Annotated in this window: 78 protein-coding genes and 1 pseudogene (1 of these 79 running past the window's edge); 57 read left to right on the plus strand and 22 right to left on the minus strand. The window is 70.0% G+C overall.

Going from position 1 to position 81,604, the window contains the following annotated elements; all coding sequences use genetic code 11:
• From I6A60_RS01925 to I6A60_RS02005, 17 genes are all read left to right on the plus strand, one after another.
• Positions 1–356, plus strand: partial view of a hypothetical protein gene (locus I6A60_RS01925; protein WP_203055541.1) — the 3' portion only. 268 nt of this gene lie to the left of the window's left edge; 356 of the gene's 624 nt are visible here — the last part of the coding sequence; its start codon lies beyond the left edge, outside the window; the stop codon is at positions 354–356.
• Positions 357–366: 10 nt separating this feature from the next.
• Positions 367–1,638, plus strand: coding sequence for a hypothetical protein (locus I6A60_RS01930; RefSeq protein WP_203025228.1), 1,272 nt, complete (start codon positions 367–369; stop codon positions 1,636–1,638).
• A gap of 13 nt (positions 1,639–1,651) precedes the next feature.
• Positions 1,652–2,554, plus strand: a complete 903-nt coding sequence (locus I6A60_RS01935; protein WP_203055542.1) for a phage head-tail connector protein — start codon at positions 1,652–1,654, stop codon at positions 2,552–2,554.
• Positions 2,555–2,885: 331 nt separating this feature from the next.
• Entirely contained in the window at positions 2,886–3,323 is a 438-nt protein-coding gene (locus I6A60_RS01940; protein WP_203042701.1) for a hypothetical protein, read from the plus strand.
• Entirely contained in the window at positions 3,324–4,055 is a 732-nt protein-coding gene (locus tag I6A60_RS01945) for a hypothetical protein (protein WP_203023017.1), read from the plus strand.
• A gap of 20 nt (positions 4,056–4,075) precedes the next feature.
• Entirely contained in the window at positions 4,076–4,480 is a 405-nt protein-coding gene (locus I6A60_RS01950; protein ID WP_203042700.1) for a hypothetical protein, read from the plus strand.
• A 2-nt stretch (positions 4,481–4,482) separates the two neighbouring features.
• A complete protein-coding gene (locus I6A60_RS01955) occupies positions 4,483–4,989 on the plus strand; it encodes a hypothetical protein (RefSeq protein WP_203016964.1) in 507 nt (168 codons plus the stop codon).
• Positions 4,990–5,076: 87 nt separating this feature from the next.
• Positions 5,077–5,418, plus strand: a complete 342-nt coding sequence (locus tag I6A60_RS01960; RefSeq protein WP_203016962.1) for a hypothetical protein — start codon at positions 5,077–5,079, stop codon at positions 5,416–5,418.
• Positions 5,419–5,573: 155 nt separating this feature from the next.
• Positions 5,574–7,394, plus strand: coding sequence for a phage tail tape measure protein (locus tag I6A60_RS01965; RefSeq protein WP_203016960.1), 1,821 nt, complete (start codon positions 5,574–5,576; stop codon positions 7,392–7,394).
• The gene (locus I6A60_RS01970; protein ID WP_203042699.1) at positions 7,394–10,762 is read left to right on the plus strand and encodes a hypothetical protein; all 3,369 of its coding nucleotides are present in this window, start codon (positions 7,394–7,396) and stop codon (positions 10,760–10,762) included. Before I6A60_RS01965 ends, I6A60_RS01970 begins: the two co-directional genes overlap by 1 nt.
• A gap of 8 nt (positions 10,763–10,770) precedes the next feature.
• The gene (locus tag I6A60_RS01975) at positions 10,771–11,208 is read left to right on the plus strand and encodes a hypothetical protein (protein ID WP_203020845.1); all 438 of its coding nucleotides are present in this window, start codon (positions 10,771–10,773) and stop codon (positions 11,206–11,208) included.
• 16 nt (positions 11,209–11,224) lie between these two features.
• A complete protein-coding gene (locus I6A60_RS01980) occupies positions 11,225–11,593 on the plus strand; it encodes a hypothetical protein (protein WP_203020843.1) in 369 nt (122 codons plus the stop codon).
• Entirely contained in the window at positions 11,590–11,727 is a 138-nt protein-coding gene (locus tag I6A60_RS01985) for a hypothetical protein (RefSeq protein WP_203020840.1), read from the plus strand. Before I6A60_RS01980 ends, I6A60_RS01985 begins: the two co-directional genes overlap by 4 nt.
• Positions 11,724–11,918 (plus strand): hypothetical protein, encoded by a 195-nt coding sequence (locus tag I6A60_RS01990; RefSeq protein WP_203020838.1) that lies wholly within the window; start codon positions 11,724–11,726, stop codon positions 11,916–11,918. The genes I6A60_RS01985 and I6A60_RS01990 overlap by 4 nt, the downstream gene beginning before the upstream one ends.
• Positions 11,915–12,688 (plus strand): peptidoglycan-binding protein, encoded by a 774-nt coding sequence (locus I6A60_RS01995; RefSeq protein WP_203020836.1) that lies wholly within the window; start codon positions 11,915–11,917, stop codon positions 12,686–12,688. The genes I6A60_RS01990 and I6A60_RS01995 overlap by 4 nt, the downstream gene beginning before the upstream one ends.
• Before the next feature lie 8 nt (positions 12,689–12,696).
• Positions 12,697–13,068 carry a hypothetical protein gene (locus tag I6A60_RS02000; RefSeq protein WP_203020827.1) on the plus strand — a complete coding sequence of 124 codons (372 nt, stop codon included), beginning with the start codon at positions 12,697–12,699 and terminating at the stop codon, positions 13,066–13,068.
• Positions 13,069–13,705: 637 nt separating this feature from the next.
• Entirely contained in the window at positions 13,706–14,281 is a 576-nt protein-coding gene (locus tag I6A60_RS02005; protein WP_203020825.1) for a hypothetical protein, read from the plus strand.
• A gap of 1,076 nt (positions 14,282–15,357) precedes the next feature.
• On the opposite strand, the gene I6A60_RS02010 is transcribed toward I6A60_RS02005, so the two are convergent.
• A complete protein-coding gene (locus tag I6A60_RS02010) occupies positions 15,358–15,783 on the minus strand; it encodes a hypothetical protein (protein ID WP_203020823.1) in 426 nt (141 codons plus the stop codon).
• A 162-nt stretch (positions 15,784–15,945) separates the two neighbouring features.
• On the opposite strand from I6A60_RS02010, the gene I6A60_RS02015 reads away from it, so the two are divergent.
• The 4 genes from I6A60_RS02015 to I6A60_RS02030 all read left to right on the plus strand — a co-directional run bounded on the left by I6A60_RS02015 (position 15,946) and on the right by I6A60_RS02030 (position 18,777).
• Complete coding sequence (locus tag I6A60_RS02015; RefSeq protein WP_203020821.1) at positions 15,946–16,590, plus strand: hypothetical protein; 645 nt, start codon at positions 15,946–15,948, stop codon at positions 16,588–16,590.
• A gap of 475 nt (positions 16,591–17,065) precedes the next feature.
• Complete coding sequence (locus I6A60_RS02020; protein WP_203020819.1) at positions 17,066–17,395, plus strand: hypothetical protein; 330 nt, start codon at positions 17,066–17,068, stop codon at positions 17,393–17,395.
• 571 nt (positions 17,396–17,966) lie between these two features.
• Positions 17,967–18,116: a hypothetical protein gene (locus tag I6A60_RS02025; RefSeq protein WP_203020816.1), complete on the plus strand. Its 150-nt coding sequence runs from the start codon at positions 17,967–17,969 to the stop codon at positions 18,114–18,116.
• 235 nt (positions 18,117–18,351) lie between these two features.
• Entirely contained in the window at positions 18,352–18,777 is a 426-nt protein-coding gene (locus I6A60_RS02030) for a PPOX class F420-dependent oxidoreductase (RefSeq protein ID WP_203020814.1), read from the plus strand.
• A gap of 167 nt (positions 18,778–18,944) precedes the next feature.
• Here I6A60_RS02030 and I6A60_RS02035 read toward each other — a convergent pair whose 3' ends face one another.
• Complete coding sequence (locus I6A60_RS02035) at positions 18,945–19,484, minus strand: Uma2 family endonuclease (RefSeq protein WP_203020853.1); 540 nt, start codon at positions 19,482–19,484, stop codon at positions 18,945–18,947.
• A gap of 169 nt (positions 19,485–19,653) precedes the next feature.
• The gene (locus I6A60_RS02040) at positions 19,654–20,856 is read right to left on the minus strand and encodes an ABC transporter substrate-binding protein (protein ID WP_203020813.1); all 1,203 of its coding nucleotides are present in this window, start codon (positions 20,854–20,856) and stop codon (positions 19,654–19,656) included.
• A gap of 98 nt (positions 20,857–20,954) precedes the next feature.
• Between I6A60_RS02040 and I6A60_RS02045 the strand changes: the two genes are divergently transcribed.
• On the plus strand, positions 20,955–23,072 hold the full coding sequence (locus I6A60_RS02045; RefSeq protein WP_203020811.1) for an ABC transporter permease: 2,118 nt from the start codon (positions 20,955–20,957) through the stop codon (positions 23,070–23,072).
• Complete coding sequence (locus tag I6A60_RS02050) at positions 23,069–24,850, plus strand: ATP-binding cassette domain-containing protein (protein WP_203055543.1); 1,782 nt, start codon at positions 23,069–23,071, stop codon at positions 24,848–24,850. The genes I6A60_RS02045 and I6A60_RS02050 overlap by 4 nt, the downstream gene beginning before the upstream one ends.
• A 42-nt stretch (positions 24,851–24,892) precedes the next feature.
• On the opposite strand, the gene I6A60_RS02055 is transcribed toward I6A60_RS02050, so the two are convergent.
• The 3 genes from I6A60_RS02055 to I6A60_RS02065 form a co-directional block, all read right to left on the minus strand.
• Positions 24,893–25,888, minus strand: coding sequence for a RimK family alpha-L-glutamate ligase (locus I6A60_RS02055; RefSeq protein ID WP_203042543.1), 996 nt, complete (start codon positions 25,886–25,888; stop codon positions 24,893–24,895).
• Positions 25,889–26,197: 309 nt separating this feature from the next.
• On the minus strand, positions 26,198–27,151 hold the full coding sequence (locus tag I6A60_RS43285; RefSeq protein WP_203020805.1) for a LuxR C-terminal-related transcriptional regulator: 954 nt from the start codon (positions 27,149–27,151) through the stop codon (positions 26,198–26,200).
• A gap of 42 nt (positions 27,152–27,193) precedes the next feature.
• Positions 27,194–28,414, minus strand: a complete 1,221-nt coding sequence (locus tag I6A60_RS02065; protein WP_203020803.1) for a hypothetical protein — start codon at positions 28,412–28,414, stop codon at positions 27,194–27,196.
• 283 nt (positions 28,415–28,697) lie between these two features.
• On the opposite strand from I6A60_RS02065, the gene I6A60_RS02070 reads away from it, so the two are divergent.
• The 4 genes from I6A60_RS02070 to I6A60_RS02085 all read left to right on the plus strand — a co-directional run bounded on the left by I6A60_RS02070 (position 28,698) and on the right by I6A60_RS02085 (position 32,527).
• Complete coding sequence (locus I6A60_RS02070) at positions 28,698–29,234, plus strand: dihydrofolate reductase family protein (protein WP_203020801.1); 537 nt, start codon at positions 28,698–28,700, stop codon at positions 29,232–29,234.
• Positions 29,235–29,371: 137 nt separating this feature from the next.
• Positions 29,372–30,634 carry a cytochrome P450 gene (locus I6A60_RS02075; protein WP_307838657.1) on the plus strand — a complete coding sequence of 421 codons (1,263 nt, stop codon included), beginning with the start codon at positions 29,372–29,374 and terminating at the stop codon, positions 30,632–30,634.
• A 182-nt stretch (positions 30,635–30,816) separates the two neighbouring features.
• Entirely contained in the window at positions 30,817–31,650 is an 834-nt protein-coding gene (locus tag I6A60_RS02080) for an enoyl-CoA hydratase-related protein (RefSeq protein ID WP_307838658.1), read from the plus strand.
• A gap of 157 nt (positions 31,651–31,807) precedes the next feature.
• Positions 31,808–32,527 (plus strand): TetR/AcrR family transcriptional regulator, encoded by a 720-nt coding sequence (locus I6A60_RS02085; RefSeq protein ID WP_307838659.1) that lies wholly within the window; start codon positions 31,808–31,810, stop codon positions 32,525–32,527.
• A gap of 7 nt (positions 32,528–32,534) precedes the next feature.
• Here I6A60_RS02085 and I6A60_RS02090 read toward each other — a convergent pair whose 3' ends face one another.
• Positions 32,535–34,160 carry an MFS transporter gene (locus I6A60_RS02090; protein ID WP_203020799.1) on the minus strand — a complete coding sequence of 542 codons (1,626 nt, stop codon included), beginning with the start codon at positions 34,158–34,160 and terminating at the stop codon, positions 32,535–32,537.
• Positions 34,161–34,383: 223 nt separating this feature from the next.
• On the minus strand, positions 34,384–35,235 hold the full coding sequence (locus I6A60_RS02095) for a DUF72 domain-containing protein (RefSeq protein ID WP_203020797.1): 852 nt from the start codon (positions 35,233–35,235) through the stop codon (positions 34,384–34,386).
• Between the two features lie 540 nt (positions 35,236–35,775).
• On the opposite strand from I6A60_RS02095, the gene I6A60_RS02100 reads away from it, so the two are divergent.
• On the plus strand, positions 35,776–36,543 hold the full coding sequence (locus I6A60_RS02100; RefSeq protein WP_307838660.1) for an SGNH/GDSL hydrolase family protein: 768 nt from the start codon (positions 35,776–35,778) through the stop codon (positions 36,541–36,543).
• A 79-nt stretch (positions 36,544–36,622) separates the two neighbouring features.
• Here the strand turns inward: I6A60_RS02100 and I6A60_RS02105 are convergent, their stop codons facing one another.
• Together I6A60_RS02105 and I6A60_RS02110 are read right to left on the minus strand one after the other, a co-directional pair.
• Entirely contained in the window at positions 36,623–37,234 is a 612-nt protein-coding gene (locus I6A60_RS02105; protein WP_203023019.1) for a GNAT family N-acetyltransferase, read from the minus strand.
• 103 nt (positions 37,235–37,337) lie between these two features.
• Positions 37,338–38,369 carry a zinc-binding dehydrogenase gene (locus I6A60_RS02110; protein ID WP_203023020.1) on the minus strand — a complete coding sequence of 344 codons (1,032 nt, stop codon included), beginning with the start codon at positions 38,367–38,369 and terminating at the stop codon, positions 37,338–37,340.
• 279 nt (positions 38,370–38,648) lie between these two features.
• Here I6A60_RS02110 and I6A60_RS02115 point away from each other — a divergent pair, with 279 nt between their 5' ends.
• Complete coding sequence (locus tag I6A60_RS02115; RefSeq protein WP_238434592.1) at positions 38,649–39,656, plus strand: NAD-dependent epimerase/dehydratase family protein; 1,008 nt, start codon at positions 38,649–38,651, stop codon at positions 39,654–39,656.
• A 101-nt stretch (positions 39,657–39,757) separates the two neighbouring features.
• Positions 39,758–40,438 carry a helix-turn-helix domain-containing protein gene (locus I6A60_RS02120; protein ID WP_307838661.1) on the plus strand — a complete coding sequence of 227 codons (681 nt, stop codon included), beginning with the start codon at positions 39,758–39,760 and terminating at the stop codon, positions 40,436–40,438.
• On the opposite strand, the gene I6A60_RS02125 is transcribed toward I6A60_RS02120, so the two are convergent.
• The gene (locus tag I6A60_RS02125; protein WP_203023023.1) at positions 40,435–41,670 is read right to left on the minus strand and encodes a CaiB/BaiF CoA-transferase family protein; all 1,236 of its coding nucleotides are present in this window, start codon (positions 41,668–41,670) and stop codon (positions 40,435–40,437) included. The genes I6A60_RS02120 and I6A60_RS02125 overlap by 4 nt on opposite strands.
• Complete coding sequence (locus tag I6A60_RS02130) at positions 41,667–42,875, minus strand: CoA transferase (RefSeq protein ID WP_307838662.1); 1,209 nt, start codon at positions 42,873–42,875, stop codon at positions 41,667–41,669. The genes I6A60_RS02125 and I6A60_RS02130 overlap by 4 nt, the downstream gene beginning before the upstream one ends.
• 264 nt (positions 42,876–43,139) lie before the next feature.
• Between I6A60_RS02130 and I6A60_RS02135 the strand changes: the two genes are divergently transcribed.
• A complete protein-coding gene (locus I6A60_RS02135; RefSeq protein ID WP_203023025.1) occupies positions 43,140–44,465 on the plus strand; it encodes an ABC transporter substrate-binding protein in 1,326 nt (441 codons plus the stop codon).
• Positions 44,466–44,659: 194 nt separating this feature from the next.
• On the opposite strand, the gene I6A60_RS02140 is transcribed toward I6A60_RS02135, so the two are convergent.
• Both I6A60_RS02140 and I6A60_RS02145 read right to left on the minus strand, forming a co-directional pair.
• Positions 44,660–45,340 (minus strand): PKD domain-containing protein, encoded by a 681-nt coding sequence (locus I6A60_RS02140; RefSeq protein ID WP_203023026.1) that lies wholly within the window; start codon positions 45,338–45,340, stop codon positions 44,660–44,662.
• 271 nt (positions 45,341–45,611) lie between these two features.
• Positions 45,612–46,403 (minus strand): TetR/AcrR family transcriptional regulator, encoded by a 792-nt coding sequence (locus I6A60_RS02145; RefSeq protein ID WP_307838663.1) that lies wholly within the window; start codon positions 46,401–46,403, stop codon positions 45,612–45,614.
• A 276-nt stretch (positions 46,404–46,679) separates the two neighbouring features.
• On the opposite strand from I6A60_RS02145, the gene I6A60_RS02150 reads away from it, so the two are divergent.
• From I6A60_RS02150 to I6A60_RS02165, 4 genes are all read left to right on the plus strand, one after another.
• Entirely contained in the window at positions 46,680–47,729 is a 1,050-nt protein-coding gene (locus tag I6A60_RS02150; RefSeq protein ID WP_203023027.1) for an aldo/keto reductase, read from the plus strand.
• A gap of 64 nt (positions 47,730–47,793) precedes the next feature.
• The gene (locus I6A60_RS02155; protein ID WP_203023028.1) at positions 47,794–48,657 is read left to right on the plus strand and encodes a mycofactocin-coupled SDR family oxidoreductase; all 864 of its coding nucleotides are present in this window, start codon (positions 47,794–47,796) and stop codon (positions 48,655–48,657) included.
• A gap of 149 nt (positions 48,658–48,806) precedes the next feature.
• Positions 48,807–50,402: a N,N-dimethylformamidase beta subunit family domain-containing protein gene (locus I6A60_RS02160; protein ID WP_203023029.1), complete on the plus strand. Its 1,596-nt coding sequence runs from the start codon at positions 48,807–48,809 to the stop codon at positions 50,400–50,402.
• Positions 50,403–50,488: 86 nt separating this feature from the next.
• Positions 50,489–51,628, plus strand: coding sequence for an esterase family protein (locus tag I6A60_RS02165; protein ID WP_203023030.1), 1,140 nt, complete (start codon positions 50,489–50,491; stop codon positions 51,626–51,628).
• A gap of 53 nt (positions 51,629–51,681) precedes the next feature.
• On the opposite strand, the gene I6A60_RS02170 is transcribed toward I6A60_RS02165, so the two are convergent.
• On the minus strand, positions 51,682–52,752 hold the full coding sequence (locus I6A60_RS02170) for an esterase family protein (protein WP_203023031.1): 1,071 nt from the start codon (positions 52,750–52,752) through the stop codon (positions 51,682–51,684).
• 234 nt (positions 52,753–52,986) lie between these two features.
• Between I6A60_RS02170 and I6A60_RS02175 the strand changes: the two genes are divergently transcribed.
• On the plus strand, positions 52,987–53,184 hold the full coding sequence (locus I6A60_RS02175; RefSeq protein ID WP_203023032.1) for a hypothetical protein: 198 nt from the start codon (positions 52,987–52,989) through the stop codon (positions 53,182–53,184).
• A 203-nt stretch (positions 53,185–53,387) separates the two neighbouring features.
• On the opposite strand, the gene I6A60_RS02180 is transcribed toward I6A60_RS02175, so the two are convergent.
• Positions 53,388–54,068, minus strand: a complete 681-nt coding sequence (locus I6A60_RS02180; protein WP_203023033.1) for a DUF4386 family protein — start codon at positions 54,066–54,068, stop codon at positions 53,388–53,390.
• Between the two features lie 147 nt (positions 54,069–54,215).
• Here I6A60_RS02180 and I6A60_RS02185 point away from each other — a divergent pair, with 147 nt between their 5' ends.
• The 3 genes from I6A60_RS02185 (at position 54,216) to I6A60_RS02195 (ending at position 57,992) form a co-directional block, all read left to right on the plus strand.
• Positions 54,216–56,231 carry a sensor histidine kinase gene (locus I6A60_RS02185; RefSeq protein WP_238434594.1) on the plus strand — a complete coding sequence of 672 codons (2,016 nt, stop codon included), beginning with the start codon at positions 54,216–54,218 and terminating at the stop codon, positions 56,229–56,231.
• The gene (locus tag I6A60_RS02190; RefSeq protein WP_203023035.1) at positions 56,219–56,863 is read left to right on the plus strand and encodes a response regulator transcription factor; all 645 of its coding nucleotides are present in this window, start codon (positions 56,219–56,221) and stop codon (positions 56,861–56,863) included. The genes I6A60_RS02185 and I6A60_RS02190 overlap by 13 nt, the downstream gene beginning before the upstream one ends.
• A 346-nt stretch (positions 56,864–57,209) precedes the next feature.
• On the plus strand, positions 57,210–57,992 hold the full coding sequence (locus tag I6A60_RS02195; RefSeq protein ID WP_203023036.1) for a tetratricopeptide repeat protein: 783 nt from the start codon (positions 57,210–57,212) through the stop codon (positions 57,990–57,992).
• Between the two features lie 74 nt (positions 57,993–58,066).
• Here the strand turns inward: I6A60_RS02195 and I6A60_RS43880 are convergent.
• A pseudogene (locus I6A60_RS43880) lies at positions 58,067–58,780 on the minus strand (tyrosine-protein phosphatase); the annotation flags it as partial.
• A 250-nt stretch (positions 58,781–59,030) separates the two neighbouring features.
• Here I6A60_RS43880 and I6A60_RS02205 point away from each other — a divergent pair.
• Positions 59,031–59,489, plus strand: a complete 459-nt coding sequence (locus tag I6A60_RS02205) for a VOC family protein (protein ID WP_238434578.1) — start codon at positions 59,031–59,033, stop codon at positions 59,487–59,489.
• Positions 59,490–59,581: 92 nt separating this feature from the next.
• Here the strand turns inward: I6A60_RS02205 and I6A60_RS02210 are convergent, their stop codons facing one another.
• Positions 59,582–60,007, minus strand: a complete 426-nt coding sequence (locus I6A60_RS02210; protein ID WP_203023038.1) for a universal stress protein — start codon at positions 60,005–60,007, stop codon at positions 59,582–59,584.
• Between the two features lie 10 nt (positions 60,008–60,017).
• Entirely contained in the window at positions 60,018–60,233 is a 216-nt protein-coding gene (locus I6A60_RS02215; protein WP_203023039.1) for a hypothetical protein, read from the minus strand.
• Positions 60,234–61,195: 962 nt separating this feature from the next.
• Here I6A60_RS02215 and I6A60_RS02220 point away from each other — a divergent pair.
• Entirely contained in the window at positions 61,196–62,503 is a 1,308-nt protein-coding gene (locus I6A60_RS02220) for an RCC1 domain-containing protein (protein WP_203023040.1), read from the plus strand.
• Positions 62,504–62,718: 215 nt separating this feature from the next.
• On the opposite strand, the gene I6A60_RS02225 is transcribed toward I6A60_RS02220, so the two are convergent.
• On the minus strand, positions 62,719–64,161 hold the full coding sequence (locus tag I6A60_RS02225) for an ATP-binding protein (protein ID WP_203023060.1): 1,443 nt from the start codon (positions 64,159–64,161) through the stop codon (positions 62,719–62,721).
• Between the two features lie 495 nt (positions 64,162–64,656).
• Here I6A60_RS02225 and I6A60_RS02230 point away from each other — a divergent pair, with 495 nt between their 5' ends.
• From I6A60_RS02230 to I6A60_RS02255, 6 genes are all read left to right on the plus strand, one after another.
• Complete coding sequence (locus tag I6A60_RS02230; protein WP_203023041.1) at positions 64,657–65,589, plus strand: carboxylesterase; 933 nt, start codon at positions 64,657–64,659, stop codon at positions 65,587–65,589.
• 353 nt (positions 65,590–65,942) lie between these two features.
• On the plus strand, positions 65,943–67,274 hold the full coding sequence (locus tag I6A60_RS02235; RefSeq protein ID WP_203023042.1) for a glycosyltransferase: 1,332 nt from the start codon (positions 65,943–65,945) through the stop codon (positions 67,272–67,274).
• A 576-nt stretch (positions 67,275–67,850) separates the two neighbouring features.
• Complete coding sequence (locus I6A60_RS02240) at positions 67,851–68,126, plus strand: hypothetical protein (protein WP_203023043.1); 276 nt, start codon at positions 67,851–67,853, stop codon at positions 68,124–68,126.
• Between the two features lie 68 nt (positions 68,127–68,194).
• Positions 68,195–68,890, plus strand: a complete 696-nt coding sequence (locus I6A60_RS02245) for a hypothetical protein (RefSeq protein ID WP_307838664.1) — start codon at positions 68,195–68,197, stop codon at positions 68,888–68,890.
• 785 nt (positions 68,891–69,675) lie between these two features.
• Positions 69,676–70,065: a hypothetical protein gene (locus I6A60_RS02250; protein ID WP_203055544.1), complete on the plus strand. Its 390-nt coding sequence runs from the start codon at positions 69,676–69,678 to the stop codon at positions 70,063–70,065.
• A 509-nt stretch (positions 70,066–70,574) separates the two neighbouring features.
• Positions 70,575–71,705: a DUF4238 domain-containing protein gene (locus I6A60_RS02255; protein WP_203023046.1), complete on the plus strand. Its 1,131-nt coding sequence runs from the start codon at positions 70,575–70,577 to the stop codon at positions 71,703–71,705.
• Here I6A60_RS02255 and I6A60_RS02260 read toward each other — a convergent pair.
• A complete protein-coding gene (locus I6A60_RS02260) occupies positions 71,654–72,673 on the minus strand; it encodes a hypothetical protein (RefSeq protein ID WP_203023047.1) in 1,020 nt (339 codons plus the stop codon). The genes I6A60_RS02255 and I6A60_RS02260 overlap by 52 nt on opposite strands.
• 790 nt (positions 72,674–73,463) lie before the next feature.
• Between I6A60_RS02260 and I6A60_RS02265 the strand changes: the two genes are divergently transcribed.
• The 8 genes from I6A60_RS02265 (at position 73,464) to I6A60_RS02300 (ending at position 79,842) form a co-directional block, all read left to right on the plus strand.
• A complete protein-coding gene (locus I6A60_RS02265; RefSeq protein ID WP_203042544.1) occupies positions 73,464–73,856 on the plus strand; it encodes a hypothetical protein in 393 nt (130 codons plus the stop codon).
• The gene (locus I6A60_RS02270; protein WP_203023049.1) at positions 73,853–74,161 is read left to right on the plus strand and encodes a hypothetical protein; all 309 of its coding nucleotides are present in this window, start codon (positions 73,853–73,855) and stop codon (positions 74,159–74,161) included. Before I6A60_RS02265 ends, I6A60_RS02270 begins: the two co-directional genes overlap by 4 nt.
• Positions 74,158–74,850 (plus strand): DUF397 domain-containing protein, encoded by a 693-nt coding sequence (locus I6A60_RS02275; protein ID WP_203023050.1) that lies wholly within the window; start codon positions 74,158–74,160, stop codon positions 74,848–74,850. Before I6A60_RS02270 ends, I6A60_RS02275 begins: the two co-directional genes overlap by 4 nt.
• 123 nt (positions 74,851–74,973) lie before the next feature.
• The gene (locus I6A60_RS02280; RefSeq protein ID WP_203023051.1) at positions 74,974–75,291 is read left to right on the plus strand and encodes a putative quinol monooxygenase; all 318 of its coding nucleotides are present in this window, start codon (positions 74,974–74,976) and stop codon (positions 75,289–75,291) included.
• The gene (locus I6A60_RS02285; protein ID WP_203023052.1) at positions 75,288–76,502 is read left to right on the plus strand and encodes a helix-turn-helix domain-containing protein; all 1,215 of its coding nucleotides are present in this window, start codon (positions 75,288–75,290) and stop codon (positions 76,500–76,502) included. Before I6A60_RS02280 ends, I6A60_RS02285 begins: the two co-directional genes overlap by 4 nt.
• Before the next feature lie 373 nt (positions 76,503–76,875).
• Positions 76,876–77,049 (plus strand): hypothetical protein, encoded by a 174-nt coding sequence (locus tag I6A60_RS02290; RefSeq protein WP_203023053.1) that lies wholly within the window; start codon positions 76,876–76,878, stop codon positions 77,047–77,049.
• Between the two features lie 628 nt (positions 77,050–77,677).
• Positions 77,678–78,619, plus strand: coding sequence for a hypothetical protein (locus tag I6A60_RS02295; RefSeq protein WP_203023054.1), 942 nt, complete (start codon positions 77,678–77,680; stop codon positions 78,617–78,619).
• Positions 78,620–78,801: 182 nt separating this feature from the next.
• Positions 78,802–79,842 (plus strand): replication-relaxation family protein, encoded by a 1,041-nt coding sequence (locus I6A60_RS02300; protein ID WP_203023055.1) that lies wholly within the window; start codon positions 78,802–78,804, stop codon positions 79,840–79,842.
• Positions 79,843–79,898: 56 nt separating this feature from the next.
• On the opposite strand, the gene I6A60_RS02305 is transcribed toward I6A60_RS02300, so the two are convergent.
• Positions 79,899–80,519, minus strand: a complete 621-nt coding sequence (locus I6A60_RS02305; RefSeq protein ID WP_238434597.1) for a DDE-type integrase/transposase/recombinase — start codon at positions 80,517–80,519, stop codon at positions 79,899–79,901.
• Here I6A60_RS02305 and I6A60_RS02310 point away from each other — a divergent pair.
• Positions 80,452–80,805 carry a hypothetical protein gene (locus I6A60_RS02310; protein WP_203023056.1) on the plus strand — a complete coding sequence of 118 codons (354 nt, stop codon included), beginning with the start codon at positions 80,452–80,454 and terminating at the stop codon, positions 80,803–80,805. The genes I6A60_RS02305 and I6A60_RS02310 overlap by 68 nt on opposite strands.
• Positions 80,806–81,087: 282 nt before the next feature.
• On the plus strand, positions 81,088–81,531 hold the full coding sequence (locus I6A60_RS02315) for a hypothetical protein (protein WP_203023057.1): 444 nt from the start codon (positions 81,088–81,090) through the stop codon (positions 81,529–81,531).
• The last annotated feature ends 73 nt before the right edge of the window (positions 81,532–81,604 follow it).

An 81,604-nucleotide genomic window follows, 5' to 3' on the forward strand; every position in this document is an offset into this window, starting at 1 on the left:
CGGACACCTGCTACGCCTGCCAGATCAGGAGTGACACCAGCCCGGACCAGTTCCAGCTGGTCCGGTTCTCCGGTGGGATCTCCAACACGATCACGAGCTTCACCAGTGCCGGCGCGGACTTCAGCGTTCCCTTCACGCTGCGGTTCGAGGTCGCCGGCTCCCAGCTGAGGGTCCTCGTCAACGGCAGCCTGGTCGGCTCGGCGAACGACACGAACCTGGCCGCGGGTACCCGCGGCGGGCTGTGGCTGACCAACCCGAACTCGATCGTGACCGTTGGGGCGTTCGAGTACGGCGACCTGCGCGAAGGCCGGATCGTCACCTCGACGGCCGCGGTGCAGCGAGCGGCGAGCTGGTAGGAGCCGGGCGATGGCGAGGCTAGGACGGTCCCAGCCGCTGCGCGCGGTCGTCGTCCGCAACCCCCAGCCGCCGCCGCAGAACGTCGCCCTGGACGTCGCGGCCGCCACGGATACCGCCCAGCCCGTCCAGGCTACGAAAGGCGGCGGCCTCGGCCTGGGCGGGCAGAGCGAGGCCGCGCAGCCGATCGCCGCGCGCAAGACACGTGCGCTGGGGACCGCCGCGCAGATCGACACGGCGCAGACCGCCGGGCGTACGAAGACTCGCGGCGTCGGGACCGCCGCCGAGGCCGACGCGGCGGGCCTGGGCCCCGGCGGCGAGCGGGACGCCGCCCAACCGTTCGCCGGCCGCAAGGCCAGGGCGCTCGGGCCCGCGTCCACTCTCGACGCCGCCCGAGTCCTGCCGGCGGTCAAGACCCGGCCGGCCGCCGGCGCGGCCGGCGTCGACGCGGCGCGGACACTCGGCCTGACCCGGGGCCGGGTCCTGGCCGACGCCGACGAGACCGACGCCGGCCGGCCGCTCGGGCGGGCCAAGGCCAAGGCCCTCACCGCCGCCGGCGAGAGCGACGCCACCCAGACCGTGCGGGCCGCCAAGACCGCCGGGGTGGGGACCGCCGCCGGCAGCGACGCGGCACAGCCGCTCGGCCTACTCACCGGCCGGGTCCTCACCGCCGCGGACGAGACCGACACTGCGCGGCTTGTCGGCCGGGCCAAGGTCAAGGCGTCCAGTCCCGCCGCCGCCACGGAGACCGCGCAGCCGCTACCCGCCCGCAAGACCCGGCCAGCCGCGCCCGCCCAGGACGTCGAGACCGCGGCGGCGCTCGCGGCGCGCAAGAGCCGCGCGGTCGGGATCGCGGCCGAGACCGACACCGCGCGGCCGCTCGGCCGCTTCCACACCGGCGCGCTCAGCCCGGCGGCCGAGACCGCCACCACCCGCCCCGCTGGCCGGGTCAAAACCCAGGCCGCCGACCCCGCGGACGCGATGGACTCGGCCGAGCCCCTGGTAGGCGGGGAACTGGTCGCGGTCGGCGTCGCGTCGGCGACCGAGACCGCCCGGCGGCTACCCCGCACCAAGGCCCTGGTCCTCACCGTGGCCGCCGCGACCGAGCAGGCACGTCCCCTGACCCGGAGCAGGACAGCGCCGCTCGGGACCGCCGAGGAGCGGGCCGCCGCGATGGCGGTCAACCCGGCGCGCCGCGGCCGGCTCACCGCCACGGCCGCCCCGGCCGCGGTCCAGTCCGCGCACACCATCCTGGCCGCGCGCCTGGCCAGCTCCGCCGACTGATCGGAGGCACCCGATGGCCCGCGTGCCCCTCGGACAGACCGCCACGGTGACCACCACCGTGCGCGAACGCCAACCCGACGGCAGCTACCTGCCCGTCACACCGACCACGCTGGCGCTCACCGTCACCGCGCCGGACGGCACCACCACGACGTTCGCCGACCCGACGCCGATCGGCACGGGCAGCTACCTGCAGGACGTCGGGTCGGCCGTCCTGAACGCCGCCGGCCGGTACACCGCCCGGTGGGTCGCGACCGGGCCCGGCGCGGGCACCACCACAACCCTGGTCACGGTGTACGACGCGGCCGCCGAGGCGCTGCGTTCCTACATCGACCTCGACACGATCAAGACCGCGCTGCACATCACCGACGACGGCCGCGACGAGCTGCTCGCCCAGGCCGTCACCGCCGCCTCACGCTCCATCGACCAGGTGACCGGCCGCCGGTTCTGGCTCGATGAGGCCCCCAGCGCCCGCGTCTACAACCCCCGCAACCGGATCTACGTCGACACCGACGGCGAGCATCTGCTCGTCGCGGATATCGGCGACCACGACGGCCTGACCGTCGAGGTCGGGTCGCGCGCCGGCGGGTGGACCGACATCACCACCACGGTCGAGGCCGAGCCCACCGACGCCCTGGACCGGGGCTGGCCGGTCACCTCGCTGCTGCGCCCCGGCGCGTACTGGCTGGAGTTCGCCACCATCCAGACCCGGATCCGGGTGACCGCCCGCTGGGGCTGGCCCGCGGTGCCCGACGACATCGTCCAGGCCGCCCAGATCCAGGCCACCCGGCTGTTCAAACGCAAGGACAGCCCCGAGGGCGTCGCCGGCAGCGCCGACTGGGGCGTCATCCGGATCGGCCGGACCGACCCCGACGTCGCCGCCCTCACCGGCCCCTACGCCCTCGCCGGTTTCAGCTGAGCCCTCGACGGGCCGGAACGGGACCGGCGGCCGGGAGCGCATCAGCACGTCACGCGGCGCCGCCAGCGCGATCCGCGGCTCCCCGTCCTCACCGGGCTCGAGGTAGCACCTCCCGTCCTCACCGCGGGCGTAGGCGAACGCCCGGACCAGTGGGACGTCGATGACGTGAAGCTCGAGGCGGTAGAGGTCGTCGGCCACCAAGCCGTGGTCCGCCAGCCAGCGCAGCAGCGCCACATGCTGATCACCGGCCGAGACCGGCCGGTAGAAGTCGCGGTCGTTGGCGTCGAGGACCTCGATCACGCGGCCCATGATGCCCGGGAGGTGGCGTGCCGTGGACATCACAGCGATCCGGATGGTGATCGCGAACGCGGCCGGGGCTGTCGTCCTGCCGGCCGGCGCGCTGACGACGTCGTGGTTCCTGCCGGACGCGGTCACCGAGCCGCACTTCTTCGTCGCCGAGTACGAGCAGACGTTCGACCGCACCCACCAGCGCGGCGTTGACGACATCCAGTTCACCTGCCGGGCCCTGATCGGCCATGCGGACGAGCAGTCCGCCCAGTTCCTCATGGACCAGCTGTTCTCCGGATCCGGGCCCGCGTCCCTGAAGACGGCGATCGAGGCGATCCGCGGACCCGGCGGCGCGCTGGCCACCGCCGGCGGCGACAGCCTGCAGGTCCAGCGCACCCAGGCCAACCGGCTCTACGAGCACGCCGGCGCCCAGTACATCGGCGGCGAGCTGATCGTCCGCGTGATCGGCCCGGGAGGCTGAATGCCGCTCCTTCTGATCAACACCCGTCTGTTCACCGGCGGCGCCGACCTCACCGGCGCCTCCAACAAGATCGAGATCTCGGCGGAGGTCGAGGACAAGGACGTCACGACCCACGGCTCCGGCGGCTGGAAAGAGCACCAGGGCGGCCTCGCCGACACCGAGCTCGGCGCGGAGGGCTTCTGGGCGGCCGGCGACCCGGGCAAGGTCGATGACCAGACGTGGGCAGCGCTCGGTGGCGTCGGCGCCTGGACCGTCGGCCCGGACGACGCCGCCGTCGGGAACCTCGCGTACCTCACCCGGGCGCTGCGCGCCCAGTACCAGATGACCGGCTCCGTCGGCGACGTCGCCGGGTGGAACGCCGGCGGCAAGGGCAGCTGGCCGCTGGCCCGCGGTGTGTTCGCGCACCCGCCCGGCACCGCGCGGACCGCGTCCGGCACCGGCACGGGGATCAACCTCGGCGCCGTGGCCGCCGGGAAGCGGCTCTACGCCTCGCTGCACGTCCTGTCCGTGGCCGGCACGACCCCGACCCTCGACGTCGTCGTCGAGTCCGACGCCGACAACACGTTCGCCTCGCCGATCAGCCAGGTCACGTTCACGCAGGCCGTCGACCGCGGCGGCCAGATCGGCCGGACCAGCGCGGCCGGGATCGCCGACAGCTGGGTCCGCGCGAAGTGGACCGTCGGCGGGACCAGCCCATCGTTTCTGTTCGTCGTCGCGGTCGGCACCGCCTAACACAAGGGAGCGATCACCCGATGGCCACCACGATCCTCGTCGCCCAGGTCATCACCATCGCCGGGCACGACTTCTCCGTCTACGCCTCCAAGGGCGAGCTCTCAGCCGAGGCCGAGGACAAGGACGTCACCACGCACGGCTCCGGCGGCTGGAAGGAGCACGCCGGCGGGCTGAAGGACGGCGAGGTCGCGCTGGAGTTCTTCCAGGACTTCGCGAACCTGGACGCGGTCATGTGGCCGCTGCTCGGCACCGTGCAGACGTTCACGATGCGCGCGAACAGCGGCGCGATCTCCGCGACCAACCCGCAGTACAGCGGGAGTCTGTTCATCAAGCAGTGGAACCCGCTGTCCGGGTCGGTCGGCGACGAGGCGACCGTGTCGGTCAGCTTCCCGACCACCGGGGCGATCTCCCGGGCGACGAGCTGACGATGGCCGCGTCCGGATCGGGTGTCGCCCTGGGGGTCCAGCCCGAGAACCTCGAGGCCCTCGTCCAGGCGCTCAAGGACCGGGAGGACGGCAAGGAGCTGCGCAAACAGCTCCTGAAATCCCTGCGCGAAGCCGTGAAACCGGCGGTCGCGGACGCGAAGTCCGGCGCGATGATGATCCCGGCCCGCGGCACCGCGAAACCCGCGCTCCGCGCCGGGATCGCGAAGAAGATCCGCGCCGAGGTGAAGGCCTCCGGCCGCTGGACGGGCATCCGGATCAAGGCCCGCAAGACCCCGAACCTGCGCAGCTTCCCGAACGCGCCGAAACGCACGCAGCGCGCCCAGGGCTGGAAACACAAGGTCTTCGGCCGCGATGAGTGGGTCATCCAGCGCGGCAAACCCGACTGGTTCGACGCAGCGATGGCCGAGCACGCCGGCGACTACCGGGCAGCCGTCGCCCAGGTCCTCGAGGACTTCGCCCGGAGCCTCGCCGAGCAGATCGACAGCTGAGAGAAGGAGACTGCCCTGTACGTCGTCTACGAGGCCGCCGGCGCCGAGGCGCCGACACGCTGGCGCTACGACCCAGCCAAGACGTTTATGTCGGCCGAACGGGAGATCATCGAACGCCGGTTCGGCGGGACCTATGGCGCGTGGGCCAAGGCCGTCGTCGAGGGCTCCTCGCTGGCGCGGCGCATTCTGCTGTGGGTCCTGCTCAAACGCACCCATCCGACGGTCAAATACGACGACGTCGACTTCGCCTGGGACGAGCTCCGTGTCGAGCACAGCCGCCAGGAGCTCGGCGAGATCCGCGACAAGCTGTCCGAGCGGTTCTCCGGCCAGGACCTCCTCGACGCCCAGGCCTTCATCGACGCCGACATCGCGGCCGCGATCGACGACGACGAGTTCGCGGGAAAAGTCCAGCCGCCGATCGTCGGCTAAGGCGGCTCGGCGACGCCGCGCACCTGCTCGGCGTCCGCCCGTGGGAATGGTCCCTGCTCACTGTCGAGGAAGCCGACTACCTCCTCGACTGGCTTGACGCCTACCAGCAGCACGCCGAAAAGGCCCAGGCCCGGATGAAGAGCAGGAGGTGACCGATGGGCGCCTCCGACACAAGCCTGGTCTTCAACCTGGTGTCGAAGGAGAAGGTCGGCGAGGGGCTGAAGTCCGCCCGGGAGAAGTTCGACGCCGCCGCCGAGGGCATCGCCGCCACGATGGGCGTCGGCCTGGCCGAGGGCATCGCCTCCTCCCTCGACGTCTCCGCGGCCAACGCGAAGCTCGCCGCGCAGCTCGGCGCGAACAGCACCCAGGCCGCCCAGCTCGGGAAGATGGCCGGCGACGTGTACGCCGCCGGCTGGGGCGACTCCATGGAGTCCGTCGACGAGGCGATCCGCGGCGCCTTCACCAACGTCCCGGGCATCACCGACTCGATGGCCAAGGACGTCTCCCAGAAGGCGCTGGCGATCGCCTCGACGTTCGACTCGACCGCCAGCGAGGTCGAGACCTCCGTCGGCCAGATGCTCAAGACCGGCATGGCCGGCAGCGCCGATCAGGCCCTCGACCTGATCACCGCCGCCAACCAGAAGTTCGGCGGCGACGCCGGCGAGATCCTCGACGTGCTCAACGAGTACTCGACGCAGTTCCGCAAGATCGGCCTCGACGGCCAGACGTCGCTCGGCCTGGTCAACCAGATGCTCGCCGCTGGCGCCCCGAACGCCGACAAGGCCGCCGACGCCCTGAAGGAGTTCTCGATCAGGGCGATCGACGGCTCGGCGACCACGATCTCCGCCTACCAGTCGATGGGCTTCAACGCCCAGGACATGATGCACAAGATCGCGGCCGGCGGGCCTGGCGCCCGCGACGCCATGCAACAGGTGTTCGACAAGCTCGCCGCGATCCAGGACCCGGTCCAGCGCAACATCGTCGGGACCGAGCTCATGGGCGGCCAGTGGGAGGACCTCGGCGGCGCGATCAAGGGCGTCAACTTCTCGACCGCCGCGGCGTCGCTCGGCGACGTCAACGGCAAGACGAAGCAGATGATGGACACCCTGGCCACCTCGCCGGCGCAGACGATGGAGACCTTCAAGCGCCAGGTGACCACCAAGCTGACCGAGGCCGGCGCCAGCATCGTCTCCTTCGGCACCCAGCACCAGTCCGCCCTCATGCCGATCGCCGGGATCCTCGGCGGCATCGCCCTGGCCGTCGTCGGTGTCTCCCTGGCGATGAAGGTCTGGGAAGCCGCGACCCAGGCCTGGTCGATCGCGCAGAGGATCGCGACCGGCGTGCAGTGGGCCTGGAACGCGGCCATGGACGCCAACCCGATCATGCTGATCATCCTGGCCGTCGTCGCGCTCGTCGCCGGGATCATCCTGCTCTACCAGCACTCCGACACCGCCCGAATGATCATCAATGCGGCGTTCCAGGGGATCTGGTCGGCGATCAAGGCGCCGTTCGACTGGGTCCATGATCACTGGTCGGGGATCGTGGACGTGCTGAGCTGGCCGTTTACCGAGCTGCCGAAGCGGCTGGTCGGCGCGATGTCGACGGTCGGCGGGATCATCGAGGCGCCGTTCAAGGCCGGTTTCAACGGGGTCGCCCGGCTGTGGAACTCCAGCGTCGGGCGGATCGGCTTCTCGGTGCCGTCCTGGGTGCCCGGCGTCGGGGGCAAGAGCTGGCACATCCCCGACATCCCGATGCTCGCCTCCGGTGGCACTGTCACGAGCACCGGTCTCGCGCTCATCCACGAGGGGGAGACCGTCACCCCGGCGGGCACGGCGCCGCTGGCCGGCGGCGGCGGGCCGGCCGCGGTGCTGGAGCTGCGGTCCTCTGGCCAGCGCGTCGATGACCTGCTGCTGGAGATCCTGCGCCTGGCGATCCGGGACCGCGGCGGCAACGTGCAGACCGTGCTGGGGCAGTGATGGCGCCGCTCGTGCAGCTGCGCCTCGGCGAGTCCTATGCCCGCACCGGTGGGACGGGCATGGGCTCGGCGACCCCGGCGTCCGGGTACCTGCGCACCCCGGACGCGGCGGCGATCTCGATCACGGGTGACCTCGACGTCCGGATCGAGGTCTCGGCGCTCGACTGGACCCCGCCCGTTCCGATGATCCTGGCCGCGAAGTGGTACGGCACCAGTAACCAGCGGTCCTGGGCGCTGCTGCTCACGGCCAGCGGCACCCTGCAGCTGCTCACGACCGCGGATGGCAGCACCCAGCTGACCGCGACCAGCACCGCCGCCGTCGCTGCGGCCGACGGCGACCGGGTCGCCGTGCGCGCCACGATCGACGTCAACAACGGCGCCGGTGGCCGCACCGTCGTCTTCTATACGTCGACGAGCCTGGACGGCACCTGGACCCAGCTGGGCTCGGCGGTCACCACGGCCGGCACGACGAGCATCTTCGACTCGAACGCCGACCTGAGCGTCGCCTCGTGCAACGGCGGCGCGGCGATCCTGTCGGGCACCGCCAGCTTCGTCGGGCGGGTACACCGCCTCGAGCTGCGCTCCGGGATCGGCGGGACCCGCGTCGCCGCGCTCGACCTGACCCACCTGGCCCCGGGAACCACCGAGATCACCGATCGCCAGGGCCTCGACTGGACGCTGGGCGGCACGACCGTCATCACCCGCGCCTGGACCAACGCCCCCAGCTACGAGCGCACCGCGATCACCCTCGGCCGCGGCCGGTCCAACGAGGCCGCGGCCCCCGAGCCGACGCGGGCGTCCTGCGAGCTGGACAACCGCGCCGGCGACTACTCGCCCCGCAATCCCGACTCCGCCTACTACGGCACCATCGGCCGCAACACCCCATGCCGGATCTCGGTTCCCGGCGCCGGCGCGCTGCGGCTGCTCGGCGCCGGCGACTACGCGTTCGCCCGCGACACCGCCGGGCTGTCCGTCACTGGCGACCTCGACCTGCGGATCGAGGCCACCCTGGCGAACTGGCGCTCCGGCCCGTTGCTCATCACGAAGTCGTTCGACCAGCTGAGCTGGGCCTGGTACGTACGCCCCGACGGCCGCCCCGAGCTCGTCACGACCGCCGACGGCTCGACCCAGCTCGTCGCGACCTGCGACACCGCGCTGCCCCGCCCCGAGCACGGCCGCCGGGCGCTGCGCGTGACGATCGACGTCAACAACGGCCTGTTCGGGCGGACCGTGACCTTCTACACCTCCGACAGCCTCACCGGCAGCTGGACGCAGCTCGGCTCCGCCGTCGTCGCCCTCGGCACGACGAGCATCTTCGACTCCACCGCCGAGGTCCGCCTCGGCGGCGCGATCTCCGGCTACGAGGGCGCCGCCCACGGCCTCATACACGGTGCGGAGATCCGCTCGGGTATCGGCGGGACCGTCGTCGCCGGCGTCTCCTTCACCGCCGTCACGACCGACACCGAGCAGTTCGTCGACGCCCAGGGCAACCGGTGGACGACCGCCGGGCTCGCCGAGATCGGCGGCCGCGACCTGCGCCATACCGGCGAGGTCGCGACCTGGCCCGTCACCAGTGACCTCGCCGACCTCGACATCTCCGTCGCGATCCAGTCCGCCGGCGTCATGCGCCGCCTCGGCCAGGGCGCGAGCCCCCTGCGCTCGACGCTCTACCGGGCGCTCACCGCCCCGGCCTGGCCGACCGCGGCGTACTGGCCCTGCGAGGACGACCGCGACGCCACGTCGCTGGCCTCCGCGATGCCCGGCGCGTCCGGGATGGCGATCGCCGGCGCGCCCGGTCTCGCGTCCAACAGCGAGTTCCGCTGCTCGCAGCCGCTGCCGACGCTGTCGGGCAGCTCCTGGTCCGGCGCGGTCCCCGAATACTCCAACTCGGGCGAGGCGCAGCTGTGGTTCCTGCTGAAGGTCCCCGGCGCCGGGGTGCCCTCTGAGCAGACCCTGTGCCGGATGTGGATGGCGAACTCGACCGTCCCGATCTGGCAGCTCACCGTCGACCCCGCCGGTGACCTGCGGCTGCTCGGCTTTAACGCCTTGCTCTCCGCGGTCGTCGACACTGGCGCGATCGCGTTCGGCGTCAACGGCCTGCTGCTACGCGTCTCGATCGGCGTCGCCCAGGACGGCACCGGCATCGACTACCTGCTGCACACCCTCGAGGTCGGCGCCACCTCCGGCCTGTTCACCTCCGGCACCCTGGCCAGCAACACCCTCGGCCAGTGCCAGCGCGTCGACGTCGGCCACGAACGTGTCCTGACCGACGTCGTCCTCGGCCACCTCTCCGTGCACAGCCAGATCCAGAACCTGTTCGACGCCTCGGATGAGCTGAACGCCTTCTCCGGGGAGACCGCCTGCGCGCGGATCGCCCGGCTGTGCGACGAGGAGAACATCGACCGGATCATCATCGGCAACCCCGACACCTCCGTCCCGCTCGGCTACCAGCTGCCCAAGACGCTGCTGGAGCTGCTCGCCGAGGCCGCCGCCGCTGACGGCGGGATCCTCACCGAGCCCCGCGACTTCCTCGGCCTGTCCTACCGGGCCCGCACCACCATGAGCGCGCAGACGACCGCCGCGCTCGCCCTGGACTACGCCGGCGGCCAGATCGGCGTGTTCACCCCGGTCGACGACGACTCCCAGACCCGCAACGACATCACCGCCACCCGCGTCGGGGGTACCTCCGCCCGCCGCCAGCAGACCACCGGCCCGCTCTCGACCGCCGCCCCGCCCCTGGGCGTCGGGCGGTACGAGTCCTCCGCCCAGCTCTCCCTGCAGACCGACGCCCAGGCCGAACAGCTCGCGAACTGGCTGCTGCACCTCGGCACCGTCGATGACGCCCGCTACACCGGGATCGGCGTCGACCTCGGCCGGGCGACGTTCCAGACCAACACCACGCTCGCCGCGGACTGCCGCGACGCCGACGTCGGCGACCTGCTCACCGTCGCCAACCCGCCGGCCTGGATGCCCCCCGACCAGATCGCGCAGATCATCCAGGGCTCCACCGAGACGATCAGCGAGACCCAGCACCTGATCTCCTGGAACACCGCCCCGGCCGCTCCCTGGAACATCGCGGTCTACAACGCGACCGACAGCCGCTACAGCACCGACGGCTCGACCCTCGGCGCCGCCGCGACGACCAGCGCCACCACCCTCACCATCAACACGCCGACCGGCCCGGTCTGGGGCACCGCCGACCTGCCCTACGACGTGTTCGTCGGCGGAGAGCGGATGACCGTCACCGCCGTGTCCGGCACGTCCTCACCCCAGACGTTCACCGTGACCCGCGCGGTCAACGGTGTCTCACGCTCCCACCGCGAAGGCGAGGACGTCACCCTCGCCCGACCGGTCTACTACTCCCTGTAGGAGACGCCATGGTCCTGGCCGGCGACCTCGTCCGCGCCTCCGACGGATACAGCGACTGGACCGCCTTCACACCCAGCTGGGTCGGCTTCACCCAAGGCAACGGCACCATCGCCGGCGCCTGGCGCCGGATCGGCAACCACACCATCGACCTCGTCGCGCAGTTCCTCTTCGGCTCGACCAGCTCGATCGCCGGCAGCCTCGGCCTGGTCCTACCCGCGGGCCTGTCCGGCGACGGCTCCGCACACCGCCAAGGCATCCCCGCGTTCGCGCTCGACAGCAGCACGAACACCGGTGTCACCGGCGTCGCCCTTCTCCAGTCCGGCGGCGGCACCACCCTCGACCGGATCTTCGGCGCCGTCACCCAGCAATGGTCGTCCTCACTCCCGTTCACCTGGGCGTCCGGCGACCTGTGCCTTGTCCAGGGCACCGTCCGCATCACGACCTGATCGGCGAGGCATCTCCATGAATGATCTGCTTATAGCGATCATTGGCGGCGGCGGTGCCGCCGTGATGAGCGGCAGCATTGCCGCTGGAATGCGCCACCTCGGCCGCGAGGTCGCCGAGGCCAAGAAACGCGCGACCCGCGCCCTCGCGGCTGTCGAGGGCGACCCGGGCGACCCGATCACCGGCGAGGCCGCCCGCGACCCACTCGCCGTGCAGGTCTCGGCCCTGCGATCGACACAGGAAACCCAGACCGCGCAACTCGTCGCCGTCCAGACCGACGTCACCGAGGTCAAGCTCCGCGTCGCCGAACTCGCCCCAAACGGCGGCGGTTCGCTGGCCGACGCGATCCGCCGGATCGACCGGCACGTCACCGGCGGCCCGCCGTGAAAAAGCCCGCCCCCGGCGACCCGCCGCAGGCGTGGGACGCCTGGCTGCGGGAGGGCGCCGAGTGGCTGCGCGTCATCGGTGCGCTCCTGCTGATCACCGGGCTCTGCGCGCTCGTCCTCGTCTTTTGGCCGTGAGGCGTCGGCGCTCCTGGTGGCGCAAGGCCGACCGGTGGATGACCCGCCGGTCGGACCGCCGCGCCCGCGCCCGCGTCCTGTCTCGTCTCGCCGACGCCGCCCTCGAGGTGGCCGTCGTCAGCGCGCTCGCGCTCGCCCTGACGGCCTGGATCGCCGCCGGGCTCCTGGCCCTCGTCATGGAGGTTCGATGACCGCTGCATCCGCTCTCGCCTGGATGGCCGCCCGCGCCGGCACGACCGAGCAGCCACCCGGCTCCAACAACGTCCCCGGCATCACCGACACGCTGCGGACCGCGGCCGGTACGCCCATGGGCCCGGGCCCATGGTGCGCGGCCGCAGTGTCTCTGGCGATCGACGCGGCGGGCTCCACCGACCTGCTCGGCCTCCAGTTCGCCCAGGGCGCCGCCTACGTCCCCTACATCACCGTGTGGGCGCGCCAGCGGGGCAAGCTGCTACCCCCGAACGCGGGTCGCCCCGGCGACCTGGTGATCTTCGTCTGGCCCGGCGGCGACCCGGCGGGCGACCATATCGGCCTCCTTGAGTCCGTCGACCTCTCCCGGCAGACCGTCGGCAGCTGGGAAGGCAACGCCGATTCGGACGGCGACAAGATCGATGACATCGGCTGGCACCTGAGGCCCTGGTCAGTCGTGCTCGGCGTCGTCCGGGTCACCTACCCAGACCTTGCGACAGTGGCGCCGCCGCCGGCGTCGCCGACCTGGCCGCCGGGCTTCTTCCGGGTTCTCTCGCTGCGCACGCCCCGTCTCGCCGGCGCCGATGTCACCGCCTACCAGCGCCGCATGATCGCCCGCGGCTGGCACGGGATCGGCCGCGTCGATGGCGTCTTCGGCCCGCTCTGCGACAAGACCACCCGGCAGTTCCAGGCCGAGAAGCGCCTGGTCGTCGACGGCCTCGTCGGGCCAGCGACCTTGGCCGAGGTGTTCCGTACCGACAACATCACTTAGGAGGCGTCGTGGCTACCCGTCCCGAAACCGCCGCTCTGCCGTTCCTGCGGCGGGAACCCGCGGCAATCCTCGCCGGCGTCCAGGCCGTGATCACGGTCATCGTCGCCGCGGCCCCGCTATCCGCCGGCTGGCAGGCACTGATCCTCGCCGTCACCGGCGCAATCATCGCCGCCGTGACCTCCTGGCGGACCGCTCCCTCACACATCGCCCTGATCTGGGCGATCGTCCAGGCCGGCTGGCCTGTGTTCGTGCTGCTCGGCATCCATCTGCCCGCGACCGCCGGCGCGGTGCTGATGGCGCTCGGCGCACTCGCCGCCGGCGCCGGCACGCGAGCGCAGGTCTCCCCGGCCGAGGTCGGTCGGCCCTTCCCACGCGGGTAGCCGCACGCCCCACCAAAGCCGCCCCGTCCCCCAACTGGGGGACGGGGCGACTTTTCGCATGCCCGGCGGCGTGCTCGCCCGCTGCTCGCCCCAACGGCGCCGATCTTGCCTCTCGGGGCCAACCTGGACCACACGACGGATAGGCCCTGACCTGCGTGGGCCTATCAGGACCGACCGCCGCCTAAGATCACCTACCGGAATGGAACGGTCTGCTAATGCGGTTTGGGTCTACAGCCCATCCGGGGTTCAAATCCCCGAGCCTCCGCTCTGCCCAGCCGCCCCGCCTTGTGCGGGGCGGCTTTGTTTGCAGGCACTTTGCCGGCCGTCCCCGTCCGCTCGGCGACCACAGCCAGTCTGATGGGGCCCAGGATGGGCACGTGGCGCAGAACGGGGGATCGTGCCGACCACCGTCTTGGCCGCAGCCTGGCCCGCAGAGCGCAGCAGGTGTGGCCGGCCCACTGCTGTCCCGCTCGATCGGCTGGCGATTCGAGAAGGTCGACCTGCGCGAGTTCGTGACCAGGCGCTACCACCGGGCCCGATGAAGGTCGAACCGGTCCGATGGTGATGCTCGACCGCTGCGATTCGCGGATCATGAAGCGGCGAGGGAGCATTTCCTGCCGGTCCTATGATCGGCGCCATGAGCGCTGGGACGATCATCGCGGTCCTCGCCACGATCGCCGCCGTCGGAGCATGGTGGGCGGCTCAGATGTCCGCTCGCGCGGCCGCCACGCTCACGCGTATCGAACAGGCCCGGTGGCACACCGACCTGTACCCGCAGCTCGACATCACCTGTCGGGCGCAGATGAGCGACCGTGCGACCCTTATGGTCGAACTCACCGGGCCGCCAGGCCTGCACCATCTCGACTCGGTGACCGTGGCCATCCGCAACGACGGCCTGGATCACCCGCCTCGCGCCGGCGGGCTCACTGCCGACCAGATCGCCGAACAGATCTGGGGTCCTTACCGCCTCGTGCCTGGCGTCGATGGAACCGAGCACCCCGGCCGCACCGTGACGATCAGACGGGTACTGCTGCCCGGCGACAGTCGGCCCTTCGCCCTCGAACGGACCGGGCCGCCCACGACGGTGGACCGGGCCGGGTGGATCCAGCGGTACGAGAATGACCCGCTTCGACTCACGGTCACCTGCCGCCAGGGCGACCAAGAATGGGACGTCCATCGCAGCGTCGACGTCGCGCCGCTCGCCACGTCGTGAACGGAGTCGACCCCTGACCATTTCGCGGGCGCCCGCAAAGTGATCAGGCCGCCGGGCCGACGGGTTCCTTCCGGTCTCACCCGCGCGGCCGGTGAGGCGGAGCACAGGGGGACGGGCCGTCCCTCTGTGAGGGGATCTGGGCGCACAGCGGGTCGCAACGACCCTCTGTGCCAGACGTTCTGCCGGCGCCGGCAGAACGTCCTGGGAGACTCGACGCGTCCTGTAGCCCCGGCCCGAGCCCGGGTCACATCGCCGAAGGAGCACCCGCCATGGCCCGCTACCGGTGTCCCGCCTGTAAGGCCAGGTCCGAGAAGGTCGCGACGCGGGCCGAGGCCGCTGCCCTGCTGGAGACTCACCGCCGCTACTTCTGCAGTGCCACGAGGGCTGTCCGTACTGGGCGAGTCGGACTGTCACTGCGTCGCCGGCCAAGCCCCGCGAAGCGGTGAGGCCCGCGTGCGATCTCGACATTGGGCCCGAACCTGAGCGCGAGCCCGGGCCCAATCGCGAGCACGAGCCCGAGCCCAACCGCGATCCCGAACCTGAGTGCGGATGAACGGAGCGCGGCTCGGTCTTGACGGAGGACCCGGATCGGACTCGAAGTTTCTGTGAGATCTGCCGCCATGGTTGAGAAGCCGGCTATGAACCAAGCGTGAGCGCGACCCCGAGCCCAACCGTGAGCCCGAGCCGGAGCCCAAACCGGAGCCTTGCAGCGTGGCGGCGGTCTCCGCCCCGTTCCAGCCCTGCCCCGACACCTTCGACGCTAGCCGCGCCTCAACACCTACCCAGGTGCCCGCGTCGCTGGGCAGCCCGATCGAACGCCGTTTGCGCACCGCGGCGCCACGGTCCAACCGAACCCCCAGGGACCGCTCGACCCGCGTCAGGACCTCGTCGTGAGACCCCGACCTGAGATCCAGCCTCGGCATCTGACCCACGGCCGACGCCCATCTCTCACGACCAACGACACCTTGCACCCGTGATCGTAGGCACTGGACGACGATCGCCGCATGGCCCGACTCCCGCCCCGGTTTCGACGTCGGGCGCCGCCGCTAACGCGAGTACCGCCAAGCCTCGACGCATCAGGCACCGATCGCCGTCGCGAACGCCTCCGCCCCTGCGGCCCCAATGGACCCCGCGGCCCACCGGTCCCCAGTCTTCGCGGTCATCCCGAGACCTTCACCGAAGCTCACCCACTGGTCGCGCTTGGCGTTGTCGTCGAAGGTCGCGACGGTGACCTCCTGACCGGCGAGGGTGCAGCGGCCCACCTCGCGCGAGTAGAGCTGCGGATCGATAGCCCCGCCCTGGCAGCCGGCCTTGACCATCAGGTCGGCGACGGAACGCGGCGCAGAGGCGACGCCCTTGAGGGGCACGTAGGCGCCGGAGTAAGACGCGCTTGAGCTGGGAATGGCGCCGACGGCAGTCCCATCGTCACTCCCGCACGCCGTGGTGACCGCGAGTGGGACCAGGACGAGGCCGGCGGCGGCGAGCAGACGGGTTCGACGCATGACAAATCCCCCTTGTGTCGTAGCGGGGACACCCTAGACCGTGCGTCAGAGTTGCGGCGCTGCCCCTTGTCCGAGATCAGCCGTACTGCCACCTTGGTCCGATTAAACGCGCAGAGTTGGCAATCTCCGGCCCTGTGACGTCCCGGGGGACGGGGGAACGCAATGAAGACACGGATCGTGGCTGCGGTCGCGTTAGCGATGACGCTGGCGGCCTGCGGGGGCGGGTCCGCCTCGGGTGGCAAGCCGACAACAGCGGCAACGACAACACTGGCAACGACAGTGAGCGCGATCGTGACGCCGACATCGACCTCCGACATCGCAGCTCTGAGCGTCAAGTCGCAGTACCCGCAGTTCGCATCCGCCGACAACTCGACCATCGACGAGGTGGGAGCGAAAGTCTGCGCCGCCGCGCGCGCTGGCACCTTGGACGCGTTGATCTCTGCCAGTGAGGCGACCCTGCACATGTCCCAGGCCGACACGGTCGACTTCACGCACGTGGTCGCGAACGCGTACTGCTCGGAGGTGCCGCTACCCGCGATCACGCCAGCGAGCACTGCGCCGCCTGTATCCGCGACGGCGATCAACCCAGGTACATGGCTGGTCGGCAAAGAGGTACTGCCCGGTACCTACGAGACCACCGCGGGCACGGATGTGCTGCACTCCTGCTACTGGGCAAGGCTGTCCGGGACATCCGGCGAGTCGAGCGAGATCCTCGCGAACGACAACGTCGAGGGCCACGGCATCGTGACCATCAAGGCAACTGACGTGGCGTTTCAGACCCACTGCACGTGGACGAAGATCGGCTGACCCGGCGTCGCCGCCCCCGCCTCCCGGCCAGAGCGCCGAGGGAGCGGGGCGTTCCGTCGTTCCGTGGGGCGTGACCGTCCACGGACGAACTCACCCCAACCCTGACGACAGCGCGTGCTGGAGACGCCGTTAACCTGCATCCTCCAGATCGCAAGGGGGACGAGGCAATGCCACGCTGCGACACACGGCGTATCGGTGCGGACGGAGCGCGTGTGCGCGAGCATCGAGCGTGACGGGTAGGCATCTCAGTGACGACCTGGCAGAGGCACCCGAAGAAGGACTACCAAGAACTGCTGCAATACGTCCACAGCCATGGATGGAGTGTTGACCGAGGCAAGGGGTACTACATCACCAAGTGCCCCCGCGGGAAGCATGCGACGTCTGTCCCGCTTACGCCATCAGTCGAACGAACGCTACTGAACCTGCGAAAGTGGTTCGAGAGACAGCCGTGCTGGCGAGGAGAGGGGGACTCGGCATGATCTTCCACCTGCACATGCGTCTCGACGTGGCCGCGACGCCACCGGGAGCCGACCTGTTCGAGGCCGCGGACCGTTTCATGGAGGAGCTGCACGCGCTCGGCGATCAGGACGGTCGGCGGGACTGCACTGTGGGAGTCGAGCTGCGTGATCGCAGCTCTGGGTCGATCGAGGTCGACCTCGACGTCGAGGCGGAGAAGGTGGAGACGGCCTTCGCGATCGCGATGTCGTGGCTTCGGGCAGCGCTGCACGCCGCTGGCGTCCCAACTCCAGGATGGGACCTGGGGCCGATACAGATCGACCCACTCGCATCGCTCGCCCGAGCGTGAGGTCCGTCGCCGCCCGCTGAGACATCGTGACGATCAACGCCCCGCCCACCCGGTTCATCCAGGGAGGCGGGGCGTTCGCGTTTGCACCGGACGCTCGGCGAAGCAGCGCGACCCCGGCGACGGCCCGTCACGGAGATCCGGGGGCGACGGCGGCACGCGCTGATGGGCACACGATGGGCGCACCGTGCCCATCCGAAGTCGTTTTCGATCAGTCGTAGCCGGTCGTGCGGGAGTCAAAAGACGCTGTGGCGTAGGCGATTCTGCTCACGGCCGGTCGTTGCCACTCGGCTCCTGGCCGGGTTCAAATCCCCGAGCCTCCGCTCCTGGTCAGGGGCCTGGTCTGCCGGTTCACTCGGAAGAGTGGATCTTCGGATCAGGCCCCTGTGTCGTCCCTGGGCCACCGCCGCCGCGCCCGTCGACAGTCGCGGAGCGAAATCGAGCTGACCACTTAGGTGACGATCATGACGAGAACCACGTTTGTCCGGGTATCCGAGGTCTGAGAGGTCCGAGATGGTGGAATAGCTCTGCCAAGGACGGCCACGCCGGGGATCGACGAGCGAGGAGCAGCGCTATGGCCCACTACTTGTGCCCTGACTGCAAGACCAAGTCCGAGAAGGTCGCGTCGCGCGCCGAGGCCGCCAGCCTGCTGGAGATCCACCGTCGCTACTTCTGCGGCCTCGGGCGGACAGCCCGCGCCGCCCGCCGGGTAGGCCGTCGATAGACGCCGAGCGGCCGCGGGCCCGCCGGACCCGGTCGCAGGCCTCCCGACTGGCCCCATCGCCTCCGCCTGCGAACGGGTAGGCCCTTCGACAGCATCTCGCCAGCGGTGCGCCGAGTTGTCGGTGTCCCAGCCGGCTCGGCTGGTCGGGAACGCGGGCGCCGCGCCCTAGGTTGTGGGGACAGCGGCGCCCGCTGATCCAGACGCCGCGTTCTGTCTGACACCGAGGGGGCTCTGCGTGGCCGCATTGACTGACGAGGCGCGAGCGGTGATCACCGGGGGCAATCTGGGCCACCTGGTCACCCTGAATCCGGATGGCAGCCCGCAGGCAAGCGTGGTGTGGATCGGGTTGGACGGGGACGCCATCGTCACCGCTCACCTGGCCGCGTACCAGAAGATCCGTAACATCCGGCGGGACCCGCGGGTGGTGCTGACGATCCAAACCGGCGTGCTGAACGCCGCCGGCATGACCGAGTACCTGATCGTGCACGGGACGGCCACGGTCAACGACGGCGGAGCGCCCGCCCTGCTCAACCGGCTCGCGAAGGTCTACCTCGGCCCGGACGCCACCTACCCGCCGATGCCGAACCCGCCCGAAGGCTACGTCCTCTCGATCGCCGTCGACCGCGTCGGCGGGATCGGCCCCTGGACCGGCGGCCACTGACCGAGCGCCACGAAAGCGCCCCTAGCGCCGCGACCGCCAGTCTGACAGTCACCTTGATCGCTGTTTTCGCCCTCTGGTGGCTACGAAACAGGCCCGGTAACGACCACCGGAGGGCCGAAACGGCGATCATGGAACGCTGAAACGGGCCAGCCTTGCGGGAAACGCCGCTAGATCCGGGTGAGATCGATGGTCACCGGGAACGGCTCGGTGACGTGGACGACGCCGTTGCAGATGGCCTCCTCGCGGTAGGCCTGGCTTACCGGGTCGAGGACGTAGGTGCAGACGACGGGAACGCCGGTCGCCGACCATTCGATCCGCCAGTAATGGCGAATGCCCGCGCGCACGTAACGGTGCACGCCGACGATCCGGCCGGTGGCCTGCGACGCGCGGGAGACCAGCTCGATGACGCACAACACGTGCTGGGCCCGCATCGGGGTCAGGGCGACCGCGTCGGCCCGGTAGACGACGACGTCCGGGCGGCGCAGCGTCAATGGCGCGTCGGTTAGCCGGACCTCGACGGCGACGTCCGCGTTCCATTCGGTCCCGCCGGCGGTATCGAGCGCGTTGGCGATGATCCTGGCGGTTCGCCGGCGTTGGGTGGAGGCCACGGCGGCCGTGACGACGCGCCCGTCGGCGACCTCGATGTCGGCGCGGCGCTCCTCCGACCAACGGTCGTACTGGAGTGGCGTGACTCTTTCGCTGGTGATGGCGCACCCCCCTGAGACCGGCGATCAGCGTAACGCGGCCGATTAGCTGACCGCGCTGTGTTAGTGCAATGGTCACCACGATCGACCCGTCGGCTGGGTCGGGGCCGCAACGTACGGCGGCGGCCCGGCCCGTTGGGGCCAGACCGCCGCGGGAACGGGTGGGAGTGGGTCAGCCGGTGACCACCGAGGCCAGCGGGCCACCGTCGATCCAGTTGCCGGTGAGGTCGGTGAAGCCCTTGCCGTTCCAGGTCGTCAGGCGGACCGCCGAGTTGCAGATCGACGGCAGGATCGGGACCGCCTTGCTGTCACAGCTGAACGGGTGGGCCATCACGTTGGGGTGGTCCTTGGTGGCCCGCAGCGCCGTGGTGAGCGCGGCCGGCGTCGGGTCGGGAAGGTCCGCGAGCATCTCGCGCACCACCAGCACCGCCGAGAACGAGCCCTCCGAGCCGGACGTCTGCTGGTCGGCCGGCACCCGCTTGGCGAACTCGGCGGCGGCTGGCTCCTGCGTGTCGGCCGCCGGCGGCAGGTAACCAGAGGCGAAGACCAGGTTGTCGGTGTGCCCGCCGGCGGCCTTGGCCACGGCCGGGGTCGCGCAGGAACCGATCAGGTACATCGGCGTCTTGATGGCCAGCGCGCTGGCGGCCTGCACGATCCGGGCGCAGGCCTGGGCCTGGAAGACGATGACGATCGCGTCAGGGTTGCCGGCCGCGACGTGGCTGAGCGCCGGCGCGAAGTCGGCGGCGTCGGACTTCTCCGACAGCAGCTGGATGTCGCTCACGCCCTTGGATTTCAGAATGGTCTTCGAGGAGTTGACCGCGATCGTGAGCAATCCGGGCAGATCGACGTAAAGAGCATGCACGCTGTGCACCTTCTTCACCGCCGTCAGGTAGTCGACGATGCCGAGCAACTCGGCCGCGGAACCACCGGTCAGGGAGAACGAGTTCTTCGAGTTGAGTTCCCCGTTGAGCTGCGGCGACCCGCTGACGTACGGGATCTGTGCCTGTTCGTAGATCGGCATCGCGGTCTCGGCGCCGAGGTCGATGCCGCCGATCACGGCGACCGGGTGCTGTGCCACCAGCTTGTTCGCGCAGTCCTGTGACGACTCCGGCGAGCCGTTCGTCGCGCAGGTGACGAGTTTGATCGGGCGGCCCTTGACCCCGTCGAGGCCGCTGTTCGCGTAGGCCGTCGCTGCCTGCGCCGCCACCCGGGTCTCCGGGAACGAGCCGAGCGCACTGTTTTCTTCGGTCACGTAGCCGAGCACCAACGGTGCTCCGGTTGGCGTGGCGGCCGGCGTCCCGCCGCCTCCACCGGTGCCACCGGAGCTCCCTCCGCGCTGGCTGGTGCATCCGGCGAGGACTATCGCCACCGCCATAGTGCTAGCCGCGAGAACACGCCCAAAACGGATCACGCCAAGGAAGCTACACTCCCGTCGGCAGCCGAGCGCGGTCGTGTCTACCGAGGGACGAGGGCGTGTCCACCTATCTAGCCGCGTTGGTTCTTGGCCTGGGAACCGGTGCCGTCTACGCGGCGCTCGGTCTCGGGCTCGTGCTGACCTACCGGGCCTCGGGCGTGGTCAATGTGGCGCACGGCGCGTTCGCGATGTACGCCACGTACCAGTACGCCGAGCTGCGTGACGTCGGTGACATCGTTTTTCCCGTCGTGGGTCTGCCACCGCGAATTCACCTGACCGACCACCCGACGTTCCTGTTGGCGTTCGTCGTGTCGCTCGTGCTGGCCGGGCTGTTCGGACTGGTCGGCTACCTCTTGGTGTTCCGGCCGCTGCGGTCGGCGCCGCCGATGAACGCGGTGGTCGCCGCCGTCGGGCTGATGCTCGCTCTGCAGGCCATCGCTGTCCATCAGTTCGGCTCGGACAACCGTTTCCTGGACCCGATCCTCCCGCAGAAGCCGCTGAAGGTGCTGGGCGCGACCATCCCCAGCGACCGGCTGCTACTGGCCGCGCTCGCCGTAGCCGCCGGGCTCGCACTCTGGGCGGTCTCGCGCTGGACCCGGTTCGGTCTCGCCACGCGGGCCGTGGCCGCGGACCCGGACACGGTGGCCCTGTGGGGTTTCCGCACCGAGCTCGTCGCCGCGGCGAACTGGGTGATCGCGGCAATGGTCGCCGCCGCCGCCGGCATCCTGATCGCCCCGATCGCGGCGCTGAACCCGCAGACCTACCCGCTGTTCGTGGTGCCCGCGCTGGCGGCCGCGCTGCTCGGCGGGCTTTCCTCGTTCGGGGCGACGGTCGCCGGGGCGCTCGCGCTCGGGATGGCCCAGTCGGCGCTCTACCAGGTGGAGCAGGACGTCAGCTGGCTCAACCAGCCTGGCCTGCGCGAGCTGCTGCCGTTGCTGCTGCTGATCGGGGTCGCGGTGTCGCGCGGGCAGCTGGTGCCCGGCCGGGTGACGTCCGCGACGGCGGCCACCCGGTTGCCACCCGTGGGACCGCCGACCGGCGCGGCACGCGCGGCGGTGGTGACGGCGGCGGGCGTCGCGGTCGGTGTCGGCGCGCTGTTCCTGTTTCAGGGCACGTACCGCCTCGGGCTCGAACGCAGCCTCGCCGGCTCCGTCGTCTGCCTGTCGCTCGTCGTCCTCGTCGGCTTCGTCGGGCAGCTTTCGCTCGCGCAGATGTCGATCGCCGGCGTCGCCGGCTTCCTGCTCGCCCGGCTGCAGCGCAGCCTGCACATCCCGTTCCCGATCGCGCCGCTGCTGGCGACGGCGGTGGCCGCGGGCGTCGGCCTGCTGCTGGGCCTGGTCGCCCGACGGGTGCGGGGCGTCGACCTCGCCGTCATCACGCTCGCGGCCGGCGTGGCGATCCAGGAGGCGGTGTTCGCCAACCCGTTGGTCACCGGCGGTCTGGCCGGTTCGAAGGTGCCAGCGCCGAAGGTGTTCGGCCTGAACTTCGGGCTCAACGGGCCGGGCTTCCCCCGAGTCCAGTACGGGCTGCTCGCGCTCGTCGTGCTGGCTGCCTGCTGTTACGGGGTGGCCAGGCTGCGCGGCTCGCTGTTCGGGCGGCGCATGCTCGCCGTCCGGGCGAACGAGCGGGCGGCGTCCGCGGCCGGGGTGGACGTCCGGCGTACCAGAGTCCTCGCGTTCGGGGTCTCGGCCGGGATCGCCGGGCTTGGCGGCTGCCTGATCGGCTACGGCCAGGGCACCTTGTCGTTCGACTCCTTCGGGGTCAGCGCGTCGCTGTTCTTCCTCGCCGTGATCGCGGTGGGCGGGGTGACGACCGTGTCCGGGGCGTTGTGCGCCGGGCTGCTGGTGCCGGGCGGGCTGGCGTTCACCGCGCTCGACGACCTGGCCGGCCTGGGCAAGTACCAGTCGCTGATCTGCGGCGTCGCGGTCGTCGTCCTCGCGGTGTTGCGCCCTGCGGGCCTGGCCTACCGCCGCCCGGCGATACCGGTGACGGTCGGAGCGCATCGAGCCGGCCGTGGCGGCGGCTCCTCCCGCCCAGCCGCGGGCTGGGTGCGGACCCCGGTCGGTGCGGCCCCGGCGACTGGAGTGGAGTCCCCACCCGGCCAGCAACCACCGCCGGACGCGCGGCCCGAGTCCGGGGTGTCGGGCGGGACCCCGAAGGAGGGTGACGCCCGATGAGCACGGGACCCGCGGTCCGGGGCACCCGGGCGTCCGAGCGCGGCCTCGTGGTTGACGCGCTGACCGTCCGGTACGGGCGCGTCGCCGTCGTCGAGGGCGTCTCGTTCGCCGTGCCGGCCGGCGCCATCATCGGTCTGATCGGCCCGAACGGCGCCGGCAAGACGACCCTCATCGACGCCATCACCGGCTTCATCGCCGGTGCCGACCGCGACGGCACGATCCTGCTCGACGGCGTGGCGATCGAGGACCTGCCACCGCACGAGCGGTTCCGCCACGGGCTGGCTCGGACCTTCCAGTCGCTGGAGCTGTTCGAGGACCTGTCGGTGGCCGAGAACCTGGCTGTCGCCGGCGGCACGACCACCGACGCGATGACGACGCCCGGCGCGGTCTCGCTGGCGGTCACCGCGGCGGCGGGTACCGCGTCGACCGGCCCGATCGTCCTGCCACCCGCGTCGACCGGCCCGATCGCGGTCGGCCAGGCGCTGACCGGCGCCCTCGGCCGCGCCGGAAAGGGACGCCCGGGCGGGGTCGACCTCGCCGCCGTCGCGACCCGGCTGCCCGACACGCTGACCCACGACGAGCGAGCGGCGCTGGCGTTCGGCCGGGCGCTGGCGGGCCGGCCGAAGGTCGTGCTGCTCGACGAGCCCGCCGCCGGCCTCGACGCGCCCGGCCGCGCCGCGCTGTCCGCCCGGCTGCGCGGGCTCGCCGCCGGGGGGACCGGCGTGCTGCTCGTCGACCACGACGTCGAGCTGGTCTTCTCCGTCTGCGACCAGGTCGTCGTGCTTGACGGCGGCCGGGTCGTCGCGCAGGGACCGCCCGAGCAGGTCCGCGCTCATCCAGCTGTCCGCACCGCCTACCTCGGCGCCGGGCTTGACGACACGGCTCCGCCGCGCCAGCGCGAGCCGTCGCCGGGCGGGGACACGACTCCCGCGATGCCCGGGTCCGCGGCCGCTCGGGGGCTGCCACGGCAAGTGCTCGCGGTCGACCGGGTCACCGGCCGGTACGGCGGTCGGCGGCGCGGGGTGCTCGCGCTGGCCGGTGGCGGTGTTCCGGCTGGCGCTCCGGTCGTCCGGGACGTCTCGCTCACCGTCGCGGCCGGAGAGATCGTCGCGCTGCTCGGCCCGAACGGCGCTGGCAAGACGACGCTCATCCGCCTGATCTCGGGCCTGCTGCCGCCGGTCGCGGGCACGATCACCCTGCTCGACGGCCCGACCCACCGCCAGAGCCCGGACCGGCTGGCCCGGCGCGGCCTCGCGGTCGTGCCGCAAGGCCACGGCTCGGTCCCGACCCTCACCGCCAGGGAGAACCTGCGGCTGGCGGCCCGTCACCCCAGCCCCAGCGGGGTCGCGCCGACCGTCACCAGCGGCCTCGGTGCCGCGCGGGCCGGTGACCGGATCGACGCCGTGCTCGACCTCTTCCCGGCGCTGCGGGAGCTGCTCGGCCGGCAGGCCGGGGCGCTCTCCGGCGGCGAGCGCCAGCAGCTCGCGCTGGCTCTCGCGCTGGTCCGCCGCCCGGCGCTGCTGCTGGTCGACGAGTTCTCGTTCGGCCTCGCCCCGGGCATCGTGCCGCCGCTGCTGGACGCGTTGCGCCGGGTCGCGGACGAGACGGGCCTGGGGGTGCTGCTCGTCGAGCAGCACGTCTCGCTCGCACTGCGGGTCGCCGACCGGGCCTACGTGCTCGACCGGGGGCGGATCGCCCTGGAGGACGACGCGGCGCACCTCGTCGCCAACCCGGGGCTCATCGAGGCCAGCTACCTGGGCGTCGGTTCATCCCAGTAGCGTCCGCCGCTTAACGGTTCGCGCCCGGTAACCGGCGCTCGCCTAGCGGCTCGCGTACAGAAGCAGCAGGGCAGCCAGGGCGGCAGCCAGTGGGAGCCCGGTGCGCTCCTCGACGAACGCGAAGGCGCCGCGGGTGTCCAGATCGAGGAAGACCGGTGCGCCCTCGGGGGTCATCCGCAGGTCGGCCGTCGCGTAGGCGAGGCCGAGCCGGCGGCGCATCCCCTGCAGGCCCTCGACGACGTGGTCGTCGAGGGCGCAGGGCCGTGGCCGCAGGCTGGTGTCCAGCCGCCAGTCCAGCGGGCCGTCGCCCGGCCGGTTGTCGACAGCGCACGCGAACGTGTCGTCGCCGATCAGGGTCACCCGGATGTCGTACGCCGCCGGGACCAGCTCCTGCAGCAGCGTGACCCGCGGCGGGGCACCGGCCAGGGCGCACAGGTCCGGTTCCCTGACCCGGCGGGTCGCCAGCGTCACCGGCATCCGCCGGGCCGACGCGCTGTCGACGGCCTTCGTGACGGCCTCACCGTCATGGTCGGACAGGAACGACCGCAACGCGTCGCCGTCGTCGGTGACGATCGTGGCAGGCACCCGCAGACCGAACTCGGCGGCCAGGGCCAGCTGGTGCAGCGTGTACCCGGCGGACGACTCGACGGCCGGCGGGTTGACCCAGCGGGCCGGCCCGCCCGACAGCGCGCCGAGGAGCGCCGCGGCGGCCTCCCGGCGAGCCACCTCAAGGTGCGCGTCGTCCAGACCAGGCGGCGGTAGCAGCAGGTATTCGGTCAGCAGGCCGTCAGGCCCGTGATGGACCGCGGGCCGCACGAAGACGCTGCCGACATCGGCCGGACGCAGCGTCCGCCCGGCCAGCACCAGCCCGCCGAGTCCGGTCCGGTCGAGATGCCAGCGCAGGCCGTCCCCGCGCCGGAGCCAGTCGTCGTCCAGCCACAGGGTGCGCGAGGCCGGCAGGTGTTCCGCGACCGCCGCGGCATCCCGGTCACCGGCCTGGGCCAGCAGGAGGACGACGGGCGCATGCGTGCCGGTCACGGCGTCAGCCTCTCCCGGCGTCGGGTCGAACCCGGTCCGGCTCCTCGGTTCCCCCGAGCTGGAAAGGGCTCACTGTCTCCTCATGCCGTCACGACCGCACCCCGCAGCTGACGGCGGTCGGGTCCGCCCCCCGTCATGGACCCGACCGCCGGCCGGCGCCCCGATGGTGCGTGGAACGACCGACGGGTCCAGCATCGCGGGGCCCGACATCACATTTCTTCACAAAGAACGCGGTGATTCTGGGCCGGCATAACAGCGCGCCGTGACTGGGCCGGCCCTGGTGGACTGCCGGCGGGTCGAGGGGTTGGGTCAGCGGCGCGGCTGCGGGGCCTCGGCGCCGGCGGCCTTCAGGCGGCGCAGCAGGACCTCTGGCCGGCTGTGCCGGGAGCACACGTACATCGCGAAGATCAGCCGCAGGTCGGCGTGCTTGGTCTGGATGCCGAACCGGTCCATCGCGTGCCGGATCTGGGTGACCACCGTGTGATACGAGAGGCCGGTCTCGGTGGCGATCTCGTGTTCGGTGAATCCGTCGGCGCAGTACTCCAGGGTGCGCCGTTCCGCGGTGGTGACCAGCGCGGCCCAGTCCTCGGGGGCCTGCGGCGCGGGCGGTGACGCCTGCGGGCCGGTCAAGGGCAGGCTGATGAAATCCAGCTCGCCCAACCCGGCGTTGGAACACAGTTTCCGGAGTCGTTCCAGCTCCGTGAGATAACGGTCGTCGGATATCGCCAGCTGCTGGCGGACGGCGGCGACGCGGCGCCCCCGCGCGGTGAGCGCGAGCAGCTGGCCGAATTCGGGGGACACCTTGAGGCCGCATTCGCGCACCGCGTCGGTCAGCGCCGACGCGAGATGTGGCTTCAGCTCGAACGGGCGGTGCCGCGCGTCCCACACGGCGTCGGCGAGCGTGACGGGCCCGACCTTCTTGCCATAGACCGCGCGGGCACCCTGAACCCAGGGCGCGACCAACGCCCGCCATTGTTCCGCCGCGGTGCAGACCACGACGTCGGTACGGCGGACCAGCTCCAGGAACTCCGCCTCGGTACCCACCCCGACCAGGTCGGCCAGGCAGACCTCGTACTCGGCCCCCGATTCCAGCAGCTGGCGGACACTGGGCGCGTCGGCGACGACGCGTAGCCGGCGGTCCCGGGCGAGCGCCTGCACGAAACCGAGCCGGGTGACCTCGTGGTCCTCGACGACCGCGACCTGGAGAATCTCGTGGTCACCGTCGAGGCCGCCGTCACCGCCGGCCGTGGCGCTGACTGCCACCTGGGCTCCCTCCACGTCTCTCTCCGACGTCACGCCGGCCGCCTACTCGGATGGGCTGACCGGAAGCCTGAGTGTTACCTGGGTGCAGCCGGGGACCGATTCCAACGCGAGCGTCCCGCCCCACCGGGCGAGTCTTTCGGCGTGGCCCGCGAGGGACCGGGTCGCGGACACGCCCTGTCGGAGAATCTCGGGCGGGAATCCCTTCCCCTCGTCCGTGACCACCAGCTCGACGATATCGGCGCCGGTGCCTGCGCCATCGGTTCCCGAGACCAGGCCGGCGTGCAGCAGGGCCTCGTGGACGCCCGCGTTGCGCGGGACGTTAATCAATATGGCGCGCAGTGCCTCTTCGAGGAGGTTCACCTGCGTGACGTCGACGACGTCGGTGGCCTCGGTCAGCCGACCGGCGAGAATCAGCTCCACCTGCAGGCCGATGAGCTCGGCCTCGCCGACCTGCCGGTGCAGCATCGCGATGAGCGGCACCTTCTCGCTGAACCGGCCGGTCGCCACGAACGTGTTCAGCCGCTCGGCGGCCACGATCACTGCGGACCGTGCGCGCGCGACCCCGGGAAGGTCCGCGGGATCGAGACGTTCGAACATCACGAACGTGTTGCCGAGATGGTTGTGCAGCTCGACCGTGAGCATGCGGCGCTGCTCCTCCTCGGAAAGTCGCTCACCCATGTCGGACAGCTCGCCGGCCAGCGTCAGCAGGAAGCGGGCACCCCGCCGGATCAGATAGGCGAGCGCGACGAAGCCGGAAATCCCGATGAGCACGTCCGCGTGGCCAAGCGCACGTGGGCTGACCAGTCCGACGACGAAGGCGTATGACGCCACGATCGCCGCCGTGCCGCCGACCAGCAGGCGCAGCGGCAGCCCGATCGCGGAACCGATCGCGGCGCCGGTGATCTGCTCGGTGGTCAGTGCGACGACCGGCGCCATCGCGTCAAGGCGAATGCCCGCCGGGAGTGCCAAGGCGCAGGAAAGAAGAATCAGAACCGCGGTCGTCAGCTCGACCTGGGCCGCCCGCAGGTCGTAGACCAACGGACGCCCGGGTCGATGCCGGGGTGCGTCGCCGGTCGCCTGGGATGAACGCCGCCGGTTGCCGACCAGGTGCGCGACGAACCAGCTCGACTCGGCGACCACCAACACGAGCACGACAATCGCCGGTGCCAGGTTCGCCGCGCGCAGACGTGCGGCGGTCCCCGGGACGGTAATGGCCAGCTGGACGGCATGGATGAGGCGGAAGATCAGCAGAATCCTGATCATCTGCCATTCCATGTCGCGGCGCGCGGCGGCATACCGCCGGGGACGTGGGAATGTCGCGGGCAGGTCGCGTGACCGGCGGTGCCACGTCGGCAAACCCGGAATGCTGACCGTGACGCCCCCTGTCGCGTCGAACCGTGTCGCCTGGAACCGTGTCGCCTGGAACCCTGTCGCGTCGAACGTGCCGCCCGTTGCGCCGGACAGTTGCCGCAAGAGTAGCGGTTCATCCGCCTTTCGATGGTCCTGGGTGACGGTGGGCGACGAGTCCTGATGATGGAGGTAGCTCATGGCAAAGCTCCTGTACTCGGCCACGATGTCCCTGGACGGCTTCATCTCCGGCCCGGGCGGCGACATGTCCTGGCTGGCCGAGCACCTCGCGGACGACCCGGTGGTCGACGACCTGATCGGCCAGATCGGCGCCATCCTGGTCGGCCGGCGCACCTTCGACGGCGACGACCCGAACCGTGACACCGAGAAGGAAGGCGCCTTTCAGGGCGCCTGGGACGGTCCGCAGGTCGTGCTCACCCACCGTGTCCCGGACAGCGTGGTTCCGGGCGTCACCTTCGCCGGCGCGCTGGCTGACGCCGTCGCCGCGGCGAAGGATGCGGCGGGCGACCGGTACGTCAACATCCTGGGCGCCGACGTCGCCCGCCAGTGCCTCCAGGCCGGCCTGCTCGACGAGATCCTCGTCTTCGTCGCCCCGGTCCTCCTCGGCGCCGGGACCCGCCTGTTCAGCCAGGCCGACGGCGGCTCCGTCCGGTTGGTGCCGATCAGCCAGAGCATCGGGCCGGTCGGCGCGCGGCTCTGGTTCCGCGTCGCCTGACGGCCGCACATCCCGACGTGGTTGTCAACCGACGTCACCTACGTACTTGCCAACCTGTGTCTCCTACGTACTTGTCAGTCAGTGTTCTGTATGTAAACTGACGACGCCAGGAGCGGCCAGGTCTCGGGAGGTATGCGGTGGCGAGCTGCGACGTGGCTGTCGACGGCGGCACGGGCGACGACGCGCTGACGGAGCTTCCCGACGACAAGCCCGACACCCGGATCGTCAGCGGCGACTTCTGGGGAGGCGACCCGCACGAAGGCCTTACCTGGCTGCGCGAGCACGACCCGGTTCACTGGGACCCCGACGGTGAGATCTGGGGCATCACGAAGTACGCGGACGTCCGCGAGGTCTCCCGGCGGCCCGAGATCTTCTCGAACGCCAGCGGGTTCCGTCCCGAGGTCAACGGCTTCCCGATGATGCTCGAGATGGACGACCCGGCACACTGGCGGCGGCGCAAGCTCCTGAACAAGGGCTTCACGCCGCGCCGGGTGCAGGACCAGCGGGCCCGGATCGAGACCGTCGCCCAGGCCATCGTCGACCGGGTCTGCGAACGCGGCGAATGCGACTTCGTCTGGGACATCGCGGCCTGGCTGCCGCTCATCGTCATCGGCGACCTGATCGGCGCGGTGCCGGCCATGTACCCGGACCTGCTGCGCTGGTCGGACGACATGCTGCGTGGCCAGGGCCAGTTCGACAATCCGGCGGCCGCCGGAAAGATGATGACGGCGGCGGCCGAGTACTCCGAGTATTTCGCAGGCGTGCTGGCGGACCGGCGCTCGTGCCCGCGCGACGACCTGCTCAGCGTGCTCGCGCACGCGGAGGTCGACGGCGACCGGCTCGACGACGAGTCCATGTTGTACGAGTCGCTGCTGCTGTTGATCGGCGGCGACGAGACCACCCGGCACGTGATCACCGGTGGGCTCTACCAGCTGCTGGTCGACCGGGAGAACTGGGACCGGCTGCGCGCGGACCGGTCCCTGCTGCCGGGCGCCATCGAGGAGATGCTGCGCTGGGTGAGCCCGATCCGGAACATGAACCGCACGCTCACGGAGGACACCACCCTGCGCGGCCGCCAGCTGCGCGCCGGCCAGAAGCTGCTGTTGCTCTACCCGTCGGCGAACCGGGACGAGGAGGTCTTCCCCGACCCGTTCCGCTTCGACATCACCCGTAGCCCGAACGACCATCTCGCGTTCGGCCTGGGGACCCATTTCTGCCTGGGTAACTCGTTGGCCCGGCTGGAGCTGAACGTCCTCTTCCAGACGGTGCTCGACCGGCTGCCCGACCTGGACCTCGTCGTGCCCGAGGAGCCGGCGCTGCGGCCGGCGAACTTCGTCAGCGGCTACGAGTCGCTCAAGGTCACCTTCACCCCGACGAAACCGGTCGGCGCGACGCTCTGACCCGTAACCGGGGCATCCCGAGGTGCCTGCCCTGGAGGCGGGGAAGCCCTCGACGCGGGCGGCGCCGTGAGCCGACACTGCATCCCGTGCCCGAGACGACCGCTTCGCCGGAAACCGCCAGAACCGCTGGCGCTGAACCCACCGAACCCGCCTTAGGGGCCGAGCCGCGACCGGAGCCGACCGTGGACGAGGTGCTGCTGACGTCCACCGTCGGACGGGTCCGGCTGCTGACCCTCAACCGGCCCCGGCAGGCCAACGCGTTCAGTTCGGCGCTCTACCTCGCGACGGCTGACGCCCTGATCGAGGCGGCGACCGACGACGGTGTCGGCGCCCTCGTGCTGACCGGCGCCGGCAGGTCGTTCTCCGCTGGCACCGACCTCGTCGAGATGGCCGCCCAGGCCCAGGCCACCGCGGCCGGCCGCCCGACCGAGACCGGCCAGGACCCGGCGACCTCGGCCGGCGGCGCGGGCGCCGGGTCGTTCAACGCGTTCATGGACGCGTTGATCGCCTTCCCCAAGCCGCTGCTTGCCGCGGTCAACGGCGCCGGCGTCGGGCTGGGCCTGACGATGCTCGCCCACTGCGACATCGTCTTCATCGCCGAGGGCGCTCGGCTGCTGGCGCCGTTCACCGCGATGGGCGTCGCGCCCGAGGCGGGGAGCAGCTACCTGCTGCCACGTCGGATGGGTCGCCAGCGGGCGGCCAGGGCGTTGCTCGCCTCCGAGTGGATCTCTGCGGCCGAGGCGGTGGACGTCGGGCTCGCGCTGGCGGCCTACCCGGCGCAGACGCTGCTGGCCGAGACGCTCGCCCTCGCGACGACGATCGCGGACCGTCCGCTCGCGTCGATTCTCGCGACGACGCGACTGATCCGCGCCGCCGAGCGAGCCGGCGTCGAGCAGGCCAGGCAGGCCGAGAACGCGGCCTTCGCGGAGCTGCTGCGCCGGCCGGACCTGGGCGGCGACATCCTGCGCCGGCTCGATCCGACCAGCCGCGACGAAGCCACCGACGGTGAGTCCTGACCTACCCCAGCCGGCGGACCACCGGTACTCTCCGTCGCGCGAGCCGTTCTACGGTCGGCAAGGCGGACTAGGGTGTAGATCTACCTGACAATGCCGAGTCACCCGAGGTCTTCACGGCCCCGGGCGGGTGCGGACGAGTTCGAGGCAGAGGAGCACGGTGGAACCGACCGGCGACGGCGCGGCTGACGCGCAGCCGCGGCAGGTTCGACGCGCTCCCTGGTCCGGGCGGTCCCCGGCGGCGGCGGCCGAGTCGGCCCGCGAGAAGATCATCGACGCCACCGTGACCTGCATTCGTCGGCACGGGCTGGAACGCACCTCGATCAGCGCGATCGCGACGATCGCCGGCGTCTCCAGACCGACCGTCTACGCCTACTTCGACACCCGCGAGGCGCTGGTGTCGGTGGCACTCGAAAAGGCGGGCGCGTCGATCGCCGAACGGGTCGTGGCCGTGGCCCGCCGCCGGTCGAAGACGGCCGGGGACTTCGCCGTCGAGGCGCTGATCGCCGCTCGGCGCGAGTTCCGCGCCGAGCCTGCCCTCCACCCGATCAGCCGGGCCCCGGCTGACGCCTGGGCGGCCAACCAGGCGCTGTCCGAGCAGTCGCTGCAGATCGCCCGCGTCATCCTCGAACCGATCACCAGCTATGACCCGTCGCTGGTGGCGCGGCTCGACGAGATCACCGAGACGCTGATCCGCTGGCTGCTGTCACTGCTCATCTTCGACAGCGACCGCACGTCCAGCGACACCAAGCTGCGCGCCTACCTGCGCCGCAGCGTCGTCCCGGCGATCCTTCCCGCGGAGCCGGCCGCCGCGGGCGCCGACGGCCCGGATGGCGAGGAGGCCGGGCCCGAGCCCGTCCACGCCAACCGGGCCTCCTAGCCTCGGATCAGGACCCGGACTCGACCGTCGCGCGTTCCTCGGCCTGCTCGGGCGTCGTGGCCCGCTCGGTTTCCTCGGCCCGCTCGGATGCCTCGGCCGGGAGCGGCAGATCGGGCCGCTCGGGCGGCGGGGACTCCTCGGCCGGCGTCGCGGTGGCGGGCTTCGCCGGGCGCATCAGGATCACGACGAGGACCGCGGCGAGAATCCCGACGACGCCGGCCACCAGGAAGGTCGCCTGCACGCCGGCGACCCCGGCCGTGTGGACGGCGCTGTCGAGCGCCGGCCGCGCCGGAGCCGGCGTCGCCCCCAGTACTCCGGGGGCCTGACCGCCGGCGATCGCGTGCGCGACCTTGCTGTGCGCCGCGACCCCCTGACCGGACAGCTCGTGTTCCGCCCTGGCGACGAACACGCTGCCCAGCGCGGCGATACCGAAGGCGTAGCCGAGCTGGCGGGTGGTGTTCACCGCGCCCGCCGCCATCCCGGTCCGCTCGACCGGCACCAGCGACATCGAGACCGAACCGAGCATCGGCGTCGAGATGCCGACCCCGATTCCGATGATCGCGAACCCCGCGACCAGCTGCGGCCAGTGTGCCGGGCCGTGCACCATCAACGCGCCGACCAGGCCGCCGAGGCCGATGAGCGCCAGGCCGGTACCGAGCACCAGGTCGGCCCGGCGCTCGTGCAGGAAGCGCCCGAGCAGGGCCGACGCGAAGAACGCCGTGATCGACAGGGGGATACCGGTCAGCCCGGACTGCAACGGCGTCATCCGGATCACCGACTGCAGCCAGATCGACGTGTACGTGAACGCGGAGAAGGCGGCGAACGTCATCAGCAACCCGGCCACCAGCACGCCGACGAACCGCCGGTTGCGCAGCAGCGCCAGGTCGAACATCGGGTGCTTGGAGCGGGCCTCCAGCGCCACGAACACCGCCAGCAGCACGACGGCCGCCGCCAGCAGCAGCCAGACCCCGGGGTTCGACCAGCCGTCGTCGTTGGCCCGGATCAGCGCGTAGGTCACGCTGGCGGCCGACGCGCTGAACGCGACGATGCCCGGGACGTCCACCGGGACCCGCCGCGGCGAGCGGGAGTCGGTCAGCACGACCACGGCCAGCACGATCGCTATCGCGCTGACCGGCAGGTTCACGAAGAAGATCCAACGCCACGACACGTACTGGGTGAGCACGCCGCCGACGATTGGCCCGATCGCGGACGACGCCCCGGCGACCGCGCCCCAGACCCCGTACGCGGTGCCCCGGTCGCGTCCGGCGTAGGAGGCGTTGAGCAGCGGGAAGTTCGTCGCGAACATCGCGGCCGCGCCGACCCCCTGGACGGCCCGCGCCGCGACCAGCACCCCCGGGTTGGGCGACAGGCCGCACATCAACGAGCTCAGCGCGAACAGGGCGAGACCGCCGATGTACGCGCGCCGGTGGCCCGCGATGTCCGCGACCGAGCCGGCGCCGAGCACCAACGCCGCCAGCGCAAGGGCGTACGCGTCGACGACCCACTGCAACGCTCCGAACGAGGCGTGCAGATCGACAACCATGCTCGGCAGCGCGACGTTCACGATCGTGACGTCGATCAACAGCATGAACGTGCCCAGGCAGACTGTCAGTAGCGGCAACCATTTGCGCATCGTCGGACACCTGCATTCCTAGCGAGACTGCTTCGGACGCCCGGCGAGGGTCGGGCGGCGGTTGGCGGAGGCGGCGCAGACCGCCCCGCTCGGTTCCCCAGCATGCGCCGGAGGTCCGACAGTCTGGCCAGACCGGCCGACCGGCGATCAGGTTAGCGGCTGGTCGTGGCGGCCAGGCGCCGACTGACCTGGACGGTTACGCCTGGCCCTGGCGGTCGCGGCGCTAGAAGAGGGTGAGTGGCGCGGCCGGGATCGGCGTGGGAAGCGGCTCCAGCGCGGGCACCCGGGCGCGGACCTCGGCGTGGAAGCGCCGGGCCAAGTCGGGCGCGTCGGCGTTGTCGGGAGTGTGGACGAAGACGGTGGGGGACCGGCCCTCGCGCAGCCAGCCCGCGACGATGTCGACCCACCGCTGCCAGCCGTCGACCGTTCGCGCGGCGTCGTCGCGGCCGAGGTAGCGGACGATCGGCCGCTCGGTCAGCGCCACCAGGCGCGCCGGCACCCGCGGCTTCTTGACCCAGGCGTCGCGCTCGGCCGCGCTGGCCGGCGGGCTCTGGAAGAACACGGTGGTGTCGAACGGAATCCACTCGGCGCCGGCGGCCGCGAGGGTCTCCTCCAGCAGGCGGGCCGCCCGCGGGTCCTCGAAGAACGCCGGGTGGCGGACCTCGACGGCGTACCGGTAGGACGAGCTGAGCCGGCGCAGGAAGCCGGCGAGCAGCGGAACGTCGGCCGGGCCGAACGCCGGCGGCAGCTGAACCCAGAGCGCGTCGGCCCGCGGGCCGAGCGGCTCGATCGCGTCCAGGAACAGTCGCAGCGGCTCGTCGACGTCGGTGAGGCAGCGCTCGTGCGTGATGATCTTCGGTAGCTTGGCGACGAACCGGAAGGCCGGATCGGTCTGCGCGGACCACGAGGTGACGGTGTCCCTGGTCGGCGTCGCGTAGAACGTGGTGTTCCCCTCGACCGCGGTGCACCAGCTGGCGTAGTGCCGCAGCCGCTCGTGCGCCGGCAGCGGGTGCTGGAGAAAGCGGCCCTGCCACGACCTGTGTGACCACATCGCGCAGCCCACGTGCAGGCGCATGCCCCGAGCCCTCCGTCGACCGGCCGCCGGAGGTGGCCCCCCGGACCGCGCCGCCGGGCCGCGGGCGCGATGATCGCACCGTATACGGCGATCGCCGGGATACGTCCTGCCTGGTGCCGCCACGGTTGTGCCCAGGTGGGACGCGAAGGCGCGGTTGGCCGGGCCCGGCGGGCTCGTCCCGCGTGTGCGTTATACACACTCTCGGCGCTCGTATCAATTGTTTGTAAAAAACGGCTGTTGTAGGATCAGCCGGCGCGGGTGACACCCGCGACGGCGACCCTGATGTCGATTCTGGGTGCCATCGCGCGAACTACCCCGTGACCTGGTCGATTGGCGCGCATGTTGACTATCTGGTGCGCCTCATGGAAATGGCGCCCAGTCAGAGAGCGCTCAGTGAAAGGTGCATGGATGCACTCCCGACGGCCCCGCCGGTCACTGGTCATTGTTCTTGCCGGCCTCGCTGGAGCGGTCGCGATGGCTGGTTGTGGCACGACCGGGATCCCGGGCGGCGGGACGACCAGCTCGCCGAGCAGTTCACCCGTGCCGTTGACCGGTCGCTACGTCGCCATGGGCAGCTCCTTCGCCGCCGGTTCCGGTACCGGTCCTGACATCGGCGCGGGCTGCCAGCGCGCGGCGGACAACTATCCGCATGTCGTGGCCAAGCGCTTCGGGCTCAACCTGGTCGACGTCACCTGCGCCGGCGCCACTATCGCGAACCTGTTCGACACGCCGCAGGACGGCCGTCCCGCGCAGCTCGACGCGGTCACCCCCGACACCCGCCTGGTGACGATCACAGCCGGTGGGAACGACCTCGACTACAGCTCCGCCATCCAGCGCTGCATGGAGGCCGCCCGGGCGAGCAAGCCGTGCCCCGGGCTGCCCGCCGCGGCCGATCTGGGCCAGGCCGCGGTGAAGCTGCATTCCGATCTCGTTCGGCTCATCGGTGCACTGAGGGCGGATGCGCCAGATGCGCGCATCTACCTCCTCGGCTATCCGCGCATATTTCCGGACCCGCCTGCAACTTGCACTGACAATAATATTTCCGCGGCCGACACCGGTCGGCTGACATCGATCGGGCTGGTGCTCGACGCAACCCTGCGGCGGTCGGCCGCGGACGCCGACGTCTCCTTTGTCGACGTCTACACCGCGAGCATCGGCCATGACGTTTGCGCCAGCTCCACCGACCGCTGGCTCAATGGTTCCGACACCTACGGCATCTACTACCACCCGAATGCGACAGGCGTGGCGCGGGTGGCGGACCTGCTCGCCGAGGCGCTGGAGCACCGCGAGAGCGGCCAGCCCAGCTGATCCGGATGACCCGTGTCGGGCGGGTCGGGCTCCTGCCGACGGTCCGGGGTGGATGGGCAGCGGGTGGTCCGGCGCCAGGTCACGAATCGGAGCCGAGGTCGGCCCGCCCGCGCCATTCCCGATCGAGGATCGCGAAGTCGATCTCGGTGCTCCAGCGTCCTTTGAACCATTCGTTCTCGACCAGCAGGGCCTCCTGTCGCAGGCCGAGCTTGGTCAGCACCGCGGCCGAGGCCGGGTTCTCGGCGTCGATGCGAGCCGTCACCCGATGCAGCCCGAACTCGTCGAAGAGCAGCCCGAGGAGGGCCCGCGCGGCCTCGGTGGCGTAGCCCTGCCCGTGGTACTCGGGATTGATGACGTAGCCGATCTCGCCGGTGCGGTGCAGGGCGCTGTGCCAGAAGAAGATCAGGTCGCCGATCAGGTCCCGCGACTCCCTGAGTACGACGGCGAGCGCCAGGCACTGCCCCTCGGTGTCGAGTTCCGACCGGACGAGCTCGGGATTCGCGAGCCGCTCGGCGACCTGCTCCCGGTTTCTCGGCTCCGGCGGGATGTACCGGCACACGTCCTCCCGGGAGAGGTAGGTGTGCATGGCGTCGATGTCACCGACCGGATCGATGGGCCGCAGCAGGAGCCGTCTGGTCTCGATCGGGTAGCTCGGCCGAAGCGGCCCGAGCGCGAGCCCAGGAGAGGTCATGCCGGCGACCCTAGGGGACGGCGGCCCAGCCGGACGAGGCGAGGGGCGCCCAACGGTGCCGGGCCATCCGGGGCGGCGCAGCGCGGTGACCCCCGCCGACGGGTCAGGGGCGGATGAGCACCTTGAGTGCCTTTCGGTCGGCCATCTCCTGGTAGCCGGCCGGGGTGTCGTCGAGGCCGACGACCCGGTCGAAGACGCGCCCTGGCTCGATCTTGCCGTCGAGCACGTCCGGCAGGAGATCCTCGATATAGGCGCGGGCCGGCGCCACCCCACCGGTCAGGGTGACATTGCGGAAGAAGACGCCGAAGTCCATCGGTACCTCGGTGTACTGGGGTGCGCCGACCCGGCTGATGGTGCCACCGGCCCGGACGACCCCCAGGGCGGTCTCGATCGCCGGCCGCAGGCCGACGCACTCGAGCACGGTGTGGGTGCCGTCGCCGCCGGTCAGCTCTCGGACCCTCTCGACCCCCTCGTCCCCGCGCTCGGCGACGACGGCCGTGGCGCCGAACTCGCGGCCGAGATCGGTGCGGACCTTGTGCCGCCCCATCAGGATGATCTGTTCGGCGCCGAGCCGCCGGGCCGCCAGCACGGCCGACAGCCCGACGGCGCCGTCCCCGATCACGGTGACGGTGGTGCGCGGGCTGACTCCGGCGGTGACGGCACAGTGGTGGCCGGTGGAGAACACGTCGGACAGCGTCAGCAGGGACGCCAGCAGCGCCGGGTCCGCTCCGGTCGGCAGCCTGACCAGCGTGCCCTGGGCCTGGGGCACCCGGACCGCCTCGCCCTGGCCGCCGTCGAGGTCGTTGCCCCACAGGCCGCCGTGGCGGCAGGAGGTCTGCAGGCCCTCGCGGCAGAAGTCGCAGGTGTTGTCGGCCCAGACGAACGGCGCGACCACCAGGTCACCCTGGCGCAGGCCCCGCACCTCGGACCCGAGTTCCTCGACGACGCCGAGGAACTCGTGCCCCATCCGGCGGCCCTGGCCCGTCGCCTCCATGGAGCCGTAGGGCCACAGGTCGCTGCCGCAGATGCAGCCGGCCACGACGCGCACCACGGCGTCGGTCGGCTCTGCCAGCCGAGCGTCGGCGACGTTCTCGACTCGGACGTCGCCGGCACCGTACATCACGGTCGCACGCATAGCTGCACCTTCCGTAGTTTTTCGGCGACCCTTTGGAGTCGCTGACTCCACGCTAGGCCCGGCCGCAGACCTGAGGGAGGGTCTGTCATTACCCGTGAGCGGTCCACATAGAGGCTGTGGGCGCGGGTATGACAGCCTGATGCCCCAGCCGGGGCTGTCACAGCCATGGTCCGTAGACGGACGACGGTCGGGGCGCGGGGGATCGGGTGGATTCCGCGGGCGCCTCGCTGGATAGTGGGCTCGCGGAGTCCGATGGCGGACGAACGCGGCTGTGAAGGGATGTCATTCGTGGTCGACAGGCAACTGGTGATGGGCGCGAGCGGATTTCTGGGTTCGCACGTCACGCGACAGCTGGTGGAGCGCGGCGACGAGGTCCGGGTGTGGGTTCGCCGGTCCAGCTCGACCCGGGCCTTCGACGACCTGTCGGTGCAGCGCTGCTTCGGCGAGCTGACCGACGACGAGGCGATGCGCGAGGCGATGCGCGACGTCGACACGGTGTTCTACTGCGTCGTCGACGCTCGGGCCTGGCTGCGCGACCCGGGGCCGCTGTTCGCCACGAACGTCGACGGCCTGCGGCACGCGCTCGACGCGGCGCTCGAGATGAAGGTGCGGCGCTTCGTCTTCTGCAGCACCGTCGGCACGATCGGTGTGTCCACGGACGGTCTGGCCGACGAGGATCTCCCGCACAACTGGATGCACCTGGGCGGGCCATACATCAGGGCGCGCGTCGCCGCTGAGGAGCTCGTTCTGGAGTACTGCCGTGAGCGCGGGCTGCCGGGGATCGTCATGAACGTGTCGACGACCTACGGAGCGCCTGACTTCGGCTCGCCGCACGGCCGCATGGTCTCCGACGCCGCGCTTGGCAAGCTGCCCATCTACTTCGGCAACGCGTCGATGGAGGTGGTCGGCATAACCGACGCCGCCGAGGCCTTCCTGCTCGCCGGGCAGAAGGGGCGAATCGGCGAGCGGTACATCATCAGCGAGTCCTTCATGAGCTGGCAGGAGCTCGTGACGACGGCGGCCGAAGCGGTCGGCACCCGTCCGCCGCGCTTCGGGATCCCGATCGCCGTGATGAAGGTGTTCGGCCGCCTCGGCGACCTCGGTGGGCGGGTGCTGCGCCGCGACATGGTGATGACGAGCGTCACGGTACGGCTCATGCATTTCATGTCGCCGCTCGACCACGGCAAGGCCTCTCGCGAGCTCGACTGGCACCCGGCGCCGACCCGGGATTCCATCCGCGCCGCGGCGAAGTACTACGTCGAACAGGAGCGCGCGGCCGCGAAGTAGCCCTGTTCTAACGAGAAGACAACCTTCCACCGCAGTACCGGGTCACACCGGCGCGGTACACTGCTTTCGTGGCGTCGCTGGATACGAAATCCTCGGCCGGGGTGACGATCGCCGGGGTGGAGGTGCGTAAGGACTCCCGCGGTGTTCAGACGCGGGAGGTGCTTCTCCGCGCCGCGGAGCGGCTTTTCGCCGAACAGGGCATAGCTCGTACCTCGACTCGGCAGATCACCGCTGAGGCCGGCATCAGCCGGGACGCCGTCCACTATCATTTCGGTTCCAAGTCGGGCCTTGTACTCGCGATCGTGGACTCCCGCACCGGCGAGCTGCGGTCCGATCTGGAACGCCTGTTCGCCGTGAACGTTCCGGACCGGGACGTCACAGTTCGTGACATTGCCCGCGCCATGGTGGTCGCCGCTACGGAGATGGCCGAACACGAGACCGGCCAGTACTACCACCCGTTCCTGATCGCCCTGATGAACGACCCGGAGTACCGGCATCTGGTGAGTTCACGGGCCACCCCGGAGAGTGACGCCGTCGTGGAGCGGCTCACCCCGCTCACACCGGACATCGATGCGGCAGAGCGCCTCTTCCGGGTGGCCAGCGCGATGACCCTGATCATCTTCGGCACCGGAAACGGCACCCTCGTCAAATGGGTCGGATCCCAGGTCGAGACGACGCAGCTTCATTTAACGATGATGCTGACGGATACGGTGGCGAACATATTGGCCGGCGGTGCCGGCACCGGAAACGACGGCGACCTGTCCGGGCGAGACGCGTTCTAGTCGTCGCTCCAGCCGGTCTTGAAAAAGCTTTCCGTGTGTTCGCCGATCCGTGGCGCGGGCTGCGAGATACGCCAGGGCGTCCGGCTGAACCGGTAGGGCGCGCCGGGATGAGTCTCGGTGTGGCCGGTGTGCGCATCGGTCACCGAGGTGGCGAATCCGCGTGCGACGAGGTGCGGGTCGCCGAGTGCTTCCTCGGGTGAGGCGACGAATCCCGCGACGAGCCCTCGGCGTTGGCAGCCGAGGAAGAACTCATAGGCCGGGAGCCGCGCGGCGAGCAGCATCATCGCGTCCCGCGAGGCGTTCCAGATCTCCTGCGCCAGTGGATCGGTCGCGAGCTCGACGACGGCGACCCCGCCGCGCTCGACCCCCAGCTCCAGCAGGACGACGTCAGCGAATTCCTCGCGTAACCCGACGAGGTCGATCCACTCGACGATCGCCGCGTAGTCCTCGGCTGCCCGTGGCGGGAAACCGAGCACGACGTGGTGCCCGTCAGCGGCCTCGACCTGGGTCGGCGCGGTCGGTTCGACCATGGCGTGCCGGCCGGTCTGTCGCCTGACGTTTCCTCCGTCGGTGAGGTACTGGGTGGTGGCCAGCTCGCTGGAGACGTTGAGCGACGCGTCGACGCTCACGTCGACGTGCTGGCCGCGGCCGGAGACGGCTCGCCACATCAGCGCCGTCAGAGCGGCCACGGCCGCGAAGGAGCCGGCGGTGTGCGCGCTCTGGCCGCCGCCGCCGCGCACGGGTGGAAGCGTGTGGTCGTCGTAGCCGCAGCTGTGCACGGGGCCACCGCCGGCGAGCAGCGTGAGATCGGTGGTCGGGACGTCCGGCGGGGACCCACGCCGCCCGAACGGCGTCACCGAGACCCAGACGAGCGACGGGAACTCGGCGGCGAGGCGGTCTGGAATCAGCCCGAGCCCGGCCAGTTCCCGTTCGGGCAGCCCTTCCAACAGGACGTCGCAGTCGGCGAGCAGCAGCCGTAGCCGCGCGCGGTCCGCCTCGTCGGTCAGGTCGAGCACGACGCTGCGCTTGGACGTGTTGTAGTGACGCCAGTGCAGGCTCGCCTCGGGTGCCGGCTCGTCGCCCACGAACGGGCCCAGTGCCCGGGCCGCCGCTCCGGCGGGCGGCTCGATCACGACGGTGTCCGCTCCGAGGTCGGCGAAGACCTTGCTCGGGTACGCGGTGAACTGCCCGGCGATCTCCAGTACCCGCAGGCCGTCCAGTGGGCCGGTCATAAGACTCCTTCGGCCGTCAGCTCGTCGAGCTCGGTCTCGTCGACGCCGAGGACGTCGCGCAGCACGAATTGGTTGTGTTGGCCGAGGCGGGGCGCCCCGCGCCGCAGCGACCAGTCGGTCTCCGACAGATGCACCGGCAGGCCCTCGACGCGGGCCGGCCCGATGTCGGGATGCACGACGGTCGGCCACAGATCCCACCCGGGCGTCGCGGGCGGTCCGTCGATCCGTTCGGCCGGCGTGCGGACCGGGCTCGCGGGGACACCGGCGGCGACGAGGCGCTCGGCCAGACTGTGGTTGTCGAAGCCCGCGGTCCACGCGCCCAGCCGGGCGTCCAGCGCGTCCTGGCCGGCGAGTCGGGCGGTGAGGGTCGCGAGGTCGTCGCCGCGGGCCCAGGGCTGGCCGATCTCGTCCGCCAGCCGCCGCCAGTCGAGATCGTCGCGGCAGGCCACCGCGATCCAGCGGTCCTCGCCCTGGGCCGGGTAGATCCCGTGCGGCGCCATCGCGGGCGCGTCGCCGCGGTTGGAATCGACCGATCCCGGTTCCCGGGCCGGACGGCTGTTGAGATGGTGATCAAGAATGTCCGGGCCCGTGAGGCTCAGGCCGACCTCGACGCCGGCCAGGTCGACCCACTGGCCGTCGCCGGTGCGATCGCGGTGCCACAGCGCCGCCAGCACCGCGATCGCCATCGCGTAGGCACCCTGGTGGTCCATGTAGGAGTAGCCCCAGCCGGCGGGTGGCTGCCCGGCGAGGCCCGCGGTGAACGTCAGCCCGCTGACGGCCTGGACGATCGGCCCCCAGGTGCGGAAGTCGCGATACGGGCCGGTGGCGCCGAAGCCGCTGTGGGACACGTAGACGATGTCCGGCTTGATCTCCTGAAGCCGTTCGTACGGGAAGCCGAGCCGCGCGAACACCCCGCCCGCGAAGTTCTCGGTCACCACGTCCGACACCGCGATCAGCCGAGTCAACAGGTCACGCCCACGCTCGGTGCGCAGGTTGAGCGTGACTCCCAGCTTCTCGGTGTTGTGGTTGTTGAAGCCGCCGCCGAACTCCAGGCCACGGCGCTCGTCGTGGAACGGCGGAGCGCCCCGGACGATGTCCCACCCACCCCTGGTGGCCGGGTCCTCCACGCGGATCACCTGGGCGCCGAAGGCGGCGAGGAGCCTGGTCGCCCCGGCCCCCGCGAGCTGGCCGCTGAGGTCGCACACGCGGATCCGGCGTAACGCGGCCGACCGTGCTTCGAGCTCGGGAGGACACCCGGCCCATCGGTCGACCGGGCGTGCGGCCTCGGCCCGCGGTGACGGTTCGACCACTCGATGCCTCCTGCAGGGGTCCCAACGTTTCTGCGGTGGGCTGGTTCTATCAAGCGCTTGACAGAAAAGTCCAGCCCCTGGTGTGCTGCAGGTCATACGACCGGCGCTCACCTGCGGGAACTGGCGCGGGGTCCGCCCTCGACCTGACGGGAGCAAGGGATGACGGCACGGCGCACACCAGGGTTCGGCGGGAACCGGGAGCCTCGGCGTGGAGGCTTATCCGGCGGCCTCGCGCGGCGACGGGGCTGGCGGCTCGGAGCGGTCCTGCTGGCCGCCGCCACCTTCGCGGTGGCCGGGTGCGGTAGCTCCGGCAGCTCAGGTGGTTCGGCCGCGGCCGGCTCGTCGAGCGCCGCGAGCCGCCCCACCTACACGATCGGCGTCATCTCGGACCTCACCGGCGCCCTCGGCGCCTCCAACAAGAACCTGCCTGCGGCGATCAAGGCCGGGGCGATCGCGGCGGCCGCCGACGGCTACAACCTCAAGTACGTGATCGCCGACGGGGCGTCCTCGCCGGCCGGCGAGGTCACCGCGGCGCACCGCCTGGTCGACCAGGACCACGTGCTCGCGGTCATCGCCATCTCCGACCTGACCTTCGCGGCGGCCCCCTACCTGGCCGCGCAGGGCGTCCCGGTGATCGGCGGCGCCGTCGACTCCACGGAGTGGAACACCGACCGGAACATGTTCTCCGTGTTCGGGTTCCCGGACTACTCGAAGGTCACGACGACGCTCGGGGAGTTCTACAAGAAGGTCGGCGCCACCAACATCGGCGCGATTGGCTACGGCAGCGTGCCCAGCGCGGCCGATGCCGCCCGCGGCGCCGCCGTGTCGGCGCAGACCGCCGGCCTGAAGGCGGGCTACCTGAACGACACGTTCCAGCTCGGCAGCACCGACGTCGGCCCTGCGGTGCTCGCGATGAAGAACGCGGGGATCGACGGGCTCGACATCGCCCTCCAGGAGGTGTCCGCCTTCCAGATCGTCAAGTCGCTCCGCCAGCAGGGGGTCGATCTGAAGGCCCCGGTGCTGTCGATCGGCTACGGGGACTCGCTGCTCTCCGCTGGCCCCGCGGAGATCCAGGACGCCCAGGACGTCTACTTCTCGCTCGGCTGGGAGCCGATCGAGATGCAGACGGCGGCGACGAAGAAGCTCCAGGCCGACTTGAAGGCCGCCGGAACCACCAAGGTGCCTGGCCTGCCCGAGTACCTGGCCTACACGTCGATGGACGCGGTCACCTGGGGCCTGAAGGGCGCGGGCGCCAAGCCGACCCGCGCCTCGATGATCGACGCCCTTCTCAAGGTGACGGACTATGACGGGGCCGGCCTCCTCGGCGGCCACACCATCGACTTCGGGATGGACCAGCGCGGTGTCGGTGGCCCGGGAGCTGACAACTGCCTGTGGTTCACCCTGTTCAAGGGGCAGTCGTTCTCGGTCGTCTCCGGTGCCGATCCCGTCTGCGGGACGGTCATTCCCGGGAAGTCCGTGGGCTAGCTCCACCCCTGACCGCGTCGGTTCGCCGCGGAGGCGTCCTGATCACGGACGTCGGGCCGGGGCCGCGTCAGAGCCGGCGGCGTCAGGGCCGGTGGTCGGGCACCTCGGCGCGCCGCCAGAACGATGATCCACGAAAGGCGGCCTCGGTCGACACCTCGCGCCCGCGCGGCGGTGTCGGCCGAGGCCGCGGTGGCTCAGGAGGCCGGTGTGCTGGTGGGCGCGGTGAAGGTGACCTGGATCTTGTTGGACGGGCGGTAGGCCCCGGCGGCGTCCGTGATGTCGACCGAGAACGTCCAGACGCCCGCGAGAGCTGGATTGGCGAAATAGGTCGGCGTGGTGGTGTCGTCCACCCGAAACGAAAGGCCGTTGGGGTTCGTCGCGTTCCACGTGTAGTCGGAGGCCGGGGCCACGGCGCCGGTGGCCGTGAGCGTCACGCCCTGACCGATCTGGGCGGTGGTCGCGCTGGCCGAGATGTGCGGCGTCGGCACCGAGACGGTCACCGAGTGGGTCTCCGACGCCGACCTGCCGGCGCTGTCGGTCACGGTCCCCGTCAGGTGGAAGGTTCCGACCGTCGTGTAGAGGTGCGTCGCCTGGGCGCCCGACTGCGGGCCGACGACCGTGCCGTCGCCGAAGTCGAACCGGAAGGTCAGCGTGCCCGTTCCGCCGGAGGCCACGGCGGTGAGGCCGACCTTCAGCGGCGCCGGGCCGGTGGTCGGGGAGACGAACAGCTTGATGCCAGGCGGGCCGGGCTGGCTCTGGGTAGGCGGCGGGATGGGAATCCCGGGATAGGGCTCGCAGGCCGCGATCGCCGTGGTGGCGGTGACAGCCAACGTCGCGATGCACAGTGCGGCCAGTCGCGGTCGGCCGGCCCTCACGCGGGTAGTCCTGCCCTCGGTGGCCGCTCGATCACGGCGGCGGACGAAGCCGCTGACCGCCCGTGCGACGACGGATGACGCCATGGTGATGCCTCCCAACATCTGCAAATTTACCTTTGCAATTTGCATTTTGGGATCCTTGTCGTTCATTGCCAGCATCTGTCGGATGGATGACCGCGCCGAGCCGGCGCAGGTGCGTCCGGCGTACGGCGGTCTGAGAACTTGCCGCGACGCTGCCCGCTCCGCCGGCGGCCGCGCGCCTGCGCGACGGTCAGCGTCCGGTCGCGGCGAGCTGGCTGGTCACCCCGTCGAGGAAGATCGCCAGACCGTGCGCGAAGACCTCGTCGGCAGCCGCGGCCGTATAGGCGTTCCCTGCTGTGCGCAGCGCCTCGAACCGGTCGGGCGGCAGCCTGTCGAGAAGCAGGTCGAATCCGGCTGACCCGGTGTCGCCTCGCGGGCCGCGCCCGGCGTCACTGCGGTCGATGTCGGCCGACCCGGCGACGAAGTTGATCAGACTGATGGTCGTACGGGCCGCCTCGTCGTCGGACAGACCGGCCTCGAGGAACGGTCCGAGCGCGGCGTCAAGAACGCGCAGCATGTTGGGGCCGTAAGCGGACATGCGCCGGGCCGCGGACGACGGCAGCGGCTGGCTGAGGATCACTCGCCGCATCTCGGACATCAGCGCCTCGACGTCGGCGCGCCAGCCCCGCCCGGTTCGGTCCAGCCGTACCTCGCCCATGACGTGGTCGCCGATCAGCGCGATCAGCTCGTCGCGACTCGCGAAGTGCCGGTACAACGACGCGTTGCTCGTCTCGAACCGCTCAGCCAGAGCTCGCACGGTCAGCGCCTCGAGTCCTCCGTCCCGGAGGATCTCCAGGGCGGCCTCGATGATGCGCGCGGTCGTCAGGCCGCCCGAACGCGGCCGGCGCTTCGCGTCCGTGGCATCACGCTGCGTCCACCACTCGGCGGAGCCGGGCTTGGGGGCGAGAAGCTCCTGGTCGAGGGACCGCGCCTCGTCGCTCTCGGTCGGAAGCTGCCGGCTCACCGGGCCATCTAACACCACCTTGACACTATGCGATCGGCGGTCGCATACTCAGTCGACCGACGAGGGGCGTGCTCGTGTCGCGGACGGCATTCACGGCTATGACGAGAAGGTGGACACCGCCAGGGTGAGCGGGAATCTTCCTGTTCCCGACCGCGAGATTCGAACGTGAATGGCTGACGTCTGCGCCCTGATTTCAACCCTGGTATTTGTTGCGGAGCTGAGGTGCTGATGCTTGCAGGGCGCACGCGCTGAATCCTCGCTCGAATTCTGGCTGAGATCTTCTGAAGGGCTCCGATGAGGTACAGCAGGTTTGGCAGAACAGGTGTCGAGGTGAGCAGCCAGTGCCTGGGGACGATGACGTTCGGCCGGCTGGGCAGCACCGAGCCCGACGAGTGCGTGCCGATCATCAGCCGTGCCCTGGACGGCGGAATCAACTTCATCGACACAGCCGACGTGTATTCCCATGGCGAGTGTGAGGAAATAATCGGCCGAGCGGTCAAATCGCGCCGCGACGAGGTCGTGCTGGCTACAAAATGCTTCTTCCCGATGGGTGGTCGCCTCCAACGGGGTTCCTCCCGCCGCTGGATAGCGCAGGCTGTCGAGGACAGTCTGCGACGGCTGGGCACGGACCGCATCGACCTTCTCCAGATACACAAGCTCGACTGGGACACCGAGCTGGAGGAAACCCTCGGAGCGCTCACCGACCTCGTACGGCAGGGAAAGGTGCTCTACCTCGGATCGTCCTCGTTCCCGGCGGACTGGATCGTCGAGGCGCAGTGGGCGGCCTCTCGGCGCGGCGGGGAACGGTTCGTCTGCGAGCAGCCGCAGTACTCGATCTTCGCCCGGTCGGTGGAGCAGGCGGTGCTCCCTGCCTGCCAACGACACCGGATGGCGGTCATCCCGTGGAGCCCGCTCGCCGGTGGCTGGCTGACCGGCAAGTACCAGCGTGGCCAGGAGCCGGCGGCCGGTTCACGTTACGACCCCGCCAGCCCTTTCATGCAGGGAACCGTCAGCACGGCCGCCGAACGCGCGGACCCCGCCCGTTTCGACGCGGTGGACGCCCTGCGTGACGTCGCGGCCCAGGCGGGCATCACCCTGACGTCGCTGGCGCTCGCGTTCGTTGCGAGCCATCCCGCCATCACCTCGACGATCATCGGACCGCGTACGGCAAAGCACCTGGACGACGCGCTGGACGCCGCGGAGATCGAGCTCGGCCCGGACATCCTCGACGCGATCGACAAGATCGTTCCACCCGGCACCGACCTCCCCGGTATCGACCACTTCACGCGCCATCCGTCCTTGCAGCCCGCGGCCCGCCGTCGACCACCGCACTTCTCTGCGTAACGAACGCCGAGAGGCGCTTCTACCGAGACGAAATCAATCTCCATAAGCAGGTCGGGAGGACCAGATGGGTAAGTTGGAAGGCAAGGTCGCCTTCATCACGGGCGCCGGCCGCGGGCAGGGCCGCAGCCATGCCGTCACGTTGGCCGGCGAGGGCGCGGACATCATCGCGGTCGACATCTGCGAGGACATCCCGACCGTCAACTACGAGATGGCCAGCGCGGAGGATCTTGCGCAGACCGTCAAGGAGGTCGAGGCGCTCGGCCGCTCCATCGTGGCCGTCAAGGCCGACGTGCGCGTCAAGGAGCAGTTGAAGGCCGCGCTCGACCAGGGCCTCGCCCGGTTCGGCCAGGTCGACATCGTCTGCGCGAACGCGGGCATTCTGCCGCTGAACGACCGCACCCTGATCGAGGGCTTCATCGACGGCATGGACGTCGACTTCGTCGGCGCGCACAACACGGTCGCCGTCGTCGCGCCGCATCTGCGGGCGGGCGCGTCGATCATCGTCACCGGCTCGTGCGCGGGCCTGATGAAGAACACCACCGAAGCGATGGGCAAGACCGGCGGTGTCGGGTACTCGTTCGCCAAGCGGCTGATTTTCCAGTATGTCGAGACGCTCGCCCTGCAGCTGGCTCCGCACAACATCCGGCTGAACGCGGTCCACCCGACCAATGTCAACACCCGGCTGCTGATGAACGACGACATCTACCGCTCGTTCCGCCCGGACCTCGTCGCCGAGGGCGGGACCCCGACCCGCGAGGACGCGGAAGTGGCCTTCCCGGGCATGCAGCCGATGCCGATCCCGTACATCGAGGTCGGCGACGCGTCGGCCCTGGTCGTGTTCCTCGCCAGCGACGACTCCCGCTACATCACCGGCCTCAACCTCCGGCTCGACGCCGGCTCGATGCTCAAGGGCGAACGCGCGATCTAAAGCCGCTCCCGATACCCCACCCCATCAGACAGCGTCCGGGCCCAGTACCTGGGCGCATGTCGTGTACGCGGCCGCACGACCTGCTAGACGCCTGTAGATGAAGATCGACTTGGCCGGGGGTGGCCGCGTGGAGCGGAGCCGCCCGGTGGATGCTGTGGGCCGTGTGGCAGATGAGGTTCGGCCGTAGCGGCCTTGGGGCGGTGGCGGTCGGGGTGCTGGCCGCGGTGCTGGCGGCCTGCGGCGGCTCCGGGCCGGCCGGTCCGGCCGGCCGGCCTTCCGGTGGGAGTCCGACGGGCCAGCGGGCCGCCCCGGTGACCGCCTCGGCGGCCGCGGGCTCCGACGTGCTGGCGGAGAACGCCAAGCCAGGGGCCGACTGCGGGCTGGCGCGGCTGGGCCGTGACCACGCGATCGAGGGCTGGCTTGACCGGGCGAGCATTTCCCCCGGTGAACCGGTCCGGCTGTACGTGTCGACGACGGCGCCCTCGTTCATGGTGTCGGTCTTCCGCACGGGCTGGTACGGCGGCCGGGGCTGCCGGCTCGTTGACCAGGTGACCGGCCTGGCCGGCGTCCGCCAGCCGATGCCCGCCCCGACCCCGACGGTGCACACCGTCGCGACGACCTGGAGTCCGGCGACAACGTTCCAGACCGGCGGCTGGCCGCCAGGGGACTACCTGATGCGCCTGGATGACGCGCACGGCTGGCAGTGGTACGTGCCGCTGACCGTGCGCGGCCCGAAGGCCGCGGGCCGGATCGTGATTCTCAACGCGGTGACGACCTGGCAGGCCTACAACGCCTGGGGCGGCTACAGCCTCTATCACGGCCCGGACGGCCAGTTCGCGGATCGGGCCCGGGTCGTCTCGTTCGACCGGCCCTACGACTTCGGTGACGGCGCCGCTGACTTCACCGGCAACGAGGAGCCGCTGGTCGCGCTCGCCGAGCGGCTCGGCCTGCCGTTGGACTACGCGACCGACGTCGACCTCGACACGGACCCGCATCTGCTCGACGGCGCCCGCGCGGTGATCTCCCTGGGCCACGACGAGTACTACTCGCGGGCGATGCGCGACGCCCTCACCGGCGCCAGGGACCGCGGCACGAACCTTGCCTTCCTCGGTGCCAACGCGGTCTACCGGCGGATCCGGCTGTCGCCGTCGCCGTACGGACCGGAGCGGACGCAGGCCGGCTACAAGGTCGCCACGGAAGACCCGCTTTACAACAAGGTCAACGCCCAGATCACCGCGAACTGGCCGGCTCCGCCGCTGGCCAGCCCGGAAAGCGCCCTGACCGGCGGGATGTACCAGTGCAACCCCGTGCACGCCGACCTGGTCGTCTGGAATCCGGATCAGTGGCTGTTGTCCGGCACGGCCGCGACGGCCGGCGAGCATGTCCCAGGGATGATCGGCTCGGAGTACGACCGCTACGACGCGACCGCGCCGACGCCACCCAACATCGAGGTGCTTGCCCACTCGCCGGTCACCTGCCGGGGCGCTGCGGACTTCTCCGACGTCACCTACTACACCGCCGCGTCGGGCGCCGGGGTGTTCGACGCGGGCACGAGCGCCTGGGTGTGCACGCTGGGCGACGTCTGCGGAGCCGGTGCGAGCGGGCCACGGATTCAGGCCTTCACCAGCCAGGTGACGACGAATCTGCTGCGGGCGTTCGCCGCGGGGCCGGCCGGTCAGCGACATCCGGCCGCGCGGTCCGTACCGACCGACTACGCCCACAAGGTCACCGGACTCGAACGCTGAACGGCGGCCGGGGTTGAACGACCAGAATTCTCATTTCCGCTTCCAGCGTCGACAATGACTGGCGTCAACGTTGACACGGAGGTCCGATGACCCTCACGGGATGGCCGTTCATGCTCATGCTGGGCATGATCGGCCTGATGTGCGCCGTGGGCACCTCCCTGTTGTGGAATCGGTGGCCAGGTTGGTGGGCGCTGCCCGGGCGTGCGGTCAGCCTGCTGCTGGTCATGGTGCTCGGTGGAGTCCTCGCGCTGGCGCAGGTCAACCGTTCGTACGGCTTCTACACCTCGGTCTCGGATCTGCTCGGCCGCCCCGCCAGCCCGCGTAGCCTCGCCACGCCGGCGCACCCCGGGACCGGCTCCCAGGTGATCGTGCTGACCCCGGACTGGGCCGCGCTCGGTCGCCGGGACAGCCGTCACGGCCGTGGGCTCCTGCTGAACGTCCTCTACCCCGGGATGCGCAGCGGACTGACCCACCACGGCCTGCTCTACCTTCCCGCGGCCTACTTCACCGGCAACGCGCAGCGCCGGTTCGCCGCGGTCGAGGTCTTCCACGGCTATCCCGGCTCGCCCGAGACCTTCCCCCAGCTGATGAACATCCAGACCCGGCTGGAAACCGAGATCGCCGCCGGCCGGGTCCCACCCGTTGTCCTGGTGATCCCGCAGGTCTACGCCGGCGGCCACAGTTCCGAATGCGTCAACGCCGTCCACGGCGAGCAGTGGGAGACCTACCTTTCCGTCGACGTCCTCGACGACGTCACCAGGACCTTCCGTGTGGACACATCTCGTTCGTGGGCCACGCTGGGCATCTCCACCGGCGGGTTCTGTGCCGTGAACGTCGCGCTGCACCACCCCGAGCGCTACGCGGCGGCGGCCAGCCTGTCCGGCTATTTCACCGCCGGCCAGGACCCGGGAACACCGGGCCTCTACCAGGGGTCGAGGTTCGCCAGCCGGGACAACTCGCCCCTCTGGTGGGTCCGTTACCGCAACCCGGTCGCGCCCCCACTGTTCCTCTCGGCCTCAGGCGGCGATCCGGGCGCGATGGGCGAGGCACGCGCGATGACGGCGACCCTGCGGCACTATGCCCCATCTCTCCCGACGACGACCATGCTCACCGCGTCCGGTGGGCACAACTGGGGCGTGTTCTCCGCGGCCTTCGGCCCGGCGATCGACTGGATCGCTCAGTACCTGCCCGGGCCGCTCGTCGCGCCACCCACAGACCTGAGCTGAGCTTGCCCGGTCGCTCGGCGACTCGGGATCTTTCAGCTGGGCGGCCGGTGCCCTCAGCTCATCGTGGCGAGGGTCGAGGTGGGGACGGCCCAGCGAAGGCTGTCGCGGAGTGCCGGGCGCCAGACGCCATAGTCGTGCCCACCTGGTCGCAGTCGCAGGACGACGTCGAAGCCGTCGCGGTGGGTCAGGAGGCCGGCCATGGTGCGGGTGTCGCGCAGGGCCTCCCGGTCGCCACGGCCACAGTCCAGCCAGATCCGCATCGGTGGGGACGGCGGGAGCGCGCGAGCGTAGCGGACGGGAGTGTTGGCGGCGGCGACCGCGGCGAGGTCCGGCCGGGGTCCGAACAGACCGGCCATGCCGCCGCTGTGGGTCGGTTCGGCCAGCCCGGACATGGCGACGACCGTCCCGACCAGGTCGCGGTGGCGTAGCCCGAGGTTGAGCGCGCAGAACCCGCCGGCGGACATCCCGGCGAAGACGCGGTCGGCCCGGTCGGGAAGGGTGCGTAACTCCGTGTCGACGGTCGGGATGACGTCGTCGATGAGGTAGGTCTCGATGTGTTCGCTTGGCCGGTCGACGCACTCGCTGTCGTCCAGCCAGTCATGGCTGACCCGCGGCGCGACGAGAATCGCCGGCTGGCCGGTGCTCGCGAGCAGCGCACCGGTCGTCGCGGCCTCGTTCGCCCGGTACCAGTCGACGGGTGCGCCTGGGCTGCCGTGCAGCAGGTAGACCACGGGGAACCGCGCGCCGGGTTCGGTGAAGTACTGCGGCGGGAGGTACACCAGGGCCCGGTGGGTGCCAAAACCGCTGTGCTTACCGGCGACGGGCAGGGCGATGACGGAACCGCGTCGGTGCGGCCGGTTGGGCATCGCGGCGATCGCGTCGCGCGCCGGGGCGGTCGGCCAGGACGTCACTCCGACGACGTCGTCGACGCGGGGAAGGTACCCGTAGTGGACGTTGACGAGATCCGCCACCGTCGCGAGCGTGAGCAGCATCGCGACGGTACCGACACCGATCGCCGCGGCGCGGCGCCGACGCCTAAGCCAGACACAGCACACCCAGCCGACGAGCGACAGCGCCGCCAGCCCGAGCACGAACCACTTTCCGATGACGACGACGGACCCCAAGCCACACCCCTTTGACCTGCGACGCAAGGCGGGCACAACTGGCAAACGCGTCCCGCCTCTATCGCACCGTAAGCCGTGAGAGGGCCGAGTTGCACTCTGCTCGGGTGACGGCGATTACCTCGCCGTTAGATTGCCTCGCGTGTAGATCCCACGCCGACCGCAGCCCTGAATACCCCGGCGACGTCGAGACACGAGAGCCAGCCGTGCGCGGCGGCGGGAGGACCCACGGACGTCTTGGCGCAGATCGCGTACACCGTCATGGCCGTCCTGACCCGCGTCGCGGCCGAGCACGACCTGTCGCTGACCCAGCTGCGCGTCTTCGGCATCCTGCGTGACCACCGCCCGCGAATGGCCGAGCTCGCCGACTTCCCTCCCATTTCCCCTGCGCAATTGGCGATCATCGCGCCCTGGTGGCGCCAGGATTCTTCATGATTGCCAGTTGGGCAGGGGAACTGTCGTTCGCTGCCCCAGTTTGTCGCATTTATTCCTGCGCAACTGGCGATCATCGGCCGTCACCCACCGCTGAACCGTCCGAAGATCGCCAGATGGGCAGGCCAATCGGCGGCTCGGACCTTCGGCGGTCGTTGACGTGGTGCCGCGGCTGGGGAATGGCCGGGGCCCCGCGGCCGCGGCTGTCAGCCGGCGGTGTTGGCTGCGGGAGTGGTGCGGTGCGCGTGGTCGTCCCGGGGGCGAACGGCCGCGGCGACCCAGGTGAAGCCGGCGAGAGCGAGCACGGCGACGCCGATGATCACTGGGCGGGCTGGGCCGGGGGCGGTGAGCATGATGCCGACGCCGCCGAGGCCGGTGAGGGCGGCGGCGGGTAGCGGGGCGACACGGGCGCGGTAGAGACCGATGGCGAGCAGGGTGTAGCCGACGCCGCCGGCGATGAGCGCGAGGAAGATGACGTTTCCGATGCCAGCGTTGTGGAAGTGATCCCACAGGTCGACCATCGCGGCCCGTTGGGGTTGCCGGGCGATCTGTCCCGCGATCAGTGAGGCCGTCGCGACACCGGCGAGCGCGATGGTGCCAACGACGGTGAGCGTGGCTCCGGTCGCTGCCAGTTTCGGCGTGTGCGGGCGGATCGCGGCAGCGAGCGTCAGGCCGGCTGGGATCAGTAGCGCCGCGGCGAGCAGGGCAAGCAGGCTGCCGGCGTCAGAGCGGGTCGGGTGGGCGCTGACGTCGGCGAGGAAGTTCGCGGGATCGTCCACCCATGGGGCGGAGAGAAGTCGCGCGATCAGCGCGACCAGTGGTGCGGCGACGAGGCAGAGCAGCAGGGCCGGTGGCGGTGTGGGACCGCGGCGGGCGGATGTGGTCATCGGAGGCGTCCTTTCGGCGGGTGGAACGGTTGCCGCGACGGTGTCGTATCCGGACCACGGGGCGCGTCGGAGGACGCCCGGATCTTTTCTTCCGGGTATTCCCGGAAGAAAAGAAGGCTGGTGCGGTGTCACCATTCACGGGTGGAGATGACGTCGGCGCGGCGGAGAATCGCGGTGGCCGTCGCGGGGGCGGGGTGGCTGCTGCTGCCGGTCGGCGTCGGTGTGCTGGTGTGGCTGGATCAGCGCCTGCGCGGTATGGGGCGTGGCGACCTCGTGACGACCACCGGCGGGGCCGAGGTCCCGTTTGTGCTCGTCGCGGCGACCGCGTGGACGGTCGGGGTCGTCCTCGCGCTGCGTCGCCCGCGCCATCCGGTCGGTTGGCTGTTCCTGGCTCTGGGCGGTGTCCTCCTGCTGTCCGGTGGGACACAGGGGTATGCCTCCTACGGCGCGGTGGCCCGCCCAGGGCGCCTGCCCGCCGCGGACCTGGTGGCGATCTACGCGGATGCCGGCTTCATCCCGTGGCTGGTGCTCGTCGCGCTCATCCTTCATCTGACGCCGACGGGCCGACCGCTGTCGGCGCGGTGGGGATGGCTCGCACTCGCGACCGCGGTCGCAGGCGGGCTCTGGCTGCTCGTAGGTCTGGTCTCCACCGAGACCATGCAGGCCCCGTTTCAATCCGTCGCCAACCCGCTGCTGATCTCCGGTCCGCTCGGTCCGCTGCTGTTTGCCCGCAGACTCCTCGGACTCGCGACCGGTGCCGGTGTCGTGCTGGCGGCGGTGTCGCTGATCGTCCGGTTCCGCCGATCCGTGGGCGTCGAGCGCCGCCAGCTGCTGTGGGTCGCGGTGGCCGCGGTCCCGCTGCCGGTGCTGATGGCGGCGTCGTTCGCCGCCTCGTACGCGGGCGACAACACCGCGGCCGGTCTCACCGCCGCGACTCTGATCGGCCTGTTGGCAGTCGGTTCCGGACTGGCGATCGGCCAGTACCACCTCTACGACGTCGAGGAGATCCTCAGCCGGGCCGTCACGTACCTGCTGGTGTCCGGGCTGCTCGCGGCGTCCTACGCGACGGTGGTGATCGTCGTCGGGCAGTCGCTCGCCGGTCGGACCGGCCGTTCACAGATCTCCGCGGTGCTCGCGACGCTCGCCGCTGTCACGGTCGCCGCCCCGGCCTACCGGAAGATCCAGGACGGGGTCGACCGGCGGTTCAACCGTCGGCGGTTCGAGACCCTGCAGGTGATCCGACGTTATCTACGAGACCACGACCCCGAAGTCGCCGTCGAGGACGTGTTGCGGCGCGCACTGGGTGATCCCACGTTGGCGGTGGCCTACCTGGTCGACGACCGTCGCCAGTGGGTCAGCGCCGACGGACAGCCAGCCGCCCCCGGTGACGGTCTTGTCGAGGCCGTCGAGGTGTGCCGGCGCGGCCGACCCATCGCCCGGCTGACGTTCGACCGTGGCAAGGCCGAACCCGACCTCGTCCGCGCCGCTGCCACGGAGACCACCGCCGAGCTCGACAACGTAGGCCTACGCGCCGCGGTCGCACTCCAGCTCGTCGAGGTACGCCAGTCTCGGGCCCGGATCGCCGCGGCTCAGTTCGCGGAGCGCCGGACCATCGAACGCAATTTGCACGACGGCGCGCAGCAACGGCTGCTCGCGCTCGCGCTTCAGCTACGGGCCGCGCAGCTGAGCGGCGACGAAGCCTCGCTGGGACAAGCCATCAGTATGGGTATCGATCAGCTGCAGGCCGCCGTCGTCGAGCTCCGCGAGCTGGCCAACGGCCTGCACCCGACGGTCCTCGCCGACGGCGGGCTGGCCGCCGCGCTCGAAGACGTCGCCGCCCGTACCCCCGTACCCATGAAGATCTGCGCCCCGGACCGGCGATATCCGCCTGACCTGGAGGCAGCCGCCTGGTTCATCGCCTGCGAGGCAATGGCGAACGCGGTCAAACACGCCCACCCGACCACCGTCGCCGTGAATGTCTCAGCCCGCGACGGACAGCTGATCGTCGAGGTCCGTGACGACGGCATCGGCGGCGCCCAGCCGGGCGGACCCGGGCTGCGAGGCATCGCCGACCGAGCCGAAGCCTTCGGTGGGTCGCTGACCGTCCACACCGACCCCGGTATCGGAACGACCATTCGCGCGGAGCTGCCATGCGAGTCGTGATCGCCGATGATTCCGTGCTTCTGCGCGAAGGCCTCGCCCGCCTGCTCGCCGAAGCCGGGATCCACATCTGCGCGATGGCAGGCGACGCCGACAGCCTCGAAGCCGCAGTCGCCGAACACCGCCCAGACGTCGCACTCGTCGACATCCGAATGCCGCCGACCTACACGCACGAAGGCGCGCAAGCCGCCATCCGCCTCCGCGAACGGTCAGGCGACCTCGGCATCCTGTTGCTATCCCAGTCCCTGGAAAGCCGGTACGCCGCGGCGCTCGCGCAAGCACACCCCAAAGGCTTCGGCTACCTGCTCAAAGACCGCGTCCTCGACGTCGCCACCCTCGTCGACGCGATCGACCGGGTCGCCTCCGGCGACACCGTCCTCGACCCCGACGTGGTCAGTTACCTCCTGGGCCGACACGGCAACCGGGACCGTCTCACCGCCCTCAGCGAACGCGAACGCGACGTGCTGGCACTCATGGCCCAAGGCAGATCGAACCAGGCGATCTCCCGCCACCTCGTCCTCGGGGCCAAAACCGTCGAAAGCCACATCGCCAGCATCCTCAGCAAACTCGGACTACTTCCCGAACCCGACGACAACCGCCGCGTCCTGGCCGTCCTCACCTGGCTCCAACCCTGACCGCGAGGGAGAACAGGTAGAGGCCACTGTCGCGCGCTTGCGGCTTCGACAGCGGATCTTAACCCTGAAATCGATCAAGATGTTTGACCAGCACAAATTTCCAGACGGCCTCGCCATTGTTCGGTGTCAGCCACAAGGCTGACGCCGTGGCGGTCACCTCCAGTGATCCAAGGTGGTCGGCCGCTGCGCTGCGAGTCCGCGCCGAACAGGTGAGGACTTCCGTGGGCGGCTTCGCTCCGGCCGGGAGGCTCAAAGCTCCCGGTTGCGACGCCCTGTCCTGCTTGCCATTCTTCTTATGTAACCCGCCTGGATGAGAGATCTCTGCGTCGGTGTGCGAGGTGGCTGGATGCGCAGGCTCCGCAAGAAGGGTCACAGTCGCCGTGCCGTGCGTCGTCTTCGGCGGGCGGCAGAGGCGGGCCATGCGGGGGCCGCCTTCGAGCTGAGCGTGGTGCTTCGCGGGCGGGGGCAGGAGCAGGAGGGCCTGGCCTGGTGCCTGCGGGCGGCGGAGATCGCTGCCGAACAAGGGCAGCCGGCGACGGAGGTGGCCTCCTATCTTCGCCTGGCCGGAGAGTATGAGCGGGCCGAGGATGTGCTGCGGCAGGCGGCCGAGACCGGCGACGGCGACGCCGCATACTTCCTGGGCAAGGTCCTGCAGCACGACCCGACGCGCCTGGCCGATGCCGAGCGCTTTTACCTGATGGCCTGCGAGCTGGGACACGTCGAGGCGCCCATGAGTCTGAGCTTGATGCTGACGCGCGTGGGCCGGCTGGAAGAGGGCGAGCGCTACTACCGGCTGGCTGCCGAACGGGGCGACCGCATGGCCGCCCGCCGTCTTGGGAACGCTGCCTGGAAGGCGGGACGCGACCAGGACGCCGAGCGTTACCTACGGATAGCCGCACAGGCTGGCCGCTCCCGCGAAAACGACGACGTACTAGCGCTTGCCGACTTCCTGGGCGAGAGAGGCCGGATCCACGAGGCCCTTCCCATACTGCACGAACTCGGCGACCACATCGCGTGGCGGATCGGCCCCATCTTGCGCCGCGCCGGCCTGGCCGAGGAAGCCCAGCTATACGACAACCGCGCCAACGAATGGGAAAAGATGCTCGACGCTCTGGACGACCTCGACTGATCCGCCGCTGTCAGGCGGTCCAACCCCGCGCCGCTTCCCCCGCCAGCGAGTAGGTAGGTCTCGGCGTCGAACTCGGCGACGAGGTCCAGGACGGCCTGGCGGGCGGTGGTGCCGTGGGCGGCGAGTTGGGCGTCGATCCGTGGGTTCTGGTCGACGAGGCCGACCCTGGCGTAGACGTCGACGAGTGCGGTGGCGCTGCGCCCGTAGTTGTCGGCGATCGCCTCGGGTTCGACATCGGCGAGGGTCTCCAGTAGGAGGGCGATCAGCCCGGTGCGATCCCGGCCGGCGGCGCAGTGAAACAGCACACCGCCCGGTGTGGCTTGGGCGAGGGCACAGATAGCGGCCGCGACCCGGCCAGGCTTGGCCTCCAGGAACGGGCGGAAGTAGAGCGGGGTCCCGTTGAGCCCGGAAATGTTGATCCGCTGCCACAGGGCGACGTCGGCGACGTCGTCGATCGGCACCTCGACCCGGCTTAGGTCGGGCGGGGTCGCCGGTCCATCGACTGGTGGCGGGACGCGGACCGTGCCTGCGGCTCCTGTGGAGCTCGGTGGCCCGGGGCGGATCTCGTCGTCGTTGCGCAGGTCGACGACGGTCCGAAGCCCGGCGGCACGGGCGGCGGCCCAGCCGGCGTCGGTGACGAACCGCGGGTCGGCGGACCGGTAGAAGACGCCATACCGGGTGGTCCTACCATCGCGGGTCGGCAGGCCGCCGAGGTCCCGGGTGTTGATGAACCCTTCCCAGCCGACGGCGCGCGGCCGGGCCGATGCGGTGTCGGTCAGGACCGGCATCGTCCCACTCCGGCTACCCAGGACGCTGCGATGCGAGTCCTCGCCGCAACGGGTTCCACCCTCAGCAGCGAACGGTCCCCGCTCCCAGGATCTAAGGCAGATCTTGTGGTTGCGGAGCGTCGCCGTCGCGATTGTCGGTGGCTCGTGCGAACGGGCGGCGACATCTCAAGATCGTCTGACCGGGGTCGCGTCGGGAATCGACGGGTCGCGCGGAGGCGACAGCGCCGTTGCTCTACCTATGCTGTGGGTCATGTCCGAGGTGGGGTCCGCGTCCGAGACGCCTGTGGATGCGGCGGTCGGCGGCATTGTCGGTATCCACCACTTCGGCCTGACCGTGCGGGACATTGAAATCAGCGCGGCCTGGTACGAGAGCGTCCTTGGTTTCACGCGGGTGGGAGCGCACGAGGCCCCGGACGGGTCGCGCCGCAAGGTGTTCCTGCGGCACCGGGGCCTGAACCTGCGCCTGGGGCTCACCCAGCACCGCGACGGTGACGGCGGTTCGTTCGACGAGACGCGGGTGGGCCTCGACCACCTGGCGTTCGCCGTGGCCAACCGGGATGAGCTGGATAGATGGGCCCAGCGGCTGACGGACAGCGGTGTCATCCACTCGGCGGTCGCGCCGGCGAACTCCATTCCCGGCGCTGCCGTCCTGGTCCTGCGTGATCCCGACAACATCCAGCTTGAGCTGTTCGCCGACCCGACGTCGTAACCCACGATCAGACGCGCTCACCTCCCCGCGTGACCACAGCCGCAGACCCGATCACAAGATCAGCGCCAGACCCAGTGGACGCGGCTGTCTTCTCAGTGGGTGTGCGCGATGTAGACGTCGCAGGGCGCGCGATGGGCGACGTCCGCGGCGATGCTGCCCAGGACCCGGGCGACGCCTTGGACGCGCTTGTTGCCAACCACGATGATGCTCGCTCCGAGTTCCTCGGCGACGCTGACGAGAACGTCGGCCGGCTTGCCGAACTCCGAGCGAGGAGTGGTTGGCAGGCTGGCGAAGTCGGTCGAGAGATCCCCGATCGCCTGCTCGGCGATCTTCAGTGCGGTGTCGCTCGCGGTCAGGTCGAGTTCGTCGAAGGGTCGAGCTGTCTGCGACCGCTCGGTGGAGCTGAAGGCGCTGACGACGACCAGCTCGTATCCGAGGGCGGAAGCGAGTCTGGCCGCTGTTTTGGCCGCCTTGCTCGCGGTGTCACTTCCATCGACGCCGACAATGATCGTGTCCATGTGTGCGTCCTCATGGTCTGCGCGGGAGCGCGTCGGGAGCGGTGGCCACCATGACGTTGTGGCCGGGCTGGTTGGTCGCCCAGGTCTCGATCTCGACGACGACGTCGCCGCTGTGGTCGAGGCGTTGGCCGGTTACTCGTCCAGTCAGCCGGACGACGTCGGATGGGTGGACGTGAGAGCGGTACTGCCCGTGGATGTGGTCGTAAGCGAGTGGATCTGCCAGCACGTCCGCTGGAGACCGACATCCTAGGCGGTCTGGGCGCCTGAAGTGCCCCGGCGGCCAGGGGACTGGGCGCGAGGTGGAGCAGACGTGCACTGCGACTTTGTCCTCGCGCGAGTCTCGCCGTCAGGGCGCTCGCGTGCCGAACGCATCAGCCCGCGGGCGTGCGTGGCGTGGGCCGCTCGCCGCGGCTCGGTTCGATCATGGGTAGCTGTGTGGTCGCGTCGCTCGACGTCGCGACCCGGGCGCACTCGGTCCGCGTGGCGCGTCGGATCGCGGCCGACGACCCGCACCGTTCCGGCGTCCGGGCGCCGCAGCCCCTGGACGCACTCCACCGTCGTGGTCTCGCCGATCAGACCGACTACCTCGCCGGCCGCCACGTCGAGATCCAGGTCGGTGCGCAAACGGCGATCAGGCCGACGGAGCCAGAAGACCTTCCCCTCGGAGCCGGCCCCAACGCGTTGGCCCGTTTTATCGGAAAGCCGGGCGGGAGGGGACGAGGCCGGGCCTACGACCTGACGTGTCGCCGCGGTCGGGCGCGGGATTGATTGCGCGGTGCAGGGCACGGTAAGCGAGTGGTTCAAGGGTTGAAAAGAGCATAGCTGTTCGAGCAGGAAGGCCTTAACCTCGCGTACATGTAGAAGGTAAGGCCCGCTCGGCGCCACCGCTGGCAGGATTTCCGCGTGCAACGACGACCGCGCTGACCGTTCCGTTTTGCTTCTGCGGTCCGGCAATCAGCGGTATCGATAGCGACGCACGCGGTCGGCCCGGAGGCTGCTCCAGCCAGGAAGCCCAGGTAACTGGTACAGGCACCGCACGGATTCGGCGCGCCCATGAATGTGCGGATAGCAGACCCTCCAATGCGGGCTAATTCGGGTCATCGACGAGGGGCAGGATTCATGCACGGGAAACGAACACGGCACGGCGGAGCCGGCCGGCGAAGGCGCCTGGTCGCGGTAGGGGCCGCGGTGGGATTGGCGGCGGCGGGCCTGGCGGTACCACTGGTGGCCGGCCTGCCCTCGCCGGCGGCCGCTGCGACCTGCCCCCCTCCGGCGACGACGCTCAACGGCGTCGGTGCGGTGAGCTGGGGGGACAACGACTATGGGGTGGTCGGCAACGGAACCGGTATGTCGACCTCCAGAACCCAGCCGGTGCCTTCACCGGTCCAGGTCAACGGCCTGACCAACAACATCTCCAAGGTGAGCATCAATAGCTACCACAGCCTGGCACTAACCAGAAGCGGCGGGGTGTTCTCGTGGGGCCTGGGAGGCCTGATCGGCGACGGGACGAGCACCGACCGGCCGGCGCCGGTCGCCCTCGCCGGCCTGAGCTGCGTCGTCCAGATCTCGGTGGGGCCAGCGCACTCGCTCGCGCTCGAAGGGGACGGCACCGTCTGGGCCTGGGGCAGCAACATGTACGGCGACCTGGGAACGGGGCCCGGACCCGGAAGCCTGGTACCAGTGCAGGTGCCTGGCCTGACCGGGATCAGCCAGATCGCCGCTGGCGGGCGCCACAACCTGGCCCTCGGCGCCGATGGCACGGTCTGGGCCTGGGGAGACAACCAGGCCGGTGACCTCGGCGACGGAACCGTGACCGAAGCCGACACCCCGGTCCGGGTCCAGGGACTCACCAACGTCGCGCAACTGTCCGCCAGCGAGTCCACCAGCTACGCCCTTCTGGCCGATGGCACGGTCAAGAGCTGGGGTGAGAACTCATTCGGACAGCTGGGAATCGGCAGTACCGACAGGTCCCCGCACACCACTCCGGTCGTGATCCCGGGCCTCACCGGCGTCACCCAGATCAGCACCGCGCTCGCTGCCGCGATCGCCTTGGAATCCGACGGCACCGCGCGGGCCTGGGGGGAGAATATCGGCGCGCTGGGTGACGGCACCCTGACCGACCGTTCCGCGCCGGCTCCCGTCGTTGGCGTCAGCAACGCCACCCAGGTCGCGCTCGGCGGACTGGGCGGCCTGGCGCTGCGTACTGACGGCAGCCTGCTCGTCTGGGGGGAGAACCTCGCTGGCCAATTGGGCGACGGCACGACCGGCAACGGCCAACACACCCCGCAGGTGGTACCCGGCCTGACCAACGTCCGCGCCATCGCGGCCGGTTACAGCACCATGCTGGTCACCCGGCTCGTGCCGCCAGTCGTCGGTCAGCCGGCACCTCCGCCGCCGACGACACCGGCCCCGGCGCCGAGGCCAACACCGCCACACACCTGCCCGCCACCACCTGGCGGACCGGACGCCCGCCCAGCACCCCAGTTCTGCACCTAAGACCGCCCCGGCAGGGTGAGCCCCCGTTTTTGGGGCTGGCGTGATCGCGGATTCAGCCCTCCGATGGTCGCGATCGGGGCTGATCCACAACCACTACGGTGCGCAAACGGCGATCACGCCACCGGGCCCACCTTGGCGGGCCCGGCACCTGCCTCTGGGTCGCCCGGTCCAGGCTGACGCCCTGTCTGGCTGGAAAATACTTCGCGCGGTGCAGGCTACTTGGGCGCTCGCTGGTAGACGGTCACCTGGCCCTTGCCGCCCTGCTGAAGCACCAGACCACGATCGCGGAGGCGGCGCAGGGTTTTGCGGAGGTTCGGTGCGCTGAGTCCTAGCTCGTCGGAGAGTTCGTCGACGGTTTTCGCCCGGGTAGCGAGGGAGTCGTAGACGCGGCCCTCTGTCGGTCCCAGCCTCAACGTGGCGGTTGTCCGCACCTCGGAAGCCTTGGCGACGTCAGGCGCGTGCGCGTGGAGAACGACGGTGAACCGAATACCGCTGTCGATGTAGTGGGCAGGTGGAAGCCCATTTTCGGCGAGGGCCTCGTTGATGGTGGGTATGCCGGTGGCGAGGGCCTCGATGACGCGGGCACCGGTTTCTGGGGCTCGGACGTGCTGACAGATAGATACGAGCCTGGCGTTCCGGGCTGAGGTCACGGCATCGCGGCCGAGACGGTCAACCGTGATGCCGTACAGACCGCCGGGGTTGCCGACGACGAGCCGGTCTCGTAGCAGGCGCACCTCGACGGCGAGTCCGGCTGACCAATGATCGAGGTCTCGGTGAATCAGCGCGTTGGCTACCAACTCGCGAAACGCGACGAGCGGATAGACCGGACGGTCATGGACCGATCCGTCCAACTCGGCGACGATGGCGGTGTCGAAGGTGCGGCGAGCCCATGCCAGTGCCGTGTCGAGCATGCGGGGGATCGGCCCGCTGATCGTGATCTGGTTGCGTGCCCTCGTCGCGGCCGAGTCGGTTGGCAGTGGCTGCGCGGCGGCTTGGACGACGTACCGAGGAAACCACTGCTGGGGATGAACTCCCAGCGCGAGGAGTCCGGCGACGGTGGGTTGCCCCGCGCCGACTGTCACACCAGCTCTTCGCAGTAGTTCGGCGTCGTCGGGGAAGCGGCCGAGGCCGGACGGGTCGCGATCCCGCACCGAAGCGAGGAACGCGTCCACGAGTTCGACGTCGAGGTCGTCCAAGTTGCCGTCCTCGACAGGTGATCGATCAAAGTGCGGTGGGCGGCGTCCCGCGAGGAAGCCTTGCTCCTCGAGGCCGGACAGGGCGTAGTCGCCGTCGTATGCGCGGAGGTATGCGGTGCCTGTAGCGGTGACGCGACACGGCTTGGTTGACCGGTCGCACTCGTGGACCTGCGCGACGATGACAGGGGCGCCGTCTACCTCGGCATCGTCGATGGTGAGACGGACCGGCGGAGTGAAGGCGCGGGCCTTGGCGGCGAGGCCCTGCTTGAGCGTCTGTACGTCACTCAGGCCGACAGCGCGGAAGCCGGTCTTCTCGTCGAGGCCCAAAATGATCGTCCCGCCGCCTGGCTGGTTCGCCAGCGCGCTGAGCGTCGAGGTCAACGAGCTAGGCAGACCGCCTGCGGCGGACTTGACCTCGACCTCGGTACTGTCGCCGCCGGCCGCCCGCAGCCGCCTGATCATCTTGTCCACGTCTTGGGGCACGCCTAAATGTAACCCCAAATGTAACTGTCGGGGTTACATTTGGGGTTACATTTCCTTGGCTGTCGACATGATCTTGTGGCTGCCGGCTCGCTGTCCGCCGTCGACCTGCACCCGAAGCTGCCAGAAGATCATACTGGTGCCATCTCCGGCCGGCCGCGTGTGTGGGTAACCGGTGGTCAGGTCTAAATCGACCCTCCAACCGGTGCCGTGACCGTCGCGAGGACCAGACCGGGAATGAAGCCGAACGCGATCGTGGCCAAACGGACAGGTGGCCCGTCCGCGTTCCCCGCCCGCCTGGGAGCCAGGCGAGAATGGCAACGCCGGATGTGGCCTCGTCGACGGTTCGCCGGGAGGACCCGACGGCCGGCGAAGCGGGGTGCGGCCCGCACGGGTCCGCACTGGCCAGGCATCTGTAGCCGCGGGCACTACCGATGTCTCCCGGCCAGCCAGGTGATACGTGGAAGGCGGAACCAGATGGCCGGTCGCGGGTGGCGCACGCCGTCACGGCGGCGCGGGACGACGGGGCTAGCACCGCTGCCATCGACCGCCAAGCCGTTCCAGCTGACCCCGGATACCGGTGGTCGAGACAACCCGGTCGGGGTGCTGGTCCTGCACGGGATCACGGGCACGCCACACAGCGTGCGGGCATGGGGCGAGTACCTCGGCGCGGCGGGGCTGGCAGTGTCCTGCCCGCTGCTGCCCGGCCACGGCACCCGCTGGCAGGACCTGGCCGCCACAGGGTGGCGCGACTGGTACCGCGCCGCCGACGACGCTTTCGCCGAACTGCACGCCCGCTGCTCGTCGGTCTTCGTGATGGGCCTGTCGATGGGGGCCACGCTCGCGCTGCGGCTCGCCGAGGAACACGGCGTCCAGGTCGCCGGCGTGGTCACCGTGAACCCCACGCTCGGCACCGACCGGCGAGGAACCAGCCTCATCCCGTACGTCGCGACGGTGCTCCCGTCGGTAGGCGCATCGCCAGCCGGCGGCCGGCTGTGGGGACCGAAGTACAGCGACATCAAGGCTCCCGGGACCCAGGACATCGGCTACGACCGGTTCTCCCTGCGCGCCTTCGCCTCGCTGCGCCAACTGTGGGCCGTCACCCTGCCTGACCTGCACCGCATCGTGTGCCCCGTGCTGACCTTCCGCAGCGTGACCGACCATGTCGTCGAGCCCAGCTCCGGGCGCCGGCTGCTCGCCGGCGTCACCCACGCGCCTATCACCGAACAACTCCTGCACGACAGCTACCACGTCGCCACCCTGGACAACGACAAGGAACGCATCTTCGCTGGCAGCCTCCGCTTCGTCAGGCGCCCCCCCACCGCCTCGGCATCGGTACCCGCCGCGGTGCCGGCGACACCCGATTCCGACGGCTCCCCGGACCGACCGGCTACCAACAGGCTTCTTTGATCTCCCATCGCCGAACCCGATGCTTCATCCGCGCGGGTGATCGCCGGCGAGGCGGTGCCCAGGTCGTGGTTGGTTCGTCTCGTCGCCAGGACGCCCCACAGGCGGTCCTCAGCGGGACGGGCATGGCTCGCGGTGATTCGGCGGCGGCTGTGACCAGGCGCGTACCCGTCCTGGAGGCGACACGTAATCGGGCCATATCGTGGCGCAATCCGTGGCAACGGGCTGGCCGGCGCCGGACAGCGCTCCTCCCCGTCGCCACCCGCCCCAGCCTTCCCGGCGCAGTCGTCGGGGCCGCCGTCCCTGGCGCTACTCGCGAAATCCCGCGTGGCCCGTGCAAAGGAGCCGTCACCACCATGGGCCAGATTCTGGTCGTCACCTGGAACGGCGGGGGAAACGTGCCACCCGCGCTGGGTGTCGCCGACGAGCTACGCAGACGAGGCCACGATGTCCGGGTCCTTGGGCAGATCGACCAGCGCGCCGCTGTCGAGAAGCTCGGCCTGCGCTTCGAGGCCTACCAACGTGCCGCGCCGCACCTCCCGCTGGAACGGGCCGGCTTCGCCCGCTGGGCAGTGGAATACCTGCGGCTGTTCACCGACCCCGGGGTCGGCGCTGACCTCGCGGCGTCCCTGGACCGCGACGGGGCCGACGTCGTCGTCGTCGACGCCATGCTGCTCACGGCGCTACGCACCCTGCAGCGTCGTCGCACGCGCCACGTCGTGCTGCATCACACCCTGCACGGCCACATGAGCCGCAACTGGGCGTTCTGGATCGGACTGGTCACCAGACTCGGTGGACTACCACCCACCGCCCTGTGGACGCGGGCCGACCGGGTACTCGTGCCAGGCATCGCCGCACTCGAACCGCGCCCCATCCGCCAGCGCAACGCCCGCCTGACCGGCCCGATCTGGCCCGTCGGCGTCTCACCCGTCCCGCACACCGCGACCGACCGCATCCTGGTCAGCCTCAGCTCGATCTTCTACGCCGGACAAGGCGCCACCCTGCGCTCCGTCATGGCGGCAGTCGCCGACCTGCCGGCGCATGTGGTACTCACCACCGGCCGCGCCCACACACCCACGGAACTCGACGTGCCCGCCAACGTCGAGGCACACGGGTTCGTCCCCCACGGCGACATCCTGCCGCAGGTAAGCATGGTCGTCGGCCACGGCGGCTACAGCACCACCACCCAGGCCCTCGCGCACGACCTACCGCTCGTCGTGCTGCCCGTATCCGCCGTCGGCGACCAGCCAGCCGTCGGCGCGGCCGTCGCGCGCGCCGGCGCCGGGCTCGTGGTGCGACGTACGGCCCCGGCTACCGTCATCCGGGACGCGATCTCCCGGATGCTCGACGACGGCCCACACCGGGCGGCAGCAGCCCGCCTCGGCGCCCAACTCCGCGCCGCCAACGGCGCGACCACTGCCGCCCACGAAATCGAATGCCTTCTCCCCAGCCCGCGGAGTATCAGCTTCGACAGCAACCCGAAATACGCCGAGCCAACCCACCCGCCTATCACCGCCCAGCCCTCTCACCCAAGGCCACCGACTGGCGACGCCAGCACACCATCCGACAGCCACCCCCAACGCACGGCATCGATCAACCGGCAACAGGAAACGCCCGCCACGGCTACCGACTCCCAGCTGGTCTCAGGCAGCCCGACGGTCATTCTCCGCGGTGGCGACGCGCCCTAGTCACTCGACACATTCAACCGGCCAGCACATCGGCCGCACGCGGCCAGCCGACGCGCCACTACGAACCAAGGGCACACCTCGGCAGCTACGGCATTAGTTCGGGTTCTGTCGGACCCAACACCCCGGAGGGCACGGACCTGCGGTAGTCCACCAGTGACAAAACCGCAGGTGACGCCACTATCACGCTCCCACGATCCCGGCGGCGCGTAGCGGCGAAGAAATCGATCAACGTATTTGACCAGCACAAATAGTGAGACGAAGATCATTTAGGTGTGCCCCCGGCAGGAATCGCACCTGCGGCCTACCGCTTAGGAGTGCCACGGTGGGCTGTTCACCGACGTCCCCGGCCGTCCGGCAAGGGCGCCAACGCGGCTGGTGGCACCGTCGTGACCGACGCTGAACAACCACGAACGAGATCAAAACTGAGACCACGCAGCGGACGTCTCAACAGGCCTTGGTCGGCCCTGGAGCTGTCGCGAGCATGGCCAGCGCACTCTTCCGGCTCGCCAAGTACCCTAGAGGTACTGGAGGCACCGACGGCCCGGCCGCTTGGGTCGGAAGGGGACGGATGCGGCGATGATGGAGCGGACGCCCCGGCAGCTTGCGGTCAAGGTTTCCCCCGAAGGGGACAAGCTGATCACCAGCGGTGCGCACTACCTGCACATGAGCAAGAAGGACCTCGTCGAGGCGGCGGTTGCGTACTACCTGGACGCGCGCCGTGAGGAGATGCAGTCCGGGATGCGGGAACTGCTCAGCGAGCTCGACGGTAGCCGCGCGTCGCGGATCGCGATGCTCGCCGGGATGACCCGCGCCGAACTCGACGCGGTCGGCGGCGTCGACGAGGACGACTGACGGTGGCCAGACAGGCCCGGCCCACACTGCGCTGCCTACGTGAAGATCTCGCCTTGGCGGTCCCGCGCGTGGACACGCCTCTGGAGGACATCGGCCATCCCCTACTCGCGAAGGTCAGCGATCGCTTCGCCGATGACGACACGCCGCAGGAGCGGATCGCCGCGGTCGACGATCAGGTGCTGTTCAAGGCGAAGGTGCAGCGCTGGCGCGGCGCGGTATGGGTCGACGCCGGGATCCCGTGGCTGGTCGCTGCCGGGCAGCGCGAGGAAGGCTCGCCCGATGACTTCTACGCAGCGCTGGCCGCACGCGCAACCGCCGCGCGGGCACGCTACAACGCCGGACACTCGCCCGCTCTGACGACAGCGACCTACACCGGTGACCTGCTGCCCGGTCGGCAGGACGAGCTGAGATGGAGCGCCGAGTCGGCGGTGCGCGCCGAGCGCACGCTTCGGTCGGCGGTGCATCGGCTGGTGCGCGAATCGCTGCTGGACGGCCAGGAGCACGCCGTCATGCTCGACGGCGCGGCGCTCGGCATGCAGATCCTCGCGGACCAGGGTCACGAGACCTATGTCGCGATCCGCATCGTCGGCTCGGTTCCGCGACGGCTCGTCGCTACGATCCTCAGCCTCGTACCCGGATGCCAGGCCGACGCGTGGATGTCCGACTACGCCATGCCCCAGCGGGCGGTGGCCCCCGAAGAGCAGATCTGGTCAAACATCATGGACCCGGCCGAGGCGGCGAAGTTTCTCGACCAGCAACCGTGAGCCTGCCGTCCTGCTCGCCGATCGATGCGGGCCCGCGTCCTCGCGGCGGTACTTCACGACGGCAGCACAGTAGGCCGACGATGCGTTCTCATTCTGAAGGTGCCACTCGTGTCGTGATGGAGGTCATGGGCTCGTCGTAGGCGAGTATGGCCGTCCGCTGCCAGCGCGTGCCGACAGAGGTTCTGACGGGCTTCGCCGACCTGGCCGACGGACTCCGTGGGCAATCGCCGACGCCGGGCGCTCGTGCTGACGGGAAGCCGGTACGACTAGACCGAAATGAGACCATGCGGGCCGCTGGGCGACCGGCGGCCCACGTTTGCGCTGGTCAGGCATGGAAAGTGCCCCCGGCAGGAATCGGACCTGCGGCCTACCGCTTAGGAGCTGGCACGGGCTGAGCAGTGCGCCGACCTGCGTCGTTGCAGGTCGGCAGCGCCCGTTTCGTGCAAAGTTGGTAGGCCATCGTGGATCTTTCAGAACCGGTCGCCCAGGCCTAGCCGGTCGTGGGCCTGGCGGGCGCGCCGGTCCTGGGCAGCGGCGCCGTAGCGGTCAAGACCGGCCTTCGGCCGGAATAGCCTCGGGGCTCCGCCCCGAACCCCGGCCCTCCCTCCGGAGGTAGCGGAAGATCGAACTCGGGTGAGGGGGTGTGATGGTCGGGTCCGCTGGCCCCCTCCGCCGATCGGGCACCCGGGGTAGGGCAGAGCCTGCCCGACCGACGGAGGAAGCCAGCTCAGCCCGAACCCTGCGGCAAGGCCGCAACTCAGTGAGAGGTCGGGAGAAGAGACCGCATGAGAATGCCCATTCCTCCAGATGATGGTGGGCAGCAGTGGCCGACGGACAAGCTGACCGCCCTGCGGCTCGGTCAGCGCTTGGTCACCGAGGTCCCGTCCTCTCACCCTGGTCGCAGAGCGTTCATCGACATCACACCAGTTACCGCGCCAGTCGACACACGAGCCCGCCAGCAGGGCTGGAAGCGAACAGATCTCGCTCGCACGTTCCGGCTGCAGCACTGGGACTACGCCGCCGACCGCATCCTCGGCTTTGACTACGACATCGGAGCCGTCCTGGTCAAAGACGCAACCGCCGCTGACGAGCCGGAACTCACCACCACCCTCGAAGCATGGCGCCTTGATCCCGGCCAGTTCCTCTACCCATGGCAAACCGACGACCCGAAGTAGCCGCACCGGACAGAATCCCCGGACGTCTATCCACCGGCGCCGCACGCGCCGCGCACGTCCAGGACCCGGCGGCCCACCGCGCGGCCGCCTGCGCGCGGCGCCGGCGCGCCGTGCTCGGCGGGCGCGTCGGACCGCCACCCGGCCGCACCCGTCGGAGCATCGCATGTCGAAAGTTAATAGGCCTGCGACCGGAGCACTTCACCGCGTTGATCGCCGATCAGCGCAAACGTGCAGGTCAGGCGGCCAAAGTGCCCCCGGCAGGAATCGGACCTGCGGCCTACCGCTTAGGAGTGCCACGGTGGCCCGGTCGCCACCGTGTCCCTCGGTTCAACACGCCGGTCGGGCGACTCCGGGACACAGTCGCGATCGTTCCTGAACGACGGTGAACGAGACCAAGTCTGAGACCACGGGCACGCCAGCTGCAGCCTCGCGGGAGCTGGCTTCCCTGTGCCCAGTGCGGGGTGCTGGCCGCGCCGGGCCAAGAGTCACGCCAGGGGCATAATCGACCGATGGCGAAGCACCACTATCTCCCAGCGACCTACCTAGGCGGCTTCTCCGTCGATACCAACCCGGTCGGACGTAAACGCCGGGTATGGGTGCTTCGACGGGGCAGCCGTCAGGCACGTCCAACTACTACGGAAAATGTTGCCGCCATCAATGGCTATTATCTGTTGAAGGGCGGTAATTTGCCGCCATCAATGGTTGATGAACTCTGGACCGCCTACGAAGCAGATCTAAATTCTGCGATCAAAAATCTCGCCGACCCAACGGCGAGATCGGTCCAAGCTCGAACTTGGCTACGAGTCCTACTGCCGTTTGCCGCTGGCATTTTCGTCCGTGGTCCAGAATTTAGGCGCCGATTCGAAGAGTCACCCCTCATTCGGGAGGTATCCGAGGCGCTTGGGGAAGATCACGGCTGGGTCGTCGACAATGCGAATGGTGCCAGAGTCAGGGCGTTACACCGCATACTCGCGCCGCTCATGGCGGCATCTTGGACAGTGTTTCACTGCAAAGGGGTGCCCGTATTGACCGGGGATCTCGGTTTCGCCAACCACTTTTTTTCCGGGTACGGAGAAGGAGGGTGGGTAATCCCGCTCGACCGGAAGACCATCCTGGCGATAACCCCCAAAAAGGAAGGCGCTAGCCGCAAGATTCTCTTCGATTTCGGCCATGGAAGATGGCTGGCTCCCATCGAACGAGTCCATCTACCTGTCGACGCTCACATCGAATTTAATTCATGCTTGGCCCGCGTCACACAGGAATTCCTGGTCGGGCCAACCCAGGACTCGGTCGAGCTGATGAGACCCGCGTTGAATGAACCTCGCGGAGTTCCAGCGACGATGGCGATGCTGCCGTCGCATCGCATGCAGATAGTCCACGAATTTGAGTGGCATCGCGCAGTCAGTGCGATTCAGCATCCATCGGACTCGCCAGCACTCCAGATCAACGAGGTTGACCTAGAAGAAATCGCCCGCGGATGGAGTCCGCCGATGGTTATCCCCACCAACCTTCCCGTATTTAACACCAGGCTCCGGCGGAGGGGACGCTCCATCGAATTTGGGTTAGAGGGGGTACCCGGCTTCACCGATTACGTGCCCGGCCCATTCCCGTGGGAGCTTGACCGAAACTGGTCGGGCTGAGTTTCCTCACCATGTGGTTTCCGATATACACTTCGCTTGCCTCTTATTCGCGGCCCCACATTGTCGGTCCGTGTCCACCGGCCGAGTGCTCGTGCGGCATCAGCTAGCTCGTCATTGCTCAACTGAAAGATTGAGTATTTTATTGGCGCGAAGTTTCGTAATCCCCACATCCACATATCGCTGTTTCGCGTTCGATTCGTGCCGGACACGTAGTCTTCGACTACGATTTTGGCCCAGTAGCTGGTCCCTAGTCCGCTTACGAGCGCGCCGTTTACTTCACGCCCGAGGTCTTGTGTGATCGAAAATGCAGCGAATATCTCGCCAGTGCCGAAGGTTACTCGTCCATCCCTGACTATAGCGTCAACGCTCCGCCAGCAAAGCCCTTCCCAGCGCTCTTTGGCGTGAGTCGAGAGAGATGAGATTGCGGTTTCGAGGTCCTCCGAGGCGACACCGCCTCCATGAATCTGACAGTTTCGCATGCAACGGAGTAGATGAAAAATCTCAAGTGTAAGTGCTGGGGGTTGGAGGTCAAGGGACTCGAAAACGATTTCGTGCATATTCCACGGGCTGATTTTCTTCTTGTGGGTCTTGAGAGCTATGTCGGCATCTTTCATCATAGCGATCGAGTTCATTACGAAAGCTTCGTGGATGGAGAGGGCGTAGGGAACGGTTACGGCACCCAGGTGGTCCTCTGCATCCACTAGGAGTTTTCGGGCCTCCTCGGTGATCAGATTGAATCGTCGAATATGGGGAACTGCTGGAAAAAGTTCGTCCAGTGGGCGCGTTGACCCTTCGGTGAGAAGGAGGGTGTGGGCCGCGAGATGCGATCCAGCGAGGAGGGCCATAATTGCATTGTTCGCGGCTGCCCGCGCTTGGACGTACACCTGATACCCGGGGAACCTGACTTCGCGAAGGGCCGGCCTCTTGGACCCCTCTCCCGATTCCGCGCCGTTCGGTGTAGTCGTCATCCCTGGAACCCCTCGTTACAAGTGTCCGGCTTGATCTCTCGACCGTTCCGGCACGGCGGATGTCGACTTACCAGGGCGACGATCCCCGTACCGCGCGACCTTCACGTCAGACTAGGCCCTACGCTGAAACAGGCTCTCAGTGCCGATCTCATCCGTGATATCCCCGAACGCGGGTCCACCCGCGGGTGTCGTAGTACCGGCAGAGCCGTGTATTCGCGGTCACGCAGCCTAGACGGACGTGGGCTCACGCGATCCTGGAATGTTGTGGCTGATCAAGCTATCACGTGTCCCGCAGGGTCGACTGAGAGCTTGCGACGCGCCGGCGAGCACGGCGCGTCAGCGCCGCGCGCAGCCGTCGCCCTTCTCTCTTGGATCAAGCACTCGCCACATGGGCGGCGCCAAGTCTGCAAGCCGGGGGTTGGCCTACGTCAGGGTGCGCGCTCCGTGCGCCCGGCGTCAGTAGAGGCGCACAAATAGTGCTGGGTAGTCGAAAGGGTGCGGTCGGTACTACCGTGACGGTGGGGTTGCGGACCGATAGAGCGCGCCGAGCAGATGGGCGTAGGTGCACTGCGGCGACCCCTCAACGACAGGGAGGAATCGGTCGATGGATGAGGGTTCCGCGGGGAGTCCGGCGCACGCCTCTCGCTTGGTGATTCCGGTGGCGATCCAGCCATCGCACCAGGAGGAGAGCTGTGGTGACGGACGGGTGGTGACAGTCGAGTTGGACGGCAACGGGCTGGGACCTGTTCCGGTAGACGGGCAGCCGCGGCAGCTCCCCGCGGGTGCGGGAGTGCTCGTCGGCGCGTCACCCATGCCGACGTTCGTTGCGGCCAAGCGGTTTTGGCCGGACAGTGTGGCGCGGGCGCTGGCGGCCCGGGGTGAAGGGCGCGCGTTGACGGTCTGCCCGACGCTGGTCTCTCCCGCTGGGAGCGTGCTGGCGCTGGAAGTCGCGCGACTGCTCGTCGATGAGCGCGGACTGTGGGACGGCCCGGGTGCCGTGATCACGTGCGCGGTACGACCCCCGTGCGCGCGGGACGCCGGTGTGGTGATCGTTCCGCATCCGGTGATCGTCACCGCGGATGGGGCATCGCGGTCCTGGGTGGTCTGGGAGATCACTGACAGACTCCGGGTGCCCGCGCTGCTCGCGGGTCTGAGTCGGACCCGGCCGGCGGTGGCCGCATGAGGGCCAACGGCCCGGTGGCTACCGTCACGGTGGCCCCCGGTTCTACATCTGCCGAGCTAGCCGCGCAGGTCGCCGCGCTCCCCGATGGGGCGATGCTCGTCGGCATCTTCGGCGACACAACGATCATCCTTGCCTACGCGCCAGCGGACGATGTCGCGGCCGACCGGGACGTTCTCGCGGCCGTGGTCGCTGCTCTCATGCCCGACGCCTGGAACGGCTGGAGCGGAACAGCCACGCCCCGGCGCCCCGTCGCGCGGACCGCCTCTGCCTCGGCCACCGAGCCGACACCGGCCGACAGTCGATGACCCGAGGCACTTGCAAAAGTACGCGTCGCGCAGAGGAGATCACCCTGTTTGATCAGCGATGGCGTTACCCGGTCACCGAGGCTGCGTACCGGCCGCCGGACCGGTGGCAGGACCTGTCCGCGCTGACCTGGCAGACGTCTAGCTTCAGCGCGGACGTGCCGGGCAAGGCGCTGCGGGTCGCGTTCACCCGGCCGCCCGAGGCCGGGGTGTTGCTGCGCGACGCCACCGACCCCGCCGTCCCCATCGCCCGGGGCGACCTTGTACTCGCGCTCTCGCCCGCCGAGTGGCACGCCTTCCTTGATGGCGTCCGCGCCGGACAGTTCGACCGCCCCGCCCCAGAACCGGCAGCCCCCGACGCGCCCGCACCGGCCACGTGGCGGGAAGCCGGCGGGCCGACGTGGCAGGTCTCCAGCTTCGGCCAGGGCCTACGGGGCACCCCGCTCCTGGTCGCGCTTCCCCAGACGGCCACGCCCGGGGTATGCCTGCGCGACGTCATCGACCCCGGCGGCCCCACACTCACCCTCCCGCCCGCCGCGTGGCATGCGTTTCTCCAGGGCGCCCGCGCCGGGGAGTTCGACCACCCCCCGCCGCACGACGCAGAACGTAACGGCCGCGACACCCCCGCTACCGGTGACTCTCGCCCGAGCTGCGCCGACGATGCCGAGTCGTTCCGAGGCGAACACCCCTGATCGACACCTCGTTGACCAGCGACCCGGTGGCCGAGTCGCACTGTTAGTGCGGGGTGTTCGCGGGAATGCGACCTGTGGCAGGATCGTTGGACTCGGGACGTCCATCCACAGGGAAGAGGATCTATGTTCGGCTTGGTGGTCCGGTTCAGTCTGCGGCCCGGTGCGGCGGAAGGATTCGACGGGCTGGTGGCTCGGACGTTGCCGCTGATCGTGTCGTCCGAGCCGGGAACGTTGCTATACCTGACGCACACCGTTGATGGCGACGCTGACGCCCGGATCTTCTACGAGGTCTATCGGGACCGCTCGGCGTTCGACGAGCACGAGCGCCAGGACCACGTTCGGGCCTTCCTCTCAGCGCGCGAAGAGTTCCTGTCTGGACCGCCGCGGGTTGAGTTCGTGACCGTTGCCGATGGCAAGGGCCTGCCGGCCGGTGCGCGATGACAGATCCGCTCCCTTCGCTCGGCGAACGGGTCGCGTTCTACCGCAAACGACGCGGACTCTCTCAAGTCGAGCTTGGCCGCCTGATCGGTCGCTCGGAGAGCTGGGTTTCGCAGGTTGAGCGGAACACTCGCAAGGTCGACCGCCTGTCGGTGCTCGCTCAGGTCGCCGAAGTGCTCGGCGTTCCCGTGTCCGATCTCGCGCCAGACGCGCCGGCCGAACCCGTCGAGCCCGACGCCGAGTCGTGGCGGACCGCGCTTCGCCTCGCGCTGACAGGTCATCCCGCGTTGCCGCTGCTGTTTTCAGGGACGGCGGGGGAGGTGTCGTCCGCGGGGGACGCCCAGGACCGCGCGGACGACGCCTGGTCGCTGGTCCATGCGTCCCGCTACACCGACGCCGGCCCGGCACTCGTCCCGCTCATCAGTGAACTGGAATCCGCGGTCCGCTCCGCAGTGCCCGACCAGCGGCCGGCGGTCGCTCGGGCCTTGGCTGCCGTCTACCAGGCCGTCACGGAACTGTTCGTCAAGGTTGGTGACATCGAGGTTGCGTGGCTGGCCGCGGACCGCGCGCTGTTCGCGGCCGAGCGCGCGGGGAACCGGGGGCTGGTGGCCGCCGGCCATCACCGCCTGGCGCACACGTTCCTCAGCGCTGGCCGTCTTCAGCAGGCCCGGCATGCCGCGACGGTGGCCGCGGAGGCGCTCCGCACCGGCCCGGAGGGGCTGGGAGTCGAGGGACAGTCCGCGCTAGGCGCGCTGTGTCTGGTGCGGTCGATCATCGAGGCCCGCCGCGGCGATCGGCGCTCGGCGTGGCAGGCCATTGAGGAGGCTGAAACACTCGCTGGTGTCGTTGGCGCAGGTCGGAACGATTTCAATCTTGAGTTCGGCCCGGCGAACGTGGCGCTGCATGCGGTCGCGGTTGCGGTCGAGCTGGGCGACGCTGGCGATGCGCTCGACCGCGCCGGCCGCGTCGACACGACCGGGCTGTCGGCGGAACGGCGTGGCCGCTTCCTGGTGGATGTGGCGCGCGCCCACGCTCAGCGCCGCGACCGCGGGGACGCCATCGCCGCTCTTCTGGAGGCCGAGCGCATCGCGCCTGAGCAGATCCGAGACCACCCAAAAGTCCGCGTCCTGGTCCGCGACCTACTCCAGGACCCTGGATGGCGCTCTGACCAGGACCTACGCGGCCTGGCGGACCGATGCGGGGTCGTCGCGTAGGGACCCGTAGATAAAGTACTAGACAGCACTCAAAATACGACACATACTTTGAGTGCGGGTTGGCGGCACCACCGGCGCCGCCTTCTCCGTTTCTGGGGGACTCCACCCCCCGGAACGGCGGACCCCGACGCGGTGACTCCACCACCGGCCGGGGTCCTTGATCCGACCCACTTGGAGGTCAGACCAGACATGAAGCTTCCTCGTGCTCGACCGACCATTGCCCACCAGCAGCGGGCGCGCGGACCTCCAGGCGTTGCAAAGGCGGCGCGAGCGTTGGGCCCGGGGACCGCCTCGGCTATGTGAAGATCTGGCGATGCGTATGGCTTGGTGGCGGTTGGTCCTGTTCGCCGCTCTCTCGGCTTGCCCTCCGTTGGTGGTACCGGAAGCCAGCGAACGGTTCGGTGCTTGGACGGGCGACGGGCACGACGGTTATGCAGCCGCGTTCGCGATGGGCGCCCTCTACACGATTCTCGCCGCTCTGATCTTCCGGCCGAAGAAGGATCGCGGCCAGGGTCGCGCCGAGGCCACGGAGATCCCGCACCCGTAGGGATCGCGTGGCGCGCCGCACACGCCATGCACGGCCAGCTCAGCCCGAATCTTGCGAGAGGTCGCCGGACCGAGCCGGAATGTGTTCCTGCTGTCGATCACAGCAAGTGTCGAAACCGCTATGGCGCGGGCACTCGATGTCGTCGCTTGCCGGGCAGTACTAGAGGTCCGGGCACTGGCAGTCATGGACGACGCGCGACCAAGCGCGCTTGACCGCCCGCAGATGACGGCGGCGACGGAACCGATTCACGCACGTCACCTTCTCGCTATCGCGCCGCACACGCCGTGCACGGCCAGGACCCGACGACCCGCCGCGCAGCCGCCTGCGCGCGGCGCTGGCGCGCCGTGCTCGGCGGGCGCGTCGGGCCGCCACCCGCCCGCGCCCGTCGGAGCGTCGCACCGTTGAAAGTTAATAGGCCTACGACCGAAGCGCTTGGCCACGATGATCGCCCGGCGTCGTAAACGCGCTGGTCAGACATGGAAGGTGCCCCCGGGGAGGCTCGGACAGCATCATCGCGTGTTCAAGCGAGGGCCGCCTTGGTGGTGTCGGCGCGTGTGCCGGTGCCTATTACGCCGGGTAGTGCCTCGGATCTGGTGGGTGCGCGGGCGGTTGGCGGGGGTGGCGCCTGATGGCTCCCGATGGTGCGACCGCGACGGGACAGCGGCCGGCCGGCGGTGATGTGACGGTCACGCTCGTCACGGTGATCATGGTTGTGGTTGTGGGTCTGACGTTTGCGTTTGGGTTCGGCAACGTGTTCCAGCTGGGGTTGCGCCTCGGGGTGCCGGTGTGGGTGGCGCCGCTGGTGGCTCCGGCGGTGGATCTGTCTGTGGTGGGCCTTTTGTTGGGGACGCGGCAGTTGGCGGTGCAGGGTGCGCCGGTCGAGTTGTTGCGTCCGGCGCGCCGTCTGCTGGTGTTTTCGAGTCTGGTGACGTTGGCGTTGAACGTCGCCGAGCCGGTGATCGCGGGGGAGTACGGGAAGGCGGCGTTCGACGCGGTCGGACCGGCTTTGCTGTTCGGATGGAGCGAGGTCGGTCCGGGGTTGTTGCGCGCGATGCGCCACCCTGTGCCGCTATCCGCTGCCATGGCCGAGTCCGATCGGCGGCCGGTGGAGGCTGGCACACCGGCGCGGTCCGCTGTCGTGCCGGTGGTCCCGCCGGTGCGGGTGGTCCGGGAGGTGGCGCCGGTGGCGGCGGTGCCGGCGCAGTGCGCGGCGGACGGGTCCGGTCCGCTGGTGGATGGTGGGCTGTTGGAACGGGCGCGGCGTGAGGATGCCCGTTACTGGGAGGAACACCGTCGGCCGATCTCCTCGGACGAGCTGCGCCGGCGGCTGAAGGTCGGTTCGAAGCGGGCGCGGGCGCTGGTGAAGGAGCTACGCGCCGACGCCCACCGGGTCCTCGGCGAACACGCTTCGATCGACCCGCCCTCGATCGCCACGGCTTCGTTCCCGCCACCTGCGCACAGCCAGCCCGCGGACGGGGACGCGGCGGACATCGTCTCGGACGATCTTGATCTGGTGGACCTCGGTCCCGTCGAGCGGGCCACGGCCGGCCTGCTCGCCACGGTCGGGTAACGGCCCCCGCCGGAGGGGACAGGCACGCATCCCGCGTGCCAGCGGGCGGCGCATCCGGACACGGACCTGCGCCGGCCCGCTCGCCCGCGACCGGCCCCAGCTTCCCGTCCTTCCCTGCCTGTCTGTGCGATCTGCCCCACCCACCCTCATCTGACTGACCAACCCTTAAGGAGACCCCACTCATGATCACGAATCCGCCGCAGCAGACCTACCTCGGCCGCCGTAACTACAACCGTCCCGCCGCCCGCGTCGTGTCCTCCGGCGAGCACCAACTGTGGCTGGCCCGCCACCTCACCCCACGCGACCGCTGGATCGTCCGGATGATCCACGAACACCGGGTCCTGACGACCCACCAGATCGTCGAACTCGGCTGGGAGACCCGCCGCTCGGCGAACATCCGTCTGCTGGAGCTGTACCGCTGGCGGGTCCTCGACCGCTTCCAACCGCTCGCGACCAGCGGCCTGTCGCCCATGCACTACGTCCTGGACATCGCGGGCGCCGCGGTGCTGGCGCATGAGGACGGCCTGGACCCGAAGAAGATCGGCTACCAGCATGACCGGGCCGTCGGTATCGCCCACTCCCTGCATCTCGCGCACCGGGTCGCGGTCAACGGGATGTTCACCCGGCTGATCCACCACGCCCGTCAGCCTGAGTCGCCGGCTCGGTTGACGGCGTGGTGGTCCGAGGAACGGTGCGCCCGCTCGTTCGGGGACATTGTGCGCCCGGATGCCTATGGCCGCTGGAAGCAGGGCCGTGGCGAGGTCGAGTGGTTCCTCGAACTGGACTTCGGCACCGAGACCCTCCGCCGCCTCACCTTCAAGATCAACGCCTACGATCGGCTCGCGCAGGCGACCAACATCCACACGCCGATCCTGATCTGGACCACCACCCTGCGCCGCGAAGCGCGTCTGCGCGACGTGCTCGCTGAGGCGCTGCGCGGCCTCGACCATCCGGCGCGGGTCCCGATCGCGACGACCGCCGCAGACCTCGCCGAACCCGACGAGCATCTCGATGCCACCCTCACCCGCTGGCTGCCCCTCGCCCGGCCCGGGACCGGTCGCCTCAGCCTGGTTCAGCTCGCCGGCCTCTGGCCTCCCACCGCCAGGCCCCTCACGAGACCAGACAGGACCGAAACCGATATTGACGTCGAGCCGCCGAAACGGCTACATCCACCCCAGCCGATGCCACCGACCGGGCTCGATAATCAGCAAAGCGCGGCCTGAGCTTGGCCCCTGAGCACGGACACCTTGGGGGTGCCCCCGTTGCCTGGACACGCTGGTCAGGAGTTCGTGGTCGGCTGGTGGGCCACGGATTCGAACTCTAGCGGGGTCTGCCAGTCGAGAGCGGAGTGGCGTCGACGGCGGTTGTAGAACCCCTGAATGTACTCGAAGATCGCATTTGGCGAGCTCGACGCGGGTGTTCCAGCCTTGCCGGTTGAGTAGCTCGGTCCGCATTCGTGCCCAGAACGCCTCCGCGACCGCGTGTTGTCGTAGGCATCCCCGACGGTGCCCAGTGAGGGTAGGAGACCGGCGCGATGGGCCCGCTCGGTGAAGGTCCACGAGGTGAACTGGGTGCCGTGGTCGGCGTGAATGATCCCGCCGGGGATCTGCTCGTCGTTGCTGCGGGACTCGATCGCCATCCCGAGCGCCGAGGTCGCCAGTTCGGCGCGGGCCCGTGAGTCGATACCCCAGCCGACGACGCGGCGGGAGAAGACATCCAACACGACGCAGCAGTAGACCTTGCTCTCGCGGGTGGGGTGCTCGGTGATGTCGGTAACCCACAGCTCGTTCGGCCCGTCGCGGTGGAAGTCCCGCCGCACCAGGTCGGTGACCGTGACCGCCGACGGCACCTTCTTCGCCGCCCGCCGCAGCGGCAGCCCAGCGAGCCTTGCCCTGCGCATCAGCACCGCGACCGTCTTACGCGACACGACCACGCCCTGGCCGACCTACACCACCCCAGAACTCCTGGATCTCATCTCTGCCCGCCGCCGTGTACTCGGCTGCGGCGACCAGGCCGAGCAGATCGCGGAGAGAATCATCGAGGTCTGCGGCGACCAGCTCGACCGCTGGCAGGCACTCCCCACCGCCAGCGCACGCCAAGATCCCACCGCCGATGACCTTCCAAGCCTGGCTGGCGCAGCTCACCGACCCGAGCTGACCACCAGGCCCCAGCGGCCTGCCCTCTAACCCTGGGTGTCGCGCAGGTAGGTCGGTTGACCGTGACGGACCTGGGGCAACCGGTCGAACCGACAGGCCGGCACGCTGGCATCGGCTTCTTCCTGAAGACTGACCTCATCGCGTTCGACGACCGCCTCTCGCGGCGAGCTTGAAGCTCATGCTCACCGGAGGCGGTGGTCCGAGCGCGGTGAACACAGGTACAGGTATCAGCTCAGATGTCGACGTGCAGAGCGGGCTCTTGCTGGTAGGCCGCCGTGTGCTCGTCGCGCGAGTGGGATCAGGAGTAGCTCCGTGAAACTCACCATGATCCTCTGTGACGCCGCCCAGGTCGCGGAGGGCAAGCTGTACATCCTCGGCGGTGGTTGGAACATCATCGGCCCGTCGCCGGCCCCGTCGGCCCTCGGCCTCCTGATCGAGGTCCCCTGGGACAGAGCGAACGCGCCGTTCACGCTGCGCCTCGCGCTACACGATCAGGATGGCGCGCCGGTCATCCAGCCGGGGCCGGTCGGGCCTCAGTCGGTACAGCTCGAAGCGACTATGGAGGCGGGTCGTCCCCCCGGTCTGACTGACGGCTCTCCCGTGCAGATCCCGCTAGCGATCAGCGTGCCGCCGCTGGCACTGGCCGCGGGCACACGCTACCGATGGGAAGTAGCCATGGCCGGCGAGCCGGAACGCGAAGACTGGAACATCAGCTTCCAGACCAGGCCAGCCACACCGCCGCTCACACCGCCCTAGGGCCTGTTTGAGAAGTGCGTGGGCTGGTCGGCTGTGGATCAGGTGGTGAGATCCGGCCGGAATGATCCGTTGT

Source organism: Frankia sp. AgB1.9 (assembly GCF_016786355.1).
Classification (GTDB): Bacteria; Actinomycetota; Actinomycetes; order Frankiales; family Frankiaceae; genus Pseudofrankia.

Bases quoted from the DNA above. Each gene is read 5' to 3' on its own strand.
- I6A60_RS02240 (WP_203023043.1), top strand. From the start codon at position 67,851: ATGATGGAGCGGACGCCCCGGCAGCTTGCGGTCAAGGTTTCCCCCGAA.
- I6A60_RS02015 (WP_203020821.1), top strand. From the start codon at position 15,946: ATGAAGACACGGATCGTGGCTGCGGTCGCGTTAGCGATGACGCTGGCG.
- I6A60_RS02040 (WP_203020813.1), bottom strand. From the start codon at position 20,856: ATGGCGGTGGCGATAGTCCTCGCCGGATGCACCAGCCAGCGCGGAGGG.
- I6A60_RS02185 (WP_238434594.1), top strand. From the start codon at position 54,216: ATGACGTCGGCGCGGCGGAGAATCGCGGTGGCCGTCGCGGGGGCGGGG.
- I6A60_RS02050 (WP_203055543.1), top strand. From the start codon at position 23,069: ATGAGCACGGGACCCGCGGTCCGGGGCACCCGGGCGTCCGAGCGCGGC.
- I6A60_RS02225 (WP_203023060.1), bottom strand. From the start codon at position 64,161: ATGATCAGGCGGCTGCGGGCGGCCGGCGGCGACAGTACCGAGGTCGAG.
- I6A60_RS02180 (WP_203023033.1), bottom strand. From the start codon at position 54,068: ATGACCACATCCGCCCGCCGCGGTCCCACACCGCCACCGGCCCTGCTG.
- I6A60_RS02270 (WP_203023049.1), top strand. From the start codon at position 73,853: ATGAGGGCCAACGGCCCGGTGGCTACCGTCACGGTGGCCCCCGGTTCT.
- I6A60_RS02305 (WP_238434597.1), bottom strand. From the start codon at position 80,519: ATGCGCAGGGCAAGGCTCGCTGGGCTGCCGCTGCGGCGGGCGGCGAAG.
- I6A60_RS02275 (WP_203023050.1), top strand. From the start codon at position 74,158: ATGACCCGAGGCACTTGCAAAAGTACGCGTCGCGCAGAGGAGATCACC.
- I6A60_RS02020 (WP_203020819.1), top strand. From the start codon at position 17,066: ATGATCTTCCACCTGCACATGCGTCTCGACGTGGCCGCGACGCCACCG.
- I6A60_RS02070 (WP_203020801.1), top strand. From the start codon at position 28,698: ATGGCAAAGCTCCTGTACTCGGCCACGATGTCCCTGGACGGCTTCATC.
- I6A60_RS02250 (WP_203055544.1), top strand. From the start codon at position 69,676: ATGAGAATGCCCATTCCTCCAGATGATGGTGGGCAGCAGTGGCCGACG.
- I6A60_RS01970 (WP_203042699.1), top strand. From the start codon at position 7,394: ATGGCGCCGCTCGTGCAGCTGCGCCTCGGCGAGTCCTATGCCCGCACC.
- I6A60_RS02235 (WP_203023042.1), top strand. From the start codon at position 65,943: ATGGGCCAGATTCTGGTCGTCACCTGGAACGGCGGGGGAAACGTGCCA.
- I6A60_RS01980 (WP_203020843.1), top strand. From the start codon at position 11,225: ATGAATGATCTGCTTATAGCGATCATTGGCGGCGGCGGTGCCGCCGTG.
- I6A60_RS02195 (WP_203023036.1), top strand. From the start codon at position 57,210: ATGCGCAGGCTCCGCAAGAAGGGTCACAGTCGCCGTGCCGTGCGTCGT.
- I6A60_RS02295 (WP_203023054.1), top strand. From the start codon at position 77,678: ATGGCTCCCGATGGTGCGACCGCGACGGGACAGCGGCCGGCCGGCGGT.
- I6A60_RS02010 (WP_203020823.1), bottom strand. From the start codon at position 15,783: ATGCGTCGAACCCGTCTGCTCGCCGCCGCCGGCCTCGTCCTGGTCCCA.
- I6A60_RS01930 (WP_203025228.1), top strand. From the start codon at position 367: ATGGCGAGGCTAGGACGGTCCCAGCCGCTGCGCGCGGTCGTCGTCCGC.
- I6A60_RS02160 (WP_203023029.1), top strand. From the start codon at position 48,807: ATGCTGTGGGCCGTGTGGCAGATGAGGTTCGGCCGTAGCGGCCTTGGG.
- I6A60_RS02165 (WP_203023030.1), top strand. From the start codon at position 50,489: ATGACCCTCACGGGATGGCCGTTCATGCTCATGCTGGGCATGATCGGC.
- I6A60_RS02125 (WP_203023023.1), bottom strand. From the start codon at position 41,670: ATGACCGGCCCACTGGACGGCCTGCGGGTACTGGAGATCGCCGGGCAG.
- I6A60_RS01945 (WP_203023017.1), top strand. From the start codon at position 3,324: ATGCCGCTCCTTCTGATCAACACCCGTCTGTTCACCGGCGGCGCCGAC.
- I6A60_RS02005 (WP_203020825.1), top strand. From the start codon at position 13,706: ATGAGCGCTGGGACGATCATCGCGGTCCTCGCCACGATCGCCGCCGTC.
- I6A60_RS02210 (WP_203023038.1), bottom strand. From the start codon at position 60,007: ATGGACACGATCATTGTCGGCGTCGATGGAAGTGACACCGCGAGCAAG.
- I6A60_RS02280 (WP_203023051.1), top strand. From the start codon at position 74,974: ATGTTCGGCTTGGTGGTCCGGTTCAGTCTGCGGCCCGGTGCGGCGGAA.
- I6A60_RS02025 (WP_203020816.1), top strand. From the start codon at position 17,967: ATGGCCCACTACTTGTGCCCTGACTGCAAGACCAAGTCCGAGAAGGTC.
- I6A60_RS02115 (WP_238434592.1), top strand. From the start codon at position 38,649: ATGTCATTCGTGGTCGACAGGCAACTGGTGATGGGCGCGAGCGGATTT.
- I6A60_RS01965 (WP_203016960.1), top strand. From the start codon at position 5,574: ATGGGCGCCTCCGACACAAGCCTGGTCTTCAACCTGGTGTCGAAGGAG.
- I6A60_RS02105 (WP_203023019.1), bottom strand. From the start codon at position 37,234: ATGACCTCTCCTGGGCTCGCGCTCGGGCCGCTTCGGCCGAGCTACCCG.
- I6A60_RS02095 (WP_203020797.1), bottom strand. From the start codon at position 35,235: ATGCGCCTGCACGTGGGCTGCGCGATGTGGTCACACAGGTCGTGGCAG.
- I6A60_RS02190 (WP_203023035.1), top strand. From the start codon at position 56,219: ATGCGAGTCGTGATCGCCGATGATTCCGTGCTTCTGCGCGAAGGCCTC.
- I6A60_RS01950 (WP_203042700.1), top strand. From the start codon at position 4,076: ATGGCCACCACGATCCTCGTCGCCCAGGTCATCACCATCGCCGGGCAC.
- I6A60_RS02300 (WP_203023055.1), top strand. From the start codon at position 78,802: ATGATCACGAATCCGCCGCAGCAGACCTACCTCGGCCGCCGTAACTAC.
- I6A60_RS02155 (WP_203023028.1), top strand. From the start codon at position 47,794: ATGGGTAAGTTGGAAGGCAAGGTCGCCTTCATCACGGGCGCCGGCCGC.
- I6A60_RS02065 (WP_203020803.1), bottom strand. From the start codon at position 28,414: ATGATCAGGATTCTGCTGATCTTCCGCCTCATCCATGCCGTCCAGCTG.
- I6A60_RS01960 (WP_203016962.1), top strand. From the start codon at position 5,077: ATGTCGGCCGAACGGGAGATCATCGAACGCCGGTTCGGCGGGACCTAT.
- I6A60_RS01955 (WP_203016964.1), top strand. From the start codon at position 4,483: ATGGCCGCGTCCGGATCGGGTGTCGCCCTGGGGGTCCAGCCCGAGAAC.
- I6A60_RS02285 (WP_203023052.1), top strand. From the start codon at position 75,288: ATGACAGATCCGCTCCCTTCGCTCGGCGAACGGGTCGCGTTCTACCGC.
- I6A60_RS02230 (WP_203023041.1), top strand. From the start codon at position 64,657: ATGGCCGGTCGCGGGTGGCGCACGCCGTCACGGCGGCGCGGGACGACG.
- I6A60_RS02205 (WP_238434578.1), top strand. From the start codon at position 59,031: ATGTCCGAGGTGGGGTCCGCGTCCGAGACGCCTGTGGATGCGGCGGTC.
- I6A60_RS02135 (WP_203023025.1), top strand. From the start codon at position 43,140: ATGACGGCACGGCGCACACCAGGGTTCGGCGGGAACCGGGAGCCTCGG.
- I6A60_RS02260 (WP_203023047.1), bottom strand. From the start codon at position 72,673: ATGACGACTACACCGAACGGCGCGGAATCGGGAGAGGGGTCCAAGAGG.
- I6A60_RS01975 (WP_203020845.1), top strand. From the start codon at position 10,771: ATGGTCCTGGCCGGCGACCTCGTCCGCGCCTCCGACGGATACAGCGAC.
- I6A60_RS02150 (WP_203023027.1), top strand. From the start codon at position 46,680: ATGAGGTACAGCAGGTTTGGCAGAACAGGTGTCGAGGTGAGCAGCCAG.
- I6A60_RS02090 (WP_203020799.1), bottom strand. From the start codon at position 34,160: ATGCGCAAATGGTTGCCGCTACTGACAGTCTGCCTGGGCACGTTCATG.
- I6A60_RS02110 (WP_203023020.1), bottom strand. From the start codon at position 38,369: ATGCGTGCGACCGTGATGTACGGTGCCGGCGACGTCCGAGTCGAGAAC.
- I6A60_RS02255 (WP_203023046.1), top strand. From the start codon at position 70,575: ATGGCGAAGCACCACTATCTCCCAGCGACCTACCTAGGCGGCTTCTCC.
- I6A60_RS01935 (WP_203055542.1), top strand. From the start codon at position 1,652: ATGGCCCGCGTGCCCCTCGGACAGACCGCCACGGTGACCACCACCGTG.
- I6A60_RS01995 (WP_203020836.1), top strand. From the start codon at position 11,915: ATGACCGCTGCATCCGCTCTCGCCTGGATGGCCGCCCGCGCCGGCACG.